The sequence below is a fragment of the Allobosea sp. R86505 genome, assembly GCF_042466375.1.
Lineage (GTDB): Bacteria > Pseudomonadota > Alphaproteobacteria > Rhizobiales > Beijerinckiaceae > Allobosea.
In genome coordinates this window covers 833421-945597 of the sequence record NZ_JAXHPY010000001.1, presented here as the reverse complement: position 1 = coordinate 945597, position 112177 = coordinate 833421, and the positions used below count along the sequence as shown (strand labels likewise).

At 67.8% G+C, this 112177-nt stretch carries 109 protein-coding genes, 1 tRNA gene and 4 pseudogenes (2 of these 114 only partly in view); 55 read left to right on the top strand and 59 right to left on the bottom strand.

Going from position 1 to position 112177, the window contains the following annotated elements; genetic code table 11:
• The 5 genes from sdhA to secA form a co-directional block, all read right to left on the bottom strand.
• On the bottom strand, window positions 1-8 hold the beginning of the coding sequence (gene sdhA / locus SJY11_RS04565; RefSeq protein ID WP_376985238.1) for a succinate dehydrogenase flavoprotein subunit. 1825 nt of this gene lie to the left of the window's left edge; 8 of the gene's 1833 nt are visible here — the first part of the coding sequence; its start codon is at window positions 6-8; its stop codon lies beyond the left edge, outside the window.
• Between the two features lie 4 nt (window positions 9-12).
• Window positions 13-405, bottom strand: coding sequence for a succinate dehydrogenase, hydrophobic membrane anchor protein (sdhD, locus tag SJY11_RS04560; RefSeq protein WP_376985237.1), 393 nt, complete (start codon window positions 403-405; stop codon window positions 13-15).
• 11 nt (window positions 406-416) lie between these two features.
• On the bottom strand, window positions 417-812 hold the full coding sequence (gene sdhC / locus SJY11_RS04555; protein ID WP_376985236.1) for a succinate dehydrogenase, cytochrome b556 subunit: 396 nt from the start codon (window positions 810-812) through the stop codon (window positions 417-419).
• Between the two features lie 154 nt (window positions 813-966).
• Window positions 967-2040, bottom strand: coding sequence for a MaoC family dehydratase (locus SJY11_RS04550; protein WP_376985235.1), 1074 nt, complete (start codon window positions 2038-2040; stop codon window positions 967-969).
• Between the two features lie 320 nt (window positions 2041-2360).
• Window positions 2361-5132 (bottom strand): preprotein translocase subunit SecA, encoded by a 2772-nt coding sequence (secA, locus tag SJY11_RS04545; protein WP_376985234.1) that lies wholly within the window; start codon window positions 5130-5132, stop codon window positions 2361-2363.
• Window positions 5133-5488: 356 nt separating this feature from the next.
• On the opposite strand from secA, the gene SJY11_RS04540 reads away from it, so the two are divergent.
• Window positions 5489-6328 carry a peptidylprolyl isomerase gene (locus SJY11_RS04540; protein ID WP_376985233.1) on the top strand — a complete coding sequence of 280 codons (840 nt, stop codon included), beginning with the start codon at window positions 5489-5491 and terminating at the stop codon, window positions 6326-6328.
• Window positions 6329-6391: 63 nt separating this feature from the next.
• Here the strand turns inward: SJY11_RS04540 and SJY11_RS04535 are convergent, their stop codons facing one another.
• The gene (locus SJY11_RS04535) at window positions 6392-6769 is read right to left on the bottom strand and encodes a helix-turn-helix domain-containing protein (protein WP_376985232.1); all 378 of its coding nucleotides are present in this window, start codon (window positions 6767-6769) and stop codon (window positions 6392-6394) included.
• 12 nt (window positions 6770-6781) lie between these two features.
• Window positions 6782-7033, bottom strand: a complete 252-nt coding sequence (locus SJY11_RS04530; protein ID WP_376985231.1) for a type II toxin-antitoxin system RelE family toxin — start codon at window positions 7031-7033, stop codon at window positions 6782-6784.
• A 108-nt stretch (window positions 7034-7141) separates the two neighbouring features.
• On the opposite strand from SJY11_RS04530, the gene argJ reads away from it, so the two are divergent.
• From argJ to mutT, 4 genes are all read left to right on the top strand, one after another.
• Window positions 7142-8392 carry a bifunctional glutamate N-acetyltransferase/amino-acid acetyltransferase ArgJ gene (argJ, locus tag SJY11_RS04525; RefSeq protein ID WP_376985230.1) on the top strand — a complete coding sequence of 417 codons (1251 nt, stop codon included), beginning with the start codon at window positions 7142-7144 and terminating at the stop codon, window positions 8390-8392.
• 80 nt (window positions 8393-8472) lie between these two features.
• The gene (locus SJY11_RS04520) at window positions 8473-9387 is read left to right on the top strand and encodes a DMT family transporter (protein WP_376985229.1); all 915 of its coding nucleotides are present in this window, start codon (window positions 8473-8475) and stop codon (window positions 9385-9387) included.
• 13 nt (window positions 9388-9400) lie between these two features.
• A complete protein-coding gene (locus SJY11_RS04515) occupies window positions 9401-9907 on the top strand; it encodes a carboxypeptidase regulatory-like domain-containing protein (RefSeq protein WP_376985228.1) in 507 nt (168 codons plus the stop codon).
• A 9-nt stretch (window positions 9908-9916) separates the two neighbouring features.
• Entirely contained in the window at window positions 9917-10321 is a 405-nt protein-coding gene (gene mutT, locus SJY11_RS04510) for an 8-oxo-dGTP diphosphatase MutT (protein ID WP_326908625.1), read from the top strand.
• Between the two features lie 7 nt (window positions 10322-10328).
• On the opposite strand, the gene SJY11_RS04505 is transcribed toward mutT, so the two are convergent.
• The 9 genes and pseudogenes from SJY11_RS04505 to SJY11_RS04465 all read right to left on the bottom strand — a co-directional run bounded on the left by SJY11_RS04505 (window position 10329) and on the right by SJY11_RS04465 (window position 18350).
• Window positions 10329-10943: a DUF930 domain-containing protein gene (locus SJY11_RS04505; protein ID WP_376985227.1), complete on the bottom strand. Its 615-nt coding sequence runs from the start codon at window positions 10941-10943 to the stop codon at window positions 10329-10331.
• A gap of 395 nt (window positions 10944-11338) precedes the next feature.
• Window positions 11339-12523 (bottom strand): winged helix-turn-helix domain-containing protein, encoded by a 1185-nt coding sequence (locus SJY11_RS04500; protein ID WP_376985226.1) that lies wholly within the window; start codon window positions 12521-12523, stop codon window positions 11339-11341.
• A gap of 244 nt (window positions 12524-12767) precedes the next feature.
• Window positions 12768-13046, bottom strand: a complete 279-nt coding sequence (locus tag SJY11_RS04495) for a hypothetical protein (RefSeq protein WP_376985225.1) — start codon at window positions 13044-13046, stop codon at window positions 12768-12770.
• A 9-nt stretch (window positions 13047-13055) separates the two neighbouring features.
• Complete coding sequence (locus tag SJY11_RS04490) at window positions 13056-14066, bottom strand: WD40 repeat domain-containing protein (protein ID WP_376985224.1); 1011 nt, start codon at window positions 14064-14066, stop codon at window positions 13056-13058.
• 197 nt (window positions 14067-14263) lie between these two features.
• Window positions 14264-15226 carry a CobW family GTP-binding protein gene (locus tag SJY11_RS04485; protein WP_376985223.1) on the bottom strand — a complete coding sequence of 321 codons (963 nt, stop codon included), beginning with the start codon at window positions 15224-15226 and terminating at the stop codon, window positions 14264-14266.
• Between the two features lie 195 nt (window positions 15227-15421).
• Window positions 15422-16369, bottom strand: a complete 948-nt coding sequence (locus SJY11_RS04480; protein WP_376985222.1) for a metal ABC transporter substrate-binding protein — start codon at window positions 16367-16369, stop codon at window positions 15422-15424.
• 36 nt (window positions 16370-16405) lie between these two features.
• Window positions 16406-17281 (bottom strand): metal ABC transporter permease, encoded by an 876-nt coding sequence (locus tag SJY11_RS04475; RefSeq protein ID WP_376985221.1) that lies wholly within the window; start codon window positions 17279-17281, stop codon window positions 16406-16408.
• A gap of 169 nt (window positions 17282-17450) precedes the next feature.
• Window positions 17451-18186 (bottom strand): annotated as a pseudogene (gene aztA, locus SJY11_RS04470) (zinc ABC transporter ATP-binding protein AztA).
• Window positions 18187-18200: 14 nt separating this feature from the next.
• Window positions 18201-18350: a hypothetical protein gene (locus SJY11_RS04465; RefSeq protein WP_376985219.1), complete on the bottom strand. Its 150-nt coding sequence runs from the start codon at window positions 18348-18350 to the stop codon at window positions 18201-18203.
• 107 nt (window positions 18351-18457) lie between these two features.
• Between SJY11_RS04465 and SJY11_RS04460 the strand changes: the two genes are divergently transcribed.
• Window positions 18458-18730, top strand: coding sequence for a BrnT family toxin (locus tag SJY11_RS04460; RefSeq protein WP_376985218.1), 273 nt, complete (start codon window positions 18458-18460; stop codon window positions 18728-18730).
• Window positions 18690-18947, top strand: coding sequence for a BrnA antitoxin family protein (locus tag SJY11_RS04455; protein WP_291828406.1), 258 nt, complete (start codon window positions 18690-18692; stop codon window positions 18945-18947). Before SJY11_RS04460 ends, SJY11_RS04455 begins: the two co-directional genes overlap by 41 nt.
• Window positions 18948-18953: 6 nt before the next feature.
• Here SJY11_RS04455 and SJY11_RS04450 read toward each other — a convergent pair whose 3' ends face one another.
• Complete coding sequence (locus SJY11_RS04450) at window positions 18954-20573, bottom strand: OpgD/OpgG family glucan biosynthesis protein (RefSeq protein WP_376985217.1); 1620 nt, start codon at window positions 20571-20573, stop codon at window positions 18954-18956.
• 239 nt (window positions 20574-20812) lie between these two features.
• Between SJY11_RS04450 and SJY11_RS04445 the strand changes: the two genes are divergently transcribed.
• The 3 genes from SJY11_RS04445 (at window position 20813) to SJY11_RS04435 (ending at window position 24540) form a co-directional block, all read left to right on the top strand.
• Complete coding sequence (locus tag SJY11_RS04445; protein ID WP_376985216.1) at window positions 20813-21781, top strand: TAXI family TRAP transporter solute-binding subunit; 969 nt, start codon at window positions 20813-20815, stop codon at window positions 21779-21781.
• A gap of 73 nt (window positions 21782-21854) precedes the next feature.
• Entirely contained in the window at window positions 21855-24161 is a 2307-nt protein-coding gene (locus tag SJY11_RS04440) for a TRAP transporter permease (protein ID WP_376985215.1), read from the top strand.
• Window positions 24162-24174: 13 nt separating this feature from the next.
• Complete coding sequence (locus SJY11_RS04435; RefSeq protein WP_376985214.1) at window positions 24175-24540, top strand: DUF1850 domain-containing protein; 366 nt, start codon at window positions 24175-24177, stop codon at window positions 24538-24540.
• An 8-nt stretch (window positions 24541-24548) separates the two neighbouring features.
• Here SJY11_RS04435 and SJY11_RS04430 read toward each other — a convergent pair whose 3' ends face one another.
• Window positions 24549-24788 carry a hypothetical protein gene (locus SJY11_RS04430; RefSeq protein ID WP_376985213.1) on the bottom strand — a complete coding sequence of 80 codons (240 nt, stop codon included), beginning with the start codon at window positions 24786-24788 and terminating at the stop codon, window positions 24549-24551.
• 136 nt (window positions 24789-24924) lie between these two features.
• Here SJY11_RS04430 and SJY11_RS04425 point away from each other — a divergent pair.
• The 5 genes and pseudogenes from SJY11_RS04425 to SJY11_RS04405 all read left to right on the top strand — a co-directional run bounded on the left by SJY11_RS04425 (window position 24925) and on the right by SJY11_RS04405 (window position 29520).
• Window positions 24925-26515: pseudogene (locus SJY11_RS04425) on the top strand (gamma-glutamyltransferase family protein).
• 12 nt (window positions 26516-26527) lie between these two features.
• Window positions 26528-27724 carry an amidase gene (locus SJY11_RS04420; protein ID WP_376989251.1) on the top strand — a complete coding sequence of 399 codons (1197 nt, stop codon included), beginning with the start codon at window positions 26528-26530 and terminating at the stop codon, window positions 27722-27724.
• Between the two features lie 149 nt (window positions 27725-27873).
• Window positions 27874-28500 carry a nitrile hydratase subunit alpha gene (gene nthA / locus SJY11_RS04415; protein ID WP_376985212.1) on the top strand — a complete coding sequence of 209 codons (627 nt, stop codon included), beginning with the start codon at window positions 27874-27876 and terminating at the stop codon, window positions 28498-28500.
• Complete coding sequence (gene nthB / locus SJY11_RS04410; protein ID WP_376985211.1) at window positions 28497-29156, top strand: nitrile hydratase subunit beta; 660 nt, start codon at window positions 28497-28499, stop codon at window positions 29154-29156. The genes nthA and nthB overlap by 4 nt, the downstream gene beginning before the upstream one ends.
• Complete coding sequence (locus SJY11_RS04405) at window positions 29143-29520, top strand: nitrile hydratase accessory protein (RefSeq protein ID WP_376985210.1); 378 nt, start codon at window positions 29143-29145, stop codon at window positions 29518-29520. The genes nthB and SJY11_RS04405 overlap by 14 nt, the downstream gene beginning before the upstream one ends.
• A gap of 145 nt (window positions 29521-29665) precedes the next feature.
• Here the strand turns inward: SJY11_RS04405 and SJY11_RS04400 are convergent, their stop codons facing one another.
• The gene (locus tag SJY11_RS04400; RefSeq protein WP_376985209.1) at window positions 29666-30637 is read right to left on the bottom strand and encodes a KpsF/GutQ family sugar-phosphate isomerase; all 972 of its coding nucleotides are present in this window, start codon (window positions 30635-30637) and stop codon (window positions 29666-29668) included.
• Between the two features lie 327 nt (window positions 30638-30964).
• Here SJY11_RS04400 and SJY11_RS04395 point away from each other — a divergent pair, with 327 nt between their 5' ends.
• Entirely contained in the window at window positions 30965-32485 is a 1521-nt protein-coding gene (locus tag SJY11_RS04395) for an outer membrane beta-barrel protein (protein ID WP_376985208.1), read from the top strand.
• Window positions 32486-32587: 102 nt separating this feature from the next.
• Here SJY11_RS04395 and SJY11_RS04390 read toward each other — a convergent pair whose 3' ends face one another.
• The gene (locus tag SJY11_RS04390; protein ID WP_376985207.1) at window positions 32588-34432 is read right to left on the bottom strand and encodes a M3 family oligoendopeptidase; all 1845 of its coding nucleotides are present in this window, start codon (window positions 34430-34432) and stop codon (window positions 32588-32590) included.
• A 211-nt stretch (window positions 34433-34643) separates the two neighbouring features.
• Here SJY11_RS04390 and SJY11_RS04385 point away from each other — a divergent pair, with 211 nt between their 5' ends.
• The 4 genes from SJY11_RS04385 (at window position 34644) to SJY11_RS04370 (ending at window position 40453) form a co-directional block, all read left to right on the top strand.
• The gene (locus SJY11_RS04385) at window positions 34644-36137 is read left to right on the top strand and encodes a sigma-54-dependent transcriptional regulator (protein ID WP_376985206.1); all 1494 of its coding nucleotides are present in this window, start codon (window positions 34644-34646) and stop codon (window positions 36135-36137) included.
• A 105-nt stretch (window positions 36138-36242) separates the two neighbouring features.
• Complete coding sequence (locus SJY11_RS04380) at window positions 36243-38171, top strand: L,D-transpeptidase family protein (protein WP_376985205.1); 1929 nt, start codon at window positions 36243-36245, stop codon at window positions 38169-38171.
• 188 nt (window positions 38172-38359) lie between these two features.
• The gene (locus SJY11_RS04375; RefSeq protein WP_376985204.1) at window positions 38360-40165 is read left to right on the top strand and encodes a peptidoglycan L,D-endopeptidase MepK; all 1806 of its coding nucleotides are present in this window, start codon (window positions 38360-38362) and stop codon (window positions 40163-40165) included.
• Window positions 40166-40243: 78 nt separating this feature from the next.
• Complete coding sequence (locus SJY11_RS04370; RefSeq protein ID WP_376985203.1) at window positions 40244-40453, top strand: hypothetical protein; 210 nt, start codon at window positions 40244-40246, stop codon at window positions 40451-40453.
• 337 nt (window positions 40454-40790) lie between these two features.
• Here the strand turns inward: SJY11_RS04370 and SJY11_RS04365 are convergent.
• From SJY11_RS04365 to SJY11_RS04350, 4 genes and pseudogenes are all read right to left on the bottom strand, one after another.
• Window positions 40791-41857 (bottom strand): IS630 family transposase gene (locus SJY11_RS04365; RefSeq protein WP_376984777.1). Its coding sequence is split into 2 segments (ribosomal slippage): window positions 40791-41371 and window positions 41371-41857, totalling 1068 coding nucleotides; the frame shifts between segments, so codons are not numbered across the junction.
• A gap of 28 nt (window positions 41858-41885) precedes the next feature.
• A complete protein-coding gene (locus SJY11_RS04360; protein ID WP_376985202.1) occupies window positions 41886-44174 on the bottom strand; it encodes a putative bifunctional diguanylate cyclase/phosphodiesterase in 2289 nt (762 codons plus the stop codon).
• An 813-nt stretch (window positions 44175-44987) separates the two neighbouring features.
• Window positions 44988-45867 (bottom strand): annotated as a pseudogene (locus SJY11_RS04355) (transposase).
• Window positions 45868-46153: 286 nt separating this feature from the next.
• Window positions 46154-46229, bottom strand: a tRNA-Ala gene (locus tag SJY11_RS04350).
• Window positions 46230-46340: 111 nt separating this feature from the next.
• Here SJY11_RS04350 and SJY11_RS04345 point away from each other — a divergent pair.
• From SJY11_RS04345 to SJY11_RS04335, 3 genes are all read left to right on the top strand, one after another.
• The gene (locus SJY11_RS04345) at window positions 46341-46631 is read left to right on the top strand and encodes a YggT family protein (RefSeq protein ID WP_376985201.1); all 291 of its coding nucleotides are present in this window, start codon (window positions 46341-46343) and stop codon (window positions 46629-46631) included.
• Window position 46632: 1 nt separating this feature from the next.
• Window positions 46633-46965 (top strand): DUF167 family protein, encoded by a 333-nt coding sequence (locus SJY11_RS04340; RefSeq protein WP_376985200.1) that lies wholly within the window; start codon window positions 46633-46635, stop codon window positions 46963-46965.
• A 69-nt stretch (window positions 46966-47034) separates the two neighbouring features.
• Complete coding sequence (locus SJY11_RS04335; RefSeq protein ID WP_376985199.1) at window positions 47035-47727, top strand: carbonic anhydrase; 693 nt, start codon at window positions 47035-47037, stop codon at window positions 47725-47727.
• 163 nt (window positions 47728-47890) lie between these two features.
• Here the strand turns inward: SJY11_RS04335 and SJY11_RS04330 are convergent, their stop codons facing one another.
• The 3 genes from SJY11_RS04330 to SJY11_RS04320 are packed head-to-tail and all read right to left on the bottom strand — an operon-like array spanning window position 47891 to window position 49563.
• Window positions 47891-48481 carry a HutD/Ves family protein gene (locus tag SJY11_RS04330; protein WP_376985198.1) on the bottom strand — a complete coding sequence of 197 codons (591 nt, stop codon included), beginning with the start codon at window positions 48479-48481 and terminating at the stop codon, window positions 47891-47893.
• Window positions 48482-48490: 9 nt separating this feature from the next.
• Window positions 48491-49420 (bottom strand): site-specific tyrosine recombinase XerD, encoded by a 930-nt coding sequence (locus tag SJY11_RS04325; RefSeq protein ID WP_376985197.1) that lies wholly within the window; start codon window positions 49418-49420, stop codon window positions 48491-48493.
• The gene (locus SJY11_RS04320) at window positions 49417-49563 is read right to left on the bottom strand and encodes a histidine kinase (protein ID WP_305689369.1); all 147 of its coding nucleotides are present in this window, start codon (window positions 49561-49563) and stop codon (window positions 49417-49419) included. Before SJY11_RS04320 ends, SJY11_RS04325 begins: the two co-directional genes overlap by 4 nt.
• Window positions 49564-49733: 170 nt before the next feature.
• Between SJY11_RS04320 and SJY11_RS04315 the strand changes: the two genes are divergently transcribed.
• The 4 genes from SJY11_RS04315 (at window position 49734) to SJY11_RS04300 (ending at window position 52798) form a co-directional block, all read left to right on the top strand.
• Window positions 49734-50357 (top strand): shikimate kinase, encoded by a 624-nt coding sequence (locus SJY11_RS04315; RefSeq protein ID WP_376985196.1) that lies wholly within the window; start codon window positions 49734-49736, stop codon window positions 50355-50357.
• Window positions 50354-51505, top strand: coding sequence for a 3-dehydroquinate synthase (gene aroB / locus SJY11_RS04310; RefSeq protein ID WP_376985195.1), 1152 nt, complete (start codon window positions 50354-50356; stop codon window positions 51503-51505). Before SJY11_RS04315 ends, aroB begins: the two co-directional genes overlap by 4 nt.
• A gap of 239 nt (window positions 51506-51744) precedes the next feature.
• A complete protein-coding gene (locus SJY11_RS04305; protein WP_376985194.1) occupies window positions 51745-52296 on the top strand; it encodes a hypothetical protein in 552 nt (183 codons plus the stop codon).
• Window positions 52297-52396: 100 nt separating this feature from the next.
• Window positions 52397-52798, top strand: coding sequence for a hypothetical protein (locus tag SJY11_RS04300; protein ID WP_376985193.1), 402 nt, complete (start codon window positions 52397-52399; stop codon window positions 52796-52798).
• Window positions 52799-52869: 71 nt separating this feature from the next.
• Here SJY11_RS04300 and SJY11_RS04295 read toward each other — a convergent pair whose 3' ends face one another.
• On the bottom strand, window positions 52870-54003 hold the full coding sequence (locus tag SJY11_RS04295; RefSeq protein ID WP_376985192.1) for a calcium:cation antiporter: 1134 nt from the start codon (window positions 54001-54003) through the stop codon (window positions 52870-52872).
• A 134-nt stretch (window positions 54004-54137) separates the two neighbouring features.
• Window positions 54138-55953, bottom strand: a pseudogene (locus SJY11_RS04290) (glucan ABC transporter ATP-binding protein/ permease).
• 132 nt (window positions 55954-56085) lie between these two features.
• Between SJY11_RS04290 and SJY11_RS04285 the strand changes: the two are divergent.
• Window positions 56086-56853 (top strand): motility protein A, encoded by a 768-nt coding sequence (locus SJY11_RS04285; RefSeq protein ID WP_376985191.1) that lies wholly within the window; start codon window positions 56086-56088, stop codon window positions 56851-56853.
• 3 nt (window positions 56854-56856) lie between these two features.
• Window positions 56857-57684, top strand: a complete 828-nt coding sequence (locus SJY11_RS04280) for an OmpA/MotB family protein (RefSeq protein WP_376985190.1) — start codon at window positions 56857-56859, stop codon at window positions 57682-57684.
• A gap of 20 nt (window positions 57685-57704) precedes the next feature.
• On the opposite strand, the gene SJY11_RS04275 is transcribed toward SJY11_RS04280, so the two are convergent.
• From SJY11_RS04275 to SJY11_RS04265, 3 genes are all read right to left on the bottom strand, one after another.
• Window positions 57705-58190, bottom strand: a complete 486-nt coding sequence (locus SJY11_RS04275) for a CAP domain-containing protein (protein WP_376985189.1) — start codon at window positions 58188-58190, stop codon at window positions 57705-57707.
• A gap of 43 nt (window positions 58191-58233) precedes the next feature.
• Window positions 58234-60846, bottom strand: a complete 2613-nt coding sequence (locus SJY11_RS04270; protein WP_376985188.1) for a DUF3772 domain-containing protein — start codon at window positions 60844-60846, stop codon at window positions 58234-58236.
• A 232-nt stretch (window positions 60847-61078) separates the two neighbouring features.
• Window positions 61079-62173 (bottom strand): ROK family protein, encoded by a 1095-nt coding sequence (locus SJY11_RS04265; protein WP_376985187.1) that lies wholly within the window; start codon window positions 62171-62173, stop codon window positions 61079-61081.
• A gap of 237 nt (window positions 62174-62410) precedes the next feature.
• On the opposite strand from SJY11_RS04265, the gene SJY11_RS04260 reads away from it, so the two are divergent.
• Both SJY11_RS04260 and SJY11_RS04255 read left to right on the top strand, forming a co-directional pair.
• Window positions 62411-62887: a DUF2938 domain-containing protein gene (locus SJY11_RS04260; RefSeq protein ID WP_376985186.1), complete on the top strand. Its 477-nt coding sequence runs from the start codon at window positions 62411-62413 to the stop codon at window positions 62885-62887.
• A 31-nt stretch (window positions 62888-62918) separates the two neighbouring features.
• Window positions 62919-64154, top strand: a complete 1236-nt coding sequence (locus SJY11_RS04255) for a metal-dependent hydrolase family protein (RefSeq protein ID WP_376985185.1) — start codon at window positions 62919-62921, stop codon at window positions 64152-64154.
• 108 nt (window positions 64155-64262) lie between these two features.
• On the opposite strand, the gene SJY11_RS04250 is transcribed toward SJY11_RS04255, so the two are convergent.
• Genes SJY11_RS04250 through gloB form a run of 3 tightly spaced genes read right to left on the bottom strand, consistent with a single transcriptional unit; the run spans window position 64263 to window position 66268 of the window.
• Complete coding sequence (locus SJY11_RS04250; protein ID WP_376985184.1) at window positions 64263-65027, bottom strand: GNAT family N-acetyltransferase; 765 nt, start codon at window positions 65025-65027, stop codon at window positions 64263-64265.
• 5 nt (window positions 65028-65032) lie between these two features.
• The gene (locus SJY11_RS04245; RefSeq protein WP_376985183.1) at window positions 65033-65488 is read right to left on the bottom strand and encodes a cupin domain-containing protein; all 456 of its coding nucleotides are present in this window, start codon (window positions 65486-65488) and stop codon (window positions 65033-65035) included.
• 15 nt (window positions 65489-65503) lie between these two features.
• The gene (gene gloB, locus SJY11_RS04240; protein ID WP_376985182.1) at window positions 65504-66268 is read right to left on the bottom strand and encodes a hydroxyacylglutathione hydrolase; all 765 of its coding nucleotides are present in this window, start codon (window positions 66266-66268) and stop codon (window positions 65504-65506) included.
• Window positions 66269-66409: 141 nt separating this feature from the next.
• On the opposite strand from gloB, the gene SJY11_RS04235 reads away from it, so the two are divergent.
• From SJY11_RS04235 to SJY11_RS04225, 3 genes are all read left to right on the top strand, one after another.
• On the top strand, window positions 66410-67177 hold the full coding sequence (locus SJY11_RS04235; RefSeq protein ID WP_376985181.1) for a class I SAM-dependent methyltransferase: 768 nt from the start codon (window positions 66410-66412) through the stop codon (window positions 67175-67177).
• A 106-nt stretch (window positions 67178-67283) separates the two neighbouring features.
• Complete coding sequence (locus tag SJY11_RS04230; RefSeq protein WP_376989250.1) at window positions 67284-68237, top strand: acetyl-CoA carboxylase carboxyltransferase subunit alpha; 954 nt, start codon at window positions 67284-67286, stop codon at window positions 68235-68237.
• Between the two features lie 178 nt (window positions 68238-68415).
• A complete protein-coding gene (locus SJY11_RS04225; RefSeq protein ID WP_376985180.1) occupies window positions 68416-69825 on the top strand; it encodes a hypothetical protein in 1410 nt (469 codons plus the stop codon).
• A gap of 234 nt (window positions 69826-70059) precedes the next feature.
• Here SJY11_RS04225 and hemH read toward each other — a convergent pair whose 3' ends face one another.
• Entirely contained in the window at window positions 70060-71124 is a 1065-nt protein-coding gene (gene hemH / locus SJY11_RS04220; RefSeq protein ID WP_376985179.1) for a ferrochelatase, read from the bottom strand.
• Window positions 71125-71397: 273 nt separating this feature from the next.
• Between hemH and SJY11_RS04215 the strand changes: the two genes are divergently transcribed.
• The 3 genes from SJY11_RS04215 (at window position 71398) to SJY11_RS04205 (ending at window position 73891) form a co-directional block, all read left to right on the top strand.
• The gene (locus tag SJY11_RS04215; protein WP_376985177.1) at window positions 71398-72918 is read left to right on the top strand and encodes a bifunctional metallophosphatase/5'-nucleotidase; all 1521 of its coding nucleotides are present in this window, start codon (window positions 71398-71400) and stop codon (window positions 72916-72918) included.
• Window positions 72915-73613 carry a uracil-DNA glycosylase gene (gene ung, locus SJY11_RS04210; RefSeq protein ID WP_376985176.1) on the top strand — a complete coding sequence of 233 codons (699 nt, stop codon included), beginning with the start codon at window positions 72915-72917 and terminating at the stop codon, window positions 73611-73613. The genes SJY11_RS04215 and ung overlap by 4 nt, the downstream gene beginning before the upstream one ends.
• Before the next feature lie 89 nt (window positions 73614-73702).
• Window positions 73703-73891, top strand: a complete 189-nt coding sequence (locus tag SJY11_RS04205) for a hypothetical protein (protein ID WP_376985175.1) — start codon at window positions 73703-73705, stop codon at window positions 73889-73891.
• Between the two features lie 18 nt (window positions 73892-73909).
• Here the strand turns inward: SJY11_RS04205 and SJY11_RS04200 are convergent, their stop codons facing one another.
• From SJY11_RS04200 to SJY11_RS04160, 9 genes are all read right to left on the bottom strand, one after another.
• On the bottom strand, window positions 73910-75142 hold the full coding sequence (locus SJY11_RS04200) for a phenylacetate--CoA ligase family protein (RefSeq protein WP_376985174.1): 1233 nt from the start codon (window positions 75140-75142) through the stop codon (window positions 73910-73912).
• Between the two features lie 151 nt (window positions 75143-75293).
• Window positions 75294-76142 carry an ABC transporter ATP-binding protein gene (locus SJY11_RS04195; RefSeq protein WP_376985173.1) on the bottom strand — a complete coding sequence of 283 codons (849 nt, stop codon included), beginning with the start codon at window positions 76140-76142 and terminating at the stop codon, window positions 75294-75296.
• Between the two features lie 146 nt (window positions 76143-76288).
• Window positions 76289-77620 (bottom strand): ABC transporter substrate-binding protein, encoded by a 1332-nt coding sequence (locus SJY11_RS04190; RefSeq protein WP_376985172.1) that lies wholly within the window; start codon window positions 77618-77620, stop codon window positions 76289-76291.
• 107 nt (window positions 77621-77727) lie between these two features.
• The gene (locus tag SJY11_RS04185; RefSeq protein WP_326908735.1) at window positions 77728-78807 is read right to left on the bottom strand and encodes a branched-chain amino acid ABC transporter permease; all 1080 of its coding nucleotides are present in this window, start codon (window positions 78805-78807) and stop codon (window positions 77728-77730) included.
• Between the two features lie 10 nt (window positions 78808-78817).
• Window positions 78818-79732 carry a branched-chain amino acid ABC transporter permease gene (locus tag SJY11_RS04180; protein WP_069056839.1) on the bottom strand — a complete coding sequence of 305 codons (915 nt, stop codon included), beginning with the start codon at window positions 79730-79732 and terminating at the stop codon, window positions 78818-78820.
• Between the two features lie 155 nt (window positions 79733-79887).
• Window positions 79888-80034, bottom strand: coding sequence for a hypothetical protein (locus SJY11_RS04175; RefSeq protein WP_376985171.1), 147 nt, complete (start codon window positions 80032-80034; stop codon window positions 79888-79890).
• The gene (locus tag SJY11_RS04170) at window positions 80034-80825 is read right to left on the bottom strand and encodes an ABC transporter ATP-binding protein (RefSeq protein WP_376989249.1); all 792 of its coding nucleotides are present in this window, start codon (window positions 80823-80825) and stop codon (window positions 80034-80036) included. Before SJY11_RS04170 ends, SJY11_RS04175 begins: the two co-directional genes overlap by 1 nt.
• 11 nt (window positions 80826-80836) lie before the next feature.
• Complete coding sequence (locus SJY11_RS04165) at window positions 80837-82825, bottom strand: AMP-dependent synthetase/ligase (protein ID WP_376985170.1); 1989 nt, start codon at window positions 82823-82825, stop codon at window positions 80837-80839.
• Window positions 82826-83059: 234 nt separating this feature from the next.
• Complete coding sequence (locus tag SJY11_RS04160; RefSeq protein WP_376985169.1) at window positions 83060-83734, bottom strand: Crp/Fnr family transcriptional regulator; 675 nt, start codon at window positions 83732-83734, stop codon at window positions 83060-83062.
• 214 nt (window positions 83735-83948) lie between these two features.
• Here SJY11_RS04160 and SJY11_RS04155 point away from each other — a divergent pair, with 214 nt between their 5' ends.
• The 4 genes from SJY11_RS04155 to SJY11_RS04140 all read left to right on the top strand — a co-directional run bounded on the left by SJY11_RS04155 (window position 83949) and on the right by SJY11_RS04140 (window position 88930).
• A complete protein-coding gene (locus SJY11_RS04155) occupies window positions 83949-84596 on the top strand; it encodes a DUF1007 family protein (RefSeq protein WP_376985168.1) in 648 nt (215 codons plus the stop codon).
• A gap of 7 nt (window positions 84597-84603) precedes the next feature.
• Window positions 84604-85623: a nickel/cobalt transporter gene (locus SJY11_RS04150; RefSeq protein WP_376985167.1), complete on the top strand. Its 1020-nt coding sequence runs from the start codon at window positions 84604-84606 to the stop codon at window positions 85621-85623.
• A gap of 119 nt (window positions 85624-85742) precedes the next feature.
• A complete protein-coding gene (locus SJY11_RS04145; RefSeq protein ID WP_376985166.1) occupies window positions 85743-87236 on the top strand; it encodes an amidase in 1494 nt (497 codons plus the stop codon).
• 113 nt (window positions 87237-87349) lie between these two features.
• Window positions 87350-88930 carry an ABC transporter substrate-binding protein gene (locus SJY11_RS04140; protein WP_376985165.1) on the top strand — a complete coding sequence of 527 codons (1581 nt, stop codon included), beginning with the start codon at window positions 87350-87352 and terminating at the stop codon, window positions 88928-88930.
• Between the two features lie 162 nt (window positions 88931-89092).
• Here SJY11_RS04140 and SJY11_RS04135 read toward each other — a convergent pair whose 3' ends face one another.
• On the bottom strand, window positions 89093-90691 hold the full coding sequence (locus SJY11_RS04135; protein ID WP_376985164.1) for a gamma-glutamyltransferase: 1599 nt from the start codon (window positions 90689-90691) through the stop codon (window positions 89093-89095).
• A gap of 143 nt (window positions 90692-90834) precedes the next feature.
• Window positions 90835-92010, bottom strand: a complete 1176-nt coding sequence (locus SJY11_RS04130) for a diaminopropionate ammonia-lyase (protein ID WP_376985163.1) — start codon at window positions 92008-92010, stop codon at window positions 90835-90837.
• Between the two features lie 136 nt (window positions 92011-92146).
• On the opposite strand from SJY11_RS04130, the gene SJY11_RS04125 reads away from it, so the two are divergent.
• Window positions 92147-93403: an aminopeptidase gene (locus SJY11_RS04125; protein WP_376985162.1), complete on the top strand. Its 1257-nt coding sequence runs from the start codon at window positions 92147-92149 to the stop codon at window positions 93401-93403.
• 179 nt (window positions 93404-93582) lie between these two features.
• Here SJY11_RS04125 and fliP read toward each other — a convergent pair whose 3' ends face one another.
• The 11 genes from fliP to SJY11_RS04070 form a co-directional block, all read right to left on the bottom strand.
• The gene (fliP, locus tag SJY11_RS04120) at window positions 93583-94320 is read right to left on the bottom strand and encodes a flagellar type III secretion system pore protein FliP (RefSeq protein WP_376985161.1); all 738 of its coding nucleotides are present in this window, start codon (window positions 94318-94320) and stop codon (window positions 93583-93585) included.
• The gene (locus SJY11_RS04115) at window positions 94317-94829 is read right to left on the bottom strand and encodes a flagellar basal body-associated FliL family protein (protein ID WP_376985160.1); all 513 of its coding nucleotides are present in this window, start codon (window positions 94827-94829) and stop codon (window positions 94317-94319) included. The genes fliP and SJY11_RS04115 overlap by 4 nt, the downstream gene beginning before the upstream one ends.
• Entirely contained in the window at window positions 94829-95533 is a 705-nt protein-coding gene (gene flgH, locus SJY11_RS04110; protein ID WP_326908761.1) for a flagellar basal body L-ring protein FlgH, read from the bottom strand. Before flgH ends, SJY11_RS04115 begins: the two co-directional genes overlap by 1 nt.
• A complete protein-coding gene (locus tag SJY11_RS04105) occupies window positions 95530-96063 on the bottom strand; it encodes a MotE family protein (protein ID WP_376985159.1) in 534 nt (177 codons plus the stop codon). The genes flgH and SJY11_RS04105 overlap by 4 nt, the downstream gene beginning before the upstream one ends.
• Before the next feature lie 93 nt (window positions 96064-96156).
• A complete protein-coding gene (flgI, locus tag SJY11_RS04100; RefSeq protein ID WP_376985158.1) occupies window positions 96157-97275 on the bottom strand; it encodes a flagellar basal body P-ring protein FlgI in 1119 nt (372 codons plus the stop codon).
• Window positions 97275-97754, bottom strand: a complete 480-nt coding sequence (gene flgA / locus SJY11_RS04095) for a flagellar basal body P-ring formation chaperone FlgA (RefSeq protein WP_376985157.1) — start codon at window positions 97752-97754, stop codon at window positions 97275-97277. The genes flgI and flgA overlap by 1 nt, the downstream gene beginning before the upstream one ends.
• 8 nt (window positions 97755-97762) lie before the next feature.
• The gene (gene flgG / locus SJY11_RS04090) at window positions 97763-98551 is read right to left on the bottom strand and encodes a flagellar basal-body rod protein FlgG (protein WP_326908766.1); all 789 of its coding nucleotides are present in this window, start codon (window positions 98549-98551) and stop codon (window positions 97763-97765) included.
• An 11-nt stretch (window positions 98552-98562) separates the two neighbouring features.
• Window positions 98563-98901 (bottom strand): flagellar hook-basal body complex protein FliE, encoded by a 339-nt coding sequence (gene fliE, locus SJY11_RS04085; protein WP_376985156.1) that lies wholly within the window; start codon window positions 98899-98901, stop codon window positions 98563-98565.
• A complete protein-coding gene (flgC, locus tag SJY11_RS04080; RefSeq protein ID WP_326908770.1) occupies window positions 98901-99320 on the bottom strand; it encodes a flagellar basal body rod protein FlgC in 420 nt (139 codons plus the stop codon). Before flgC ends, fliE begins: the two co-directional genes overlap by 1 nt.
• A gap of 55 nt (window positions 99321-99375) precedes the next feature.
• Complete coding sequence (gene flgB / locus SJY11_RS04075; RefSeq protein WP_376985155.1) at window positions 99376-99756, bottom strand: flagellar basal body rod protein FlgB; 381 nt, start codon at window positions 99754-99756, stop codon at window positions 99376-99378.
• Window positions 99757-99906: 150 nt separating this feature from the next.
• Window positions 99907-100581 (bottom strand): response regulator transcription factor, encoded by a 675-nt coding sequence (locus SJY11_RS04070; RefSeq protein ID WP_326908774.1) that lies wholly within the window; start codon window positions 100579-100581, stop codon window positions 99907-99909.
• 443 nt (window positions 100582-101024) lie between these two features.
• On the opposite strand from SJY11_RS04070, the gene SJY11_RS04065 reads away from it, so the two are divergent.
• The 13 genes from SJY11_RS04065 (at window position 101025) to SJY11_RS04005 (ending at window position 111412) form a co-directional block, all read left to right on the top strand.
• Window positions 101025-102281: a flagellar hook protein FlgE gene (locus SJY11_RS04065; RefSeq protein ID WP_376985154.1), complete on the top strand. Its 1257-nt coding sequence runs from the start codon at window positions 101025-101027 to the stop codon at window positions 102279-102281.
• A 31-nt stretch (window positions 102282-102312) separates the two neighbouring features.
• The gene (gene flgK, locus SJY11_RS04060; RefSeq protein ID WP_376985153.1) at window positions 102313-103794 is read left to right on the top strand and encodes a flagellar hook-associated protein FlgK; all 1482 of its coding nucleotides are present in this window, start codon (window positions 102313-102315) and stop codon (window positions 103792-103794) included.
• A 4-nt stretch (window positions 103795-103798) separates the two neighbouring features.
• Complete coding sequence (locus tag SJY11_RS04055; protein ID WP_376985152.1) at window positions 103799-104851, top strand: flagellar hook-associated family protein; 1053 nt, start codon at window positions 103799-103801, stop codon at window positions 104849-104851.
• 136 nt (window positions 104852-104987) lie between these two features.
• Window positions 104988-105335 (top strand): flagellar biosynthesis regulator FlaF, encoded by a 348-nt coding sequence (gene flaF / locus SJY11_RS04050; protein WP_376985151.1) that lies wholly within the window; start codon window positions 104988-104990, stop codon window positions 105333-105335.
• Window positions 105336-105343: 8 nt separating this feature from the next.
• A complete protein-coding gene (gene flbT, locus SJY11_RS04045; protein WP_376985150.1) occupies window positions 105344-105820 on the top strand; it encodes a flagellar biosynthesis repressor FlbT in 477 nt (158 codons plus the stop codon).
• Window positions 105821-105874: 54 nt separating this feature from the next.
• A complete protein-coding gene (locus SJY11_RS04040) occupies window positions 105875-106144 on the top strand; it encodes a flagellar hook capping FlgD N-terminal domain-containing protein (RefSeq protein ID WP_376985149.1) in 270 nt (89 codons plus the stop codon).
• Window positions 106145-106154: 10 nt separating this feature from the next.
• A complete protein-coding gene (locus SJY11_RS04035) occupies window positions 106155-106421 on the top strand; it encodes a flagellar biosynthetic protein FliQ (protein WP_069053039.1) in 267 nt (88 codons plus the stop codon).
• Window positions 106422-106469: 48 nt separating this feature from the next.
• The gene (flhA, locus tag SJY11_RS04030) at window positions 106470-108581 is read left to right on the top strand and encodes a flagellar biosynthesis protein FlhA (RefSeq protein WP_376985148.1); all 2112 of its coding nucleotides are present in this window, start codon (window positions 106470-106472) and stop codon (window positions 108579-108581) included.
• Window positions 108578-109330 (top strand): flagellar biosynthesis protein FliR, encoded by a 753-nt coding sequence (gene fliR, locus SJY11_RS04025; RefSeq protein WP_376985147.1) that lies wholly within the window; start codon window positions 108578-108580, stop codon window positions 109328-109330. The genes flhA and fliR overlap by 4 nt, the downstream gene beginning before the upstream one ends.
• A 6-nt stretch (window positions 109331-109336) precedes the next feature.
• The gene (locus SJY11_RS04020) at window positions 109337-109735 is read left to right on the top strand and encodes a hypothetical protein (protein ID WP_376985146.1); all 399 of its coding nucleotides are present in this window, start codon (window positions 109337-109339) and stop codon (window positions 109733-109735) included.
• Between the two features lie 109 nt (window positions 109736-109844).
• A complete protein-coding gene (locus SJY11_RS04015; protein WP_376985145.1) occupies window positions 109845-110477 on the top strand; it encodes a rod-binding protein in 633 nt (210 codons plus the stop codon).
• A 3-nt stretch (window positions 110478-110480) separates the two neighbouring features.
• Window positions 110481-110960 carry a hypothetical protein gene (locus SJY11_RS04010; protein WP_376985144.1) on the top strand — a complete coding sequence of 160 codons (480 nt, stop codon included), beginning with the start codon at window positions 110481-110483 and terminating at the stop codon, window positions 110958-110960.
• Window positions 110957-111412, top strand: coding sequence for a hypothetical protein (locus SJY11_RS04005; RefSeq protein ID WP_326908796.1), 456 nt, complete (start codon window positions 110957-110959; stop codon window positions 111410-111412). Before SJY11_RS04010 ends, SJY11_RS04005 begins: the two co-directional genes overlap by 4 nt.
• Before the next feature lie 119 nt (window positions 111413-111531).
• On the opposite strand, the gene fliI is transcribed toward SJY11_RS04005, so the two are convergent.
• Window positions 111532-112177, bottom strand: partial view of a flagellar protein export ATPase FliI gene (fliI, locus tag SJY11_RS04000; protein ID WP_376985142.1) — the 3' portion only. It continues 677 nt past the right edge of the window; only the last 646 of its 1323 coding nucleotides appear in the window; its start codon lies beyond the right edge, outside the window; the stop codon is at window positions 111532-111534.

Below are 112177 nucleotides of genomic sequence, written 5' to 3'. Positions count from 1 at the left end.
ATCGCCATCGGATCAGCCTCCAAAGGACAGCTTCAGAACCGCATAGGCGCAGGCGGCGCCGACAGCGATCGCGAAGAAGGTATTGGCCATCACGGCCGCGATCTTGGCACCCTCACCATGGACATAGTCCTCGATGATGACCTGCATGCCAATGCGCATGTGCACGCAACCGGATACGACGAAGAGCAGCATCAGGATCGCCACCAGCGGGTGCGACAGAATGGCGAGCGCCGCCGGATAGGACTTGCCGGCGAGCGAAATCACGATGCCGAGGAAGATCAGCGACAGGACGAGGTTCGACACCGCCGTCATGCGCTGCAGCCAGAAATGGCCGGTGCCGGACTTGGCAGAGCCGAGGCCGCGGACGCGCGAGAGCGGGGTGCGCAGCGAGGAGTTGGATTGCATCGTCTCTCTCCTCAACGCACGGCCAGGGCGACGATCCAGACGAGCAAAGTCAGCCCGCCCGAGACGACCACGCTGTATTTCGCCAGGTTCATCCGGGTCTGCGGGTCATAGCCCTTGCCCATGTCCCAGATGAAATGGCGCACGCCGCCGGCCATATGGTGCAGCAGCACGAAGGAATAGCCGAACAGGACGAGCAGGCCGAACCAGGAGCCCGCGATCGCCTGCGCCGTGTCGAAGGCGGCGGGGCCCGAGGCCGCGGCGACCAGCCAGGCCGCGATCAGCACCGTGCCGGCATAGAGCGCAACCCCGGTGGCGCGATGGGCGATCGACATCGCCATCGTCCAGGACCAGCGATAGATCTGCAGATGCGGCGAGAGCGGACGCGCCGCCTGTTTGATCTCGGCCAAGATCGTCCTCCGTGGGGACTGCCCGGTGCCGGGCCTATCCATTTGGGATCATTCTAGAGTGTCTGGGTGTCTAACGAAACCGTTCCGTCGCTGCAATGCGGCATGACGACAGCGCGGTGACAGAATACAGAATCTGTCAGCGGTTACGGAATCGCTAACGCGGCAGCAGGGCCCAGTAATCGAGATCGAGGATGACGTCGGGGTCGTAGCCCTCGGCCGCCTTCAGCGGATGGTCGGCGCAAGGGCGGTTCTTGGTCGCGACCAGCCGCAGCCGCAGCGCGCCGACATCCTCGCGGCCGGGCAGCGCGGCCACCTCCAGCACCTCGCTCCAGGCGAAGACGGTGTCTCCGGCGAAGAGCGGCGCGACATGGCGCCCGCCATTCAGGGCGGCGATGTGGAAGGCGTTGCCGAGCCCGTTGAAGGAGAGCGCCCGGGCGAGGCTGATGACATGCCCGCCATAGATCAGCCGTTTGCCGAAGCGGGTGGAGCGGGCGCCGTGCCCGTCGAAATGGACCTTGGCGGTGTTCTGGTAGAGCCGGGTCGCGATCTGATGCTCGGCTTCCTCCACCGTCATGCCATCGACATGGTCGATGCGCTCGCCCGCCGCATAGTCGCCCCAGCGGAAGGGGCTGCCGGCAAGCGCGTCGTCATAGGCCGAAAGATCGAGTGGCGGGCAGCCCTCGCCGAGTTCCTCCGGCAGCACCGCCTTGGGCAGCTCCGGCACCTGTTCGGCATGGGCCGGCGTTCCCGGCGTACGCTTGCGCACCAGTACCCAGCGCGCATAGCTCAGCACGATCTCGGCCTTCTGGTTGCGGCCGATCGAGCGGACATAGACGATGCCGGCATCGCCGGCGGAGGTCTGCTTCAGCCCGATCACCTCCGAGGTGGTCGAGAGCGTGTCGCCGGGGAAGACGGGCTTCAGGAAGCGGCCATCGGCATAGCCGAGATTGGCGACCGCATTGACGGAAACGTCCGGCACCGTCTTGCCGAAGACGATGTGAAAGACGAGCAGGTCGTCGACCGGCGCGGTCTGGTAGCCGATCGCCTGGGCGAAGGCGTCCGAGGACTGCACGGCAAAACGCGGGCCGTAGAGCGCCGTATAGAGCGAGACGTCGCCGGTGGTGACGGTGCGCGGCGTCGCATGGACGATCACGTCGCCGAGGTGGAAATCCTCGAAGAAGCGCCCGGCGCTGGTCTTCGGGACGGGGTTCTGTGTCGATCCGGGCATGATCCGCTCGCTGGCTGCGCGCGATTGTGCGCTGCAACGGGTAGCAGCATCAAGCCCTGGCGAATGCGACGAAGGGCGGGTGGTTTTGGATGAGCCGGACGCTCCGGCGGACATCCACAGGCCACGTCAGTGGCAACAGCTACATTATGTCCGAGCCGTCATTCCGGACGCAGCGAAGCGGAGATCCGGAATCCATCGTAGGGTACCTACGGCGTTCTATGATGGATTCCGGAGCTGCACCGCTTCGCGGCTTGTCCGGAATGACGGTGACGATTCCGGCAGGCGCTCTACCAAGAGCCTGCGACAGTCGCGGTCCACCTTCAGATATACTGCCCGTGGCAGTGCTTGTACTTCTTGCCCGAGCCGCAGGGGCAGGCCTCGTTGCGGCCGACCTTGCCCCAGCTCGAAGGATCGGCGGGATTGCGCTCCAGCACCTCGGCATCGCCCTCGACCGCGGCGAACTGCATGCCGCCGGAGCCATACCCCCCAAAGGGCGAGGGCAGCGTATCCTGCGGCGGCGCAGCCTCGTCCTCGGGCTGCTCGAAGCGCACCTCGATGCGCATGAGATTGCCGGTGACCTGCTCGCGAAGCCGGCCGATCAGCGAATCGAACAGCTCGAAGGCCTCCTGCTTGTATTCGTTCAGCGGATCGCGCTGGGCATAGCCGCGCCAGCCGATGACCTGGCGCAGATGGTCGAGCGTGACGAGATGCTCGCGCCAGAGCGTGTCGAGCGTCTGCAGCAGCACCTGCTTCTCGACATAGACCATCACCTCTTCGGTGTTGCGTTCGATCCGCGCCGCATAATCCTCGTCGGCGATCTTGCGGATGCGCTCGCGCAGCTCGGCGTCGGCGATGCCCTCTTCCTTCGCCCACTCCTCGATCGGCAGGTCGAGATTGAGGAACTGCAGCACGCCCTCCTTGAGCGCGGCGGTGTCCCACTGCTCGGGATAGGCCTCTTCGGGGATGTGGCGCGTCACCAACTCGTCGGCGACGCCCTGGCGCATGTCGTCGATGGTCTCGCGCACGCTGGCCTGGCGCATGAAGTCGCGGCGCTGCTCGAACACGACCTTGCGCTGGTCGTTCATGACGTCGTCGTATTTCAGGATGTTCTTGCGGATGTCGAAGTTGCGCGCCTCGACCTTGCCCTGCGCCTTCTCGACGGCCTTGTTGATCCAGGGATGGACGATCGCCTCGTCCTCCTTGAGGCCGAGCTTGGTCAGCATGCCGTCCATGCGGTCCGAGCCGAAGATCCGCATCAGATCGTCCTGCAGCGACAGGAAGAACTTGGAACGGCCGGGGTCGCCCTGGCGGCCGGCGCGGCCGCGCAGCTGGTTGTCGATGCGGCGGCTTTCATGGCGCTCGGTGCCGACGATGTAGAGCCCGCCGGCCTTGAGCACGCGCTGCTTGAAATCGGCGACCTCGGCGCGGATGCGCGTGGCCTGCGCCTCGCGCTCGGGCCCCTCCTCCATGCCGGCGAGATCATGCGAGATCCGCATCTCGGCATTGCCGCCGAGCTGGATGTCGGTGCCGCGGCCGGCCATGTTGGTGGCGATGGTGATCGCGCCGGGCACGCCGGCCTGGGCGACGATATAGGCCTCCTGCTCGTGGAAGCGGGCGTTCAGCACGGCGAAGGCGCGCGAGGGCTTGCCCTGGCGGGCGGCCTCGTAGATCGGCTCCAGCGCCTTGGGATCGGTGAAGTCGATCAGCTTGAAGCCGTCCTTCTCCAGCATCTCGGCGATCAGCTCGGAGCGCTCGATCGAGGTGGTGCCGACGAGCAGCGGCTGGCCGGCCTCCTGCGCCGCCTTGATCTCGCGGATCACGCCGCGGACCTTCTCCTCGAAGGTGCGATAGACCTCGTCGTCCTCGTCCTTGCGGGCGACGGGGACATTGGTCGGGATCTCGACGACCTCGAGCTTGTAGATCTGGAAGAACTCGTCGGCCTCGGTCGCGGCCGTGCCGGTCATGCCGGCGAGCTTGGAATAGAGCCGGAAATAGTTCTGGAAGGTGATCGACGCCAGCGTCGCGTTCTCGGGCTGGACGGTGACGCCCTCCTTGGCTTCGAGCGCCTGATGCAGCCCTTCCGAATAGCGCCGGCCCGGCATCATGCGGCCGGTGAACTCGTCGATGATGACGACCTCGTCGCCGCGGACGATATAGTCCTTGTCGCGGGTGAACAGCGAATGCGCCCGCAGCGCCTGGTTGACGTGGTGCACGAGCGTGACGTTCTGGGCATCGTAGAGGTCGCCCTCCTTGAGCAGCCCCGCCTCGCGCAGCAGCTCTTCCATATGCTCGTTGCCGGCTTCCGTCAGCGAGACGGCGCGCTGCTTCTCGTCGACCTCGTAATCGCCCTTCACCAGCCCGGGCAGCACCTTGTCGATCGTGACATAGAGATCCGACTTGTCGTCGAGCGGGCCGGAGATGATCAGCGGCGTGCGCGCCTCGTCGACCAGGATCGAATCGACCTCGTCGACGATCGCGAAGTGGTGGCCGCGCTGCGACATCTGGCCGACATCGTACTTCATGTTGTCGCGCAGATAGTCGAAGCCGAACTCGTTGTTCGTGCCGTAGGTGATGTCGCAGGCATAGGCGCGCTGGCGCTCCTCGTCCTCGATGCCGTGGACGATGATGCCGACGCTGAGGCCGAGGAAGTTGTAGAGCTTCGCCATCCACTCCGCGTCGCGGCGGGCGAGATAGTCGTTCACCGTGACGACATGGACGCCGTTGCCGGCGAGCGCGTTGAGATAGGTCGGCAGCGTCGCGACCAGGGTCTTGCCCTCGCCGGTCTTCATCTCGGCGATGGCGCCCTCATGCAGCACCATGCCGCCGATCAACTGGACGTCGTAGGGACGCTGGCCGAGCACGCGCTTGGCCGCTTCGCGCACCGTCGCGAAGGCGGGAACCAGCAGATCATCGAGCTTGGCGCCCTTGGCGAGTTGCTCGCGGAAGGCGGCGGTGCGGGCCTGGAGCGCCTCGTCGCTGAGCGCCGAGACCTCCTTCTCCAGCGCGTTGATCGCGGCCACGCGGGGACCGTAGCCCTTGACGCGCCGGTCGTTCGACGAGCCGAAGAGTTTCTTTGCGAGCGCGCCAAGCATGGTCGGCCTTTCGGTGGTGTGGCTCCGGCGCCGCGCTGGCCTTGCGCCGCGTCCAGCCGGAACCTGAATTCTCAATGCGACGGCGTGTTTAGACGCGCGCGGAGGCGGGGTCCAGCATTGCCTTGCAGCGCCGCACGCCCCAGGCGCGCAGCGCGGTACGAACCCGCGCGGACCGGCGGGATGTAGGGTCGGCGCCGGGATCTTCCAAGTCCGGGCCCCGGCGGCGGCGGGAGCGCATCAGCAAAGCTTCGTGAAGGCGCACCCGCACGGGTTTTCGTGCCTTGCCTTTGCCGCGTTCAACTGGCAGTGCACCCGCGAACGCTCGGTTCGCTCTGTCCTGCAAGAAGGCACGTCCCATGAAGTTGTCTCGTCTCGGCATGGTTTCGCTCGGCCTCGTGCTCGTCGCGACGCCGGTCTTCGCGCAGGCGGACAAGGTCGTCGCCAAGGTCGACGGCATCGCCATCACCGAGCGCGAGATCGGCCTGGCGACCGAGGATCTGGGCGAGCGCCTGGCGCAGCTCCCCGACGAGCGCAAGCGCGACGAGGTCATCAACTATCTGGTCGACCTCAAGCTCGGCGCGCGCGCCGCGATCGCGGCCAAGACGGCCGATGGCCCCGACTTCGCCGCCCGTCTCGCCTATTTCCGCGAGAAGGTGCTGCTCGACCAGTATCTGACCGCCGAGGGCAAGAAGGCTGCGACACCCGAAGCCGCTCGCAAGCTCTATGACGAGACCACCAAGGCGATGGCGCCGGAGGAAGAGGTCAATGCTCGCCACATCCTCGTCGAGGACGAGGCCCAGGCCAAGGCCGTCGCCGAGCGCCTGAAGAAGGGCGAGGACTTCGCCAAGGTCGCCGCCGAGCTCTCCAAGGACCCGGGCTCCGGCAAGGAAGGCGGCTCGCTCGGCTGGTTCACCAAGGACCGCATGGTGCCGGAATTCGCCGAGGTCGCCTTCAAGCTGAACAAGGGCCAGGTGTCCGACCCGGTGAAGAGCCAGTTCGGCTGGCACGTCATCAAGGTCGAGGACAAGCGCAGCAAGCCGCTGCCCGACTTCGCGATGGTGAAGCCGCAGATCGACCAGTATCTCGAGCGCAAGGCCCAGCAGGACATCATCGTCGGCCTGCGCGAGAAGGCCAAGGTCGAGCGTCTCGACCAGCCGGCCGCGCCTGCTGCCCCGGCGGAGCCGAAGAAGCCCTGAGCGAGCGCTGACTCGCGAATGAGCCTTTGACATGGCCCGCGCCCGTCGCGGGCTATGTTCGTTTCAGACGAGATCGTCGAGCTTCACGCGCAGGGCGCCAGCGATCTTCTTCATTGTCTGCAGCGTGCCCTCGCGCTTGCCCGTCTCGATCTGCGAGAGATAGGGCTGTGCGATGCCGGCCATCTCCGCCAAGGCACTGACCGTGAGTCCGCGATGCTCGCGCCAGACCCGCACGAGGTTCTCGCCCGCGAGAATGCGATCGACCATGGCGGAGGGGACGAACTCCTCTTCGCCCGCGGCGAGACGGCGTTTGGCCTCGTCATAAGCCAGCACATCCTCGGCCATCTCGGCAGCATCGCGCAGCCGTTCGAACGTCGCTTCCGGAACCACGACCATTCGCTCTCCGCCAGGGCGGACGATGACCTCGTACCCCTCATCCATGTCCTCACCTCCTCAGTCGTAGATGCGGCTGCGATGGCCGACATCGAGGATGTCGAGGACGGCGCCGTCCTCATCAAAGATGACGCGATAGTCCCCAACCCGCAGCCGATAGCCGTCGCGACCCTGGAGCTTTCGGACATTCGCGGCCAAGCTCGCGGGAGCCTCCGCATATTGTTCAATCTTGCCGCGGATGCGCGCCGCCATTCCCACCGGCAATGCACGCAGAGCCCTCAGCGCCTGCGTCTGGTAGACGATCCGCCGCATGGAAACATGCTATAGCATACCGCTATGACCGAGCAAGCGTGGCGCGGGCCCACCTTGCCTTCGCGCCGCCCCTGCGGCACACGGACCTCCCGCACAGGAGGCGCCACCATGGCCGGCAAGGATGTTCCCGTTTCCCCGCTCGCGCCGAAGCGCCAGCCCAAGGTTCCGCCGGTTCCCGGCGTGCGCTTCGCCACCGCCGAGGCGGGCATCAAGTACAAGGGCCGCACCGATGTCTGGCTCGCGTTGCTCGACGAGGGCACGCAGGTCGCCGGCGTCTTCACCCGCTCGAAATGCCCCTCCGCGCCGGTCGACTGGTGCCGCGAGAACCTGAAGCAGGGCTCGGCGCGAGCCGTCGTCGTCAATTCCGGCAACGCCAACGCCTTCACCGGGCTGAAGGGCCGCGACTCCGTCGCGATGACCGCGAAGATCGCGGCCAAGGCCGCGGGCTGCAAGCCGCAGGAGGTCTTCATCGCCTCGACCGGCGTGATCGGCGAGCCGCTCGACGCAAGCAAGTTCGAGGGCGTGCTCGAGGCTTGCGCCAGGCGCGTCGCGGACGGCCCCTGGATCGATGCCGCGCGCGCGATCATGACCACCGACACCTTCCCCAAGGCGCTCTCGCGCAAGGCCAAGATCGACGGCCATGAGGTCGTGCTCGCCGGTATCGCCAAGGGCGCCGGCATGATCGCGCCCGACATGGCGACGATGCTATCCTTCGTCTTCACGGATGCGCCGATCGCCGCGCCCGTGCTGCAGGCGCTGCTGTCGAAGGGCGTCAAGGGCTCCTTCAACGCCGTCACCGTCGACAGCGACACCTCGACCTCGGACACGTTGATGCTGTTCGCCACGGGCAAGGCGGCGGCGCGCGGCGTTCCCGCGATCACCGAGATCGGTGACGCGCGGCTCTCGGGCTTCAAGCGCGCGCTGAATTCGCTGCTGCTCGAACTCGCCCATCTCGTGTGCAAGGACGGCGAGGGTGCGCGCAAATTCGTCGAGGTGCGCGTCGCGGGCGCGGCCTCGTCGCGCTCGGCCAAGCGCGTCGCGCTCTCAATCGCCAATTCGCCGCTGGTCAAGACCGCCATTGCCGGCGAGGACGCCAATTGGGGCCGCGTCGTCATGGCCGTCGGCAAGGCCGGCGAGCCCGCCGACCGCGACCGCCTCGACATCTCCTTCGGCGACATCATGGTGGCGCAGCAGGGCGCGCGGGCGCCGTCCTATGACGAGGCCGCCGTCTCCGCCTATATGAAGGGCGAGCATATCGTCATCACCGCCGATCTCGGGCTGGGACGCGGCAAGGCCACGGTCTGGACCTGCGACCTGACCAAGGCCTATGTCGAGATTAACGGCGACTACCGGTCCTAGATGACTCACCGTCATTGCGAGCGCAGCGAAGCAATCCAGGCGTTTGCGCGATCCCTCTGGATTGCTTCGCTGCGCTCGCAATGACGGAGCAGGCCCGCCCCAACCCCAGCCGCGCCTTCGTCGTCGGGCATCTGCTGGTCTGCTCGTTTTTCTGGGGCTCGAGCTTCCTGTTCATCAAGCTGATGGGCGGCGCGATCCCGCCGCTCGTGCTCGCCGCCGGGCGCGGGCTGATCGGGGCGGCGGCGCTCGCGGCCTATGTCGTCTGGCTGCGCCAAAGCCCGATCCCGCGCCGCGACGAGATCCGGCACTGGCTGGTGCTGGGCACGACCAATGGCTGGGTGCCCAACGTCCTCGTCGCCTATGCGCTGGTGCAGCTCGCCAGCGGCCCGGCCGCGATGATTCAGGCCGGCGGGCCGCTGGTGACGGCGGTCTTCGCGCATGTCCTGTTCGCCGAGGAGCGGATGGGGCCGCGCCGGCTCGTCGGCATCGGGCTCGGCATGGCCGGTGTCGCGCTGCTGATCGGCCCGCGCCTGGTCGAGGGTGGCGGCACCGCGCTCGGCGTGCTCGCCATGGTCGGCGTCATGCTGGGCTACAGCATCGGCAATCTCTATGCCCGCGCCATCCCCGCCTCGGCGGGCGATCCGGCGCGGCTGGCGCTCGGGCAGCAGGTGGTCTCGGGCCTCGTCGCGCTCGCGCTGACGCTGGTCTTCGCCGGCCCTGCCGCCTTCGCACCGATGGCGGACCATGTCCCGGCCATGCTGGCGCTCGGCCTGCTCGCCACCGCCGTGCCGATGGCGGTGTTCATGCGGCTGATCCGCGCCGCGGGGCCGACACGGGCGGCGATGACCGGCTATCTCGTGCCGACGGTGGCGACGATCCTGGGCATCGTCGTGCTCGGGGAAACGCTGGAGTTGCGGCAGATCCTCGGCGGTTGCATCATCCTCGCCGGCGTCTTCCTGGTGACGACGTCGCAGCGTGCGGCCAGGTCTGCTTGAGAGGACGAGCGGCATGAGGATCGGGCTGGGGGTCGTTCTCGCCTTGGCGTTGTCCGCTTGCGTCGAGCGCAAGCCGGCGACCGTCGCGTTTTCAGCCGACGAGGCGGCCTTCATCAGGAAGACCGGCACGACCACGATCACCGGCCACGCCTTCCGCACCAAGCCGAGCGGTGCGGTCGTGAACGCGGCCGGGCAGCTGGTGCGCCTCGTGCCGGCCACGAACTACTCGCGGGAGCGCTTCGCCAATTTCTACGGCACGCGCAAATTCGTGCCGCATCGCGGCTATCCCCGCGACGACAACCCCGATCCCGCCTATGGCGAGTACACCCGCACCACCAAGGCGGAATCGAATGGCCGCTTCGCCTTCGAAAAGGTGGCGCCGGGCGATTATTTCGTCACCACCCAGGTGATCTGGGGCGACGATGATGCCCTCTCGCGCGAAGGCGGCTCGGTCTATGACAGCGTCACCGTGACGGGTAAGGAGACGCAGCCCCTGCACGTCATCCTCTCCGGCTACTGAGTCCAACCCGTGAAGCTTCTCCTCGTCGTCGCCTGCGCCCTGATCGATTCCGACAACCGTGTGCTCGTCGCGCAGCGGCCGCAGGGCAAGGCGCTGGCCGGGCTGTGGGAGTTTCCCGGCGGCAAGCTGGAGGCGGGCGAGCGGCCCGAGCCGGCACTGATCCGCGAGCTGTCCGAGGAACTCGGCATCACCGTCAAGGAGGAGTGCCTGGCGCCGCTGACCTTCGCCAGCTTCGCCTATCCCGAGTTCCACCTGTTGATGCCGCTCTATATCTGCCGGCGCTGGGAGGGGCAGGTCGCCTCCCGCGAGGCGCAGGCGCTGAAATGGGTCCGCCCCGGCAAGCTGCGGGAGTTGGCCATGCCGCCCGCCGACGAGCCGCTGATCCCGCATCTGATCGATCTGCTGGGTGCGTGAGCCCGGCTCAGTACCGCTCCGGCAGACCGAGCTTCGCCCATTGGCTGCGCGGCACCGGCTCGCCGACGCGGAACTCGAAGGCGAGGACGGCTGCCTGATCGGGGCTGAATTCGCAGCGGAAGTTCAGATCATACCATCGACGCTTGCTGCGGAACGCCGCGCTTTCGGCGATCAGGATGCGCCCCGTCAGCTTCGTTTCACCCTTGGCATAGGCCGTCACCCGGTCCGGCTCGAAATCGCTCTTCCAGGCATGGATCTGGCTCATAGCCTCCAGACCGCAGAGCTGCTCGGCGCGCTCATCCGCCGCCAGAAGCGGCAGCATCTCCCGCGCCTGACGGCTCAGGGGATGAGCGAGCGCGTCAGTTGCCATCATCCTGTTCGCCTTGACCATGCCGCCCGGCTCGGCCGGTGGCGCCGCTTCGACGCTCTGCAACGGGACGGCTGGGCCGCTCGGCGGCGCCTCAACCGGCCGGGGCTGGGTCATCGTGTCGAATTCGCGCGGAGTCAGCAATTGGACATCGACGCTGGTCTCGGCTTGAGGCGCCACCTCGATCAACGGCCGGATCGACAGCGACCCGAGCGCGGCCAGAAGCAGGAGATGCAACAGGGTCGCGCCGGCCAAGGCGGGACGGTACGTCCCGATACGCGCGCCCACAGCTCGCATTCACCACACCGGCAAGGCGAAGGCGGTCATCATCGCGAGGGGATTGGACGTCACCCAACGGCTCCGTTGTGTCTGCCGTTCGGCCAGGCGAAAGGCGCTCCAGAAATCGACGATTTTGCGGCGGGCGAGCCAGAGCGACGCCTTCTTACCGGTCGAATCGCGAGGACATCAACTCTGGTTCACCAACCGACCGTCATCCTGGGCGACCGCAGGTCGACCGGGATCCATCATAGGGCAGAGACGGCGCCCTATGATGGATCCCGGTCTGCGCCGCTGCGCGGCTTGCCCAGGATGACGGGGGTGGTTCAACCACGGAAGAGGGTGTGACGATATCAGTGGCGTGTCGGGCGCGGTCAGGCCTCGTCATGAGCGACCGGGACGGCCACGTCCCTCGCCAGCTGAAACCGCTCGAACCGCGCCAGCTCCGCCTCGATCAGCGCCTTGCGCTCCGGGCTCTCCTGCCCCTCCAGCCAGCTCCATTGCTGGATCAGGAGCTGCCCCGCCTGGCGGTCGGTCTTCAAATCGAGCACCGCCACGACCGCGTCGCCGATCAGCACCGGCAGGCCGAAATAGCCGAAGACGCGCTTCTCTTTCGGCAGATAGGCCTCGAAAGCATGGGCATAGCCGAAGACCAGCTTCAGCCGCTTGCGCTGGATGATCAGCGGGTCGAAGGGCGAGAGAATGTGGACGAGATCGGGCGGCAGTGCCGCGGCTTCCGGCCCCTCGCGCGGCATCCAGTGCGGCACGGTCGAGTCTTCGATTCCGACCGGCAGCAGCTCGCGGCGCTTGACGCGGGCCTCGATCAGCTCCGCCACCGCCGCCTTTGCGGGCGCGTCGAGATGGCAGATCGAGTCGAGGCTGACGACGCCTTGCGCGCGCAGCGCCCGGTCGAGCCTGTAGGCCGTGACCTGCCGTTCCGATGCCGGCGTCGGGCGTTTCTCCCAGCCGAAATGCCGGTCCGTCAGCTCATAGGTCTTGAGCATGCCGGCGCGAGCCGAAATCACCAGATCACCATCGTAGAAGGCGCGCTCCAGCAGGCCCTTGGAAGGCTTCTTGCTGGCCCAGAGATGGGCCTTCTCGACCAGCACGTCGCTGTCGATGTCGCGGATGGTCAGCGGCCCGTCCTTGCGGATGCGGGCGAGCAGCTTGCGCGCCTCCTCGCGCCCGCCGACGGCCGACCAGCGCTTGGGCTCTGCCCGATGGGCCTTCATCGCCCCGAGGAAGAAGCGGATGTCGCGCAGCGGCACATAGGAGAGCGCATGGGTCCAGTATTCGAAGACGCTTCTGTCGAGCGACTGCGCCTGCGCCAGATGGCCCCGCTCATAGGAGGGGATGCGGCTGAACAGGATGTGGTGGTGGCAGCGCTCGATCACGTTGATCGTGTCGATCTGGACATAGCCGAGATGCTCGACCGCGGCCTTCGTCGCCTGCGCGCCCGCGCCGAAGGGCTCGCGCGCGTCGAGCCGCTGCGCCTGCAGCCAGAGCCGCCGCGCCTGCTCGCGCGAGAGGGTGATCGTCTTGGGCGGGCGGGGCGGCATGGCAGGCCTATGCTGAGGCGTTCGGGGAATGCTGACGGAGTTTAGACCGCACCGTCCAGCGCTGTGTCAGCAGACGGGGGGCTGCGGCGGTCACTTCACGTCATCCTGGACCAGCGGCGAAGCCGCGCAGGCCGGGATCCATCAGAGGGCCCGACGGTGCCCTATGATGGATCCCGGTCGACCTTTGGTCGCCCAGGATGACGCCGCCGTTGTGCGAGATCCTCAGATGGAGGCCGTCACCCCATCAAGCGCCGCTCGACAGCGCCTCGCGCAGCGCCTCCGGCGTCACCTCCGCCATCGCCATGGCCAGTTTGAAGGCTTTCGTCTTCTCGCCGGGGTTCATCAGCAGGATCACCGTCTCGGTTCCGGGACAGGCGGGATCGGCGCAGAAGATCTCGTTGACGGCAATCGCGGCCTCCTCCGGGAGGCCGGCGATCTCGCGCAACAGCTCTTTCACGCGGTTGGCCTGTGCCGCCGCTTCGCTCTTGTCGGGCCCGCCCTTGCCGAAGAGGCCGAAGCGCATCGCCGCGCTCTAAGCCGCGGGCAGCGTCAGCACGCCGGCCGCACCGTCTTCCGTGCCGAAGGCGAGGCGCTTGCCGCCCTTGTCCCAGGCGAAAGCGGTGATACCGCTGCCGCGCAGAGCCGGGCGCACCAGAAGCTCCGAGGCGTCGGTCAGGCGGATCATCAGGATGCAGCCATCGTCATAGCCGACCGCCAGAACCAGCGCCTTGGGATGGAAGGCGACGCGGGTGACCTTGGCATGGCGGGCGCCGCATTCGCGCGGCGCCTTGCCCTGCGGGCCCTCGCCCTGGAAGGGCCAGACGATCGCGGCATCCGCCCCGCTGGAGGCGAGCCACAGCCCGTCATGCGACCAGGACAGCGAGCGCGGCTTGGCCGGATAGCCGGTCATCCGCATATGGCTCGGCTTCTCGCCCAGCCGCCAGCCATGCAGCGCGTTCTCCGGCATCGAGGAGACGACGAAGCGCCCGTCCGGCGACCACACGACGTCGAGATGGGCGCCCTTCCATTCAAGGAATTCGGGCTTGGTCTCCGTCGCCGGATACCAGAGGCTCACCCCGTTCATCTGGCCTATCGCGAGCCGAAAACCCTTGGGCGCGAACACCAGACCCTGCGGCGTCGTGCCGACATCGAGCGAGCGGATCTTGCCCTTGTCGTCGCGGGCATGGACGGTCTTGCCGGTGTTCCAGGCGATGCTGCCGGAGCCCGAAAGCGCCACCGCATCGACCCAGCGGCGCTTCTCGTCGCGCGCGATCTCGGTGGAGGTGCCGTCGGCCGCGGTCGCGACGACGCGGCCGTCATCGCCGCCGGTGATCAGACGCTCGCCATCGCTGCAGGTGCAGAGGACGCCGCCGGCATGGACCTCGGCTGTTTCGAGCGCGCCCTCGTTCCAGCGCAGCACGCGACCGTCGGCGAGCGCGAGCGCCAGCGTCGATTTGAGCCAATGGGCGCCGACGACATGCGCCCCGGCCTCGACGGGAACGACATGCTCGCGCAGCGAGACGGGGGCGGTGGTCGTGTTCATGGGCGGGGTCTAGCAAAATCCAGGCAGAGGGAAACCATTATCGAACCAGACCATCTCCGCGCCGTCATCCTGCGCGACCGCAGGTCGTCCCGGGATCCATCCTAGGGCGCCGTTGCAGGCTAGGATGGATCCCGGCCTGCGCGGCTTCGCCGCTTGTCCAGGATGACGGCCGATGGGTCCAACGACAGCTAGTAACGTTACGCCGCGCAGGCCTCGAAGCCCTGGCGCAGTTCGTTCTCGTTGAGGTCGCGGCCGATGATGACGAGGCGCGAGGAGCGGGTCTCGCCTGCCTTCCAGTCGCGCTGGAGATCGCCGTCCAGGATCATGTGGACGCCCTGGAAGACGAAGCGGCGCGGCTCGCCCTTGAAGGCGAGGATGCCCTTGGAGCGCAGGATGTTGGGCCCCTGCGCCTGGCTGACATCGTTGATCCAGGGCATGAACTTCTCGGGGTCGACATCGCCGGGGATCGTGAAGGACATCGAGCGCACCTCGTCCGAATGATGGTGGTGATGGCCCGATTCGAGGAAATCCGGCTCGATGTCGAGGATGCGGTCGAGATCAAAGGCGTTGCGATCGAGCAATTGGTCGATCGGCACATCGCAGCGGGTGGTCCGGTGCAGCTTGGCATAGGGGTTGATGGCGCGTATCGCGGCCTCGACCGAGGCAAGTTCCTCCGGCGTCACCAGATCCACCTTGTTGAGCACGATGACGTCGGCAAACGCGATCTGGTTCTTGGCCTCCGGCGCATCTTTGAGCCGATCCTTGAGCCATTTCGCGTCGGTCACGGTGATGACGGCATCGAGCTTGGTGGCGTCGCCGACATCCTGGTCGACGAAGAAGGTCTGCGCGACGGGGGCGGGATCGGCAAGGCCCGTCGTCTCGACGATGATCGCGTCGAACTTGCCCTTGCGCTTCATCAGCCCGTCGAGAATGCGGATCAGGTCGCCGCGAACGGTGCAGCAGATGCAGCCATTGTTCATCTCGAAGACCTCCTCGTCGGCGCCGACGACGAGGTCGCCATCGATGCCGGCCTCGCCGAACTCGTTGACGATGACGGCGAACTTCTTGCCGTGGTCCTCGGTGAGGATGCGGTTCAGCAGCGTGGTCTTGCCAGCGCCCAGATAGCCGGTGAGCACCGTGACGGGAATTTTCTCGGACATGGGTGTGACCCTTGGTTCTTCAAACGGCGGTGCCGGAGCGCTCGTCGCGCCCCGGCTTGAGACACCTCCAGCCCTCATCCTGAGGAGAAGCAGCAAGGCTTCGTCTCGAAGGATGCTCCAGCGCGCTCTGGACCATCCTTCGAGACGCCGCTTCGCGGCTCCTCAGGATGAGGGCTGGCATGTGAGGGCCGACGATCAGGCCGGGCCGGCGGCGAGCGCCTTTTCGATCTGGCTTATATTGTGTTTCATCATCGCGATGTAAGTCCCGGCCGGACCGGCAGCGTCCGACAGCGCGTCGGAAAAGATCCGACCGCCGACCTTGGCGCCGCTCTCCTTGGCGATCCGCTCGACGAGGCGCGGATTGGTGACGTTCTCGAGGAAGACGGCGGGGATCTTCTCCGCCTTGATCTGCCGGATGATGCGGCCGACATCCCTGGCCGAGGCCTCGGCCTCGGTCGAGACGCCCTGCGGCGAGACGAACTCGACGCCATAGGCCTTGACGAAGTAGCCGAAGGCGTCGTGCGAGGTGATCGCCTTGCGGCGATCGGCCGGAATGCGCGCGACCGCGGCCCTGATCTCGGCCTCGACGGCATCGAGCTGGGCGAGATAGCGCGTCGCATTGGCCTCGTAGCTCGCCTGGCCGGCCGGATCGGCCTTCACCAGTGCATCGCGGATGTTGGCGACGTAGATCCTGGCGTTGGCGACGCTCTGCCAGGCATGCGGATCGTCCTGGCCGGCATGGTTGTGGCCATGCTTGTCCTTCTTGCCGTGGTCGTGATCATCCGCTTCGTTCCGCAGCGGCGTGATGCCGGTGGTCGCGGTCGCGATCGTCGCCTTGGTGCCGGAGGACTTGATCAGCCGGGTGATCCAGCCCTCGAATTTCAGCCCGTTGACGACGACGAGCTTCGCCCCGGCCATCGCTTTCGCATCGGCCGGCGTCGGCGAATAGACATGGGCGTCGCCATTGGCGCCGACGAGCGTGGTCAGCGCGACGCGGTCGCCGCCGACCTCCTTCACGAAGTCGCCGAGGATCGAGAAGCTCGCGACGACGGGCAGTTTCTCCTGTGCGGTGGCGGTCATCGGCGCCTGGGCGAGGATGAGCCCGGCGGCGAGGGCGCCGAGAAGGGCGCGACGGTTCGGCATGGAAGCCTCCAGAGACAATGAAACACTATAACATAACTACGCCCGAAAATGGCGGCGCGGCAAGAGGCGACGGGCGAGCCCGCCCTGCGTGCCGAGCAGGAGCGAGCCGAGATAGAGCGCCCCCGCAGCCAGGATGATCGCCGGCCCCGCCGGGAGATTGCTGCCCGCCGAATAGGACATCACCAGCCCCGCATAGCCCGCGACCATGCCGAAACCGCTGGCGAGCAGGATCAGGCGGGTGATGTCGGCGGTCCAGAAGCGCGCGGCGGCGGCCGGCAGCATCATCAGCCCGACCGCCAGCAGCGTGCCCAGCGCATGGAAGCCGGCCACCAGATTGAGCACGACGAGCCCGAGGAAGGTCAGATGCACGAGGCCGCCGGAGCGGCTGACCGAGCGCAGGAAGCCGGGATCGACGCATTCCATCACCAGCGGGCGATAGAGCGCCGCGAGTGTCATGAGCGAGATGGTCGCCACGCCCGAGAGCAGGATCAGCACGTCGTCGTCCAGCGCCAGCACATTGCCGAACAGGACATGGAACAGGTCGACCGCCGAGCCGCGCAGCGAGACGATGGTGACGCCGAGCGCCAGCGAGATCAGGTAGAAGGCGGCGAGCGAGGCATCCTCCTTGATCACCGTGACGCGCGCCACGGCCCCCGCCGCGAGCGCCACCGCAAAACCCGCCGCGAGCCCGCCCAGCGTCATCGCCGGCAGCGAGAAGCCGGCGACGAGATAGCCGATCGCGGCACCGGGCAGGATGGCATGGGCCATCGCGTCGCCGGTCAGGCTCATCCGCCGGAGCATCAGGAACACGCCGATCGCGCCGCCCGACACCGACAGCGCGACGACGCCGACCAGCGCCCGGCGCATGAAGTCGAATTCGGCGAAGGGGCCGATGAAGAGGTCGTAGAGCATCGGCTTTTTCTTCTTCCGCCTTCTCAGCCCTCATCCTGAGGAGCCGCGAAGCGGCGTCTCGAAGGATGCTCCAGGAGGCTCCCGCACACACTGGAGCATCCTTCGAGACGTCCTCCTGTGGAGCGCTCCTCAGGATGAGGGCTGAGGGAACATCAATGGTTGGGCAGCATCACGCCGCGTCGCGCTCGCACGGCGCCGCGTGGCTGTCGAAGGCCTCGACCATCCGGCGCGCCTTCAGCAGGTTGGCGGGGGTCAGCACATCGGCCGTTGCGCCCCAGGCGACGCTCTCGCGCGCCAGCAGCAGCGTCTGCGGGAAGGCGCGGCGCACCGTCTCGATGTCGTGGAGGACCGCGACGACGGTCCGGCTTTCGCCATGCCAGCGCTGCACCAGCGCCAGCAGATCAGCGGTGGTGCGGGCGTCGATGGCGGTGAAGGGCTCGTCGAGCAGGATGATGTCGGCGTCCTGCAGCAAAAGCCGCGCGAAGAGCGCGCGCTGCATCTGGCCGCCGGAAAGCGCGCCGATCGGCCGGCGCTCGAAGCCGGCGAGCCCGACGGCGGCGATCGCCGCCTCGATCTTGGCGGCGGCCCCGCCCCCGATGCGCCCGAAGATGCCGGCGCGGTTCCACAGCCCCATCGCCACGAGATCATAGACATGGATCGGGAAGGACCGGTTCGAGCTCCGCCTGCTGCGGCAGATAGGCCAGGCGCCGGCCGCGGGCCAGCGCGATGTCGCCGTCCAGCGGAGACAGCGCCCCGGCGATACCCTTGAGCAGGGTCGACTTGCCGGCACCGTTGGGGCCGACGATGGCCGTCAGGCTGCCCGTGGCGATCTCGCCCGACAGATGATGCACGGCCGGGTGCCGGTCATAGCCCAGCGTCAGATCGGTCAGCCGGATGGCGGACATGGCGGTTCCCTGCGTCACGCGATCACCGCGAAGGTCGCGATCCAGAGCAGCGCGACGACACCAGCCGCCAGGCCCATGCGCCCCAGCGCGGAGAGGCGCAGCAGCGACCAGCCCGGAGCCTGCGGGACGGCGTGGGAAACAGGATGGGTGTGCCGATCGGTCATATGCGATGATATAATGTTACGCAGGTCGATGGGCAAGCGGACTGAGAGTGCGCGTTAGGCCTCAGCTGGCACATTGCCCAACAGATTTAATGGCGTTACATATAATCGTGGATATCGTCTTCGACAGCGCCAAACGCGACGCCACGCTGCGGGAGCGCGGGCTCGATTTCGCCAGAGCAGCCGAGGTTTTCGCCGACAGGACGTTCACGCAGCCAGATCAGCGGATCGACTATGGCGAGGAGCGCTTCATCACGGCAGGCCGGCTCGACGGCCGGATCGTCGTTATCGTCTGGACATGTCGTGGCAGCGCGCGCCGCATCATCAGTATGAGGAAAGCCAATGAGCGCGAACAAGCAAGATACCAAAGTCGCCTGGGTTGATCCCGACGACGCGCCCGAATTGTCGGATGAATGGTTTGATGGCGCCGATGTTCACGATAACGGCGTGTTGATCCGTCGCGGCCGGGGAAGGCCCAGGGTTGCGAAACCCAAGCAGCAGATCACCCTGCGGCTCGATGCCGATATCATCGAACGCTTCCGGGCGACCGGCCCCGGTTGGCAGGCGCGGATCAACGAGGCACTGCGCAAGGCGGGATAAGCCGCCTCAGAACGGCAGATACTGATACAGCCAGGTCTCGGTCAGCACCTTGTCTCCGGCCTTCAGGAAACAGCGCATCTCGACCGGGTCCTGGCCCTCGACCGTCAGGTCGAACTGCGCCCGCCAGTGGCCGGGCACGTCGTTGGGCACCGCTTCGGCGAAGATGTAGGAATAGCTGCCGCGCGAGGCCGAGAGCACGACCTCGGGCTTCACGCCGAAAGGAATGGCCTCCAGCGCCGGCCCCTTGAACTCGACCATGAACTTGCGCACGCCCTTCGGCCGGGTCGTGCCGGGCTGGCCGCCATTGCCCAGCCGCGTGGCGACGACGCGGCCGAGATCGCCCTGGAAGGGCTCGTCGGCGAGCCAGTGCAGCTTGTAGCGCAGCGCATAGGTGGCGCCGGCCTTTGCCGGGCCGGCCGGCACCCACATGGCGACGATGTTGTCGTGGATCTCGTCGTCGGTCGGGATCTCGATGAGCTGGACCGCGCCCTTGCCCCAGTTCCCTTGCGTCTCGACCCACAGGCTCGGACGGCGCTCGTAGAAGACGCCGTCGAGATAATGGCCGACCTCGCGGTCGCGCTGCACCAGCCCGAAGCCGCGCGGATTCTCGTCCATGAAGGACGACGCCATGGTGCGCGGCGGGTTGTTGAGCGGGCGCAGCGCCCGCTCGCCGGCGCCCGTCCAGAGCGCGAGGCCGTCGGAATCGTGGACCTCCGGGCGCCAGTCGACCGCCGTGGTCTTGGCCTTCTCGGAGTACCAGTACATCGAGGTCAGCGGCGCGATGCCGAGCCGCTCGACATCCCGGCGCAGATGGATCTCGGTGTCGATCTCCATCGTCACGCCCTTGCCGCGATGCATGCGGAAACGATAGGCACCCGCCACGCTCGGGCCCGACAGCAACGCGTAGACGAGGACGTATTCCGCGCCGGGCTGCGGCGTCTCCAGCCAGATATGGGTGAAGTCGGGGAACTCCTCGGCCTTGCCGCCGATGGCGGGATCGATGGCGAGGCCGCGTGCCGAGAGGCCGTACTGGTAGAGCTCGCCGATGGCGCGGAAATAGGAGGCGCCGAGGAAGGCGACCCAGTCGTTCTTCTGCCAGTCGAGCTTCTCGCCCTTGCGGCCGGGATGCCCCGTGCGGCTCTCCTGGAAGCGGAAGCCCGCGAAGCCCGCACCAACAGGCAGTTCGCGGGCGGGCGAATCCGCCGGCATCTCGAAATAGCTCTCGTCATAGACGATCTCGCGGGCGCGGCCGCCCTCGACGACATGCATCCGGACCGGCTTCTGGAAGTAGCGGCCGAGATGGAAGAACGTCACCGGCCAGGGCGAGGGACCGTCCGCCCAGAGCGCCATCTCCGGCTTGAAGCGGATCTTGCCATGGGCGTCGTAGTCGATCCGCTCCAGCACGTCCGGCCGGGGGCTCGGCGGCGCCTGATAGGGCTGCGACGCCATCTCGCGGGCGCGCTGCTTCAGCGCCTCGAAGGCGAAGCTTTCCGCCTCGCCCAGACGCAGCCCCTGCTGCGCCAGCACCTCCGACGGGAAGCCCAGTGCGGCGAGCGCGGCTGTCGCAGTGGCGCCGGCCAGGAGCAGACGTCGGTCGGGACGGGGCGGACGGGCGCTGGAGGCCATGGCAAGCGGGCTCGTTCGGCTGGAGAGGCGGACCGTGGGAATTGGGGCTAGCCCGTCCCGGCCGCAAGGGCAACCGTTCCGGCGCCTTGCTCCGAATGCCGGTCAATCATGGCGAAAACATCGCCCGCCGGACGCAAATTCCGACCGGGAGCGGCTTCCCGCCTTCCATTTTGGTTTGTGCCTGATCTACAAGGGAGAGGAGACCGGCCAGGAGGCCGGCTGCCCATTGGGAGGTTAGCATGCAACGGATCACGTCCCGCCGGCGTCTCGCCGGCATCGCCACCGCGGCCCTCGTCGCGCTCGCGCCGGCCAGCGCGCGCGCCCAAGACTTCATCAACGTCCTCACGGGCGGCACCTCGGGCGTCTACTACCCGCTCGGCGTCGCGCTCTCGAAGATCTACGGCGACAAGATCAAGAACGTCCGCCCGACCGTGCAGGCCACCAAGGCCTCGGTCGAGAATCTGCAGCTGCTGCAGCAGGCCAAGGGGGAGATCGCCTTCACGCTCGGCGACTCGCTCGCCGCCGCCTGGAAGGGCGACGAGGAAGCCGGCTTCAAGACCCCGCTCAAGAAGCTGCGCGGCGTCACCGCCATCTACCCGAACTACGTCCAGATCGTCGCGTCCAAGGACAGCGGCATCAAGACCCTGGCCGATCTCAAGGGCAAGCGCCTCTCGGTCGGCGCGCCCAAATCCGGCACTGAGCTGAATGCCCGCGCGGTCCTCGCCGCGGCCGGCATGAGCTACAAGGATCTCGGCAAGGTCGAGTACCTGCCCTTCGCCGAATCCGTCGAACTGATGAAGAACCGCCAGCTCGACGCCACGCTGCAGTCGGCCGGCCTCGGCGTCGCCTCGCTGCGCGACCTCGCGACCTCGGTCGAGATCGTCGTCGTCGAGGTTCCGGCGGCCGCCGTCGAGAAGGCCGGCCCGCCCTTCGTCAAGGCGACGATCCCCGCCAACACCTATACCGGCCAGACGGCGGCGGTTCCCGCCGCGGCGGTGATGAACTACCTCGTGACCCATGAGGGCATGAAGGAAGAGACCGTCTACGAGATGACCAAGGCGATCTACGAGAACCTCGGCGATCTCGGCGCCGCCCACGCCGCGGCGCGCTCGATCAAGCTCGAAGGCGCGCTGCAGGGCATGCCGATCCCGCTGCATCCGGGCGCAGCGCGCTACTTCAAGGAAAAGGGCCTGAAGGTCGGCTCCTGAGCCGAACCGACGGGCGATCGACAGGCGGGGCCGGCATGTCCGGCCCCGCCTTTTCTCTGAGCGGATGACGACGATGAGCAAAGACGAGACCCAGCCTTTGGCCGTGCCGGATATCGGCGGCATCCATGCGCAGACGCCGGCCGTCCCGGTCGATCCGGAGCATGGACTGCCTCCCGGCTTCGGCGCGGGCTGGCAGGGTCGCCTGCTGTTCTGGATCGCCATCGCCTTCTCGCTGTTCCAGATCGCCACCGCCTTCAACGTCCCGCTCGACCATCGCGTCTCGGGCGTGACCCTCGTCGATGGGCTGCGTCTGACCATGGCGGCCTGGGCCGTCGCGATCCTCGTCCGGGCCGCCCGCTCCCGGCCCTGGCTCGAGATGCTGCTCGCCTTCCTGCCGATGCTGGTCGTCGTCGAGCTGCTGGCCCGCTTCGGCGGCTCGCTGCCCAACCAGATCCTCCGGGCGCTGCATGTCGGCTTCCTCTGCCTCGTCGCCGGCGGCCTCCTCGCCCAGCACAAGAGCCATGGCCGCCTCGCCGTCGTCTCGGCTTGGGCGCTGGCCGGCATCGGCTTCGCGATCGGCCTCTATCACTGGGTCCTTTATGAGGAACTGGTGGCGCGCGCCGGCGAGGTGACGCCGGCCGACCTCGTCGTCGGCATCGCGGCGATCGCGGTTCTCTTCGTCATCTGCTGGCGTTTCATGGGGCCGGCCCTGCCCATCGTCTCGGGCCTCTTCCTCGCGTACTGCCTGTTCGGGCAATGGCTGCCCGCTCCGCTCAACCACCGCGGCTACTCGCTGGAGCAGGTGATCGAGCACATGTCCTTCGGCACGGAGGGCATCTACGCCACCCCGACGGGCGTCTCCGCCACCTTCATCTTCCTCTTCATCCTGTTCGGCTCCTTCCTCGAGCGGGCCGGGATGATCCAGCTCTTCACCGACATCGCCATGGGGCTGTTCGGCAGCGCCCGCGGCGGTCCGGCCAAGGTCGCCGTCTTCTCCTCGGGGCTGATGGGCACGATCTCGGGCTCCGGCGTCGCCAACGTCGTCTCGACAGGCCAGTTCACGATTCCGCTGATGAAGCGCTTCGGCTATCGCGCCGCCTTCGCCGGTGGCGTCGAGGCCACAGCCTCGATGGGCGGCCAGATCATGCCGCCGGTGATGGGCGCGGTCGCCTTCATCATGGCCGAGACGATCGATGTGCCCTATGCCGACATCGTCCAGGCCGCGATCGTGCCGGCGATGCTGTATTATACGGCCGCCTTCCTGGCCGTGCATCTCGAAGCCGGCAAGCGCGGTCTCGTCGGCCTGCCGCGGGAAGAGCTGCCGGACGCCGGCAAGGCCCTGGCAACCAAGTGGTATCTCATCGTGCCGCTGGCGGTGCTGGTCTACCTGCTGTTCTCCGGCTACACACCGCTCTTCTCGGGCTCTGTCGGGCTCGCGCTGACCGTGGTGCTGATCCTGGGTGGCTCGCTGGCGCTGGGCATCGGGCCGATCGCGCTGCGGGTGCTGTTCTGGGTCGGCCTCGGGCTGCTCTGCGCCTTCTTCTTCTGGTACGGCATCCTCGTGATGGTCGGGGTCGTGCTGCTGCTCGTCCTCGCCAGCCTGACGACGCGCGGCGGCACGGAGACGGTCGCCGCCTGCCGGGAGGCGCTGGCCGACGGCGCACGCCAGGCCATTCCGGTCGGCGTCGCCTGCGCCGTGGTCGGCCTCGTCATCGGCACGATGACGCTGACCGGCGTCGGCACGATCTTCGGCAACGCGGTCGTCGCGGTCGGCGAGAAGTCGCTCTTCCTGGCGCTCGTGCTGACCATGATCGTCAGCCTGATCCTCGGCATGGGCATCCCGACGATCCCGAACTACATCATCACCTCCTCGATCGCCGCACCGATCCTGCTGAAGCTCGGCGTGCCGCTGATCGTCAGCCACATGTTCGTGTTCTATTTCGGCATCATGGCGGACCTGACGCCCCCGGTCGCGCTGGCGGCCTTCGCGGCGGCGCCGATCGCCAAGGAATCCGGCTTCAGGATCTCGTTCCAGGCCGTGAAGATCGCGATGGCGGGCTTCGTCATCCCGTTCATGGCGGTCTATGATCCGGCCCTGATGCTGCAACCCGTGCAGGGCGTGACCGGCTTCGCCTACGCGCTCGGTGCCGCCTACATCATCGGCAAGGCGCTGCTGGCGATCACGCTCTGGGGCGCGGCGACGATCGGCTTCCTCAAGCGCGACATGGCGCTGTGGGAGCGGGCACTGGCGGCCGGCGCCGCGGCCTCGCTGGTGGTGGCGCTGCCGATCACCGACGAGATCGGCTTCGGCCTCGCCGCCCTGCTGATCGGCGTTCATCTCTGGCGCGCCCGGGCAACCGACCGCGCCGCGGCGGCCTGAGCGGACCGGACTCATGAGTCTGTGCCTGGCGGCCGGCACTCTCCTGGTGTCGCTGGGCGCCGGCGAGATCACGCTCGCCTGGCGTCACTCGGTCCAGAAGACGCTGTGGGAAGAGGTCTGGCGGGACACGCCGGCAGGGCTCGTCATGGCGGAAGCGCGCATCCAGGGTTCGGGCGCCGGCATGGAGGCGCCGCCGGAGGCCAGGCTCAGCGACGGTTTTTGGCGCTGGACGCCGCAGCTGCCGCCGCAGCGGGAGATCGTCATGCGCCGCTCGGGGGCGACGGCGGATTGGCAGGTCTGCATCGACGGCCGCTGCCGTCCGATGGGGGATTTCCTGCCGCCAGAGGCGGACCCGGTGATCCTGCGCGCCTGTCCGTGAGGCAGGCTTCAGCCGCCTTCGGTCAACCGCTCGACCTTGATCACGCGCCGCATCAGATTGAGCATCCCATAGGCGGCGAAGCCCGAAAACAGCGCCATCAGCACATAGCCGATGATCGGGCCGAGTTCGAACAGACCGGCGAGCGCCCAGCCGGAGGCGAGCGCGACGCCGAAGAGCTCGACGGCGATCAGGATGCCGAGCGAAACCACCAGGATGAGGTTGCGCCAGTTGGTCTGCCTTGCGGCCATGCTGTCAGTCCTCGCTAACCGCGCGCGGGCGCAGCGACTTTTCGGGCGCAAGCTCTAGCGAAGCCGGCTTCGGCATGCAACAAAATCGCGCCCTCCGCCCGAGATGGTCCCTCCCGCCGAGCTTGAAAAGACCCTGATGATCGATACGCCCGTCTTCGGTTCGGCAGCCTGCGCCGCGCCCCACCACCTCGCCTCCGAAGCCGGCCGGGCCATTCTCACCGAGGGCGGCAACGCCATCGAGGCGATGGTCGCCATGGCTGCGACCATCTCGGTGGTCTACCCGCACATGAACGCGATCGGCGGGGACGGCTTCTGGCTGATCCACGAGCCCGGCGGCAAGGTCCATGCGGTCGAGGCCTGCGGCCCGGCCGGCGCGCTCGCCACCATCGCGCGCTATCGCGACAAGGGCCATGACGTCATTCCCTCGCGCGGGCCCGATTCCGCCGTCACGGTCGCCGGCGCGATCGGGGGCTGGGAGGCGGCGCTGTCGCTGTCGAAGAGCCTGGGCGGCAAGATGCCGCTGAAGGACCTGCTGGCCGACGCCATCCGCCATTGCAGCGAGGGCTACGACATCTCTGCTTCCGAACTGCGGACCTGGCCGCAGCAGGTCGAGGCCGTGAAGGAGGCGATCGGCTTCAGCGAATTCTTCTGGCCGGGCGGCGAGCAGCCCAAGGCCGGCGCGCGCCGCAAGCCCGAGGCGCTGGGCCAGACCTTCCGCCAGCTCGCGGAGGCCGGCCTGTCGGACTTCTACCGCGGCGATGTCGGCCGCGAGATCGCGACCGATCTCGAGCGCATCGGCGCCCCTGTCACCCGCGCCGACCTGGAGGGCTACAAGGCTCGATTCGTCGCGCCGCTCTCGGTCAGGCTGCCGGGGCTGACCGTCTACAACTGCCCGCCGCCGACGCAGGGCGTCGCCTCGCTCATGATCCTCGGAATCTTCGAGCAGCTCGGCGTCTCCCGGGCCGACGGCTTCGACTACCATCACGGGTTGGTCGAGGCGACCAAGCGCGCCTTCGCCATCCGCGACCGCATCGTCACCGACCCCGCCTTCGCCACGGTCGATCCCGCCAGCGTCCTGACCGAGACGGTCTTTGCCCGCGAGGCGGCGGCGATCGACAAGCGCCGTGCCGCCGCCTGGCCGTTCAAGACCGGCGATGGCGACACCGTCTGGATGGGCGCGATCGACGGCTCGGGGCTGGCCGTCTCCTACATCCAGTCGATCTACTGGGAGTACGGTTCGGGCTGCATCCTGCCGCGCACTGGCATCAACTGGCAGAACCGCGGCGTCTCCTTCTCGCTCGATGCCAAGGCGCTGAACCCGCTGCAGCCGGGCCGCAAGCCGTTCCACACGCTGAACCCCGCCTTCGCGCGCTTCGACGATGGGCGGATCAACTCCTATGGCGCGATGGGTGGGGACGGTCAGCCGCAGTTCCAGGCGCAGATCTTGTCGCGCTACCGCTTCGGCGCTGGGCCGGCAGCGGCGGTCGACGCGCCGCGCTGGCTCTTCGGCCGGACCTGGGGGGCGGGATCGATCTCGCTCAAGCTCGAGAGCCGCTTCGACCCGATGCTGCTCGCGAGGCTGACCGGCGCCGGGCACCCGGTTCGAGGAATATTCAGAGGCCTATTCGGACCAGTTCGGCCATGCGGGCATGCTGGTGAAGCACCCGAAGGGCCATGTCGAGGCGGCACATGATCCGCGCTCCGACGGTGATGCCAAGGGCTGCTAGGGGGTGACCACGATGCTCGTCGACGATCCGTTCCGCTGCTTCGTTCCCTATCCGCAGGCGCCCGTGAAACACGCGCCGACCGGCCCGCTCGCGGGGCTGACGCTGGCGGTGAAGGATCTCTACGACGTCAAGGGCTATCCGACGGGAGCCGGCTCGCCGCTGGTGCTGGCCCAGTCGGGCATCAAGACCAAGACCGCGCCGGTGGTGAAGGCGCTGCTCGAGGCCGGCGCCCGCTTCGTCGGCAAGACCCATACCGACGAGCTCGCCTTCTCGCTGAACGGCAAGAACGCGCATTTCGGCTCCCCCATCAACCCGGCGGCGCCCGACCGCATCACCGGCGGTTCCTCCTCGGGCTCGGCGGCCGCGGTCGCCGGGCGGCTCGCCGATATCGGGCTCGGCTCCGACACGGGTGGCTCGGTGCGCGCGCCGGCGAGCTATTGCGGCCTGTTCGGCATCCGCCCGAGCCATGGCCGGATCTCGCTGAAGCGGGCCTGGCCGCTGGCCGACTCGTTCGACACCGCCGGCTGGTTCGCCCGCGACGGCGAGGTCTTCGCCCGCGTCGGCGAGGTGCTGCTCGGCAAGGACAAGCTCGCCTTGCCGGTGAAGCCGCGCCTGCTGCTGGCCGACGATCTCTTCGCCCAGGCCGTGCCGGAGGCCGAGACGATCCTGCGCAATGTCGTCCAGCGCATCGTCCCGCAGCTCGGCGAGCCGCAGGCGGTGAAGGCGGTGCGCGATCTCGACGCGCTCTACTGGGCTTTCCGCTGGCTGCAGGGCCGCGAGGCCTGGGCGGCCGACGGCGCGCTGATCGAACGCCTGGCCATGCCGCTGGGGCCCGGCGTCACCGAGCGCTTCGCCTTCTCCAAGGCGATCAGCGATGCCGACCACGCCAAGGGTGAGGCCGTGCGCAAGGCCTTCCGCACGCGGCTGGCCAAGCTGCTCGGCCAGGACGGCGTGCTGATCCTGCCGACGGTGCCCGACATCGCCCCGCTGGTCAGCGCGCCGGAAGACCAGCTCGACGATTTCCGCAACCGGGCGCTGCGCCTGCTCTGCCTCGGCGGCCTCTCGGGCTTCCCGCAGGTGAGCGTGCCGGTGGCGCGGCGCGAGGGGGCTCCGCTGGGCCTGTCGCTGCTCGGGCCGAAGGGCTCCGACAAGTCCCTGATTGCCTTCGCCACGACCTTCGAGCGCGCGGCGCGGGTGCGGATCGCGTGAGGGTGTCTCTCTCAGCCCTCATCCTGAGGAGCTGCGAAGCAGCGTCTCGAAGGATGGTCCAGAGCGCGATGGAGCATCCTTCGAGACGCGGGCTTGCGCCCGCTCCTCAGGATGAGGGCTGAGGTCTTGAAGTCCGAAGGGAGAGCGGCATGAGCGGCCACCACCATCATCACGACCACGATCACGACAACCACTTCACCCCGATCGAGGCGCGGGTGAAGGCGCTGGAATCGCTGATGGTGGGTAAGGGCTATGTCGATCCCGCCGCACTCGACGCCATCGTCGACACCTATGAGACCAAGATCGGGCCGCGCAACGGCGCCCGCGTCGTGGCGCGGGCCTGGGTCGATCCCGCCTTCGCGGCGCGGCTGCAGGCCGACGGCACGGCCGCCGTCGCCGAACTCGGCTTCGGCGGGCGCGGCGGCGAGCACACCGTCGCCTGTTTCAACACGCCGGACGAGCACAACCTGATCGTCTGCACGCTGTGCTCCTGCTATCCGTGGCCGCTGCTCGGCCTGCCCCCGGTCTGGTACAAATCCCCGCCCTATCGGTCCAAGGCGGTGCTCGACCCGCGCGGCACGCTCGCCGATTTCGGCCTGACCCTGCCGGAGGGCCAGCGCATCCGGGTCTGGGATTCGACCGCTGAGACGCGCTTCCTCGTCATCCCGATGCGCCCGGCCGGGACCGAGGGCTGGTCGGAGGAGACGCTCGCGACCATCGTCAACCGCGATGCGATGATCGGCACCGGGCTGCCGCGCGTGGAGGACGCACGATGAACGGCGGCCAGGACCTCGGCGGGCAGATGGGCTTCGGCCCGGTCCGGCCCGAAGCCGACGAGCCGATCTTCCATGCCGAGTGGGAAAAGCGCGTGCTCGCGATCAATGTCGCAGCCGGGGCGATGGGCGCCTGGACGATCGACGGCATCCGGGCGGCGCGCGAGAGTCTGCCGCCGGCGCAGTATCTCTCCTCCTCCTATTACGAGATCTGGCTCGCGGGCCTGAACCGGATGCTGGTCGAGCAGGGCTTCGTCACGCCGGAAGAGCTCGAGCAGGGCCAGCCGCTCGCGCCGGCGAAGACGCCCAAGCGCGTCCTCAAGGGCGAGGAGGTCGCCAGCGTTCTGCGCCGCGGCTTCCCCTATGAGCGCGAGGCGGAGGCCCCGGCGCGCTTTGCCGTCGGCGACCGGGTGCGCACCCTCGTGATGAACCCGCGGCACCACACCCGTCTGCCGCGCTATGCCCGCGGCAAGGCCGGCGTGATCGAGCGGGTCACGGGTTGCCATGTCTTCCCCGACTCCGGCTCGCAGGGTCTGCCGGAGACGGCGCAGTGGCTCTATACCGTCGTCTTCACCGGCCCCGAACTCTGGGGCCGCGACGCCGATCCGGCGTCGACCGTCTCGATCGAGGCCTGGGAGAGCTATCTTGAACCCGCGTGACCTCGCGACGCTGGCCGGAGATACCCCGATCCCGCGCGATGCCGGCGGCCCGGTCTTCGCCGAGCCCTGGCAGGCGATGGTCTTCGCGCTCGTCGTGCAGCTGCAGGAGCGCGGCATCTTCACGGCGGAGGAATGGGCGCAGGCGCTCGGCGCCGAGATCCGCGAGGCGCTGGCCAGGGGCGGCTGCCGCGACGGCTCGGATTATTACGAGCGCTGGTGCGAGGCGCTGGAGCACCTGCTCATCGAGAAGGGGCTGGCCTCGCATGACGGCGTCGATTCGCTGGCGGCGTCATGGGCCCGCGCGGCGGAAGCGACGCCGCATGGCCAGCCGATCCTGCTCGAGAACGATCCGCAGCGGGGGTAACTCCGTCCGGACCGAAATCTCGGAACCACGCCGTCATCCCGGACAAGCCGCGAAGCGGCGCCGCTCCGGGATCCATCGGAGAGCGCCGGAGCCCTCCGATGGATCCCGGGGCAAGCCCGGGATGACGACGCGGTTCAGAGCAAACTCAAGCCACGCCGAGCGACAAGAGATCGTGCACATGCACGAGCCCGACCGGCCGCTGGTCTGAATCGGCGACGATCAGCGCGGTGATGCGCAGCCGGTTGACCATCTCCAGCGCTTCGCCGGCGAGCGCGTCTGGAGTGATGCGACGGGGGTTGGCGCTCATCACGTCCCGCGCCCGCTGGGCCGGTCCCCCGCGCATCAGCTTGCGGCGCAGATCCCCATCGGTGACGACGCCCGCCAGCACGCCCTCGGCATCGATCACGATGGCGCAGCCGAAGCCCTTCTCCGAGATGAGCGTGACCACGTCCGCGATCGCCGTGTCGAGCCCGACGATCGGCAGCGCGGCATCGCGATGCATGATGCTGGCGACGGTCTTGAGCTGCGCGCCGAGCTTGCCGCCGGGGTGGTAGACGAAGAAATCCTGCCGCGAGAATCCGCGAGCCTCCAGCAGCGCCACCGCCAGCGCATCGCCGAGCGCCATCTGCATCGTCGTCGAGGTGGTCGGTGCGAGACCGTTGGGACAGGCCTCTTCCGCCTTGGGCAGGAGCAGGGTGATATCAGCCTCGCGGCCGAGCGCGCTGTCGGCATTGGCGGTGAGCGCGATCAGCCCGACGCGGAAGCGCCGCGTATGGCCGACCATGGCGGCGAGTTCCGCCGTCTCGCCCGACCAGGACAGGGCGATCACGACGTCGTTGGGTTGGACCATGCCGAGATCGCCATGGCTGGCCTCGGCCGCGTGGACAAACAGCGCGGGCGTGCCGGTCGAGGCAAGCGTCGCAGCGATCTTGCGACCGACAAGGCCGGATTTGCCCATGCCGCAGACGACGACCCGCCCGCCGGCAGCCTGGATCATCGCCACCGCGGCACTGAAGGGCTCGCCCAGCCCGTTGCCGAGCGCGGCATGGAGCGTGTCGAGTCCGGCGCGCTCGGTGGCGATGGTGCGGAGCGCGGAGGCGCGAATATCGGCTGTCATGGCGCGCGCTCTAGCACAGGCGGCCTCCGGCTCGCCAGCTTTGCCGCCATCCGCGCCTCCCTCCCCCCGCTTGCGGTGGGGAGGGCTGGGGTGGGGGGCAGTTCCGCTCGGCGAGACGCTGAAGGACAGGGCTCGGGCTTTGCGCCCCCCCATCCCTAACCCTTCCCCACCGCAAGCGGGGGGAAGGGATACGCTTCGATGTCGCGCGGTCGCCGCGACAAGCCAACCACGTCATTGACGCCCCGTTAACCCCCTTCGTTCTAACTCCGTTAACCATGCGCGTCGTCCCAGGCGCGTCAGAGCTCATGCCTGGAGCGACCGAGCCCCGTGTCAACCCGCGTCACCCTGCTCCTGACCGGCGTCGCCGCCGCCAGCCTCGTGCTGGCGACGACAATCGTCTCGGCCCAGCAGACGCGCCGGACACCCCTGCGCCCGACCGTTCCGGCCTATGTCGCCCAGCAGCCGCCCCGGGACCCGGGGGCTGTCCCCGCGACACCCGACGTCCTCGGCGATCCCGCCGGCCTGATTCGCGCCCAGCCCTCGGCGATCTCGAACCGGGCCCCGCCCTATGCCAGCCGCTCCGTGCGCGGCAGCGGCGTACGCGGCGTCACCCAGCGCCAGTTCCGCGCGCCGCCGCCCACCGTGACCGGCCTGCCGGCGGTGCCGCCCGCACCGCCGCCACCCCGGCGCGCCCCGGCGGCACAGGAGGACCCCTATGCGCCGCTCGGCCTGCGGCTCGGCAGCGTCGTGCTCCGGCCCGCGCTCACCAACAGCGTCGGCTACGACACCAACCCGCAGCGCACCGCCGGATCGACACGCAAGGGCTCGCCCTTCAGCCGCCATGAGGGCGAGGTCGACATCCAGTCGAACTGGAACGTGCACGAGCTGACCGGCCGGCTGCGCGCCGGCTACAGCGAGTTCTACCGCGACCGCGAGGCCTCCCGTCCAGACGGCGAGGGCAACCTCCAGCTGCGGCTCGACGCGTCGCGCGACACCCGCATCCTGCTCGAAACCCGGGCCCGACTCGACACGCAGCGCCCGGGCTCCCCGGATCTGACCGCCGCCGTCGTCGGCCGCCCGCTGGTCTATCAATACGGCGCCTCGGCCGGCGTCACCCACGACGTCAACCGCCTGCAGATGACGCTGCGCGGCTCGGTCGACCGCAGCGACTACGAGGACGGCAAGCTGAGCAACGGCGGCATCGTCAGCCAGCGCGACCGCAACCAGACCCAGTATGGCCTGCGCCTGCGCGCGGCCTACGAGGTCACGCCGGGCTTTAGGCCCTTCGTCCAGGGCGAGGTCGACACGCGTGACTTCGATCAGGCGATCGATTCGAGCGGTTACCGCCGCTCCTCGAACGGCATCACCGCGCGTGTCGGCTCGACCTTCGAGATCAGCCGCCAGCTCACCGGCGAGGTCTCCGTCGGCTACCAGGACCGCAAATACGACGACGCCCGCCTGCGCAACCTCAGGGGTCTGATCGGCGATGCCGCGATCCTGTGGTCGCCGACGCCGCTCACCACCGTGACGCTGCGCGGCACCTCCGAACTCGGCGACACCACCGTCGCCGGCTCCTCGGGCACCACGGCGCGGCGGGTTTCGCTCGAGGTCGCCCATGCGCTGCGCCGAAACCTCACCGTCACCGCTTTCGGCAGCTTCAACCGCACGGAGTATGAGGGACAGGGGCTGCGCGAGGATTCCTCCAGCATCGGCGCCCGCCTCGACTACAAGCTGACGCGGACATTCTCGGTGCGCGCGAGCTTCACCCATGAGCGGCTCAACTCCAGCGCCCAGGGCTCCGACTACACCGCCAATGTCGCGCAGGTGGGCCTGAGGCTGCAGTTCTGACCACCCGCGTCATTCTCGGGCTTGCCCCGAGAATCGCGGAAACCAGTCCCCTCCGGTCACGAGATGGTCGGGCCGAGCCCGACCATGACGCGGACCCCCCCGCTACTCCATCCCCTCCAGCTCGATGATCATCCCCTCGATCATCGTCAGGCCGATCTGCCAGAAGGCGGGATCGCGCGCATCCAGCCCGAACGGCGCCAGCAGCTCGGCATGGTGTTTGGTGCCACCGGCCGAGAGCAGGGCGAAATAGCGCTCCTGGAAGCCCTCCGCCGCGTTCTGGTAGACGCCGTAGAGCGAATTCACCAGACAATCCCCGAAGGCATAGGCGTAGACGTAGAAGGGTGAATGGATGAAGTGCGGGATGTAGCACCAGAACGGCTCGTAGCCCGGGCCGAGCCGGATCGCCGGACCCAGGCTCTCCGCCTGGACGCTCATCCAGAGCTCGCAGAGCGCCTCGGCCGTCAGCTCGCCCGATCTGCGCGCCTCATGCACCTTCCGCTCGAAGGAGTAGAAGGCGATCTGGCGCACCACCGTGTTGATCATGTCCTCGACCTTGGCGGCCAGCATTGCCTTGCGCTGCTTGGGGTCCTGCGTGCCGTCGAGCAGCCGCCGGAAGGTCAGCATCTCCCCGAAGACGCTCGCCGTCTCAGCCAGCGTCAGCGGCGTCGGCGCCATCAGCGCGCCGTTATGGGCGGCGAGAACCTGATGCACGCCATGCCCGAGCTCATGGGCGAGCGTCATCACGTCGCGCGGCTTGCCCTGGTAATTGACCAGCACATAGGGGTGCGCGGAGGGCACGGTCGGATGGGCGAAGGCGCCGGGCGCCTTGCCGGGCCGCACCGGCGCGTCGATCCACTGCTCGTCGAAGAAGCGCCGCGCGATGCCGGCCATCTCGGGAGAGAAGGCGCCATAGGCGTCGAGCACCGTGTCGCGCGCCTCGGTCCAGGGAATCGTGCGCTGCTCGACCTTCGGCAGCGGCGCGTTGCGGTCCCAGAAATCCAGCGCCTCGCGGCCGAACCACTTCGCCTTCAGCTTGTAATAGCGGTGCGACAGCCGCGGATAGGCGTCCCGCACGGCGGTGACCAGCGCATCGACGACCTCGCGCTCGACGCGGTTGGCGAGATGGCGTGAATCGGCGACGTCCTGGAACTTGCGCCAGCGGTCGGAGATTTCCTTGTCCTTGGCGAGCGTGTTGGTGATCAGCGCGAAGGTCCGCAGCTGGCCGCGAAACACCTCGCTCAGCGCCTCGGCGGCGGCCTTGCGCACCGCGCCGTCGGCATCCTGCAGCTTGTTGAGCGTCGGCTCCAGCGTCAGCTCCTCGCCGCCGATCCGGAAGCGCAGCGAGGCGATGGTCTCGTCGAAGAGCCGGTTCCAGGCGGCGTGCCCGGTCATCGACTTCTCGTGGAAAAGCGCCTCGACCCGATCCTCGAGCTGGTGCGGCTTGTCCTTGGCGAGATCGTCGAGCCACGGCTTCCAATGCGAGAGCGGGCCCGTCGCGGCGATCCGGGCGAGATGCTCGGGCTCGATCCGGTTGAGCTCGAGTTCGAAGAACAAAAGCTCCGTCACCGCCGCGTTGAGCTTGTCCTGCGTGTCGCCATAGAATTTGGCGCGCTGGGGATCGGTGGTGTCGCCCGCATAGACGAGGCCGGCATAGGCGCCGATCCGCCCGAGCCGGTCACTCAGCCCCTCGAAGGCCTTCACCGCCTCGGCCAGCACGGCGCCACCGTCCTCGCGCTCGGCGAGCGCCCCGAGCTTGCCGCGATACAGCGCCGCGAAGTTCTGCGATTCGCTCATCGCCCGCTCGAGATCGGCCTTCAGCTCCGGCGACTCCATGGAGGGATAGAGGTGGCGGAGATCCCATTCCGGCAGCACGCCCAGCGTCTTGGCCGTGGCCGCGGCGGTTTCGGAGGCTGTCGTCCGCAGGACGCCGTCGCACGCAGTCATCATCTTGGGATCACCTCGCAACCATCAACCGGTGCGCCTTCATATGCGCAGGACGGTCGGCAGGATCAATGCGCTCTGGCGGCCGCGGCGTCGCGGCCGGGGGCGGCTTGCGCTTAAGCGCCGCTTAACCGTTCTGGCCGAGGATGCCCCAGAACGGAACAGCGATTCCATCGGCCGATGGCGCTGTTTCGTCGATTCCGGCTGCCGAGGTGTCATGACTGCCACAGTTCTCGTCGTCGACGACGATCCCGTCCAGCGGCGGCTGCTCGATGCCATGCTCAGGCGCTCCGGCTATGATGTCGCCGTCGCGGACACCGGGCACGCCGCCCTCCAGATGCTCACCGGGCCGGACGGCGAGCGCTTCGACGCCGTCATCCTCGACCTCGTCATGCCCGAACTCGATGGCATGGGCGTGCTCGCGGCGCTGCGCGAACGCGCGATCGAAATTCCCGTCATCGTGCAGACCGCCAACGGCTCGATCGAGACCGTTGTCCAGGCGATGCGGGCCGGCGCGGTTGATTTCGTGGTCAAGCCGGTCGGCGCCGAGCGGCTGCAGATCTCGCTGAAGAACGCGCTCAAGCTCGGTGCCCTCGAACACGAGCTGCGCCACATCAAGCGCCGCGCGTCGGGCACGCTGGGCTTCCGCGACCTCGCCACCAAGAGCGCCGACATGGCCCGCGTCGTGCGCCTGGCCGAGCGGGCGGCGAAGTCCAACATCCCCATCCTGATCGAGGGCGAATCCGGCGTCGGCAAGGAGGTGCTCGCCCGCGCCATCCAGGGTTCGAGCGACCGCAAGGGCAAGCCCTTCGTCACCGTCAATTGCGGCGCGATCCCGCACAACCTCGTCGAGTCGATTCTCTTCGGCCACGAGAAGGGCTCCTTCACCGGCGCCACCGAGCGCCATGTCGGCAAGTTCGTCGAGGCCAGCGGCGGCACGCTCTTCCTCGACGAGGTCGGCGAACTGCCGCTCGACGCGCAGGTCAAGCTGCTGCGCGCGATCCAGGAAGGCGAGGTCGACCCCGTCGGCGGCAAGAAGTCGGTGCGCGTCGACATCCGCATCATCTCGGCGACGAACAAGAGCCTGCTCGACCAGGTCAAGGCCGGCGAGTTCCGCGAGGACCTCTACTATCGCCTCAACGTCTTCCCGATCACGCTGCCGCCGCTGCGCCAGCGCCGCGAGGACATTCCCGATCTGGCGCGCGGCTTCCTGGCCCGCTTCGCAGCGGAGGAAGGCAAGAAGCTGCGCGGCATCGCCGCCGAGGCGCTCGCCCTGATCGGCAGTTACGACTGGCCGGGCAATGTCCGCCAGCTCGAGAACGCGATGTTCCGCGCCGTGGTGCTGGCCGATGGCGACGAACTGACCGTCGCCGAATTCCCGCAGATCGCCGCGCAGATGGAGGGCTATGACGTCCGCATCCCGCCCGCCCCCGCCTCGCTGGGGCCCGCCGAGGCGCGCAACGACACGCCGCGCATTATCCAGATGCCGGTGCGCGACCCCAATGCGCTCGACCTCGTCGCCGGATCGGACATGCGCACGCTCGACGAACTCGAGCGCGAGATCATCAAGTTCGCTCTCGCCCATTACCGCGGGCACATGTCGGAGATCTCGCGCAAGCTCGGCATCGGCCGCTCGACGCTTTATCGCAAGCTCAAGGATTACGGGCTGATCGAGACCGAATCCGGCACGGATGAAACCGACGCGGCCTGAGCCGCGACCAACCGAATGGCGGCGCCTGTTGCGCCGCCGCCTCTTGTCGAAACCCGCCGAGTCACGCAGGAATGCGGGTCTCGGCAGAATTCAGGAATAGCGACCATGCGTCGTCGCCACTGGGCGGATCTGGCTTGCGTCTCGGCTCTGGCCCTGTCCCTCACCGCCTCCGTCGCCTCCGCCGAAGGCCCGGCCACCGACCCGACGCTGGGCATTCCGCTGCCGGAACAGCCGGCCCTCCGGTTGCTTGCCGACGAGTTGCCGCCGGTCGCGCAGGCGCCCGCCAGCGCAGAGGCGGCCCCCGCCGAGCCCGCCCCGCAGACGCAGGCCGCTGTCGCTCCCGCCACTGAGCCGGGCATGGTCACCGGTGCGGTCACGCCCACGGCGCGCCCCGAAGGCAGCCTCGTCACGCCGGAGCCGACGCCTGCCCCCGTCGCGATGCCTGACGAGCCCGTCACCCTCGACATCCCCGCCATCGAGTTGCCGCCCGCCGATCCGGCGCTCGCCGCGCCGCAGGCCGCACCGGTTCTGCGCAGCGCCGAACCCGCGATCGCGCCGCCCGATCTGCCGAAGGTCGTCGTCGACCTGCCGGCCGGCACCGAATTCGCGGCCGACATCGCCGCCCGCGCCGCCGAAGCGCTGACTCTGCCACGCCTCGCCGAGCGCGAGCGCGCCGAGATCCTCGCCGCCTACGAGGCCAACGGCAACCGGCCGCTCTGGATTCAGGGCCGCGGCTGGAGCGCCGCGGGACTGCGCCTGACCGATCGCATCGGCCGTGCCGGCGAGGATGGACTGCGCCCGACCGACTATCCCCTCCCCGCCTTCGAGGCGAGCGACAAGGGCAGCCTGGCCGAAGCCGACGTCCGGCTCTCGGCGCTTGCCGTGCTCTATGCCCGAGACGCCCGCGGCGCCCGCGTCGATCCGCGCCGCCTCTCCAAGCTGCTGACGCCGACGCTGTCGCTGCCCTCCGCCACCGAGGTGCTCTCGGAATTGGCGGGCGCTGCCGACGCGGGCGCCGTGCTCGCCGCCTACAACCCGCCCCATGAGGGCTATCGCCGGCTCAAGGCCAAGCTCGTCGAGCTGCGCGAGCACCAGGACGACACGCCGCTGGTACGCATCCCCTCCGGCCCGGCGCTGAAGGTCGGCATGCGCGACGAGCGCGTGCCGCTGGTGCGCGCGAGGCTCGGGCTCGGCCCGACGGAGGAGCCCGTCTTCGACCGCTCGACCGCGACCGCGCTCGCCGCCTTCCAGAAGCAGGCCGGCCTGCCCGCGAACGGGGTCCTGGGCGCGCAGACGCTGGCCGCGCTCGGCACGCCCGCAACAGCCCGCGGCGAGCAGGACGTCATCGCCCAGATGGAGCGCTGGCGCTGGCTGCCGGGCGATCTCGGCGCCGACCACATCATGGTCAACGTCCCGGAGTTCCGCGTCCGCGTCGTCCGCCAGGGCCAGATCGTCCACGAGACCCGCGCCATCGTCGGCAAGCCGGAGACCGCGACGCCCATCTTCTCGCACAGGATGGACCACGTCATCGTCAATCCGTCCTGGTACGTGCCGCCTTCGATCCTGCGCAAGGAGTTCATCCCCGGCCTCGCGGCCGATCCCGACTACGCCGCCAGGCGCGGCTATGTGGTGACGCGCACCAAGGGTGGCGGCATCTCGGTGCGCCAGCCGCCGGGCGAGCGCAATGCGCTCGGCTGGATCAAGTTCATGTTCCCCAACGACCACGCCGTCTATCTGCACGACACGCCCAACCGGAGGCTCTTCGCCCATGAGAAGCGCGCCTTCAGCCATGGCTGCGTGCGCGTCGACAATCCCTTCCTGCTCGCCGACCAGGTGCTCGGGCCGGAATGGACGCATGAGCGCCTGAAGCGGCTGATCGGCTCGGGCGAGCGCCGCATCAACCTGCCCCAGCCACTCGCGATTCACCTCGTCTACAACACCCATGTCGTCGGCGCCGACGGCAGCCTCACCACCTTCGAGGACCTCTACGGCTTCCACCGCATGGTGCGTCAGGCGCTCGAACCGCGCGGCTGACACCACTTCGTGGAACGGTCCGGCACGCCGGCACCGTTTCGCCACGATCAAAGGGTAGCGGAGGGGCGCGCAGAAAGGGCTGGCCTGGCGATTGCCGGCTTGCTAACGAGGCGTTAACGCTTCTCCGCAACTGTTCGTTCACGTTCATCACGCGCCGCCAGAGCGGGGCATCGAGACGGGTCAGCAGATTGGGCAGCTCAGACGCCACGCTTTCGGCACGCAATGCGCGCCCGAAACAGGTCTTCCGCCGGGCCTTGGCGCTCGGTGTCGCGGCCGGAGCGCTTCTGCTCGGCGTGCGCGGCACGCAGGATGCCGTCGCCAATGGCGACACGCGGACGATCTCGATCCGCCACATGCACACCAAGGAAGAGATCACCGTCACTTTCAAGCGGGACGGCCGCTATGTCGCCGAGGGGCTCGAGAAGCTGAACTGGGCCCTGCGCGACTGGCGCACCGACGAGCCGATCCGCATGGATCCGCGCCTCTTCGACGTCGCCTGGGAGGTCCAGCGCCAGGTCGGATCCCAGCAGCCCTTCCACGTCGTTTCCGCCTATCGCTCGCCCGGCACCAACTCGATGCTGCGCCGACGCTCGCGTGCCGTCGCCAAGCACAGCCAGCACATGCTCGGCAAGGCGATGGATTTCTATCTGCCCGACGCCGCGACGGCCCGTGTCCGCGAGGCCGGCATGCGGCTGCAGCGCGGCGGCGTCGGCTTCTATCCCGGCGCACACACACCCTTCATCCATCTCGATGCCGGCTCGGTGCGCTCCTGGCCGCGCATGACGCGCGACCAGCTCGTGCGCCTCTTCCCGGACGAAAAGACCGTCCATCTGCCGGCCGACGGCCAGCCGCTGGGCGGCTACGAGATCGCCAAGGCCGAGATTCTCTCCAGCGGCGGCGCGGTGGCCGGCTATGCGGCAGCCGATCTCGACGAGGGCGCGGTCATCTCCTCGGGACGCAAGAGCCTGTGGGCGTCGCTCTTCGGCGGCGACGAGGAAGAGGCGGATGCGCGCCCGACCCGCGGGCGGCGCGCCGCGCCCAAGCCGCAGCCAGCCGTGATCGCCTATGCCGACAGCAATGCCTTCGCCGACAGCAACGCCTCCGATGGCGGGCGCTTTGCCGTCGCGCTGGCGCCGCAGCCGGCCCCGGCGACGCGCTCGCTCGCCCAGGAGCGCGCCGAGCGGCTCGCCCCGCGGGCATCCCCGCCGCCGGAGACCCAGGCCGTCGCGCCCGTCAACGCCGCCGCCGCACCGCCGACGCCTCCCGCACTGGAGAAGCGGCCGGCCCTCGTCGATGCGCCGCTGCCCCTCGCCCGCCCGCGCAGCCTGACACTGCCGGGAGAGGCGGAAGGCGCCGTCCAGATCGCGGCGTTGCCCGCGGCGGGCGGGGCACTCGCCTTCGCGCCCACCACGGCCGGCGCCGATCAGAAGCTCATTCTCGCGGCCCTGCCGCCGCGGCGGCCAGGCGAGATGACCGCCCTTGTCGAGAGCGTCATCGCCGGCCGGCCGACCGACGCGCCGCTGCCGCCGGTGCGCCCGGTCGCACTGACCGGCTTCGGCCTCGCCGGCCAGTCGACGCCGCTGCCCGCCACAGCCGGGCTGCGTGGCTCGGAGCCTGCCACCGCCGCGCTGCCCGAGGGCAGGCTCGTCGCCGTCTCGCATCCGCTGCCGCCGAGCCGCCCGGACCGCGGTGGCGTCAGCGTTGCCGCGGCATCGCCGGCTCGCCCCGCGCCAACGCCGATCGAGTCGCAGTACGACGCCGATCGTTCAGGGCTCGATTCGCTCTTTGCCGCCGTTGCTCGCACCTCTGTTGCCCCCGGGCGCAGAGTGACCGTCGCCCGCGCCCGGACGACCGCGCCAGCGCCCTCGCCGATCGCCGGCCCCAGCCCCGCCGCGGCGCTCGGCTTCAGCCATGCAGAGCCCAGCGACGCCCGCACCGGCTCCTTCAGCGGCCCCGCCGTCAGGCCGCTGCCGACGAACTTCATCCAGAACTGATCCCTCGGCGCCGCATTAACCGATTGCTGACCCCGCTGGCGCCACACTGCAGGCGATTCGCCAACAGTGAGAGTTGCTATGGGACAGGTTTTGCAGTTTCGGCTTCCGCCGGTCCGGGACGAGGTTCAGCCCGGCGCCGAGCTCGACCTGCTCTCGGCGGTCGATTTCGCCCTGCGCGACCTGATCGACATCGCCAATCATGTCACGCTGGAGGCCGTGCGCGAACAGGCCAAGGCCTGCCACGCCATGCTGGCGGCCGCCTATGACGCCGAGTTCGAGCGCGCCTGAGCCGGCGCGCGGACAGCGCGCCCGCTGCATCACGCTGGAAAGCACCGCGCCGATCAGCGATGATCCCATCGTCAGCCTGCCAGCCGTGGCCGCCTGACCAGCCCGGCCAAAGCCGGCATTGAGGTGGCTACGAGAAGCTACACCACCATCAGGGACACGACCCAAAGTCCGCTGCAACGTAGCGCCACTGGACTAGGCCGCTCTCGCGGCAGGGCGGTGCAGCTTTGTCGTTCCGCCCGATCCTAAGGCAGATCGAGAAGCCCTACGGCTACGCGCGAACCGCCATTGGGATTGCCGATTTCCGCGTTGTCGCTTCGATGAGTAATACCAACGGCCCTCATTCCTGACCGATATGCGCCCATTCACGCCTCCCGATGGATGTGATGGTCCTGGGCTGATCGACGAGGCGGTTCCACGCGTCGCAGGCGGCGTCGATGATGTCGTCGTAGGTGTCGAAGACGCGGTTTGAGAGCCAGTTCGCGCGCAGATACTGCCAGATGTTCTCGACCGGGTTCAGTTCGGGCGAGCGCGAGGGCAGGAAGATCAGCGAGATGTTTTTCGGCACGACGAGCTTGGCCGTGGTGTGCCATCCGGCGCGATCGAGCAGTAGGACGGCATGGGCGCCCTTCGCGACCGTCCTGGCGATCTCGTCGAGATGGGCCTGCATGGCGTGGGTATCGGCGAAGGGCATGGCGAGCGCCGCGCCGACGCCGCGGGCCGGGCAGATCGCCCCGAACAGATAGGCGCTCTCGTAGCGCTGGTCGGCGGGCTGGCGCGGCCTGGTTCCGCGCCTGGCCCATTGCCGGACCAAGCCGTTCTTCTGGCCGATGCGGGCTTCGTCCTGGAACCAGAGTTCGATCGGCTTGCGCTTCGGCACATGGGCGAGATGGGCCCCCAGCGTCACCGCGAAGTTTTTTTGAACGCCTCGATCACGCGCGCGTCCTGCGCCGGGTGGTGCGGGCGCGCGCTGATGTGGGAAAAGCCGATCTGCTTCAGAAGCTTCCCGATCGTGCGCTCGTGATAATCAACGCCGAAGCGCTCACGAACGACCTTCTGCAGGTCGATGCGCCGCCAGCGCACCACGCCATTGACGGCCCGGTCGGGGCCCGTCTCGACGATGGCCGCCAAGGCGGCGAGCTGATCGGTCGAGAGCCTGGGCGGATGTCCCTTGGAACGAATGTCCTTCAGCCCGTCGGGGCCGCCTTCGTTGAACCGGTGAACCCAGTCGCGCAGCGTCTGGCGATCCATGCCGCCGATCCGCGCGGCCTGCTCCCGATCCATACCGTCGAGAACCGCCGCCAGCGACAGAAGCCGGCGGCTCTGGTTGGCGTGCCTCGACCCCGCCGCAAGCCGACGCAGGTCGAGGGCCGAGTAGTCCGTTCGAAGCTTCACCGCAGCAGCCATGGCGCGAATCCTCCTCGCGCACATGGAATCAGCGAAACGAGCCGCCGAAAAGACCCCCGTGAGTCAGCCGCGATGGCCGTTGGTATAATAGCGCATCGGCTTTCGACATCGGGCGTCCCAATAGATACCCCTGCAGATGGGTACAGCCCTCTTGCTTCATGATCGCGATTTGGTCTTCGCTCTCGATGCCCTCGGCCGTCGTTTGCACGCCAATCGCAGCCGCGAGGCCGAAAATCGCTTTCAAGATGGCGCGGCCGGAGGGATTGCCGACGGCGTCGCTGACGAAGGAGCGATCCACCTTGATCCGGTCGATGCTGAGATGCTTGAGATAAGCCAGCGAGGAATAGCCCGTGCCGAAGTCGTCGAGGGCCACCGCTATGCCGAGGCGTCGAAATTGGTCTATCGCGGCTTGAACCGCCGATCCCTCATGAAGCAGCGTCGATTCCGTGACCTCCAGTTCAAGGCGGTGATTTGGCAGCCCAGACCTCTTGAGGGCGTCATGAACATGGCGCTCCAGTTTGCCGCCACGAAACTGCACAGGCGACAGGTTGACCGAGATGAACAGATCCGACGGCCAGCGCATCGCTTCTCTGCAAGCCTCCTCGAGAACCCAGGCGCCAAGCGCGAGGATCAACCCGGTTTCTTCGACAATCGGAATGAAGATATCCGGCCTGACGTTGCCGCGCTCTGGATGTTTCCAGCGTAGCAGCGCTTCAAATCCGGCCAAGCCGCGCGAGCCAATCTCGAAAATTGGTTGGTACTCGACGTAGAACTGGCGATACCGCCACGCTTCATTGAGGTCGAGCTGAAGTGCGTTGCGGGTCTGGATGGCCCGGGTGATCTGTTCAGAGAAGACGCGTGCAACGCCACGGCCCTCGGCTTTGGCCTGCTGGAGGGCCAGATCGGCATTCTTGAGCAGCGTCACGGCCCCTACGGCATCACCCGGAAAGAATGCAATTCCAATCGAACATCTGATGACGATTTGATGATGGCGAATTGAGATAGGCATCTGGATCACGGCAATGATGCGCTCAGCCAACGACAGGGCTTCTGCTTCATCGGCCAAACGGCAGCGGGTGATGGCGAACTCGTCGCCCCCGACCCGAGCGAGTTCGTCGCCATTCCTGAGCGTGCTTTTCAGGCGCATCGCAATGGCCTGCAGCAATTCGTCGCCGACATCGTGGCCAAGCCGATCATTGATGGCCTTGAAAAAATCCAGCCCTACAACGATCAGTGCGAAAGGCTCATTCGCCTCCGCCCCGGCCAAGGCTTCAAGGTGCTCAGCGCACCATAGCCGGTTGTGCAGATGAGTCGGCGTATCGCGACGAGCCAGGCGGTGTCGAGAGGCCGCCAGCCAGCGTTGGTTACGGGCCTGACGGCCCAATGCAAAAGCCATCAATCCGATGACAATACAGAGCAGGACCGCCGCGAGCACCACCGGAATGCTTGCCGACAGAATCTCCTCATCCACCGTCTGAGACGTCGTGGTGACAACAATCGAGGCGGGAAAATTCGCCAGGCGTCGACTCACGACCAATCTCTTCGGGGACTCCAGCAGGCCTGCACTCAAAAGCCCACCGTGAGTGGGCAAGGAATCCAGCGCCTCCGCGAGTGCCTGGGAGTGGGCGTCGCGCTCATCGTTTGCGATGGATATCCCGCCCGGAGACTTTGCAAGGAGGCTCCCATCGTCCCGGACAAGTGCGATCAGCCCGCCGGGACCGAGATCAACATCAGCTAATGCAGTTTCGAAGTAAGCTCGGTCGATGGCTGCGTTCACGACACCAAGAAAGGCACCGACAGAGGAAACGACACGCCGCGTCAGAATCAGATTAACTTTACCGCTAATCTGTCCGAACATTGGTCGGCTCAGATAAAAAGGCTTTGACGACAAATTCTTTAGGCTCTTGAAGTAATCACGATGAATATAATTTACATCCGGAGGAGGAAAGAATCGGGTCGTGTTAATGACTTTTCCGGTCTCATCTACGAGGGTCAATGCGTCGATATAGGCGAAGGCTGATATCCGTGCGCGCATGGCATCATGAGCCGCCAACGTTGACATTGCCGCGCTCATTCCGTCGGCATCGCGTATACCTGCACTGCTGATGCTATCGACAACATTACGCGGGACCAGATCCATCGCTTGGAAGGCACGGTCCGTTTCGCCAGAAAGCGGAAGGGCAATGTTAGACAGAGATTTAAGACGAGATCCGGTTATACTATCGCTGATCTTTATCACGGCAAGCGACATTGAAGCAATAACAATAGCAATTAAAAATGTACTTGTGATCAGTATTTTTCTTTCACTGATCATCATAATATCACGTGAGTGACTTGTGAATTTCAAAATTGACAGACCGAACGACCGCTGAGAAGGAGTTCCCATTGACAAGTTCTTGCCCTCAATGATCGGCGCCAATTGGCCTACCGTGAAGCCGCAATCGTTCCGACGGGACCATCAAAAAACTTGCGATAACCATGATCTTCAATTTCGATCATCGGACAAATTGATGGTGCCGATTGTTTGGCTGGGTGGGTCGGCCAGGGTTACAGGGCAGCCACGCGGCCAAGAGGTGCCAGCGCTCAACGGGCCTAGCGGTCGCTTCGCCTCCCCATCGTGGTCGACGGAAGCTACAGGCAATCGGTAGCAGAGGAAGCGTAAACATATCGTGAAATTTTACAAGTTCTAATTTCTCGGGCCATCTGTCGAAGCGTAAGACGGGATGTCTGCTGAGCGGTGGCTCGCCTTACGCTGCGCCTTCGAGCGTTGTTCGCCGTAGCCGAGCCGGTGCGTCGCAGGCCATGGCAACACCGGCTCGGTTAAAACTCATCCCAGCCTGCGTTGCCGCCTTTCGCCGCTCGGCGAGGGGAGGGCAGACGGGCCTCTTTCGGATGCCATCTGCGCGGCCGTCTGGCGCAAGTCCCGACGTTGGAATTGAGCTGTTCCGATGCAGCTTGCCCCCTGGCAGGCTGTTGAAGAATGCAGTCATTGGGTGGAGCGGTATCGCTTATCGGCGGGATTCGGATGATCGAGGGCGCCTGGTGAGCGCGATCAGGGTCGTCGGCTTCGGCGCGGGGCGTCGCGCGGCTTCGACGCTGATCGTCGCGGGGGCCGCGTCGGTGATCTCGCTCATGCCGGCGTCGCCAACAGCTTCGGCAGGCGGACGAGGTTGCAGGCTGCGGCGGCGAAGGTGAAGGCCCATCCGACCCGGTCGACGCCGCGCAGCTTGGGCCTGTAGAGCCCGGCCACCGCCTTCATCCAACTGAGGCCCTCCTCGATGCGCTTGCGGATGCGCTGGCTTGCGGCACAGCCGGGATGGCGGGTGGTGCGACCGTCGATGGCCGAGGAAGGCGAGCCGCGCCTCCATGCCGGGCCCCTTGCGATAGAGCTTGGCGTCCGGGTCGGTGGTCGAGGCGTGGGTCGCGTTCGAACGCTTCTCGCCGCGGAAATCGGCCTCGGCGTTGCACCCGCCCGATGCCGGCGGCGGCGGCTCGTTCGGGCCGGAGCCTGGTCCAGGCTCTTCGACCGGCCTGAAGCTCTTCCTCGACGCCCAGGCCTGGATCAGCGTGCCGTCGACGCTGAAGTGCTCGCTCGACAGGAGCCGCTTCACACGGCGCCCGGCCAGCACGGCCGACAGGAACTGCGCCGCGACGTCGCCGGCGAGCAGCCGGTCGCGGTTCTTCGAGAATGTCGAGTGATCCCAGACCGCGTCGTCGATGCCGAGCCCGACAAACCAGCGAAACAGGAGATCGAACTCCAGCCGCTCCATCCGCTGGCGCTCAGAGCGGATCGAGTAGAAGGCCTGCAGCAGCATCGCACGCAGCAGCTTCTCCGGGGCGATCGACGGTCGGCCGAGGCCCGAGTCGAGCGCCGAGAGGTCGCTGCCCATCACTGAGAGAGCCTCGTTCACCAGCGACCGGATCGCCCGCTGCGGATGGCCCGCCGGCACCCGCGCCTCCAGATCAACATAGCTGAAAAGCGCCCCTGTCCGCTCGTCGCTCCCGCGCATCCCGATCCTCCCCAAAGCAGAGGAGTGAATCACGTCAAGGACGGAACCGCGAGCCGCTTTGTCAACAGCCTGTTAGGGCAGCTCCTGCCGTCGGCGTCCAATCGTGCAATTCGCTGGATGTGTCGAGAGCCATCGCAAAGGAAGGATTTGGCCTATCAAACAACCGAACGCGGTCTGCGCGAACGTCCATCTGGAGACGTAGCTGGGGACCTCACTGGGTACACGCCCCGAGCGCCCCTTCCACCAAAGCCTTGAACATGCTAGCTTAATTCTAGCATGCAGGCCTTGGTGGAGCTGAGGGGATTCGAACCCCTGACCTCTGCAGTGCGATTGCAGCGCTCTCCCATCTGAGCTACAGCCCCGAGGCGCTGGCCTTCTAGGCCCTGCGTCGCGTGTCTGTCAATCGCTTGCGCCATGAGTTTGCGGCGCGCGCGACGGTGGGCGCCGGCCAACGACGATCCAGAGGATTCCCGATGCGTGCCGTTCTCGACGTGGTGTTGCTGGCCCTGCAGATCTACACATGGCTGCTGATCATTTCGGCCGTGCTGAGCTGGCTGATCGCCTTCAACGTCGTCAACACCCGCAACCAGTTCGTCTCGACGATCTGGGACATGCTCTACCGCATCACCGAGCCGGTCCTGCGCCCGATCCGCAACATGCTTCCCAACATGGGCGGCATCGACATCTCGCCGATCATCCTGCTGCTGCTCATCTTCTTCATCGAGCGCGTCATCGTCCTCTATCTCTACCCCGCCGTCTTCTGAGGTGGCCTCCCCGGCCGCGGGCCAGCCCTGGACCGCATCGGCCGAGGGCCTGCGCCTGTCGGTGCGGCTGACGCCGCGCGGCGGCCGCGATGCCATCGACGGCGTCGAGATCCTGTCCGACGGCCGGCCCGTGCTGAAGGCGCGGGTGCGGGCCGCCCCCAGCGAGGGCGAGGCCAATGCCGCCCTGCTCGCCCTGATCGCCCGCACGCTCGACCTGCCGCGCTCGGCGGTGACGCTGGCGGCCGGTGCCAGCGCACGGCTCAAGACCTTGGCGATCGCCGGCGACCCCGCCGGTCTCGGCGCCCGTCTCGAGGCCATCGCCGCCCCGCGATGAGCACGCAGGCCGCCTCCCGCAGCGCAGCATCCGCTTGACGAAAGCGCTGGCCTCCTGTTCGAAGAGGCCATGGACACGCCCGTATCCCCTTTCCCCGAGCGGCTGACCGAGGGTTACCGCGCCTTTCTCGACGATCGCTTCGACCGGGAGAAGGACCGCTACGAACAGCTTGCCGAGACCGGCCAGACCCCCCGGATCATGCTGATCGGCTGCTGCGACTCGCGCGTCTCGCCGGAGGTGATCTTCGATGCCCGGCCCGGCGAGATGTTCGTCGTGCGCAACGTCGCCAATCTCGTGCCGCCCTTCTCGCCCGACGACCAGCTCCACGGCACCTCTGCGGCGCTCGAATACGCCGTGCAGGCGCTGAAGGTGGAGCACATCGTCGTGCTCGGCCATGGCCGCTGCGGCGGCATCCGCGCCTTCGCCGACGATGCCCAGGGCCCGCTCTCCTCGGGCGACTTCATCGGCAAATGGATCACGCTGATCGCGCCCGCGGCCGAACGCACCGGCGGACGCGGCCGCCACGAGACGCTGGACGGCTATGTCGAGCGCCTCGCCTTTTCCTCGATCCAGCAATCGCTGGCCAATCTGCGCACCTTTCCCTGCGTGCAGATCCTCGAGAGCAAGGGCCGGCTGCACCTGCACGGCGCCTATTTCGCCGTCGCCACCGGCGTGCTGATGCTGCTGGACCCTGTCTCGGGCCAGTTCGTGCCCGCCATCGGCGAACTCCCGCGCAAGGCCGTCCCGCTCCGCTGCGACTGACGACGGTCATTCAGCATCCCGAAACGGGTCGTCATCCCGGACAAGCGGCGCAGCCGCGCTGATCCGGAATCCATCTTAAAGCGGTGCGCCCTCCGATGGATCCCGACGCTCCGCTTCGCTACGGCCGGGATGACGGCGCGTTTCAGAACCTACGGGTCATGCTCTAGCGCAGGCGGATCGACGCCAGGAGGCCCTGACCCGCCTCGACCGTCAGCGAGACGCCCGCCTCCGCAACGATCTGCAGAGCATGCCCGCCGGGAACCGTGACCTCCGCATCGTCGCAGCGAGCGGTGACGGCCTCGCCCGGGGCGTAGAGGATCGAAATCCCGCCGGTCAGCGCCACGGCTTCACCCGGCTCCATCACCTTGAGATCGGCGCTGCACAGCGCCCGGTCGACGATCAGGTTGACGACCTCGACCGGCCCGTTCTCCAGCCTGCTGACCAGCGGCAGCCCACCATCATAGCGCACCGGCACGAAGGGCAGGCGCAGGTCGATCGCGCCGGCAGACCCCTCCAGCACCAGGCCCGAGCCGACGATCACCGCCTGCAGCCGCTCATAGCCGGTGAGGTCGGAGAACGGGCCGGGCTGGACGATGGCCGTGCGCCCGAGCCGCCAGACCATGCCCTCCCAGCCGGACGGGTCGGCGCCGGGCGCGGTGGCGTCGGCGATGTCGACCGTGACGCCGCCGCCATTCTTCCAGGGCTTGCTGCGGAAGCTCTCGGGCGGCAGCGGTGTCAGGCGCGTCGTTGTCATGGGGCTCTCTCAGGCTTCATCCGCCAGCGGGTGGAGGTCCCGCACCAGGCTCTTCAGGCGGTCGTCGAGGACATGGGTGTAGATCTGCGTGGTCGCGATGTCGGAATGCCCCAGCAACTCCTGCACGACGCGCAGATCGGCGCCGTTCTGGAGCAGGTGGCTGGCGAAGGCGTGGCGCAGCACATGCGGGCTCAAGGCAGCGCCCGGCAGCCCCGCCGCCCCGCCCAGCGCCTTGAGATCCCGCCCGAAGGCCTGGCGGGTGAGATGCCCGCTCTCGCCCTCGGCGGGAAAGAGCCAGCGGCCGTCGCTCGCGCCGCTCTCGCGCAGCGCCGCGAGCCAGAGCTTCGCCGCCTCACGCGACGGCTCGTTCAGCGGCACCAGCCGCTCCTTGCCGCCCTTGCCGCGCACCACCAGGAAGCGCTCGCGCGTGGTCGCGGCCGAGAGCGGCAGCGCAATCAGTTCGGAGACGCGCAGGCCCGTGGCGTAGAGCATCTCGATCAGGCAGCGCATCCGCAGCGCCCGCAGCCGCGCCGTCGGCGTCAGCCCCTCGCGCATGCAGGCCTCCCGCGCGGTCGCGATCAGCCGCTCGACATCGGCGACCGAGATCACCTTCGGCAGCGGCCGCCCGAGCCGCGGTCCCTGGATCGCCGCGGTCGGGTCGTTGGACGCGAAGCCCTCGGTGTAGAGGAAGCGGTGGAACTGCCGCACCGCCGAGAGCCGCCGCGCGGCCGAGGAGGCTTTCAGCCCTCGAGCGGACAGATCCGCCAGCCAGCCACGGATGTCGTCGGCCGTCGCGGCCTCCAGCGCCCGCCCGCCGAGGAATTCCAGATAATCGTCGATGTCGCGCTGATAGGCGTCGAGCGTGTTGCGGGCGGCGCCACGCTCGGCGGCGAGCATGTCGAGGAAGCCGTTGCGCCGCGCCTGCCCGATCCGGCTCATTTCGGCTGCAGGCGCGAGGGTGGCACGACCTCGATCATCTCGCGCGGCTCCGGCTTGACGAAGGCGACGAGGGCGACCATGCCGCCGAAGACGAGTCCGCCGAGCAGGGCCAGGAAGGCGACGAAACGAAACAGCGTCGGCACGATGAGGCGAACCCTTGAGGCTGTGACTGCGATGGCGCCGGCCATCTTTCGGGAGATGGCGGATGCCGACAAGGGCGGCGAGGCCACAAGCCGGGCAAAATGCGGCACGGGGCCTGACGTTGTGTGACGGCTCATGTTAAAGGGCGCTGAAGATCAAGGCTTCCATCGCAATGACGATCGTCGAGACGCTCGACCAGCCAAGAGGTGAGGATATCGGCCCGGACCCGGCGACGCTGCGGGCGGCGATCGGCCCGCGGGCGATCGTGCTCGTCGGCATGATGGGCTCCGGCAAGAGTTCCGTCGGCCGCCGGCTGGCGACGCGGCTCGGCCTGCCCTTCGTCGATGCCGACACCGAGATCGAGACCGCCGCCGGCATGACGATCCCCGAGATCTTCGCCCAGCGCGGCGAGCCCGAATTCCGAAGTGGCGAGCGCCGGGTCATCAGCCGCATCCTGACGACGCGTGCTCCCCTCGTCCTGGCGACCGGGGGCGGCGCCTTCATGAACGCCGAGACGCGTGCCCGCATCGCCGATCTCGGCATCTCGATCTGGCTCAAGGCCGAGCCGGAGGTGCTGATGCGGCGCGTCCGCAAGAATGCGAAGCGGCCGCTGCTGCAAACCGCCGATCCGGAGGCGACATTGCGGCGGATGCTGGCCGAGCGCGAGCCCGTCTATGCGCTCGCCGATCTCACCCTGCTGTCGCGCGACGATCCCCACGACGTCGTGGTGACGGCGGCGCTCGCCGCGCTCGACCGGCATCTGTGCACCCCTCCCGACCGGAAGCCCACACCATGACCACAGCCACCCCGCCGACCGGCGCCCGGATCACGGTTCCGGTCGCGCTGGAGGGCCGCGCCTACGACATCCATATCGGCCGCCACCAGCTCTGCGAGGCCGCCGCCCTGATCGCCGCGATGGCGCCGGGCGCCAAGGTCGCTGTCGTCACCGACGAGCGCGTCGGCGCGCTCCACGCCCCGGCGCTGGAGGCCTGCCTGCAGCAGGAGGGCATCGGCTTCACCCGCATCACCGTGCCGCCGGGCGAGGCGACGAAGTCCTATGCCCCGTTCACCGCGCTCTGCGACGCGCTGCTCGCGGCCAAGATCGAGCGCGACGACCTCGTCATCGCGCTGGGCGGCGGCGTGGTGGGTGATCTCACCGGCTTCGCGGCGGCCGTGCTGCGCCGGGGCGTGCGTTTCGTGCAGATCCCGACGACGTTGCTGGCGCAGGTCGACTCCTCCGTCGGCGGCAAGACCGGCATCAATTCGAGCCATGGCAAGAACCTGATCGGCGCCTTCCACCAGCCGGCACTGGTGATCGCCGACACCGCGCTGCTCGACACCCTCAGCGAACGCGAGTTCAAGGCCGGCTATGCCGAGGTGGTGAAATACGGGCTGATCGACGACCCCGCCTTCTTCGACTGGTGCGAGGTCAACTGGAGCCGCATTATCGCGGGCGGCCCCGAGCGCGACCATGCCGTCGCCGTCTCCTGCCGCGCCAAGGCAGCGATCGTCGCCCGCGACGAGCGCGAGGAGGGCGACCGCGCGCTGCTCAATCTCGGCCACACCTTCGCGCACGCGCTGGAGCGGCTGACGAACTACGACTCCACCCGCCTCGTCCATGGCGAGGCGGTGGCGATCGGGCTCGCCCTCGCCTTCCGCTTCTCGCAGCGGCTGGGGCTCTGCTCCGGCCAGGACGCAACCCGCGTCGCACGCCATCTCGACGCCGTCGGCCTGCCCTCGACGCTCCAGCAGGTGCCGGGCGGGGCCGGCACGGCGCAGGAGATCGTCGCGGCCATGGGCCAGGACAAGAAGGTCCGCCGCGGCGTGCTGACCTTCATCCTCGCCCGGGGCATCGGCCAGAGCTTCATCGCGCATGGCGTCGCGGCGGAGGAGGTCACGGCGTTCATCGAGGGCGAGTTGGCGGTCAACGGGCAGACGCACTGACGGACCGGGCCGCGTGCGGGTTCCGTTAACTTGGCACTTGAGATGTAAGCTTGTGGAGCCTTATCACTTTGGATTGAGGGCCAAGCTTGGGATTGGATGGAGTGCCAAGCTTGGGAGCCTAGGCATTTCCCGAGGCATTGCCACGTAGACTTAAATTGAGCAATAAACATGCATGCGCGACATATCGGCGGCGTTGAGCATTATGCGGTAGATAAGAATGCTGCTGCAAGGAGTCAAATATGAGCAAAGCCGACTTTGATAAATTCATTGAACGCCAGAGAGCTCAGGCAAGCAATTCGGACACGCTCGATGCAGCTCAACAAATTCAGGAATGGCAAGATTACCTCGACACTCTATATCGAGACGTTGAGTCATACATGCAAAAATATATCAAATTGGGATCTGCGAAGATTGAATTTCGCGACATTGAGCTGAACGAAGAATTCAGCGGAATTTATGTCGTCAGACAGATGATTCTAAGGATTGGCCGATCCAATATAAAATTTAACCCAATCGGCACCATGCTCATAGGTTCAAAGGGACGCGTTGATGTTCAAGGTCCGCGCGGCATAGTGCGTCTTGGCCTTGTAGATAAAAAAGTTACATCAGCGCGCCAGCTCATCCGGGTAACAGTATCATCTGCCGGAGAATATAAGGCTCCGCCCCACCCGGAAAGAGAGGGCGACATCGAGTGGGCGTGGAAAATCATAAGTCCTGCGCCGGACGTTCGATTCATTGATTTGACGGAAGATACATTCTTCGACGTTATACTCACTATCGCAGATGACTAAAATCGCATCTCTCTCCGATTTAGCCGAGTATCACACGGATGCTTCAGCGGCACTGCGAATCTTTTTCTCATCCGCAAGTCCTGATTATACGACGCGATTCATGACGTACCTCGCCAAAGAAGTGACGGCAGAACTGGCCGAAAGGCTGACGGAGACGGATATGCGCTCGTCTCTTGTCGCGCTCGCGCGCATCGAAGCCGCGCTTCGCCAAGACTACGAGGTACGCTGCAAGTCGAAAATGTCTGACGACGTCTCGATTAAATTCCGGAAAATTCACAAGAAACGTGGCCGCAAAGCACGGCTAGATGAAGACATATTAGCAGTATGGACTGAACATGTGGATCAATCCTCCCGTGCCATCATCAGCAAGCTACGCGGAATGCTCAAATTCAGACACTGGCTGGCTCACGGCCGCTATTGGAACCACGGCACCAAATACGATTTTCAAGATATTTATATTTTAGCCGATGCCATTGTTTCTGATCTGCCTTTACAGAATTGAGTAACGTTAATATTTATACCTTGAGCAAGCCAGAATGTAATGCGCAGAAGGTTGGTTTGTAGCTCGACCTTTTATGGGCTGAACACCAGCACCAGGAACACGAAGAACACGCTGAGATGCACGGCGCCCTCCAGCATCGTCGTGCGCGTGCCGGTGAAGGTCAGGGTTGAGAGCAGCAGCGTCATCGCCAGGATGATCATGTTGGCGTCGGACAGGCCGAGCACGACCTCCTGGCCCGTGAACAGGCCTATCGCCAGCACGGCCGGCACGGTGAGGCCGAGCGTCGAGGTGGCGGCGCCGAGACAGAGATTGATCGCGCGCTGGAGTTGGTTGGCGCTGATCGCGCGCAGCGCCGCGATGCCTTCGGGCGTCAGGACCACCATCGCGATCAGGATGCCGCCGAGCGCCACCGGCGCGCCGAGCTGGACGATGCCGAAATTCAGCACGGCCGCGAGGCTGTTGGCGAGAATGACGATCGGCAGGATGCTGGCGAGCAGCAGCAGGACGCGCAGTCCGGTCGGCCCGCCGGGCGAAAGCGGCGCCGGCTCGCTGTCCGCCGAACGCGCCGGGCGGGGGGCGGTTCGGGCCAGGGGCGCTTGGTCGCTGGTCGGCTGCTGGAAGAAGCTGCGATGCCGCCCGGTCTGCAGCGCCAGGAAGGCGCCGTAGAGCGCCAGCGTGAAGACCGAGAACGAGATCGCCTGCAGCGCCGTCAGCGTGCCGTGGCCGGTTGAGGTGGTGAAGTTCGGCAGCACCAGCGGGATCACCGTCAGCGGGATGATGACCGCGAGATAGGAGGTGGCCCCCTTCATGTTGTAGCTCTGCGCGAAATGGCGCAGCCCGCCGACGAGCAGGCCGAGCCCGACCACGCCGTTGAGCACGATCATCAGCACCGCGAACATCGTGTCGCGACCGAGCGTCGGCGCGCCCTTGGCGCCGAGCATGACGGCCGAGATCAGCGCCACCTCGATGATCACGATCGACAGCGTCAGGATCAGCGTGCCGAACGGCTCGCCCAGCCGCCCCGCCAGCACCTCCGCCTCCTGCACCACCCCAAACGCCGCCCAGATGATGACGCCGAGCAGCCAGACGAAGACCAGCGCCGCGACCGCCGGCTCGCCGAGTTGCCCGAGCAGGGCGCCTCCGAACAGCAGGAAGGCGGCGACGGTCGCCCAGGCACAGGCGAGGCGGAGGATGGTGACGGGCAAGAATTGTCCTCGGGATTGGCGGGCAGGCTTCCCGCCAGCGGCGCAAACACGAAAAGGGCCGCGCGCGGCGACCCTGCACAGGGTCAACGCGCGGCACGAGGCGAGGTTTCAGCCGATCACAGGCGCGAGCGCCTTCAGTCGAGCGCGATCGTCCGCGCCAGCGGGCTCGCGGCCTCCTCGGAGAGGGCGGCCGCCTTGTCGGTGACGAGATACTGCGCCCGAGCCAAGGCCGCAAAGCGCCCGCCCTTGGCGACGAGGTCCTCGAAGGAGCCCATCTCGATGACCTCTCCCTGCTCGAAGACGAGGATGCGGTCGGCATTGCGGATGGTGGCGAGGCGGTGGGCGATGACGAAGGTGGTGCGACCCTTCATCACCTCCTCGAGCGCCTTCTGCAGCTTGACCTCGGTGGCGGCGTCGAGCGCCGACGTCGCCTCGTCGAGGATCAGGATCGGCGGGTTCTTGAGCAGCGCACGCGCGATCGAGAGGCGCTGGCGCTCGCCGCCCGAGAGCGTGCGGCCGCGCTCGCCGACGATCGTGTCGAGCCCGTCGCTCTGGCGCGCCATCACCTCGGTGGCCTGCGCCCGGTTCGAGCGCCTCCATCATCTCCTCCTCCGTCGCATCCGGCTTGCCGACGCTCAGATTCTCGCGGATCGTCCGGGCGAACAGCATCGGCTCCTGGAAGACGACGCCGATGTTGCGCCGCAGCGAGAGCAGCGAGATCTCGCGGATGTCCTGCCCGTCTACGGTGATCCGGCCCGATTGCGGGTCGAAGGCGCGGTGCAGCAGGCCGAGCGTGGTCGACTTGCCCGAGCCGGTCGAGCCGACGATGGCGATGGTCTCGCCCGGGGCAACCGAGAAGGAGACGTCGCGCACCGCGGTGCGCTTGCCGTCATAGGAGAAGGAGACCTTCTCGAAGGCGACCGCGCCCGAGAGCGGCCCGGCGTCTGGCGCGCTCGGCAGGTCGCGCACCGCCGGCAGCGTGTCCAGCACTTCGTAGAACTCGCGCATCTTCGGCGCCTGCATGAAGATGAAGTTCACGAAGGCGACGATCTGCTCCAGCCGGCCGACCAGCATCGTGGCGAAGCCCATGAAGGTCACGATCTCGCCCACCGTGGTCAGCCCCTGCATCAGGAGCCAGGCGCCGACGACGAAGATCGCGAGCACGGTCAGTGTCGCCGAGGCGCGCGTCGCCACCGTCGCGATCGCCCACCAGGACAGGACCGGCAATTGCGCCTCGAGCAGGCTGGCGATGGTAGAGCGCAGGCCGCGCACCTCCGCCTCGATGCGCGTGAAGCTCTGGATCACCGGCACGTTGCCGAGCGCGTCGGAGGCCCGTTCGGCGAGGCTCGAATGATAGCCTTCGACATGGCTCTGCAACTTGTCGGTCTTGTGCAGGACATAGGCCGTGAGCGCGCCGAACAGCACGACGAGCGAGATCAGCAGCAGGCCGAGCTGCCAGTTCTTCCACAAGGTGAAGGGCAGCAGGACAAACAGCGCGACGAGGCTGGCGCAATGCTCGCGGAAGAAGGACAGCCACAGCGCCCACATGCCGCTGGTGCCGTCGAGCATGACCTTCAGCACGCGCCCCGAATGGGTCTGCGTGTGATAGGCCAGCGGCAGGCTGAGCGCGTGCTCGAAGAAATTCGCCATCACCGCCAGGCGCCGTCGATGCGCCAGCCGGTCGGAATGCAGCGAGACGAAGACACTGGCGCCGATGGTGAACAGCCCGAAGCCGACCCAGGCCAGGATCAGCGGGCCGATGTCGGCCCAGCTCAGCTTCTGCCCGGCCCCCTGGACGCTCGAGAGCTTGTCGATCAGCGCGCCGAACAGCATCGGCTCGGCGAAGGCGGTCGCCGCCAGCAGGATGTTGGCGAAGGCCAGGATCAGCCCCAGCCGGCGCTCGGGGCCGAGTTCGCCGAGAACGCGGGCGTAGATGGCAAACAGACTCATGATCGGATCCTGGCGGGTGCCGGGCGGCAGCGAACCTCATCCTTAACCCTTCCTTCAAGGGCCGGCGCCTAGAAATTTGAAGCGGTCGGCCAGAAGGGCCGTGCGCTCCAGTTGCGTCGAGGGCGTTGAATAATGGACATCGCGACAAGCCTCGGAATCGCGCTGGGCATCGGCACGATCGCCGCCATCGTGGTCCTGTCCGGCGGCGGCGGCGGCATGTTCTTCGATTCGCTGTCGGTCGTCATGGTCGTCGGCGGCACCATTGCCGGCACGATGATCCGCTATCCCCTCGCCGTCATGCTGGCCGGCCTGCCGATGGGTGCGCGCTACGCCTTCACCAACAAGACCTCGACCCCGCGCAGCATCATCGACGAGATCACCCAGCTCGCCGACATCGCCCGCAAGAAGGGCGTGACCGCACTCGAGAACGTCACCGTCTCGGAGCCCTTCCTGGCGCAGGGCGTGCGCTACCTCGCCGACGGCTACGACAAGGATTTCATCGTCAACACGATGGAGCGAGACCGCGACAGCTTCCTGATGCGCCTCGACGCCGGAGCCAAGGTCTACCGCGCCATCGGCGACGCCGCACCGGCCTGGGGCATGATCGGCACCATCCTCGGCATGATCATGATGTTCGCCAACATGTCCGACCCTTCCAAGCTCGGCGGCGCCATGGCCATCGCATTGCTGACGACGCTCTACGGGGCGGTGATCTCGAACCTCTTCGCCCTGCCGCTGGCCGACAAGCTCGCCGTCAAGCTCGAGGCGGAGGAGGTCGTCCGCAACATGATCATCGACGGCGTTCTCCAGATCCGCGACAACAAGAGCTCGACCCTGGTCAAGGAGATGCTGGTCGCCTACCTGCCCGACCACCACCGCGCCGCCATGGCGGAGGCCTGAGCCTTGGCCCGCAAGAAGGATCCTGTGGTCGCCGGCGCCCCGGCCTGGATGACGACCTTCGCGGATCTTCTGGCGGCGATCCTCGCCTTCTTTGTCATGCTGGCGGCCTATTCGACGCAGGACAAGGTCAAGCTGCAGGTGGTCGCCGGCTCGATGCGCGAGGCCTTCGGCACCCAGAAGGAAATCCGCTATTCCGGCATCATCGAGATCGACGGCCAGCCCAACCGCACCAAGATCAAGAATGTCAGCCCCGAGCGGCCCGACCTCCCCTCCGACCTGACGACGTCGAAGGATATGAGTCACCCCGAAGCCGCGCAGCCCACCCCGGAGAGCGCCCGCGCCTTCGCCAGCGCCGCCGTCTCGTTGCGGCAGGCGCTGCGCGAAATGCCCGAGATCGCCGAACTCGCGACCAACATCATCGTCACCGTCACCGACGACAGCCTCAACATCCAGCTCGTCGACATGGAAGGCCGTTCGATGTTCGCGGAGAACGCCGTGCAGCCGAACGAGCGCGTGCGCAAGCTGATGCTCGCAGTCGCGCCGACGATCCGCCGGCTGCCCAATAAGGTCATCATCTCCGGCCACACCGCCTCGGCCCGCCCGGGCAACCCCGGCGAGCGCGACCAGTGGGCGCTCTCGGTCGGCCGGGCGATGGCGGTGCGCGACATGCTCGCCAATGCGGGAGTCGCGGATGATCGCTTCGACTCGCTCACCGGCAAGGGGTCGAACGAGCCGCTGATCAAGGACAACCCCTATCTCGCAGTGAACCGGCGCATCTCGATCACGCTCAAGGCCGACGCGCCGGCCCTCCCCGACGTCCTGACGCCCTGACGCCCCCCCGCGCTACGGCGCTACGGCGCCAGGATCAGCGCCCAGTAGACCTGGTATTTCGAGCCGGGCGCATAGGCCGTGGCGATGCCCATCCGGGTTGCGCCCGGTGTCTTCATCACGCGGTCGTGCTGCGGCGAATCCCGCCATCCCGAAAAGGCTTCCGCCAGCCGCCGATAGCCGGCCGAGAGATTGGCCTCCGCACCGGGCTGCCCGCCGCGCGCCAGCCGCGCCTTCACCGCCTCGGCCTGCGCCGGCTTGTCGGCGGCCGCCATCGCGCTCGCCTCTTCCTGCGCCGCTGCGACCAGCGCCGGGTTGAGCTTCAAGGGGTTCAGCCCCGCATTGAGCCGATAGGCCGAGATCATCGCCCGGGCTTCGTTCGCATCGACCCGCGCCGTAGCCGATCCGAGATCGCGATAGAAGGCGGGCTGGCCGGTCCTCGCCGGTTCGGTGCAGCCGGCGGCACCGACCAGAGCCAGCGCGCCGGCGATGAGGGCAGGACAGGTCAAGGCGCGCCGATCCGCCGTGCCGCGCCGATGATTGAGCATCGCATCATTCCTTGCTGTCGTCCTTGACGGGATCCGGCGCCGGTGCCGCAGGAGCGGCCGGGGCCTCGGCCTCGGATTCGTCCTCGGAAGGCTCCGCCCGGCGCCGGCTGCGAGAGGGCGCCTTCGCGGGAGGGCCCGGCCGGGGGCCCATGACCGCGCCCTCGCGGTTCACCGCCGCGGCGATGCTGCCGAGCGATTGCTCGACGCCCTCCAGCCCCTTGACCAGCAGCTCCGGCGTGCCGGAGGCGGGCTCCATCTCGGTCAGGCGCTTGTGGATGGCGAAGTTCAGGTCGCTGGTGACGCGGCCGACGATGTCGACATCGGCCACGACGCAGACCAGGTCGAAATCCATCGTCGCGGTGCCGATCTTCTTGAACAGGATCGTCGGCGGCGGCTTCTGCATGACGTCGCCATGGGCATTGGCGACCTCGCTGAGCAGGTTCCGCACCGCCCCGGCCTCGAAGCTGCGCGGCACCGAGAGCGAGATCAGGATGCGGCCCGTGCGGTCGTTGCGGACGCGGTTCCTGACCACGCCGGAAATCAGGTTCGAGTTCGGCACGATCACCGAGGAGCGGTCGAAGGTCGCGATCTCCGTCGAGCGCACATTGATCTTCTTGACGATGCCTTCGGCGTCACCGACCACGACCTGGTCACCGACGCGGATCGGCCGCTCCCAGAGCAGGATCAGACCCGAGACGAAGTTCGAGACCACCGACTGCAGGCCGAAGCCGATGCCCACCGACAGCGCGCTTGCCACCAGCGTCAGCCGCTCGAGACTGAGGCCGAGCGCCGAGACCGCCAGCGCCATCGCCGCGAGGTAGCCGACATAGCCCGCCGCCGTGGTGATCGAGTTGCGCAGGCCCGTGTCGAGCTGCGTCGTCGGCAGGAACTTGACCTCGAGCCAGCCCTGCAGCGAACGCGTCGCCGTCAGCCCGGCCGCGAAAAGCAGGCCGCCGAAGATGATCGAGGACAGCGAGATCGTGACGCCGCCGACCTGGAAGCCGAAGAAGGCCGCCCGCAAAGAGGTAACGAAATCGGTCGATTCCAGCCCCCACGGCGCCATCACCAGCAGGAAGCCGACGATGATCAGCATCAGCTTCAGTAGGCCGGCGGCGATCACCGCGATCTTGTCGAGCGTCTGGGCACGGATTCCGAGACCGGCCTTCAGCGTCAGGGCGAGCTGGCCCTTGCCGGTCATCGCATGCGGAATGCCCTGGTCGACAAGCTGGTAGATCAACACCAGGCTACAGGCGACCATGCCGATCCAGATCACCTGCTCGGTCAGGAAGGAGGCGAAGACGACATAGCCGCCCAGGACCGACAGCGACAGGACGATTCCGATGAGCCAGCCGACAAGGCGGATCGGGCCTAGGCTCGCGCCCTCGACGGCGACATAGGGGCCGAGGCAGGCCTCCTCCTCGATCTCCTCGTTGTCGCGCAGCCGGTAGAGACCAACGACGAGCGTGACGGCGAAAATGATCACCAGCACGCTGCGCAGGATGATCGAGACCGCCAGGCCCGCAGCGATCGCCGTCAGCCAGGCCTCGAGCACCTTGCTGATCGAGAGCACCCCCGCTAGCGAGGTTCCGAGCCAGACCACGGTTGAGGCGGTCGAATCCATCACGCTGACGAGGCGCCGCTGCGGCTGGCTCGGCGCGAACAGCGCGTCGAGCAGCGCCTGGACGAAGGCCACCACGGCGAGCCCCGCCACGACGGCCGTCACCACGGGCTGGATCCGCAGCGGCAGCAGCCCGGCCGTGTTCAGCGCGGCGTAGATCAGCCAGCTCGCCAGTGCCGGCGGCGCGGCGCCCGCAACGACATGGGCGAACGCGATGTAGAGGCAATGCAGGCTGTCGGTGTCCTGCGTGTTGCTGAAGCGGGCCTTGAAGCGGGGCAGATAGCGGCGGCGGATCAGATAGAGCAGCAGCGCCCCGAGGAAGGAGAGGGCAACCAGCCCGCCGCGGAGGTCCGACATCGCCGTGGCCACGCCCGACAGCCAACCGCCGAAGATGTAACCCGAAGCCCGAAGATCCTCCGGCGCGGTCGAGAACGCGTTCGACCACATGTCGGGGCTCAGCACCGTCGGCCCCGCGGCGAAGAGCGTCTGGGCGAAGAGCGCGCGGCGGCGGTCGGCGATGGCGGTCTGCAGCTGTTCCGCCTGCGCGAAGGCGGCGCGCCCGATCTTCAGGGTCTCGTCGGCATCCGAGAAGGCCTTCGACCGCGCCTCGCGCTCGCGCAGCACCTCCGCATTCTCCGGCGGCGCGCTGGCCTCGGGCTTGGGCCCGAGCTGTTCGAGCCTCACCCTGGCCTGGTCCACCCGCGGCGCCTGCTCCTCGATCAGCTGCCGCAGCTGGTCCAGCGATGGTTGCAGGCGCATGCGCTGGCGCTGCAACTCCGCTTCCGTCGCCGTCGGCGCCGCCAGCGTCGCCTCGATCTGTGCCAGTTCCAGACGAATGGCGTCCAGCCGCGCCCGCGCCGAGCTGGCATCGGCGGGCGGCTGCTGGGCCAGTCCCTGGCCGGCTGCGAGCAGGACCATGACCAGCAGGGCCAGGGCGGCGAAGACGCGGGCCAGCGCGCGCGGCATCGGGAAGGGCACTGGGCCGGGTCGCGCAGCCATGCCGGAAAAGCCTCGCTCAGATGGATGATTCGCCGCTGGCTCGACCGTCGCCACAGCTCCGGCGACAAGGCAAGCGCGGCGCAGACAATCGGCAGACAAACGCAAAAACCTGTCGTGAAGGGAACGGCAGAAGGGGCGCGGCGCGGCCGCCGTCTCCTCCATTCACGGCAAAGCGGACATCTTCAAGGCGCCCCCACCATGGACCGCGCAGATCAGGACACGACCTCGCAGATCAGGACTTGCTTTTGCCCTTCGGCCGCGTCCGGTTGCGATAGCTGGCGTTGCCGAGCCCGGTGCCGATGGTCAGCACCGCCCAGTGCTCGACATCCTGCATGGCCGGCATTTCGCTCAGGCCCTGGATCACGGCATCGTTGTGCATCGTCACCAGCGTCTCGTGCTCGCCGATGGTCGGCACCAGGGCGCGGATGCTGTCGACCAGGTTGAAGCGGCTGCTTTCCCAGTTGCCGGGCAGGTTCTGGGCGCCGCGATCGATCGCACCATGCGGCCCGATCATCCCGGGGCAGCCGACGCCGATGAAGGGAGCCAGCCTCAGCCCGTCTTTCTTCGCCTGCTTGATCTGCCCCTTCAGCATCTTGCACAGTCGCGCGATCGCCTCGTCGCGGCTCGGCTCCTCATCGGCATGCCGCCAGAGTTCGGACGAGGACACGCGCGCTTTGCGCAGATCGGGGGCCTTGCCCTGGCGCAGTTCGACGATGCCGGTGCGGATGTTCGAGCCGCCGATGTCGACGGCGACCAGGCTGTCGAAGCCCTCGAAAATCCATGTCGGCGCGAGATGGGCGCTGCCGACGAGGCCCGCCTCGTCGGGATGATGGCTGACCGGCACCAGATCGATGCCGTGTCCGTCGGTGCTCAGGATGATTCCGGCGCGCCCGATCGCGAGCTCGCCGACGCGGCTGTCACGGAAGCCGCCGCCGACCACGATGCGTTCGACCTCGGCCCAGCTCTTCAGCCGTACGAAACGTCGGATCACGAAGGCCAGCGACTGGGCGAAACCCTCGATGGCACTGAGCACCAGCGCCGCCTGGTGCGGATCGCCATCCGACAGCAGCGCATCGAGGTCGCGCTTGCTGATTGCCCCGGTATCCCCCTTCAGGGGATCATCGCTCTGGGCGCGCAGATGATCGCGCAGCGCGTCGAGATGCTCGACGAAAGCTCTCCGGCTGGCCTTGTCGCCGACGAAGCCGTCCTCGTCGCGCATTTCGAGGTTGTAGCTGGTAACCACGACCGAGGGCAGCTCCAGGGCGCCATGCGGCCCGTGGGGCCGTGCGTCCCTGGTGCGGGTCGTCCCTGCCGCAGCGCCGCCCATCTCTGATCCCCCCGGCATGCCCGTTCAGCCCGCCAAGCAAACCCTCGATGCGAGGCGAGGTTCCGGCCGCGCATGAAAGCGCCTGGCGCATGGCGCGCCTGCGCCGGCCGCGCCGCTTTCGCCTCGCTCGCCGGTTGACCCGGCCCGGCGTTCTCCGCTCCATGGGCCGATCTGCAGAAAGACGCCGTCCAGCGGCGCGAGACGGACACGCGATCCGCGTGCCGGGGGGATGACGGAATGGAAGTGCTGATCAAGACGGTGCTCATCGGCATCGGCGCCACGGCTCTGCTCGACCTCTGGGCGATGCTTCTGAAGCGTGTCTTCGGCTTTCCCCTGCCGAACTGGGCCCTGGTCGGACGCTGGTTCGCGCATCTGCCGCGCGGACGCGTCCTGCACGAGGACATCACCCGATCGCAGCCCGTCCGCAACGAACTGGCGATCGGCTGGATCGCGCATTACGCGGTCGGCATCCTCTTCGCGGGCATCGTCGTCGCCATCTGGGGCGCCGGCTGGGTCCGCAACCCGGCTTTCGTGCCGACGCTGATCGTTGGCCTCGCCACGGTCGGCTGCGGCTGGTTCATCCTCCAGCCCGGCATGGGCGCCGGCATTGCCGCTTCGAAGCGCGCCAATGCCAATACGGTGCGGCTGCTGAACATCGTCGGCCACACCGTCTTCGCGGTCGGCCTCTGGGGCACCGCCCTCCTCATCCGCTGAATCCCACCTTCCTCTGTTCGAGACTGACATCATGGCCAGCACGCTCTTCATCAATGCCCGCATCGTCGACGGCACGGCGCCGGAAGCGGGCGCGCCCGTCAGCGTCCTCGTCGAGGGCGGCACCATCCGCGAGGTCGGCAAGGCCGTTTCCTCCGCCAAGGCCAAGGTTGTGGATCTGAAGGGCAAGACCCTGATGCCTGGCCTGATCGACGCCCATGTCCATGTCGTCGCCGGCGTCGCCGATCTCGGTAAGAACGCGCAGCTGCCGGATTCCCTCGTCACCGCACGCTCCTTCGTGATCATGCGCGAGATGCTGATGCGTGGCTTCACCACGGTGCGCGATGTCGGCGGCGCCGATTTCGGCCTGAAACAGGCGACCGAGGAAGGCCATTTCCCGACGCCGCGTCTCGTCATCTCCGGCAAGGCGCTGAGCCAGACCGGCGGCCATGCCGATTTCCGCGGCCGCTATGACGACGCCACGACGCCGCTGACCCGCCACCGCCTCGGCGCGCTCGGGCGCATTTGCGACGGGCTCGACCAGGTCCGCCGCGCCGCCCGCGAGGAAATGAAGGGCGGCGCCGACTTCATCAAGATCATGGCCAATGGCGGCTGCGCCTCGCCGACCGATCCGATCCACTTCCTCGGCTTCTCGGTCAGCGAGCTCGAGGCGATCGTCGAGGAGGCGCGGATGGCAGGTACCTACGTCTCCGCCCATGTCTACACCGACGAGGCGATCCGCCGCTGCGTCGAGGCCGGCGTCCATTCGCTGGAGCATTGCAACCTGATCGAGGCCGAGACGGCCAAGCTCGCCGCCTCGAAGGGCGCCGTCGCGGTTCCCACCCTCGTCACCTACGACAAGCTCGTCACCGACGGCCCCAAGCTCGGCTTCCCGCCGGATTCGGTCGCGAAGGTCGATGTCGTCCGCTCGGCCGGCATGAACTCGCTGGCGGTCATGAAGAAGGCCGGCCTCGCCATGGCCTATGGCTCAGATCTGCTCGGCGAGATGCACAAATACCAGTCCGAGGAGTTCGTCATCCGCGGCCGCGCTTTGCCGGCCCATGAGGTCATCGGCTCGGCCACCCATGTCGCGGCCAAGCTGCTCAAGCTCGAGGGCCAGATCGGCACGATCGCGCCCGGCGCCCATGCCGACCTGATCGTCGTCGACGGCGACCCGTTGAAGGACCTCTCGCTGCTCACCCGCCAGGGCAGGCACATGCCGCTGATCATGAAGGGCGGCGCCTTCATGAAGCGCGCGAGCCTGGGCTGAGGGCAACCGCGTCATGCTCGGGCGAAGACCCGAGCATCTCGTGACCAGATGTCTCCGGCGCCTCATCCGGCCGGAGATTCTCGGGTCAAGCCCGAGAATGACGCCCATTCACCCCGCCAGGTTGAGAACCCGCGTCTCATAGGCGTAGAGCTGCTTGAACCCCAGCGAGCCATACAGGCGGAGCGCGACGGCGTTGGTCTGGTCGACCTGGAGATAGGCCTGCCGGCACTCCATCGCGCGCGCCCAGCCCATCAGCCCGCCGATCAGGCGCCGGCCCAGCCCCTGGCCGCGATGGGCGGGATCGACCACGACGCTGCCGATCTCGGCCATGCCGCGCTCGGCGACGCTCATGCCGAAGGCGACCGGCTCGCCCGCGATCAGCCAGGTCGCGAAGGCGGCCGGCAGCCGCACCGCGCCTACGATCGCCGCAAGCTTCTCCGGATCCGACTTGATGCCGCTTTGCCGCGCCGCCACCCCGGCGATCCAATCGGCGCTCGGGCGCGCCTCGATCTGGAGGTCGGGCTCGATCTCGGCCACCACGTCGTCGAGCGGACGGATCAGCCCGAAGGAGGCGTCGCGCACGACATAGCCGCGGGCCTTGACCATCGCCAGCGTCGCCTCGCCGACCAGCGGCGTCAGCCGGATACAGGGCGGCAGCCCGTCCGACCGGAACAGCTCCTCGATCAGCGAGAGCGTCGCCTCGTCGAGTTCGGCGCCGGGCTTGAGCGGCGAGGCGGAGTTCGCCCGGCCGGAATAGCCGCCCGCGAAGCGCACCACCCAGTCGTCGATCAGGAGTGTCGCCGGCGACGGCCAGGCATTGACGATCCGCCGCTCGCAAGCGAGCACGAGCCCCATATCCGTGTCCGTCGCCATCGCCGTCATCCCTGTCCGGCCTTCCGCGGGGTCGGCCGCCAGCCGGGCGGCGCCATCTCGAAGCCCTCGAAGGAAAAGCCCGGCGCCACGGTGCAGCCGACCAGCGTCCAGGCGCCGAGCGAGGTCGCGCTCTGCCACCAGCCCGCCGGCACCACGAATTGCGGCCGCTGCCCGGCCGCGAGATCGCCGCCGAGATGATGGGCCGAGGCGTCGTGCCCATTGGGCGAGACGCTGATCACCAGCGGCGCCCCGGCATAATGGTGCCAGATCTCGGCCGCGTCGCAGCGATGCCACTCGGACGTCTCGCCGGTGTCGAGGAGATAGTAGATCGCGGTGCCGACACTGCGGCCGTCGACCTCCCGCGGGTCCCGGAAGGTCTCGCGATAATGGCCACCCTCGGGATGGGGCTTCAGCTCGAGCAGACGGATCACCTCGGCAGCGCTCAGGCCGTTGAGTGTCATGCGTGACGCCCCTTTCTAGAACCGGTTCTTGGCTTCGCGCAGCGCGGCGAAGACCTCGCCCGCCGGCGCGCCGTTGAGCCCGACGGCCGCGGCCAGCGCGCCTTCGCCGGCCCGGAAGAACGGGTTGGTGGCGGCTTCCTCGGCGACGCTCGTCAGGGCCCAGAAGCGTCCCTCCGCCTTGGCTGCCTCGGCCTCGGCGAGCCGGGCCGTCAGCGCCGCATTGGCCGGCTCCATCGCCGCGGCGAAGCGGGCGTTGGAGAGCGTGTAGTCGTGGCCGCAGAGCAGCCGCGTATCGCCCGGCAGCGCCATCAGCCGCGACAGCGAGGTCCACATCGCCGCCATCTGGCCCGGCTGGACGCGCCCGCAGCCCATCACGAAGACGACGTCGCCGACGAAGGCGAGCTTCGCGCCGCGCGAGACGAAGCTCAGATGCCCCTCGCAATGCCCCGGCGTATGCCAGATCTCGAAGCTCTCCCCGCCGAAGGACACAGCGTCGCCCTCGGAGAGGACGCGGTCGAGCGGCGCCTGGCCGGCGGCGTCGGCCGGCCCGCAGACCTTCGCCCCGGTCGCCTGCTTCACCGCGGCGACGCCTTGCGTGTGGTCGCCATGGGCGTGGGTGACGAAGATCTCGCTGATCGACCAGCCTTTGGCCTCGGCCGCGGCCATAACCTCCCCGGCATCGGGCACGTCGATGGCGGCGCAGGCGCCGCTGGCGGGGTCGTGGAGCAGTGCGCCGGCATTGTCGCCGAGCGTGCGGAAGACGTGGAGATCGAGCGCCATGGGAGTCTCCGGAAGAACGCGGTTCTGTCGCGCATAAACAATGCCGCCCGCCGACACCAGCCTGCCGGGCCGGCAGCGAAGCCCCGAAGGCCCGCCGGCCGCCCTTGCGCAGCCCCGCCCGGCATCACATCTTCCAGCGGCATGTCCCTCGACGTCGCCGATCTGCGCAGTTTCTATGCCAGCCCGCTCGGCCATGTCGCGCGGCGCTTCATCGGCACGGCGATGCTGCGCTTCTGGCCCGATTGCGCCCGCCAGCGCCTCCTCGGCCTGGGCTACGCCACCCCCTATCTCTCCGTCCTCGGTCGCGACGCCGAGCGGGTGATCGCCTTCATGCCGGCTGCGCAAGGCGTGGTGAACTGGCCGCATCAGGGCCTGTCGGCTTCCGCCCTGGTCGAGCCGACGCTGCTGCCGCTGCCGACCGCCTCGATCGATCGCGTGGTGCTGGTCCATGCGCTGGAGGAGACCGAAAGCCCCGACGACCTGATCGAGGAGGTGGCCCGCGTGCTCTCGCCCGGCGGGCGCATGATCCTGGTCGTGCCCAGCCGTCGCGGCCTGTGGGCGCGCATGGACGGCACGCCCTTCGGCCAGGGCCGGCCCTTCAGCCGCAGCCAGCTCGAGGCGCTGATGCGCTCGGCCGAGTTCTCGCCCGAAGGCTGGTCCGAGGCCCTCTACGTGCCGCCCCTGCGCCAGAGGCTGCTGCTGCGCTCGGCCGCGGCCTGGGAGCGTCTCGGGGCGGGGCTGTCCCTGCCCTTCGCCGGCGTCCACGTCATCGACGCGACCAAGCAAGTCTATCGGCGCATTCCGCTGCGGGCGACCCGGCGCAGCTTCGCCTTCAGGCCGATCCTGCTGCCGCAGCCGACACCGGCCCCGCGGATCGGAAGGGATCCCGGTCGCCCTCCTCCGGGTTGACAAAGAACCCGACGCGCGACCAAGGTCCGCCGCTTTTCGCGAGCCCGGTTCCGCAAGACGCTCGATGCGCAGGGACCTCCCGGCGCGGAACCTGAACTGGACCACGATGCGAAGCTATCTCGATTTCGAAAAGCCGGTCGCCGAACTGGAGGCGAAGGCGGATGAGTTGCGAGCCCTCCAGGCCAAGGGCGAGGGCTATGCCCTGGCCGACGAGATCGGCAGGCTCGACGCCAAGGCCGCGCAGGCGCTCAAGGAACTCTACGGCGCCCTGACGCCCTGGCAGAAGACGCTGGTGGCCCGCCACCCGCAGCGCCCGCACTTCAAGGACTACTGCGCCGCCCTGATCGAGGAGTTCACGCCCCTCGCCGGCGACCGCGCCTTCGGCGAGGACGAGGCCATCGTCGGCGGCTTCGGCCGTTTCCGGGGCGAGCCGGTCTGCGTCATCGGCCAGGAGAAGGGTGATTCGACCGAGACCCGCATCCGGCACAATTTCGGGATGGCCAAGCCCGAGGGCTACCGCAAGGCGGTCCGCCTCGTCGAGCTGGCCGACCGCTTCGGCCTGCCGGTGCTGAGCTTCGTCGACACGGCCGGCGCCTATCCGGGCATCGAGGCGGAAGAGCGCGGCCAGGCCGAGGCCATCGCCCGCTCGACCGAGACCTGGCTCGGCCTGCGCACGCCGAGCATCGCGCTCGTCATCGGCGAGGGCGGCTCGGGTGGCGCCATCGCGATTGCGGCGGCCAGCCGGGTCATGATGCTGGAACACGCGATCTACTCGGTGATCTCGCCGGAAGGCGCGGCCTCGATCCTCTGGCGCGACACGGCGCGCGCGCAGGACGCCGCCACCGGCATGAAGATCACGGCACAGGATCTCCTGAAATTCGGCATCATCGACCGGATCGTCAGCGAGCCGACCGGCGGCGCGCACCGCGACCACGATGCCGTGATCGCGCGCGCCGGCGACGCCCTGTCGTCGGCGCTCTCGGAGCTGGGGGGGCTGTCCGCCGACGAAATCGTCGACCGCCGCGCCGAGAAGTTCCTGGCGATCGGGCGCAATCTCTGACGCCGGCCCCGGGCCGGCCGGCGCCTTAACGGTGCCTTGACCATGGCCTTGCGCCGGTCGCCTGTGGTAAGGAAGCTTCAAGGCTAACGCTTCTACAACGGGAGACGGGCACAATTTGGCCGTCTTGCGCAGTCAGAGGTCGCCTGTGTCTGGCCGGCCGTTCGATGGGATTGACGACGTGGCATTGAAGCAACTCACGCTCGTGGCTCTGGTTGCATTGTCCCTGGGCGCCTGCGAGGAAAACCGCTATCGCGGCTCCGCGCGCCATCACATCCCGATCCCGGCCGCGACCTATGCGCTGATGTCCGAGAAGGGCATGAGCAAGGATCAGCCGATCCTGATCCGGTCCTACAAGAAGGAATCGGAGCTCGAGGTCTGGAAGCGCAAGGCCAATGGCCAGTATGCACTGCTCAAGACCTACCCGATGTGCCGCTGGTCCGGCCAGCTCGGCCCCAAGATCCGCGAAGGCGACCGGATGGCGCCCGAGGGCTTCTACGCGATCAGCCCCGCGCAGATGAACCCGAACTCGGCCTATTACGTCTCCTTCAACATGGGCTACCCCAACGCCTATGACCGGGCCCATGGCCGCACCGGCGCACATCTGATGGTGCATGGCGCCTGCTCCTCCGCCGGCTGCTATTCGATGACCGACGACCAGATGGGCGAGATCTACGCGCTCGTCCGCGAGGCCCACAATGGCGGCCAGCGGACGGTGCAGATGCAGGCCCTGCCCTTCCGGATGACGCCGGAGAACCTCGCCAAGCACCGGCTCGATTCCAACATCGCCTTCTGGAAGAACCTGAAGGAAGGCACCGACTATTTCGAGGTGACCGGCGACGAGCCGCAGGTCGCCGTCAATGGTGGCCGCTACGTCTTCAACGCCGGCAATGGCGACCCCGCCGTCGCCCAGGCCGTGCAGCGCAAGCGCCAGCAGGACGAAACTCAGGTCGCGGCCCTCGTCGCCAGGGGCACGCCCGCGGTCAAGCTGATCTATGACGACGGCGACCAGCACGGCACCTTCAAGCGCACCCTCGTCGCCAGTGGCTCCGACACCTTGAACCGCGCCGCCTCCTGGGGTTCGCGCGATGTCGGGATCAGCCGCCCCGATGCGCTGACCGCCGGCCCGCGCGTCGTCGTGCTCGACGACAGGGGCAATGCCAAGGCCACGATCCGGGCCGAATCGGCCGACAACGAGGTCGTCCTGGCAGCGGTCGCCGCTGCCGCGGCCAAGCCGGAGCCTGCCAGGAGCGAACCCGCGAAGCCCGAGCCGGCCCGCGCCGCGGCGCCGGCGGCCACGACCCAGCTTGCACGGGTTCAGCCCGGCGCGGCCACCGCGGCACCGGTGACCACGGGATCCTTCGGAACGGCTTCCGCCGAAAGCGAGCCCTTCTATCGGCGTGCACTGAGTTTCGTGCCGCTGATCGGCGCGCCAGGCGGATCGCAGGCCAGCGCCCCGGTGGCCTCCGTCGTGCCCACGACACCGACCGAGGTCGTCGCACCTCTGCCGCCGCGTCGCACGGATCGTCTGCGCACCACCCGGCTGGACCAGCCTGCCACCGCCTTTGCCAGCCAGCCGGCGACGCGCTGAGTCAGACGAACCGGCCCGGGCTCAGGCAGGCGGACGCCGCCTCGCCCGTTCGGCTGTGATTGTCCGATCCATGCCGATACGAGCCCCGAAGCGCGCCGGTGCGTGACGGGCCTCGAGCACGTGCCTGGAACGGTGATAAGGACGCCTCCTCGGCGGGGGCCGGCCCCCGCCGCCGCCTCCTGACCCCGCCGCGGATCGCCGATGTCGAGTGGGCCGGGCGGAGCCCGCCCCGGATCAGACCCAGCCCATCAACTCGCGGCGCACCACGGCCTCGATCGCGTCGACGCCTTCGGGCGAATCGTTCAGGCAGGGCATATAGGCGAATTGCTGCCCGCCATTGTGCAGGAAGATCTCGCGGTTCTCGACATCGAGCTCCTCGAGCGTCTCGAGGCAATCAGCCGAGAAGCCCGGCGCCACGATCGCCATCGACTTCACGCCCGACGAGGCCAGCGACTTCACCGTCTCGTCGGTATAGGGCTTCAGCCACTCATCGGGCCCGAAGCGGGACTGGAAGGTCATGCGGAAGCGCTCGCGGCTGTAGCCGAGTTCCTCGCGCAGCAGCCGCCAGGTCTTGGCGCAGTGGCAGTGATAGGGGTCGCCCTTGAGCAAATAGTCCTTCGGCATGCCGTGGAAGGAGCAGAGGATGACCTCGGGGTCGAAATCGAGCTTGGCCAGCGAGGCGCGCATCGAATCCGCCAGCGCTTTGATGTAGGCCGGGTCGTCGTGATAGGGCGGCGCCACGCGCACCGCCGGCTGCCAGCGCATCGTCATCAGCGCCCGGAAGGCCTGGTCGCAGGCCGTCGCCGAGGTCGGCGCCGCATATTGCGGGTAGAGCGGCACCATCAGGATGCGGTCGCAGCCCTGGGCGAGCAGCGCCTCCAGCCGGCTCTTCACATCCGGCAGGCCGTAGCGCATCGCCCAGTCGAAGACGAGCCGTTCGCCATGCTCGGCCGTGAGCCGCGCCGCGAGCTGCTCGGTCTGCGAGCGCGTGATCGTCTTCAGCGGCCCCTCGTCGCGCTCATTGTTCCAGACCGAAGCGTAATCCTTGCCCTTGCGGCTCGGCCGGGTGGTCAGGATCACGAGGTTGAGCAACGGCCACCACAGCCAGCGCGAGGTCTCGATCACCCGCCGGTCGGAGAGGAACTCCTTGAGATAGGCGCGCATCGGCCAGTAGGTCGTGCCCTCGGGCGTGCCGAGATTCATCAGCAGCACGCCGATGCGCCCGGTGCGGACCGGCGGATGGTCGGGCGGGAGCACCACGGCCCTCATATCGGCGGCCGGCTTGGTCTGGACTGTCATGATCGCGGATGTCCTTCAGGCACCGGCCGGGGACCGGGAACACGGCTTGCGGCGAGGCCGGATGCGAAACTCACGCCTGCGGCCGGGATCGCCCTGGCGCGCGCCCCTGCCGCAGGCGTGATTTAGACGAGTTACCAGTTTCGTCCAGTGCGACGCAAAGGGGTGCGACATCACATGACGCCGCAGATGTCCTGCAGGCACCTGTGGTTCCGCTGGCCAGCATGGCGCGGGCTTTGCTAATCTGGAGCAGTTCTCAAGCAGAGGCGTCCTCGCATGACCAAGCTCACCCGCCGCAACGCGCTCGGCGTCATCGCCGCACCGGCCGCGCTCGCCGCCACCGCCCCGGCCGCGATCGCGCAGCAGCCGGCGCCAGCCTTCACCCTGCTGCTGGTCAACGACATCTACAAGATGAGCGACGACAAGGGCCGTGGCGGCTTCGCGCGGGCGGCCGGCATCGCCAGGGCCGAGCGCGCCAAGGGCGTGCCGCTGCTCTTCTGCCATGCCGGCGACTGCTACTCGCCCTCGCTGATGTCGGGTTTCGACCAGGGCGCCCATATCGTCGCGATGCAGAACAAGATGGGGCTCGACGTCTTCGTGCCCGGAAACCATGAATTCGACTTCGGCAAGGAGAACTATCTTAAGCTGACGGCCGCCCAGACCTACCCGACCTTCGCCGCCAATCTGCGCGACGCGGCCGGCCAGCCCCTGCCCGGCCACAAGGATTCGCAGATCTTCGAGCTCGGCGGCTTCAAGGTCGGCGTCATCGGCACGACCTTCGATCCCACGCCGCAGATTTCCAATCCCGGCGACCTGAAGTTCTCCTCGACGATGGAGGCGCTGCGCCGCGAGGCGAAGGTGCTGAAGAGCCAGGGCGCCGACGTGCTCGTCGCGGTCGTCCATGCCGACCGGGCCATGGACAACGAGATCGTCCGCTCGCGCGTCGTCGACATCCTGCTCACCGGCCACGACCACGACCTCGCCATCGCCTATGACGGCAGGGTCGTGATGGTGGAGTCCAACGAAGAGGGCAATTACGTCACCGCCATCGACGTGGCCGTCAGCGTGCGTGGCGAGGGTGCAGCCCGGCAGGTTTCCTGGACCCCGACCTTCCGCGTCAACGACTCCCGGTCGGCCACGCCCGACCCCGAGGTCGCGGCCCTGGTGAAGGGCTACGAATCCGAGCTCTCCAAGGAGCTCGACATCGACGTCGCCGTGCTGGCCGCGCCGCTCGATTCCCGCACCGGCGTCATCCGCACCCAGGAGGCGGCGATCGGCAACCTCATCGCCGACGCAATCCGCGCCGCCACCGGCGCCAAGCTCGCCATCACCAATGCCGGCGGCATCCGCGCCAACAAGCAGTATCCGGCCGGCCACAAGCTGACCCGTCGCGACGTGCTGAGCGAACTGCCCTTCGGCAATGCGACCGTGATGGTCGAGATCACCGGCAAGGACGTCAAGGACGCGCTCGAGAACGGCCTGCGCAACGCGCCCCAGGGTGCGGGACGCTTCCCCGTCATCTCCGGCTTCAAATTCGAGGCGGATCTGAAGCAGCCCCAGGGCTCCCGCGTGCTCTCGATCACGGTCGATGGCCAGCCGATCGACCCGGCCGGCAAATACACCGTCGCCTCGAACGACTTCATGCTGGGGGGCGGCGATGGTTACACGGCGCTGGCGCGCGGCAAGACGCTGATCGGCCTGACCGACGGCAAGCTGATGGCCAATGAGGTGATGGTCTATCTGCGCAAGCTCGGCACGATCGACGCCAGGGTCGAGGGCCGGATCGTCCTGAAGTGAGCTGCCGCGCGGCGCTCGCCGCCTTTCGCACGGGGGCCGGGCCGACGGGCTGGGGCGCGCTCCCGGTCTTTGCCCCCGGCGGAGCGGCCGAGCACGCCTGCGCCGCCGCCGATGCCGAGCGCGAAGCGGGCCATGTCGTCGCGCCGGCGCCCGAGCGCGTCTTCGCGGCGCTGTCCCTGACGCCTCTGGAGAGCGTGCGCGTCGTCATTCTCGGCCAGGACCCCTATCCGACGCCGGGCCACGCCAATGGCCTTGCCTTCTCCTATGTCGGCCCGCCGCCACTGCCGCGCTCGCTCGTCAACATCTTCCGCGAACGCCAGTCCGATCTCGGCCTGGCCCCGCCTGCCGATGGCGATCTCACGCGCTGGGCCAGACAGGGCGTGCTGCTGCTCAACACCGCGCTGACCGTGCGCGAGGGCGCCTCCAAGGCCGGCTCTCATCTGCTGCTCGGCTGGGGCGCCGTGACGGATGCGCTCATCGGCGCCGTCTCCGCGACGCGGCCTCACGTCGTCTTCATCCTCTGGGGCAAGCCGGCCCAGACCAAGCGCGCCCTCGTCGACGAGGGCCGCCACCATGTGCTGGAAAGCCCCCACCCCTCGCCCCTTTCGGCGAGCCGCGGCTTCTTCGGCTCCCGACCCTTCTCCCACGCCAATGCCTGGCTGGAGCGGCAGGGCGAGGCGCCGATCCGCTGGTAAGCGCGCCCTCCTGCGCCAAGGAACTTCAGCAGGTCGAGGGACGTTGCTTGCGCGAACGGCAGGGGCAGTCAGACCTTCAGGAGGACGCCATGCGTCTGGACGCCAAGGAATACCTCGCATTCGGCCTGATCGCCGTGATGATGCTGTCGCCGCTCGCCGCCGCCATGTTCGCAGCCGACGAGCCCGAGTTGCAGCACAAGGCCCGCACGGACCTGATCCAGCCAGACCCCACCAAGCCGCCGACCGGCGCGCCGCCACCGCCCACGCCGCAGCAGTAACGGCTCTGCAGCAGCGCTTCAGCCGACGGGACGCTCGTCCGCGATCACCTTGCCGTCATTCGGCAACGAGCCCATCGGCAGGATTTCGACCGAGCCCTTGAGCTTGGTCACCTGCTGCAGGGTCGACGACATTGCGTCGATGAGCCCGGCCGGCTGGGCGTAGATTTCCGCCTTCAGCGTCATCGTGTCGGCCTCGTCGGCGCGACCGACGACGAGGCGCAGCTTGTGCACCTCGCTGTGCCGCCGCGCGATCTCGGCGATCTGCTCGGGCCGCACGAACATGCCCTTGATCTTGGCGGTCTGGTCGGCGCGGCCCATCCAGCCCTTGATGCGAGCGTTGGTCCGCCCGCAGGCGCTGGCCCCCGGCATCAGCGCCGTGAGGTCGCCGACCGCGAGGCGGATCTGCGGGTGGTGCGGATCGAGATTGGTCACGACGATCTCGCCGACCTCGCCGGCTTCCACGGGGTTGCCCGTGCCCGGCCGGACGATCTCGACGATCAGGTTCTCGTTCAGCACCATGCCCTCGCGGGCAGACGTCTCATAGGCGATGATGCCGACATCGGCCGTGGCGTAGAGCTGGTAGGCGTCGATGCCGCGCTCGCGCACCCAGGCCTGCAGCGAGGGCGGGAAGGCAGCCCCCGAGACGACCGCGCGTTTGATGCAGGAGATGTCGACGCCCCGGCTCTCGGCGGCCTCGACCAGGATCTTCAGGAAATCGGGCGTGCCGGCATAGGCCGTCGGCCGGTAGGCGGCGATGACCTCCATCTGCTGCTCGGTATTGCCCGGCCCGGCCGGAATCACGGCGCAGCCCAAGGCGCGCGCGCCGGAATCCATGATGAATCCGCCCGGCGTCAGATGGTAGCCGAAGGTGTTGAGCACGATGTCTCCGGGCCGGAAGCCCGCTGCGAACAGCCCCCGCGCCGCGCCCCAGGGATCGGCCCCCGTTCCCTCCGGTTCGAAGATCGGCCCCGGCGAGGTGAACAGCCGGCCGAAGCCGCCGGCCGCCACCGGCACGAAGCCGCCGAAGGGCCAGGCCTCTTTCTGCAGCGCCGGCAGATCCGCCTTGCGCAGCACCGGCAGCGTCGACAGCGCATTGCGGTCGGTGATCGCGGCGGGATCGATGGTGCCGAGGTGGCGCGCATAGGCCGGTGCCTGCATCGCCGCCGCCAGCACGGCGGGCAGCCGCGCGAACAGATCGGCCTCGCGGGCGTCGGGCGCGCGGGTTTCGAGAGCGTCGTGATGCTCGGTCATGGCGCGGTCCCTTCAGTCACGATGGCTCGGCGCCTTCTGTCAGGCCTGGCCGGTTCGTCATTGCGAGCGCAGCGAAGCAATCCAGGAGTGGCAGCACTCGACGTCGCCTGGATTGCTTCGCTGCGCTCGCAATGACGGGGAAGCGTCCTCCTCACGACAGCCACCGCTTGCGGCGCTTGTAGCTCTTCACCTCGCGAAAGGACTTCTTGTCGCCCTCGGAGACGCCGAGATAGAACTCCTTCACGTCCTCGTTCTCGCGCAGCATCTTGGCGTCGCCGTCCATGACGATGCGGCCGGTCTCCATGATGTAGCCATAGGTGGCGTAGCGCAGGGCCATGTTGGTGTTCTGCTCGGCAACGAGGAAGGAGACGCCGTCTTCGGCGTTGAGCCGCCGCACGATCTCGAAGATCTCCTCGACGATCTGCGGCGCCAGCCCCATCGAGGGCTCGTCGAGCAGGATCATCTTGGGCTTCGACATCATCGCGCGGCCGACCGCGCACATCTGCTGCTCGCCGCCCGAGGTGTAGCCGGCCTGTGAATTGCGGCGCTGCTTCAGCCGCGGGAACAGCTCGTAGATCTTCTCGAGATCGCGCTTGATAGCGGCGTTGCCGTCGCGGCGCGTGAAGGCGCCGGTCAGCAGGTTTTCCTCGATCGAGAGATGGCCGAAGCAGTGGCGCCCCTCCATCACCTGGATGCAGCCGCGCCGCACCAGTTCATTCGGCGACATCCGGTCGACGCGCTCGCCCTCGAACACGATCGAGCCCTTGGTGACCTCGCCGCGCTCGGCCTTGAGCAGGTTGGAGATCGCCTTCAGCGTCGTCGTCTTGCCGGCGCCATTGGCGCCGAGGATCGCGACGATGCCCTTGCGCGGGACATGCAGCGACACCCCCTTCAGCACGAGGATGACGTGATCATAGATCACCTCGATGTTGTTCAGCGACAGGATCGTGTCGGCTGCGGGGGTCGTGGCGGTCGACTGGTCGAGTGTGGCGGTGGACATGCAAACCTCCAACCCTTCTCCCCTCGGGGGAGAAGGTGGCTGCGAAGCAGACGGATGAGGGAAGTCTCCCTCGCCCTCATCCGTCCTTCCCTCATCCGGCCCGGCTACGCCGAGCCACCTTCTCCCCCGAGGGGAGAAGGGTCAGTTCACGACGACTTCTCGCAGGCTTCCGTCCGCTTCGGCCAGTTGCCGGCCTTCTGGGTGTAGTCCTTGGCCGCGGCCTCGATCAGCGGCCGGACTTCGTCCTTCATCGGCTCGAGCCAGTCGCCCTTCTTGGTCCACTTCGTCCCGTCCCACTCGGCGACATAGGCCTTGCTGTGGCCGGAATGGTCGGTGCAGGAGATCGTCGTCGGCGTGGCGAAGCCTTCCATGCCGATTTCCTTCAGCCGCGCCTCGGTGACGTTCAGCGCCTCGAGCCCGCGGCGCATATCCTCGCCGGTGATGACCTTCTTGCCGGTGATGCGCTGCGCGTTGCGGATGCCCTCGACCATCAGCATCGAGTTGTAGACGCCGCGGTTGTAGAGGTTCTCGCCGACCTTCTCCTTCGGCGCGAGGCTCTTGCCCTTGTCGACGACGAACTTCTGGATGTCCTGGATGACCGGGAAGTTGGTGCCGGCCGCGTTCAGGTTGAGCGACTTGTAGCCCTTCGCCTCCGGCCCGCCGGCACGCGCGTCGTCGTCGCCGCCCGCCCACCAGACGCCGACCAGCTTGTTGATCGGGAAGTTGTTCTTGATCGCCTCCTTCACCGCGGTCGGGTTCATCGCGCCCCAGCCCTGGTTGTAGAGGTAATCGGGCCGGTCACGCCGGATCGAGAGCCAGAGCGAACCCTGGTTCTGCATGTCGGCGGCGGCGACCGGATAGAGCTTGACCTCGAAGCCGTATTTCTTGGCGAGGTTCTCGAGCACCGGGATCGGCTCCTTGCCGAAGGGCGCGTCGAGATGGATCAGGCCGAGCTTCTTGCCCTTGAGCTTGTCCATGCCGCCGAGTTCGGCCGCCATGTGCTTCACCATCAGCGAAGCGCCGTCCCAATAGGTGAAGGGCGGGATGAAGACCCAGGGGAAGGCGTTGCCGTCGGCCGAGGCCGAAAGGCCATAGGCCATCGACAGGATCGGGATCTTGTCGATATGGGAGCGCGGGATGGCGGCCAGCGTCGCACCCGTCGACCAGGGCGAATAGACGATGGTGTTCTTCGCCTTGGCCTGCTCGTAGCACTCGATCGACTTCTTGGTGTCGTAGCCGGTCTCGCACTCCTCATAGACGATCTTGACGCCGTTCACGCCGCCGTCGCGCTCGTTGATCATCGTCATGTAGTCGCGCATGCCGTCACCGATCGGAATGCCCGATCCGGCGAAGGGCCCGGTGCGATAGGCGTTGTTGGAGACGTAGATCGTGTCTTGCGCGGCGGCAGGAGCCGCGAAGCCGGCGGCGGCGAGCAATGCGCCGAGCGCGGCGCCCTTCATCAGATGCTGTGTCTTCATCGGTCGTCCTCCGTTCGTTTCCCTCCGGCGGTGGTGTCGAGACCCCGCCGGTCTTTTGTCCGCCCGCGTCCTTGAAGGCCGATGCGGGTCGTCGTCCGGTCCGTTCCTCAGTAGGGGAACGGCCATGTTCGCAGTTTCTGCTTCCCGATCTGCCAGAGCCGCGCGAGCCCATGCGGCTCGACGATCAGGAACACGATGATCAGCCCGCCGATCAGCATGAAGGTGACGTGCTCGGCGGTGGCGCCCGCCATCGGCACGCCGAGCGCCGGCAGCCCGAACTTCATCGCGGTGGGCAGGATCGAGAGGAAGGCGGCGCCGAAGAAGGAGCCGATCAGCGAGCCCAGCCCGCCGATGATGACCATAAACAGGATGTTGAAGGAGAGGCGGATCGAAAAGGCATCCGCCGCTTCGCCGCCGCCATACCAGAGGAAGATCATCATCGCCCCGGCGACGCCGGCATAGAAGGACGACACCGCGAAGGCGAGCAGCTTGGCGTTGAGCAGCTTGATACCCATCAGCTCGGCGGCGATGTCCATGTCGCGCACCGCCATCCAGGAGCGACCGATCTTGCCGTGCACGAGGTTCGAGGCGAACCAGGTCAGGACCACGACGAGGCAAAGGCAGACAAAATAGCGGGTCTCCGGCGTGGCCAGCGCGCCGGTCACGGGCACGCCGAAGACCAGGCGCTGCGGCACCTCGATCGCGCCCGAGGCGTTGTAGTTGTAGAGCCAGGGGACGCGCACGAAGGCCCATTGCAGGAAGAACTGCGCCGCCAGCGTCGCCACCGCGAGGTAGAAACCCTTGATCCGCAGCGAGGGCAGGCCGAACAGCACGCCGATCGCCGCCGAGAACAGGCCTGACGCCAGGATCAGGACGATGATGTTCACATCCGGAAAGATGGTCGTCAGCTTGTAGCAGGCATAGGCGCCCACCCCCATGAAGGCGGCCGTGCCGAGCGAGATCAGCCCGGTATAGCCGGTGAGGATGTTCAGCCCGATCGCCGCCATCGAGAAGACGAGGAAGGGGATCATCACCGAGGTGATGAAGAAGTCGTCCCCGAAATAGGGAATCGCGACGAAGGCGATGGCGAGGATGATCGCCAGGCCGATCCGGTCCTGCCGGATCGGGAACACGGCCATGTCGGCCTGGTAGGTGGATTTGAACTGGCCGGCCTCGCGGTAAAACATGTCCCGGCCCTCAAATCCGCTCGATGATCTTGTCGCCGAACAGGCCCTGCGGCCTGAACAGCAGGAAGCCCAGCGCGATGAAGTAGGCCAGCCAGCTCTCGATGCCGCCGCCGATCAGCGGGCCCCAGTAGAACTCACCCATCTTCTCGCCGATGCCGATGATCAGCCCGCCGATGATCGCGCCGGGGATCGAGGTGAAGCCACCCAGGATCAGAACGGGGAGGGCCTTCAGCGCCACGATCTCGAGCGCGAACGACACGTCCGAGCGCGCGCCCCACATGATGCCGGTGATCAGCGCGACGATGCCGGCGGTGAACCAGACGATGACCCAGATCTGGTTCAGCGAGATGCCGACCGAGAGCGCCGCCTTGTGGCTGTCGGCGACCGCCCGCAGCGCCCGCCCGATGCGGGTGTACTGGAAGAACAGCGCCAGCACCGCGATCATCACCGAGGCGATGATCGCGGCGGCGATGTCGATCTTCTGCAGCGACACGAAGCCGCCGAGGATCTTCAGGTCGATCGCCCCCTTGGGCAGGTAGAGCTGCTCGGTGATCATCTGCTTGGGGTTGCCGCCGAAGACGGATTCGCCGAGCCCGATCAGGAAATAGGTGATCCCGAAGGTCGCCATGAACAGGATGATGTCGGGCTGATTCACCAGCGGCCGCAGCACCACGCGCTCGATCGTCACCGCCAGCACGAACATCACGCCCAGCGTCAGGATCACCGCCAGGAAGGCCGGCACGCCCATCTCGTAGAGCCCGACCAGCGTCAGCGCCGAGAACACCACCATGATGCCCTGGGCGAAGTTGAACACGCCCGACGCCTTGAAGATCAGCACGAAGCCGAGCGCGATCAGCGCATAGAGCACGCCCGAGACCAGGCCCTCCCAGATGGTCTGGACCAGCAGGTCCGGCGCCGACGCCATCTGCGCAAAGGGATCGATGACGATCTTGTAGAGCGTCCCCGATCCATCGAGGCGCGCGCCGATGAGCGCGGCCGCGACGATGGCGGCGAGGATCAGGGCGGCCTTGACCCAGCCATTGGCGAGAAGGTTCGGCGCGGGCCGTGCGGCGACGTCGCTCATGGCTGGTTGTCCTGGTTGCGGAAGGTCCGCTTGCCGTCATTGCGAGGAGGCGCAGCCGACGAAGCAATCCAGCGACGCAGCAAAGCGCTGGATTGCTTCGCTGCGCTCGCAATGACGGGGAGGCGCTGATGCGTGATCGTCATCAATGCGCCACTCCCAGATAGGCATCGATCACCTTCTGGTCGGCCTTGACCTCGGCCGGCGTGCCGTCAGCGATCTTGCGGCCGTATTCGAGCACGACGACGCGGTCGGAGAGGTCCATGACCACGCCCATGTCGTGCTCGATCAGGGCGATGGTGGTGCCGAACTGCTGGTTCACGTCGAGGATGAAACGGCACATGTCCTCCTTCTCCTCGAGGTTCATGCCGGCCATCGGCTCGTCGAGCAGCAGCAACTCCGGCTCCATCGCCAGCGCCCGGCCGAGCTCGACACGCTTCTGCAGGCCATAGGGCAGCTTGCCGACGGGGAGCTTGCGGATGTGCTCGATCTGCAGGAAGTCGATGATGTCCTCGACGACCTTGCGATGCTCGATCTCTTCATTCATCGCCGGCCCGTGGCGCAGCACCTGCCAGAAGAAGCCGCGATTCATCTTCAGCGTGCGGCCGGTCATGATGTTGTCGAGCGTCGACATGCCCTTGAACAGCGCGACGTTCTGGAAGGTGCGGGCGATGCCGGCGGCCGCCGCCTGATGCGGCCTCATCTTGTCGCGGCGCTGCCCCTTGAAGGTGATCTGCCCCTCCTGCGGCTGATAGAATCCGTTGATGCAGTTGAGCATCGACGTCTTGCCGGCACCGTTGGGGCCGATGATGGCGCGCACCTCGCCCTTGCGGATGTCAAAGGAGACATCCGAGATCGCCTTCACCCCGCCAAAGCGCAGCGAGACGTTCTCGACCGAGAGCAGCACCTCGCGCACGGGCGCACCCGTCATGGCCATCGGCTCCGCATTCATGCCGCAGCCCTCGCCGGTGCCGGCCGCTCGGCGGCGGTCGAGGGATAGATCGTCGCGTCGCGCACCTTGACGCGGGCCGAGATCACGCCCTTGCGGCCATCCTCGAAGGTGACCTCGGTGGAAATGTCGGCCTCCTGCGAGCCGTCATAGAGCGCGTCGACGAGCGGCGCGTAGCGATCGGCGATGAAGCCGCGCCGGACCTTTTGGGTCCGCGTCAGTTCACCGTCGTCGGCGTCGAGCTCCTTGTGCAGGATCAGGAAGCGCTTGATCTGCGCGCCGCCCATCAGCGGCTCGGCCGCGAGCGAGCGGTTCACCTCGTCCACATGGCCCGCGATCATGTCGTAGACCAGATCGTGCCCGGCGAGCTCCTGATAGGAGGCGTAGACGACGTTGTTGCGTTCGGCCCAGTTGCCGACCGCCGTGAGGTCGATATTCACCGCCACGGTGGCGTAGTCGCGCTCCTGCCCGAAGGCGACCGCCTCCTTGATGTTGGGGAAGAACTTCAGCTTGTTCTCGATATATTTCGGCGGGAACAGCTCGCCGGTCCGGAGCTTGCCGACATCCTTGGCCCGGTCGATGATCTTGAGGTGACCTTCTTCGTCGAAGAAGCCGGCATCGCCGGAGCGGACATAGCCGTCCGCCGTCATCGTCTCGGCGGTCTTCTCGGGGTCCTTGTAGTAGCCGCCGAAGATCGAGGGCGAGCGGTAGAGCACCTCGCCATTGTCGTCGATCCGGATCTCGACCAGCGGCGCCGGCCGGCCCACCGTGTCGGCGCGGATCTCGCCATTGGGCTGCATGGTGATGTAGACGCCGGCTTCCGTCTGCCCGTAGAGCTGCTTCAGGTTGACGCCGATCGAGCGGTAGAAACGGAACAGCTCGGGGCCGATCGCCTCGCCCGCCGTGTAGCCCACCTTGATCCGCGTCAGGCCGAAGCGGTTGCGCAGGGGACCGTAGACCAGCACGTCGCCGAGCCCGTAGAGCAGCCGCGCTCCCAGCGGCACGCTCTCGCCGTTGAGGATCTTCTCGCCATGCTCCTTGGCCACGCCGAGGAAGTAATGGAACATCTTCCGCTTCAGCGCGCCGGCATCCTCCATCCGCACCATGGTCAGGGTCAGCATGGTCTCGAAGACGCGCGGCGGCGCGAAGGCGTAGGTGGTGCCGACCTCGCGGCGGTCGTCGATCACCGTCTCCGGACCTTCCGGGCAGTTGACGCAGAAGCCGGCGACAATCGCCTGCGCATAGGAAAAGATGTGGTCGCCGACCCAGGCGATCGGCAGATAGGCGATGATCTCGTCGCTCTCGTTCAGCCCGTCAAACTGGCAGCCGATCTCGGCCGCCGCGATCACATTGGTATGGCTGAGCATCACGCCCTTGGGCCGCCCGGTGGTACCCGAGGTGTAGAGGATGATGCCGAGATCGGCGCCCGTACCCGCCAGCATCTCGCGCTCGAGCGCGGTGGCAGCCTCGGCGCTGCCGGCGAGGTCCTTCAGCCCGCCCGCGATGACCTCGTCGATCGGGTGCAGCGTGCCGTGGTCGTAGTCGCGCAGGCCCCGGGGCTCGTCATAGAGCATGTGCCGCAGGCTCGGCAGGCGCTCCGCGATCGAGAGGAGCTTGTCGACCTGCTCCTGGTCCTGCACCACGGCGAAGACCGCCTCGGCATGGTCGAGAACATAGGCCATCTCGTCGGCGACGCTGTCGGCATAGACCGGCACCGGCACGGCACCCAGCCATTGCGCCGCCGCCATCGCCCAGTAGAGCCGCGGCCGGTTGTAGCCGACGATCGCGACCTTCTCGCCGCGCCGGAGCCCGAGCGCCTGCAGGCCCCGCGCGAAGCCGCGCACCTGCTCGGTCACTTCAGCCCAGTTCCAGGACTGCCAGATGCCGAGGTCCTTGTGGCGGAACGCGACGCGCCCGCCCCGCTCGCGCGCATTGCGCAGCAGCAATTTCGGAAAGGTATCCGCCTGGCCGGCGCTCGCGCTTGCCATCGTCCGTCTCCACCCTGAGCAGGCCGGCGTACATCGCACCGGCCTTGGTTCGGGCCGCATTGGGCCTCGTTGGATGCAAGCCTCGCAGTGACGCATGCGCTTTGCAAGGGGAGGCTTGACAGACAACACGCGATTCGGGCGCTATTGTCTTGGGAGATTCCTTGCCGGCTTGGAATCATCGGCCTTCATTGCGTCCGCAGAAGGTCAGAGACGGTGATGCCAATCCCGGCCGCGTCAGCCTTCGTAGCGCGCCAGTCCCGCGACATCGAGGATCGTCACGCTGCCATGGCCGACCTCGAGCAGGCCGAGCGCAGCGAGCCGCGACAGCCCCTGATTGGCGATCTGGCGCGACATGCCGGCGAGCAGGCCGAGTTCCTCCTGGCTGACCTCCAGCGTGCGGCCCTCGTCGGGATAGAGCGTCGGGTTGAACAGCCAGGCGAGGTTGCGCGCCAGCCGTCCGGTCGAATCGAGCGTCCGCTCGGTCTCCGCCAGCGCGATGAACTGGGCCAGGCGCTCGTTGAACTGGTGCACCAGGAAGCGGTTGAAGGCCGCCGAATGCTCGAACAGCCAGAGGAAGGTCTGGCGGCGCATCAGGGCGAGCCTCGTCTCGCGCAGCGCCACGAGCTCGTAGCGCCGCAACTCGCCCTTGATGACGGTGCCTTCGCCGAACCAGGCCCCCGCCCTCATCCCCGCCAGCGTCGCCGACTTGCCCGTCTTCGAGGTCGTCGACATCTTCACCAGCCCGTCGGCGACGCCGGTCCAGGCCTCGAGCCGGTCGCCGACATGGCAGATATGGGCGCCCTTGCCGTAGCTGCGAAACGTGATGCCGCGCCGCGCCTCCTCGAACTCCTCCTCGCGCAGGTCGCGCGACCAGGCGGCGATGCGCTTCAGTTCGTCGGGCAGGATCACGGGGCCGGCTCTCCCTGGTCGCGGGCAGCCGCACTATGGGGCTGGCGCACAGCCGAACTCAAGCGCCGCCCGCCGCCGCAAGGCACGAAGGCGCCGCGATTTGGCCGCCTTTCTGGGCGATCCGCTCCCGGCGCGGACGGCTGGACGTCCGCGCCCGATTCACGCATCGTTAACCCTGCTGCGCCAGCTTGCGCCCATGCCGAGGACATCGCCCGTGGCACGCCGCCCCGCTCTCGCCGCCCTGCTCGCCCTCGCCGCCTGGGCCGGGCCGAGCGCCCCGGCCTCGGCGCATCCGCATGTCTTCGTCACCGCCCGCGCCGAAATCCTCTACGCGCCCGACGGGGCCGTGCGCGCGCTCAAGCATGTCTGGAGCTTCGACGAGGCCTATTCGGCCTATATCACGCAAGGGCTGGACAAGAACGGCGACGGCAAGCTGAGCTCGGACGAACTGGCCGAACTGGCCAAGGTCAATGTCGAATCCCTGCCCGATGTCGGCTTCTTCACCACCGCCAAGGCCAATGGCAAGGCGCAGGAATTCGGCACGCCAACGGGCGCCGGTCTCGTCTTCGAGAACAAGATCCTGACGCTGACCTACACGCTGCCGCTGAAGACGCCGGCCCATGCCAGCCGCTCCTTCGGCATCGAGATCGGCGACCCGACCTATTTCGTCGCCTTCGAGATCGTCGATGCGCCCGACGCGGTGATCGCCCGCGACGCGCCCAAGGGCTGCATCGTGCGCGTCGCCCGCCCGCCGAAGCTCAACCCCGCGATCCAGCAGAAGCTGGCGCAGGAGGACATCACCGCGACACCCGACACCAGCGGACTGCAGGTGACGACGCGCGCCCTCGTGGCCTGTCCTTGACCGGGCGATGTCGCTGAACATCCCCCGCCTCGCCCCGATGCCCTGGCCCGCCTTGTCGCGGCGCCTGATCATCATGGTGCTGGCGCTGGCGGTCGTCGCAGGCGGGCTCGCCCTGCTCGCCGCCCTTCTCTCCGCCTGGAGCCCGCCGCCCCCGCCACCGCCGCGCAACCCCTTCGGCGTGCCGCTGCCGCGCGAGGCGCCCCCCGCGACGACCGGGCTCGGCGGCATGATCCTCGGCTGGCAGTCCGCCTTCTACCGGGAGCTCACCGCTGCGCTGAAAGCCGTGGCGGCGAGTTCGACGGCGATCTGGGGCCTGCTCGGCCTTGCCTTCGGCTATGGCGTCTTTCACGCCGCCGGTCCCGGCCATGGCAAGGCGGTGATCTCGGGCTACATCGTCGCCGACGACCGCAGCCTGCGGCGCGGGCTAGGACTGAGCTTTGCCGCGGCGATCCTGCAGGCGCTCGTTGCGATCGCGCTGGTCGGCACTCTCACCATCGCCCTACGGCAGACGGCGCAGACGATGGCGGTCGCCACCGACTGGGTCGAGCGCGCGAGCTTCGCCCTCGTCGCCCTCGTCGGCACATGGGTGCTCTGGCGCAAGGCGGGCGCCCTGCTGGCGCTCGGACGCGGCGCGCAGGCGCATGATCCCTCCTGCGACCATGTCCACATGCCCACCCCCGACGAGATCGCCCGCCTGCGGACCTGGCGCGAGATGGCCGGCGTCGTCGTCGCGGCGGGGCTGCGGCCCTGCGCCGGCGCCATCATCATCCTCGTCTTCGCCGCCTCAGCCGGGCTGATCTGGGCCGGCATCGCCGCGGCCTTCGCGATGGCGCTCGGCACCGCCCTGACGACGGGCGCGCTCGCCACGCTCGCGGTCTTTTTCAAATTCGCCGCGCTGAAGCTGGCCGGGGGAGGCTCGCTCCGTGCCGCCCGCACCCTGGCGGTTCTGGAACTGCTGGCCGCCGCCTTCGTCGCCGTGCTGGGGGCTGCGCTCTATCTCGGCCTCGCCGCGGGCGGGGCCGGCTGACGCGATCCACATCCGCGCCAACAGCACTTCACGCCTCCCGCCTTTCGCCTAGACTGCCGCTCGCCGGACCACAGGCACGCCTTTTGCGTCGCGCGGTCCTCAACGAGAGGCCTGACCACTTGACCAATCCCTGCGACCTCAGCGCCGTCGAGGCGCGTGCCCTCATCGGCGCCAAGAAGCTCTCCGCGAGCGAACTGCTCGAAAGCTGCATCGCCCGCATCGACGCCGTCGATCCCGCCGTCAACGCCATGGTCGCCCGCGACGACGAGCGTGCCCGCGCCGCCGCGAAGGCGGCCGATGCGGCCACCATGCGCGGCGACGCGCTGCCGGCCCTGCACGGCCTGCCGATCGGCGTGAAGGATCTCGAGAACGTCGCCGGCCTGCGCACCACCTATGGCAGCCAGCTCTACCGCGACCACGTGCCCGCCGAGGACCAGCTGATCGTCGCCAAGACCCGCGCGGCCGGCGCGATCGTGCTCGGCAAGACCAACACGCCTGAATGGGGCGCCGGCGCCAACACCCGCAACGCCGTCTATGGCGCGACCGGCAACCCCTTCGACCCGACGAAATCCGCCGCCGGCTCCTCGGGCGGCTCCGGCGTGGCGCTCGCCACCGGCATGGTGCCGATCGCGACCGGCTCGGACACCGGCGGCTCGCTGCGCAATCCCGCCGCCTTCAACGGCATCGTCGGCTTCCGCCCGACACCCGGGCTGGTGCCGAGCGAAAAGCGGCCGATCGGCTGGAACCCGCTGCCCGTGCTGGGGCCGATGGCGCGCACCGTCCCCGATCTCTGCCTGCTGCTCTCGACCATGGTCGGCGACGACGCCGCCGACCCGCTGGCGACCACGATCCACGGCCAGACGATCCGCCGGCCTGAGGATTTCGCCAGGCCCGCCATGATCGACCTCGCCTCGCTCAAGGTCGCGATCACGCCCGATTTCGGCTTCGCGCCGACCGAGAAGCACATCCGCAAGGTCTTCGCCGACAAGGTCGGCGCCTTTTCCTCGCTCTTCGCCGCGACCGAAGAGGCGACGCCGGACTGCGCCGGCATGGACGAGACCTTCGAGGTGCTGCGCTCGCTCGCCTTCCTCGCCGGCATGTACGAAAAAGTCCGCGATACGCCCGAGATGGTCGGCCCCAATGTCCGCGTCAATGTCGAGGAGGGCCTGCGCTACGGCGCGCTCGACATCACCCGCGCTCTCAAGCAGCAGACCGCGATCTACCAGCGCTGGCAGGGCTTCTTCGAAGATTACGACGTCATCCTGTCGCCGGCCGTGACGCTGAGCCCGCGGCCCTGGTCGGAGCTCTACCCGGCCGAGATCGACGGCCAGCCGACACGGACCTATTTCCACTGGCTGGCGCTCGCCTATGCCGTCACCACCGTCGGCCACCCGGCGATTTCGCTGCCGGTCGGGCTCGACGACGCCGGCATGCCCTTCGGCCTGCAGATCGTCGGCCCGCGCGGCGGCGACGCCAAGGTGCTGGCTGTGGCGGCTGCGCTCGAACAGGCGCTCGCCGGCGACGCGCTGACGGCGCGCCCCGTGCCCGACATCGTCAAACTCACCGCTGCCCCGCGCATCGCCGACACGCCGGGCTTCCTCGGCTTCGACTGAGCCGTCGCCGCCATGCAACAGCGCCTGCCCCGGCCCGGGGCAGGAACGTCCAAGACAGGCATCGCGACGCGGGTGTCCGATGTCGGCACGATCGATCGATACGGGGGACTTCCATGAAACGTCGCACGTTCCTGAAGGGCGCGACCGCCCTGACGCTCGCAGGCCCCGCCGCCATCGGCCGCGCCGCGGCCCAGTCGGCGACCACGCTGAAATTCGTGCCGCAGGCCAATCTGACCGCGCTCGATCCGGTCTGGACGACGGCGACCGTGACCAGCAACCACGGCTACTACGTCTACGATACGCTTTACGGGCTCGATCTCGCGGGCAAGCCACAACCGCAGATGGTCGAGGGCCATGAGGTCTCGCCCGACGGCAAGAGCTGGCGCTTCAAGCTGCGCGACGGGCTGTCCTTCCACGACGGCGCAGCCGTGAAGTCGGCCGACTGCCTGCAGAGCCTGAAACGCTGGGTCCAGCGCGACCCTTACGGCCAGCTCCTGGCCAAGGTGATCGAATCCTCGGCCGCGATCGACGACCGCACCTTCGAGATCAAGCTGACCCGCGCCTTCCCGATGATGCTCCAAGTGCTGGCGAAGGCGGATTCGCCTCTGTTCATCATGCCGGAGCGCCTGGCCACCACCGAGGCGACCAAGCAGATCACCGAGGTCATCGGGTCGGGCCCCTATCGCTTCCTGCCGGCCGAATACGTCTCCGGCAGCAAGGTCGCCTATGAGAGATTCGAGGCCTACAAGCCCCGCACCGAACCCCCCAGCCGCAATGCCGGCGGCAAGGTCGCCAATTTCAAGCGCGTCGAATGGCAGATTCTGCCCGACCCGGCGACGGCGGCCAACGCCCTGATCAAGGGCGAGGTCGACTGGTGGGAGAGGCCGTTGAGCGATCTCCAGCCGATGCTCGCAAAAAGCCCCGACATCACCCGCGAGGTCACCGACGAATCCGGCCGTGGCGCGATCATGCGGCTGAACCACCTGCAGCCGCCCTTCAATAACCCGAAGGTGCGCGCCGCGGTGCGCATGGCGGTGAACCAGGAAGACTATATGCGCGCCACCCAGGGCGACGACACTTCGATCTGGAAGACCTCGCGCAACCTCTGGTTCCGCGGCACGCCCTATTACGACGGCGAGCAGGAAGACCTGATGCCCCAGAGCGTCGAGAAGGCGAAGGCGGCGCTGAAGGACTCCGGCTACAAGGGCGAGAAGGTCGTCATCATCAGCCCGACCGACTTCCCGGATATCGGCCCGCTCGGCGACGTCACCTACGAACTGCTCAAGAGCATCGGCATGAACGTCGATTTCGTCGCCAGCGACTGGGGCACCGTGATCCAGCGTCGCAACAGCCGCGAGCCTGTCGAGAAGGGCGGCTGGAGCATCTTCCACACCACCGGCTCGGCCAATGGCTGGAGCAATCCGGCCCTGTCCTATCTGGTCCGCGGGCAGGGCGCCAAGGGCTGGTTCGGCTGGTACGAGAGCGCGAAGGCGGAGGCGCTGGCCGAGGAGTGGCTCTATGCGCCCGACGAGGCCTCCCAGAAGAAGGCCGCCGCCACGCTCGGCCGGTTGGCGCTGGAAGACACCGCGACGATCCCGCTCGGCGTCTTCATGATCCGCACCGCCTACCGCAAGACCCTGACCGGGATGCAGAAGGGCTCGGCGCCCTATCCCTGGGGTCTGAAGCGGGTGTGAAGCAGTACGCGCGAACGCAAACGCGCCGTCATCCTGGCCAAGCCGCGAAGCGGCGCAGGCCGGGAGCCATCACAGGGCACTGTCGGTGCTCCAGGATGGATCCCGGGGACGACCTTCGGTCGCCCAGGATGACGGCGTGGTTCGTCGCTGAACCGAAAAGCCCTACCTCTTCGCCGCGACCGCCGCCGACCAGGGCGAGATCACGTCGCTGATGCCTTCCGCCCCGTCCGCATCGACGCGGATCAGGTTGGGGCAGGCGAAGTTGATCGGCAGCACGCCGTGCTCGACCACGACCACCGGCCCGGCCGCCTCCAGCGCGGTCAGGGTTTCCGCCGGCAGGCGCAGATCGGCGCTGGTCTGGTCAGGCCCCGAGACGTCGATGCGCGGCCGGTGCGCCGCCTCCTCCAGATCCATGCCGAAATCGACCGTCCAGGCCAGCATCTGGTAGACGCTGGCGAGAATGCGCCGCCCGCCGGAGGCGCCGCCGGCGAAGCGCGGGCCGGAGCCCGTCTTCGGCGTGACGATCACCGGGCACATGTTGCAGAGTGGCCGGGCGCCGGGCGCGATCGCATTGGCGCTGCCGGGGCGCGGATCGAACCACATCATGCCGTTGTTCATCAGCACCCCGGTATCGGGCAGCACGACGCGGCTGCCCATCGAGGAGAGCAGCGTCGTCGTGACCGTGACCAGCGTGCCCTCGCCATCGACCACCGTGAGATGGGTGGTGCAGGTGTCGCCAGGCTCGGTTGCCGCCTTCGCTGCGCCCAGCCCCTCGAGCCGACTGGCATAGGCCTCGCGCATCACCCGCGACAGGCTGGCGAACCAGGCCGCATCCGGCCCCCCCGTACCGGGCCGCGTCGCATCCATGCCCTCGACCACCGCTTCCAGCGTCGGCGCAGCCGTCAGCCCGCCGGCGGTGTGGACGAGATGGGTGCCGCGCCAATCGATCGTCGGCGCGTCCCGCACGATCGCCTCGCAGCCGGCGAGATCCTGCGCATCGACGACCCCGCCCATCGCCTTGATGTCGGCGACGAGCAGCCTGGCGATCTTGCCCGTGTAGAAATCGTCGAGCCCGGCCGAGGCCAGCCGCTCCAGCGTCGAGGCGAGATGGCCCAGACGGAAAAAGCCGGGCTTGCCCTGATAGGGCGGCACCGGCGGCAGGCCGCCCGGCAGATAGATCCGCGCGCTTTCCGCGTAGAGCCGCAGCACGGCGGCCGAGGAGGCGACCTTCAGCGTCGTGTACCAGTCCTGCGCCAGCCCGCGCCTGGCGAGCGTGATCGCCGGCGCCAGCAGGTCGGCGACGGGCATCGCCGTCCCGAAGCTCTCCTTCAGCTTGGCATAGCCGGCGACCGAGGACGGGATCACGAAGGAGAGCGGGCCGTGAATGTTCACATCGCCCACCACCTCGGGCCAGGTGAAGAGGTCGTTCTTCATCGCCCCCGTCAGCGGGTAGGCCGAAGGATCGGCCCGCCGCGGCGCAACGGGGCCGAAATCGACGACCTTCGCCGTGGTCTCGCCGGCCTTGAGCACGACGGCGAAGCCGATGCCGCCGAGCCCGCTGTTCCAGGGCTCGACCGCGGCGAGCGCGAAACAGGCCGCCACCGCCGCATCGGCCGCATTGCCGCCAGCCTCCAGGATCGCCGCTCCAGCCTCGGCCGCCTCGCGGTTCTGCGAGACCACGACGCCGTTGCGCCCGCTCGCCATCGGTTTGCGCAGCGTCCAGTTCTGCGTGCGGTAGGGCACCTCTGCGGCAACGGTCATCTTTGAATTCCCCTCGAAGGCCAGGCTGCGCCCGCCATGCAGGCGCGCGGCGAGAGCTTAGGCCAGAGCGAACGGGGCCGCCCCGTGCGCCGATCGTGCGGGCGCCATGCCGGCAAGGCATGCCGTCGGCGGTTGGCCGAGGTTCAGGCGGCCTTGCCGTGGACCAGCTCTGCATAGCGATCGGGGTCGGTCGCGCCCTCGGTGTTGACGACGAAGACGCGCGAGGTCGCGTCGAGCTTCAGCTGCGCCCGAATCGCCGGATCGGCGGCGGCGGCGATCAACCCGGCGAGCCCCACGCCACCGCTTTCGCCGGCGACGATGACGGGGTCGCCGCCGGCCGGCCGCGCCAGCCGGTTCATCACCGCCACCGCATCCTCGTCCTCGACCGTCATGAAGGCATCCGCGACCCGCGACAGGATCCGCCAGGCGACGAGCGAGGGCTCGTAGCAGTCGAGCATCGCCATGACGGTGGGCTCGCCGACCGTGGCCTTCACCGGCTCGCCAGCCCGCGCACTCTCGAACATGCAGGCCGCGCGCGAGGGATCGACCGCGACGAAGACCGGCCGCTCATCGCCCAGAACCAGCGCGAAATGCGCCGCGACCGCCGCCGCGATGCCGCCGACGCCGACCTGCACGAAGACATGCGTCGGCGGCTGCGGCATCTGGCGCAGCGCCTCGGCGACCAGCGCGGTGTAGCCCTGCATCACCAGCCCGGGGATGCGCTCATAACCCGGCCAGGAGGTGTCGGAGACGACGATCCAGCCCTTCTCGTCCGAAACGCGCGCGGCCTCCGCCACCGAATCGTCATAGGTGCCCTCCGCCCGGATCATCGTCGCGCCGAAGCGGGCAATGGCAGCAATGCGCTCCTCGCTGACGCCGGAATGAACGAAGATCGCGGCCTGCGCACCCACGAGCTGCGCTCCCTGCGCGACCGAGCGGCCGTGATTGCCGTCCGTGGCGCAGGAAAAGGTCATGGAGGCCGCGACCGCCCGCACCTCGGGGCTTTGCAATTCGGCGATGTCGACGGGGCGCCCGAGCCGGCGCACGGCCTCTTCCAGCACCAGCTTGACCACGACATAGGAGCCGCCGAGCGCCTTGAAGCTGCCGAGCCCGAGGCGGTGCCCCTCGTCCTTGAGGTGGATCGCAGCGACACCGAGCTCCTTGGCCAGCGCCGGCAGCCCCTGCAGCGGCGTCACCGCATAATTCTCGCGCCGGCTGATCTGACGCTCAACCTGCGCCGCACCGGTGGCCCCGAGGCCTTCCGCATCGGCCGGCAGCAGCGGCTTGCGATGATCGGGATGCGTATTGAGCAGGAACATGGCGGTCTCGTGCGGAACGGAAGCGAGCGGCCGCTCGCGGGAACGGCGCCATCGTGCATATCCGGGGGCGCCGGTCCATTGGCGGATGCGCAGCCCTGAACTAGATTCGCCCGACATCACCAGACTAGGCGTCCCCATGACCATTCATCAGCGCGGCCTTCCCGTTTCGATCGATCCCGACAAGCTCGACCGGCTGGCCCAGGCCGCCGTGCGCGTCGGGCTCAACCTCCAGCCCGGACAGGACCTGTTTCTCACCGCCCCGGTCACGGCGCTGCCGCTGGTGCGAAAGATCGCCGAACACGCCTACAAGGCCGGCGCCGGGCTGGTGACGCCGATCCTCTCCGACGAGGAGGTGACGCTGGCGCGCTATCGCTATGCCCAGGACGACAGCTTCGACCGCGCCGCCGGCTGGCTGCATGAGGGCGCCGCCAAAGCCTTCGCCAACAACACCGCGCGGCTGGCCATCGTCGGCGACGACCCGATGATGATGGCGGAACAGGACCCGGCCAAGGTCTCGCGCGCCAGCAAGGCCAATTCGGTCGCCTATCAGCCGGCGCTGGAGAAGATCGCCGGCTTCGACATCAACTGGAACATCCTGGCCTATCCGACGGCCGCCTGGGCCCGGCGCGTGTTTCCCGGCGACGCCGAGGAGGTCGCGGTCGGCAAGCTGGCGGACGCGATCTTCGCCGCCTCGCGCGTCGCGGACGGGGACCCCGTCGCCGCCTGGGCCGCGCATAACGCGACGCTGCGCAGCCGCACGCAATGGCTCAACGGCCAGCGCTTCCACGCCCTGCATTTCACCGGGCCGGGCACCGATCTGACTGTGGGCCTCGCCGACGGGCATGAATGGCAGGGCGGCGCCTCGACCGCCAAGAACGGCGTGACCTGCAATCCCAACATCCCGACCGAGGAGGTCTTCACCACGCCGCATGCGCTGCGGGTGGAGGGACATGTCTCCTCGACCAAGCCGCTCTCCTATCAGGGCTCGCTGATCGACGAGATCCAGGTGCGCTTCGAGGCCGGCCGGATCGTCGAATCCAAGGCGAGCCGCGGCGCCGACGTGCTCGCCAAGGTGCTCGACACCGACGAGGGCGCGCGCCGGCTCGGAGAGGTAGCGCTGGTGCCGCATTCCTCGCCGATCTCGAAGAGCGGCATCCTCTTCCTGAACACGCTCTTCGACGAGAACGCCTCCTGCCACATCGCGCTCGGCCAGTGCTATTCGAAGTGCTTCCTCGACGGCGGCAAGCTCACCCCCGAGCAGGTCGCGGCCCAGGGCGGCAACAAGAGCTTCATCCATATCGACTGGATGATCGGCTCGGACCGCGTCGACATCGACGGCGTCCACGCCGACGGCCGCCGCGTGCCGGTGTTCCGCAAGGGTGAATGGGCCTGAGGGGAGCCGAACGACGCGCCCGCTCACCCCAACGCGCGTCATCCCGGACAAGCCGCAATGCGGCGCAGCTCCGGGATCCATCGTAGAGCGCCGGAGCCCTCCGATGGATCCCGGCGCTCCGCTTCGCTACGGCCGGGATGACAGTGAGGTTCCGAGCCATGACATGACGCCGTGCGTCGCTAACTGAACGACCGCACCAGCCCGCCGATCAGCAGGTTCCAGCCGTCGATCAGCACGAAGAAGATCACCTTGAAGGGCAGCGAGATCACGGTGGGCGGCAGCATCATCATGCCCATCGACATCACGATCGTCGCCACGATCATGTCGATCACCAGGAAGGGCAGCGCGATCAGGAAGCCGATCTCGAAGGCGCGCCTGAGTTCCGAAATCATGAAGGACGGGATCAGCACGCGCAGATCGACCGCCTGCGACGGGTCTTCCGGCCGGATGCTCTCCGGCGCGAGATCGGCGAAGAGGCGTAAGTCCTGCGGCCGCGTCTGCGCCAGCATGAAGTCGCGGAAGGGCGCGGTGATCTTCGTGTAGGCCTCGGCCTCGCCGATCCGGTTCTCGACCAGCGGCAGCACGCCCTCCTGCCAGGCCTTGTCGAAGGTCGGCGCCATCACGAAGAAGGTCATGAACAGGGCCAGGCTGACCAGGATCAGATTGGCCGGCGTGCTCTGCAGGCCGAGCCCCGAGCGCAGGAAGGACAGCGCGATCACGAAGCGGCTGAAGCTCGTCACCATCATCAGCAGCCCCGGCGCGACCGACAGGATGGTCAGCATCGCGACGATCTGGACGATGCGGCCCGAAGCCGAGGCGCCGCCCTGGGGCAGCAGGCCATCCAGCCCGAAGGACTGCGCCTTCGCGCCGACGATACTGGCGAGCAGGATCAGAAGCGTTGCGAGAAGCCTGCTCACTGCACCACCAGCGTCTCGATGACGATCTCGCGCACGACGCCCTTGGAGCGGATCGCGACACGCTCGGTCAGGTCCTCGCGCAAGTTGCGCAGGCCGGCGGCCCCTTCCATCTGTTGCGCGGTGACGCTGCGCAGAAAGCCGAGAATGTCCTCGGTGATGGCGCCGACCAGCGGGTCGGCGCTCAAGGCGGCCTTCTGCTCCATCAGCAGCGCCGCCTCCAGCCGTACCCAGGTGTTGGCGGGCGCGGCGAGGTTGGTGACGATCGGCGACAGCTTCTTGAGAACCAGCGTCCCGGTCATCTGCGGACTGACCGCGAGATCGGGCGTCGACGCCTCCATCCGCTTCATCACCGTGCTCTCGACCGTGCCGACGACGCGGAAACCCCAGAGCGTGCCGGCCCCGGCCGCCAGCGCCGTCAGGATCAGCACCGGCGCAGCGGCCAGCAACGCCCGCGGCGCGACCCTCCGGCCCGGGCGCGGGCCGGGCAGCCTGGGCAGGGAACGCGCCATCAGAAGGGGGTGACCTTGTCGACGAGCTGCTGGCCCCAGGCCGGCTGTTGAACCTCCATGCCGCGGCCGCGCCCGCCATAGGAGATCCGCGCCTCGGCGATCTTCTCATAGGAGACGACATTGTTGCCGGTGATGTCGCGCGGGCGCACGATGCCGGTGACGTTGAGCACGCGCATGTCGTAGTTCACGCGCACCTCCTGCGAGCCGTTGATGACGAGGTTGCCGTTGGGCAGGATCTCGGTGACGACGGCGGCGACCGACATCTCGACCTCTTCCGAACGGTCGGTCAGGCCCCGGCCGCGCGAGGAGGTGTCGGAGCTGGCATTGGCGCTCGCAGACGCATCACCCGAGGCCCCGTTGAAATTCGCGAGGAAGCCGAGGCCGTATTTCGCCGCCGAATTGCGCGAGCGGTCCGACTTGTTGTCGAGCTTGGCCTTGTCGTTGATCGAGATCTTCACCGTGACGACGTCGCCGGTCTTCATCGCGCGGGTGTCGCGGAAGAGGTCCTCGCTCTGGCGGGTGTAGATCGAATTGAACGCGACATCGACGCCGCGGCCCGTCGGCGTGCCGAGCGGGATGGCGTCGCGCTGGGCGACGAGCCCGCTGCCGACGCGGGAGAGCTGCGGCTCGCGGTTGAGCTCGGCCATGTCGGTGCCGCAGCCGGCGAGAGTGACGGCGCAGGCCGCCAGGAGAAGAGGCTTCATCGGGTCTGAACTCCGGTTGGGGGCGTCGTCGGGAGGGATCGCCGCCCGCCCATCACCTCAGCGAGTTGGGCGGCGCGCGAGGCTTCCATCTCGTTGAGTACGGCGCTGGCGGCCCGCGCCGGCAGCTTGCTGAGCACGGCCACCGCCACGCTCTGGTCCATGGCGGCGAGCTGGAGAGCGGCGGCATCCGGGCGCATCCGCGCAAAGATGTCGGTCATGCGGGCCTCGGCCTGCTTGATCTCGGCAGCGCGCTGGTCGGTGAGCGACTGCAGCTCCGCCTTGCGTTCCTCGAGCTTCTTCAGGGTCTCGGCGAGCTTCGCCTCCAGCCCGTTCAGCGTGTTGGCCTGCCAGGCGAAGCGGGCCTCCGCCGCCGGCTCGCGGATCGCGGCGCAATAGCTCGCCGCATCCGAGGTCAGGGCGGCCGCAGGCGCCACCGGCGGCGTCTGGGTCGGCGCCGCGCCGGCGCCGGAACCGGGCGCCAGCAGCAGAACCGGCAGCAGGGACAGGAAAGGGAAAGACTTCGACGGCATGGCGCCCCTCGGCTCGATGGTCGACGGATGGGTTCTAGCGGGCCTCGCTTTCGCGGGGCTGGCGCGGCGGCAGGCCCGCGCCGGCCCGGCGCGCTACTGCACGACGAGGTCGGCCTGGAGCGCGCCCGCGGTCTTGATCGCCTGCAGGATCGCGATGATCCCCGCCGGCTTCAGCCCGATCTGATTGAGGCCGCGCACGAGCGTGTGCAGGTTGGCCCCGTTGATGATGGCGAGCCGGCCATTGCCCTGCTGCGCCTCGATCTGCGTGCGCGGCACCACCACGGTCTGGCCGTTGCTGAACGGTTCCGGCTGCGAGACCATCGGCGTCTCGGTGACGCGCACCGTCAGGTTGCCATGGGTGACGGCGACCGTGGAGATCTTGACGTCCCGGCCGATCACGACCGTGCCGGTGCGCTCGTCGACGACGACGCGGGCGGGCGAATCCGGCTCCAGCGTCAGCCGCTCGATCTCGGCGATGAAGCGCGCCGTCGACATGTTGGGCGGCCGCGTCAGGCTGATCGTGCGGTGGTCGAGCGCGAAGGCGACGGTCGACTTGTAGCGTTCGCGGGTGAAGGCGTTGATCGCACCGGCGACACGCTCGGCCGTGACGAAATCGGGGTTGCGCAGCTCGAGCGACAGCACATGCAGCGTCGCGAGCTGGTCGGGAATCTGGCGCTCGACGAGGGCGCCGCCGGGAATGCGCGCAGCCGTGGTGACGCCTTGCGTCAGCCGCTCGGCCTCGCCCTGGGCCGAAAAGCCCGACACGTTGAGCCGGCCCTGCGCCAGCGCATAGGTCTGCCCGTCCGCCGCCAAGAGCGATGTGACGACGAGCGTGCCGCCGAGCAGCGAGGTGGCATCCCCCATCGAGGCGACGGAGACGTCGATGCGGCTGCCGCGCCCGGCGAAGGCCGGCAGATCCGCCGTCACGATCACCGCCGCGACATTGCGCGTGCGCAGCGCCGAATTGCGGACGTTCACGCCCAGCCGATCGAGCATGGACTGCAGCGCCTGGCCGGTGAAGGGCGAGTTGCGCACGCTGTCACCCGTGCCCTGCAGCCCGATGACGAGCCCGTAGCCGACGAGCTGGTTGTCGCGCACGCCCTGCAGCCCGGCGATGTCCTTGATCCGCACAGAGGCACGGGCCGGCGCGGCGCCGGTCAGCGCCATGGCCAGCGCGCAGAGGCCGACGATCAGTCGCGAGGCGAGCGTCATCATTCGCTCCCGACGCGGATCGTGCCATCCGCCTGGACGACGCCGATCACGATCAGCCCGCTGTCGGGATTGCGCGCCTTGACCATCTCGTTGACCGAGGCAGAGGCCATCGGCTCGACGATGCCGGTGATGACGAGGTCGCTCTCGCGGAACACCACCTGGGTCGGCACGCCGCGGCGCACCACCTTGGGATCGTCGACCGCGTTGAGCGGGATCGGCTGGCCCGGCAGCAGCGTGCGCCGCACGACCTTGCCGACCAGAGCGAGCCGGTTGTCCACCGCCACCCGCCCGGCCACCCGGAAGGCGCGGTCGACCAGATGCACATCGGCGATGACGTCGCCCGGATAGAGCGTGACCGCCGGGACCGGCAGCGTCACCGAAGCCGGGCTGGCCTGGACCGGTCCGGTCGCGAGCAGGCCGACAACGGCGGCGAGCACGGCCGCCGCGAGGCCCTGAGAGCGGAGCGTCTTGCCGGCCATGGCGCGCCTCACCGGATGCCGTTGGAGACGGTGCCGGCCATCTGGTCGGCGGCGGTGATGACCTTGGCGTTCATCTCATAGGCGCGCTGCGCCGCGATCAGCGCCGTGATCTCCTTCACAGGATCGACGTTCGACGCCTCGAGATAGCCCTGGCGCAGCTTGCCGAAGCCGATCGCGGTCGGGTTGCCGTCATTCGGCTGCCCCGAGGCCACGGTCTCGCGATAGAGATTGCCGCCGAGCGGCTCGAGCCCGGCATCATTGGCGAAATTCGCCAGCGTGATCTGGCCGAGCTGGCGCGGCTGCACCTCGCCCGGGATCTTGGCGAGCACCAGGCCGGACTCATTGACGGTGACGTCGACCGCATCGGCCGGGACCCGGATCACCGGATCGAGCAGATAGCCGTCGGCCGTGACGATGTCGCCATCGGCATTGGTGTTGAAGGTGCCGGCGCGGGCATAGAGCGTCTCGCCTTCGGGCGCCGTGACCTTGAACCAGCCGCGCCCGTCGATGGCGAGGTCGAGCCGGTTGCCGGTCTGCGTCATCGCCCCCTGGATGTGCAGATTTCGGATCGCCGCCGCGCGCACGCCGAGCCCGAGCGAGGCACCCTCTGGAATCGAGCCGTCGCCGCCGCGATTGGGCACGCCGCGCGAGCGCTCGGTCTGGTAGAGCAGGTCGGTGAACTCCGGCCGCGCCCGCTTGAAGGACGTCGTGTTGATGTTGGAGATGTTGTTGGCGATGACCTCGACATTGAGCTGCTGCGCGCTCATGCCGGTGGCCGCGATGGCGAGAACTTTCATCGGTTCGGTCCTCAGATCGCCATGTGCATGAATTCTTGGTAGGCGCCGACGACCTTGTCGCGCATCGCCATCGCGAGCTGCAGCGACTGTTCGGCCGACATCACCGCCTGGACGACGTCCTGGACGGCCGCCTTGCCCTGGATACCGGCCAACGCCTGGCTCTCGCCTTCGGCGAGGTTGTCGACGAAATTCTGCGCCACATTGGCGAAGACGGAGCCGAAATCGGCGCCGGGCTGGGCGGCGCCCGCAGCAGTGGCCGCGCCCTGGCGCAGGCTGGCGCCGGCGAGGCCCGACAGACCCTGGGTGACCTGGCTCGCGACCGGCGCGAGAGCGGAAATCGCGTTGAGCATCAGCCGTTCCTCAAAAGATCGATGGTCATGGATTGCATCGAGCGCGCCTGCTTGATCATCTGCAGGTTGGCCTCGTAGGAGCGGTTCGCCTCGCGCATGTCGGCCATTTCGAGCAGCAGCGAGACGTTGGGCATCTTGACGTAGCCCTTCTCGTCGGCGGCCGGATGGCTCGGCTCGAACTCGACGCGGAAGGGCGCCTTGTCGACGCCGACGCCCTTGATCTTGACGAGCGAGACGCCGAGCGCCCGGTTCATCGCGCTCTCGAAGGTCACGGTCTTGCGCCGGTAGGGATCGGCACCGCGGGTCGTGCCGGTGGCCTGGGCGTTGGCCAGGTTCTCCGAGACGACGCGCACCCGCGTCGACTGGGCCTGGAGGCCGGCAGCCGCGATCTTCATCGAAGCGTCGAGAGGGTCGATCATGGATTTGTCCTCACTCTTGACAGTATTCGAGCGACGAATGCTTGCGCGGGGCTGGTCAGCCCTTGATCGCGGTCATCATCATCCGGTGGAAGCTGCGCACGATGTTCGTCGTGAAGGCGTGGCTGCGGCCGATCTCGCCGGCCTTGAGCATTTCCTGCTCGAGGCTGACCGAATTGCCGGAATGGACGGTGGACCAGCTGTCCGATCTGCGCGGCCGGGCCGTCAGCGCCTCGGCCGGGGTCGAGCTGATATGGTTCGGCGCGGTTGCCGCCAGCGACAGCGTGGTCTTGCGCACCACGGCCTCGAAGGGCTCGACATCAACAGCGGTGTAGCGCGGCGTGTTGGCATTCGCGATGTTCTGCGAGACGGCGTTCTGTCGAACGGCGAGCCAATGCGACTGCTTGGCGGCGAGATCGAAGAGATGGATGGGCTCCACGGGAAGCCTCCCTTGTCGGTGTCATCCGACACTAGGAGGATTGACTTGCGCGAAGCTGGCCTTTGACTGGGAATGACGCGCCGTTGCAGCGCGAAGACGATCGACGACTGAGATCAGTCGGCGCCCCGGCCTCGCCGCCGGGGCCGGTGGTCAGGAGATCGTGTAGCCGAGATAGCGCTTGGAATCGATCGGGTCGTAGCCGAGCTTGGCCCGCAGCTTCTTGCGCAGCTTGCTGACATGGCTCTCGACCACGGCCTCGTCGACCTCGGCATCGAACAGGCCGTAGACCGCGTTGAAGACCTGCGTCTTGGTGACCCAGCGTCCGCGATGGCGCATCAGGAATTCCAGGATGCGACGCTCGCGGCGCGGCAGCGCCATCAGCTCGCCCGCGACCTCGGGATCGCTGCCGTCGAAATGGACCTTGATCTCGCCGACCGTGACCTCGTCGTCGCTCGAGCGACGCTTCTCGGCCCGGCGCTGCATCGCGTTCACCCGCGCCAGGATCTCGCGGACATGGACGGGCTTGCGGACGACGTCGTCGACGCCGGCGGCGAAGAGCTCCAGCGTCTTTTCGAGCGAGGAGGCCTCGTTCATGGCGATCACCGGCGCCTGCGAGCGGCGGCGGATCATGGTCGGGAATGTCGAGCGCTCGGCACAGTCGCCGATCAGGAAGGCCTCGACGCTGTTGAGGTGGTCGGCCGAGGTATCCTCGACCCATTCCTGGAATCGCGAAGGGGTGAAGCCGATCGCCGGGACGCCCTCGCCAGTAAACAGAGACTGATATCCTTCCGTGACGAGAACCCGGTCATCGATGACGATATACATGGATACCCCCCAGCATCGGTACAACTCCCCCTCGAAAGAGCTGGAAGCAGTCTGACGCTAGGGATCGTCTTCGTCATGGTCAACGCAGGAGTCGGATGTTGAGACATGAGATGAAATACTGTGGAAACCTGAGTTAAAGACCGTTATACGGATTTATGAGAAAGCCTATACGTTTCATTAACCCTCGAAATTTAGCCACGAACGCGCCTGATACAAACGGCGCCTGCACGTTTTCTTGCTGCCCAAACGTCAACTCGATTGCCTGTCGCTGGCGGCGGCGCGCGGCGCGCCGGGCCGCCTATAGTATAAGGAGTCGAGAACGACGGTATTGGCTCTGAACGTCATGTCCAAATTGACTCAATTGCGACGCATGTCCTGCGAAAGCTTCGGGCAAGCAACACCAGATCAGATGAGCCTCGAAAGCTTGGCTTGGAGATCGGCAGATGAGCATTTTCGGGATCATGCGCACCGGCGTGTCCGGCATGGCCGCCCAGGGCAGCAAGCTGGGCGCGGTCAGCGACAACATCGCCAACGTCAACACCGTCGGCTACAAGCGCGCCTCGACCGAGTTTTCCTCGCTGATCTCCGAAGGGAACCACAGCGAATACAATTCCGGCGGCGTCGAGACGACGACGCGCTATGCGATTTCCGACGAGGGCCTGATCATGGGCTCGACCTCGAAGACGGACCTCGCCATCAAGGGCAACGGCTTCTTCATCGTCACCGATGCGGGCGGAACGCCCTACATGACCCGGGCCGGCGCCTTCGTGAAGAACGGCAGCCAGGAACTGGTCAATTCGGCCGGTTTCTACCTGATGGGTTACCCGATCGAGAACGGCGACCCGACCGTCGTGGCCAACAGCCTTGACGGGCTCGAGCGCATCAACCTCGCCAACGTCGCCTATCAGGCGAACCCGACGGTGAGCGGCACGCTCAAGGGCGTGCTCGACTCGAACGCGACGGTGATCGCGCCCGGCACCCTGCCCTCCGATAACGTCGCCGGCAGCACCTATTCCAGCAAGGCCTCGATCGTCACCTACGACAATCTCGGCAACAAGCAGTTCCTCGACGTCTACATGGCCAAGACCGGCACGGCGCCCGATACCTGGCAGGCGGTGGTCTTCGACCAGGCGGGTGCGACCGCCGGCGGCTTCCCCTATGCGGGCGGCCCCCTCGCCAACGTCGCGCTGGCCTTCGGCCCGACCGGCCAGCTCACCACCGCACCGGCGAATTTCACCGTCGCCATCCCCGGTGGCGCCACCGCGACGATCGATTTCAGCCAGGTGTCGCAGGTCGCCACCGGCGAGACCGCGCTGGAACTCGCGGTCGATGGCAACGCGCCGAGCGCGGTGGAATCGGTCGAGATCGCCGATGACGGCACCGTCTATGCCGTCTTCGAGAACGGCGCGCGGCGCGCGACCTACCGCATCCCGCTGGCCACCGTGCCGAGCCCGGACCAGCTGACGCCGGTGTCCGGCAACGTGTTTTCCGTCAACAACAAATCCGGCGACGTCATCGTCGGCTTCCCGGAGAGCGGCAGCTTCGGCTCGATCCGCTCCAGCGCGCTCGAGCAGTCGAATGTCGACCTCGCCACCGAACTGACGGCGATGATCGAGTCGCAGCGTAGCTACACGGCGAATTCGAAGGTCTTCCAGACCGGTTCGGAAATCCTCGACGTCCTGGTCAATCTGAAGCGCTGAGCGCGCCCGAGAAAGAGACGGGGACGCCCCCATGAGCCTGTCATCAGCCCTGAACGTGGCGCAGTCCTCGCTGACCGCGACCTCGACCCAGACGTCCATTCTCTCGCGCAACGTCGCCGGCGCCGACAATCCCAACTACAACCGCAAGGCCGGCACGCTGGTCACGACCTATGGCGGTGCGGTCAGGGTCGCTTCGGTCAGCCGGGCCGTGGATTCCGTGCTGTTTACCGCCAAGCTCGGCGCGACGGCGACGACGTCCGCCCAGCAGGCGATCGTCGATGCGCTCGACCAGCTCGAGGCCACGGTCGACGATCCCGAGCTCGACCAGTCGCTCGCGGCGAAGCTCGGCAACCTGACCAATGCGCTGCAGCAATACGGCGTGACGCCCGACGATCCACTGCTGGCGCAGAACGTGCTCACCAAGGCCACCGAGATGGTGCGCTCGCTCAACGAAGCGAGCGAGACCGTCCGCACCGTGCGCCAGCAGGCGGACGCCGACATGGCGCTGGGCGTCGATCGGGTCAACAGCCTGCTCGTCGAGTTCGAGGCGGCCAACAAGGCGATCGTCAAGGGCAGCCAGTCGGGGGCCGACATCACCGACCAGCTCGACACGCGCGACCGCATCCTCTCCCAGCTCTCGGAGGAGATGGGCATCAGCGTCGCGACGCGTCCCAACAACGACATGGTGATCTACACCGATGGCGGCGTGACGCTGTTCGAAACCGTGCCGCGCACGGTCTCGATGGCGCCCAGCTTCGCGCTGGGGGCAGGCACGTCGGGCAATGCGGTCTATGTCGACGGCGTGCCCGTCACCGGCCCCAACGCGATCATGCCGATCAAGTCGGGACAGATTTACGGGTCCTCCATCGTCCGCGACGAGATCACCGTCACCTATCAGAGCCAGCTCGACGAGATCGCCCGCGGGCTGATCGAGGTCTTCGCCGAAAGCGACCAGACCGGCGTCGGGCCAGACCAGGCGGGGCTCTTCACCTATGGCCCGCCGCCTGGACCCGCTACCATTCCGGCAACCGGCGTCACGGTGGCGGGGCTCGCCGGCGCGATCCGTGTCAACGCCAACGCCGACCCGTCGCAGGGCGGCGATCTCGACCGGCTGCGCGACGGCGGCATCTCCGACCCGCTCGACCCGAACTATGTCTACAATACGAGCGGCGCCGCCGGCTTCCCCGACCGCATCCAGGCGCTGCTGACCGCGTTTGGCACCGGGCGCAATTTCGATCCCGCGACCGGCGCCGACCCGACCGACACCCTCGTCGGCTTCGCCGGATCGTCCGTCGGCTGGCTCGAGGCGCAGCGCCAGACCTCGACGCAGACGCTGGGCTACGAGACGGCCCTGCTCCAACGCACGACGGCTGCGCTCTCCAACGTCACCGGCGTCGACATCAACGAGGAGATGACGCTGATGATGGAGCTGGAGCGCTCCTTCAACGCCTCATCGACGCTGATTTCGACCATCGACAGAATGCTCGAAGCCCTGCTTGCGGCCGTGAGGTGACACCATGAAGACGAGTTTCATCTCCAACTATTCGCTGTCGGGAACCTTGCGCAACGCCGTCGCGAAGGCGCGCGAAAGCCTGGCCGACGCCACCCAGGAGTCGACGACCGGCCGCCATGCCGACATCGGGCTGACGCTGGGCGGCAGCACGGGCAAGACCGTCGGCCTGCGCGACCAGTACAACCGCCTGAACGGCATCGTCGACACCAATGCCCTCGTCTCCTCCCGGCTCGAAGTCACGCAGAAGGCGCTCGACGGGATGCGGGATACGGCGGAGCAGTTCCTTGCCACGCTGATCAGCGTCCGCGACGGCGACAAGGGCGCCGAGGTCCTGAAGTCCGAGGCCAAGAACAACCTCCAGGCGACGACGGCCGCGCTCAACGCTTCGACCAGCGGGCAGTTCGTCTTCGCCGGCATCAACACACAGCAGAGACCCGTCACGGATTATTTCGGGACGCCTCCGGCCGGCAACAAGACCGCGATCGATGCCGCCTTCGCCGGCTATTTCGGTTTCGCCCAGGACGCGCCGGCCGTCGCGAACATCACGCAGGCCGACATGACGACCTTCCTGCAGACGGTTCTGCCGGCGGAGTTCGCCGATCCGGCCTGGGGCACCAACTGGTCTTCGGCGCTCGACCAGAACATGACCAGCCGGATCTCGCTGAACGAGGTCGTCGAGGTCTCGACCAACGCCAATACGCAGGCGATGCGCGACCTCGCCGCCGCCTATACGATGGCCTACGACCTCGGCATCGAGAACCTCAACACCAACGCCTTCCGCGCCGTCGTCGACGCCAGCATCGACAGCATCAACAAGGCCATCCTCGGGCTGACGGCGACCCAGGCGCAACTCGGCGCCATCGAGGAGCGCGTCAAGGTGTCGAGCGAGCGCCTGACGATCCAGCGCGACATCGTCGTCAAGCAGATCCAGGGTTTCGAGAATGTCGATCCTTACGAAGCCAATGTCCGCGTCACCGATCTGACGACGCAGCTCGACACCGCCTATGCGCTCACCGTCAGGATCCAGCAGCTCAACATCCTGAAATACATGAGCTGATCCTGCGCCCGGCCGTCACAGGCCGCCGCCGGGCGCCCCGCCATCCGCGCTCACCGCCCGCTCCGGCCCCGGCCGGCGTGGCCGGGCGCCTGCGCGCCGAAACCCGCCCTCCCGTCCACCCGTCCGGAGATGCCCCATGTACCAGAGCTCCTATGCGGCCATGGCCGCGGATGACTACACCCTCGCCCGCGCCCAGGAATGGCGCGCGCTCGACCATGCCGTGACCCTGCTCGAGGAGGCCCGACCGACCGGGGCGGCCTCGCCGGAGACGATCGAGGCGGTCGGCTTCCTGCGCCGGCTCTGGACGCTGCTGATCGAGGATCTCGGCAGCGCCGAGAACGGCCTGCCCGAGAGCCTGCGCGCCTCGCTGATCTCGATCGGCCTCTTCGCCCTGCGCCAGGGCGAGGCGCTGCGGCTCGGCCAGTCGGACGACTTCGAATCGGTCATCGACGTCAACAAGATGATCCGCGACAGCCTCGCCTGAACCGGAAGATGGGCAAGCCGATGAACCTCTCCTTGCGCGCCAACGAGAAGATCTACATCAACGGGGCGATCCTGCGCTTCGACCGCAAGGTCAGCCTCGAGCTGATGAACGACGCGACCTTCCTGCTGGAAACCCACGTCATCCAGCCCGACGAGACGACGACGCCGCTGCGGCAGCTCTATTTCGTCGTTCAGACCATGCTGATCGACCCGAAGAACGCCGGCGCCGCCCGGCTGCTCTTCGACCGGATGCTGATGACCACCGCCTGCATCTTCGAGGATGCCGACGTGCTCCTCGGTCTCCAGGCCGTCGACCAGCTGATCGCCGAGGAGCGCCATTTCGAGGCGCTCAAGCAGCTGCGGGCGCTCTATCCGGCGGAGGCCGCGATCCTCGCAAGCTCCGGGCAGGCCACGGAGCCTAGCCTGACGGCGACGGCGAGGGCTGCGACCGTCGCGCCGATGCGGCGCGAGGCCCAGCTCGCCTGACGAAACGAGGCCCGCCTCCCGGCGGGTCCCATCCCAAACCCGGCGGAGCCGATCATGGACGTGAGCAGCATCCAGAGCACCACGACGAGCACGACCTCGAGCTCGACGAGCGCCAAGAACGCCATGGGCGACTACAACACCTTTCTCCAGCTCCTGATCGCCCAGGCCAAGAACCAGGATCCGACCAACCCGACCGATCCGGCGCAATACGTCCAGCAATTCGCGGCGCTCTCGCAGGTCGAGCAGTCGGTCACGGCCAATGCCAAGCTCAACCAGATCATCGCCGGCATCGCGGCGCTGAAGCCCGCCACGACGGAAGCCTGAGGCGCTCCGCGTGAACGAGGCCGACGCCCTCGACCTGATGCGCGACGCCGTCTGGGCGATCATCGTCGGCGCCGGCCCCGCCGTGGCCGCCGCGATGGCGATCGGCCTGATCATCGCGTTGATGCAGGCCCTGACGCAGGTGCAGGAGGCCACGCTGACCTTCGTGCCCAAGATCGTCGTCATCCTGATCGTGATGGCGGCGACGGGGGCCTTCACCGGCGCGCAGGTCTTCGCCTTCACCGAGCGCGTCTACGGGCGGATCGAGCGCGGCTTCTGACCGCGCGCCGACGGGCGCGCATTTCCGACGACAGGACAGGGTGCCAGAATGGCCACGCCCCATCTCATCACCGGCAAGGTCGCGCCCAAGGCGCTGCCGGGCGAAGCTCCGGCCAGCCGCCGCGACATCGGCTTCGCCGTCGGCATCGTCGCCATTCTCTCGATCCTGTTCCTGCCGATCCCGGCCTTCCTGATCGATCTCGGCCTGGCGCTCTCGATCGCGCTCTCGGTGCTGATCCTGATGGTGGCGCTCTGGATCAAGAAGCCACTGGAATTCTCGTCCTTCCCGACGATCCTGCTGGTCGCGACGATGCTGCGGCTCTCGCTCAACATCGCCACGACGCGCGTGATCCTCGCCCATGGCAACGAGGGCTCGCATGCGGCGGGCTACATCATCGACGGCTTCGCGCGCTTCGTCATCGCCGGCGATTTCGTCATCGGCCTGATCGTCTTCGTCATCCTCGTCACGGTGAACTTCATCGTGATCACCAAGGGCGCGACCCGCATCGCCGAGGTCGGCGCCCGCTTCACCCTCGATGCGATCCCCGGCAAGCAGATGGCGATCGACGCCGATCTCTCGGCCGGGCTGATCGACGCGCCGGAGGCGCAGCGCCGCCGCCATGAGCTGGAGGAGGAAAGCTCCTTCTTCGGCGCCATGGACGGCGCCTCGAAATTCGTCCGCGGCGACGCCATCGCCGGGCTGATCATCACCGCCGTCAACATCCTCGGCGGCATCATCATCGGCGTCACCCGCCATGGCCTGTCGCTGTCCCAATCGGCCGACGTCTTCGTCAAGCTCGCGGTTGGTGACGGCCTCGTCACCCAGATCCCCGCGCTGATCGTCTCGCTCGCCGCCGGCCTGCTCGTCTCCAAGGGCGGCACCCGCGGCACGGCCGAGCAGGCGATCCTCGGCCAGCTCGGGCATTACCCCCGCGCCCTCTTCGTCGCCTCCTTCCTGATGGTGATCCTGGCGCTGGTGCCCGGCCTGCCGCTTTTGCCCTTCGCGCTGCTCGGCGGGGTGATGGCCTTCGTCGGCTACACCATCCCGAAGCGCATCGCCGAGCGCGCAGCGGCCGCCGAGGAAATCCGCGCCATGGAGGCCGAGGAGGCCGCGCGCGACAGCCAGGACACGATCAAGGAATCGCTGCGCATGGCCGAGATCGAACTCGGCCTCGGCAAGCAGCTCGCCGCCGAGATGCTGACCTCGCACAGCGAATTGGCCCATCGCGTCGGCAAGATGCGCAAGAAATTCGCCCAGCAATATGGTTTCGTCGTGCCCGAGATCAAACTCTCCGACAGCCTGACCCTGCCGCCCAAGCATTACGAGTTCCGCATCCACGGCACCGTCGCCGCCACCGGCGAGATGCGCCCCGGCAGCATGCTTGTCGTCGTCGGCGACGGCCGCCTGCCCGATCTGCCGGGCGAGGAGGTCCGCGAGCCGGCCTTCGGCGTCAAGGCGATGTGGGTCTCGGAAAGCTATGCCAACGAGGTCCGGCGCGAGGGCATGCAGCCGGTCGACCGGCTCTCGGTGCTGCTCACCCATCTCAGCGAGACGATCCGCAAGAATCTCGGCCAGCTCCTGTCCTACAAGGACATGCGCGCGCTGCTCAACCGGTTGGGACCCGAATACAAGAAGCTGCTCGACGAGATCTGCCCGGCCCATATGTCGCTCTCGAGCCTGCAGGCGGTGCTGCGCCTGCTGCTGGCCGAGCGCGTCTCGATCCGCAACCTCCACCTCATCCTCGAGGTCGTCGCCGAGATCGCGCCCCATGTCCGCCGCGCCGAGCAGATCGCCGAGCATGTGCGCATGCGCATGGCCCAGCAGATCTGCGGCGACCTCACCCAGGGCGGCGTGCTCAACATGCTCAGGCTGGGCAACCGCTGGGACCTCGCCTTCCATGAGAGCCTGCGCCGCGACGCCAAGGGCGAGGTCGTCGAGTTCGACATCGACCCGCGCCTGATCGAGGAGTTCGCGGCCGAGGCGACGACGGCGATCCGCGCCCGCATGGATCAGGGCCAGAGCTTCGTGCTCGTCACCAGCCCGGATGCGCGGCCTTACGTCCGCATGATCGTCGAGCGCATCTTCCCGGCGCTGCCCGTCCTCTCCCATGTCGAGATCGCGCGCGGGCTGGAGGTCAACCTGCTGGGCACCATCTCGTGACGCCGTTCACACCCGACACGGTGCTGCATGCCTTCCTGATCTTCTGCCGCATCGGCGCCTGCCTGATGCTGATGCCGGGCTTCTCCAGCCCGCGCGTGCCCGTCCGCTTCCGGCTGATGATCGCGGTCGGCGTCACGCTGGCGCTGGCGCCCTATGTGCTGCCGGCCTTCGCCCATCTCGTCTCGCCCGGCCCGGCGACGCTGCTGCGCGTCGTTATGGCGGAGACGATGACCGGCGCTCTGATTGGGCTGATGGCGCGCTTCTTCTTCCTGGCGCTGCAGACCATCGCGACCGCGATGGCGACCACCGCCGGCCTCGGCCAGCTGCCGGGCCTGCCGGTCGATGAGGCCGAGGCGTCGGCCCCCTTCGTGACGCTGATCACCCTGACGGCGGCGACGCTGATGTTCGTCACCAACCAGCATGCCGAGGTCATCCGGGCGCTCGCGGGTTCGTACACCCGCATCGCGCCGGGCACGCCGCTCGACGCCCAGGCCGGGCTGATCCAGATCGCCGACCGGGCCTCGGAGACCTTCTATCTGGCCCTGCGCGTCGGCAGCCCCTTCATCATCTATGCGGTGATCGTCAACCTCGCGATCGGCCTGATGAACAAGTTGACGCCGCAGATCCCGGTCTATTTCATCTCGCTGCCCTTCGTCATCGCCGGCGGGCTGTTCCTGCTCTACTTCTCCGGGCCAGAGGCGCTGAAGCTGTTCATCACTGCCTTCTCGTCCTGGCTGGCGCGGGGCTGAGCGGCCATGCAGGGCCAGCGTCTCGAGGCGATCGAGCGGATGCTGTCGATCCAGTCGCGCATCCGCAAGCTCGCCGAATGGCGCCAGAAGGCGATCGAGCTGCAGGCCGCAGCGGCGCGCGCCGAATCCCGCGAACTGGTCGCGGCGCTCAACGGCGAGGGGCCGACCGCCGGGCTCTTCGCCGACATGACTGCGAGGCGCCTGCACCGGACCGAAGTCTCGGCCTCGCAGCTGGAGGCGGCGGCGGTCGTCCAGGCGAAGCAGGTCCTCGCCGAGACGGGCCGCGAGAAGCGCACCGCTCGCCTCGCCGACCATGTCCGCAAGGTGAAGCTGCGCGCCGACCAGGACGGCGCGCTGGTGGAGATCATGGACGCGCGTGAAGGCCAGCGGGCGGCGACGCTCTGAGGGCTGGAGCCGCTGACGGACGCCGAAACACCGCTCCCGCCCGCAAGCCTGAAACAAGCCTGATCGGCCATCATCGTCCCAGATCGTTCAACGACCCTGGAAGGTGACAATGGCGATTTCTCCTCCGTCCGACATCGTGCTCGACGTGGCCCGCGCCGCCGATCCGGCGCGCCTTCAACTCGCGGTCGACCGTCTCCAGAAGCTCGGCACCGGCATCGCCGGCACGCAATTCGCCGCCGCGGTGGACGAGGCGGCCCCGGCCGCGGGCGTGCCCGGCCTCGCCGGGGCCCGCGAGAAATTTTCGGCTCTTGCGCCGGCTAAATTGGACAATGCCGCACCGGCGGTCCCGTCGAAGAGCGCCAAGACGATGCAGCAGTTCGAGGCGCAGGTGATCCAGACCTTCATCGAGCAGATGATGCCCGAGGCGACAGCGAACAATTTCGGCAGCGGCACCGCCGGCGGCGTCTGGCGCTCGATGCTGTCCGAACAGATCGCCAACCAGATCGCCAAGGCGGGCGGGCTGGGCATTCGCGAGAAGGTCGAGGCCGCCATCGCCGCCCGCAACAGCACGGGCTCAGCCGACGGGGCCGTCGCAGCCGCTCACAAGCTGCTCGACGGCCGGATCGCCGGCGCCAATGCACGCGATCTCGCCATCCCGCTCTCTGTCGAGCAGCGCTTCCTCAACCTGACCAAGCCGGCCGCCTCCGGTGGCGTCGCCCGCTCCAACTTCCGACAGGCCTGAGCCATGACCGAATTGTCCGACGCGCCTGCTCCCGCCGACATCGCGGCATCGCTGCCCGCGCTGGTGCCGCCGCCTCTGGCGATGCAGGAAGAGCCCACAGCTCCCAGCGCCGCCTCGCGCGCCATGTGGGCCGTGCTCGACCGCCTCGAACAGGCCATCGACCACGAGACGGGCGAGTTGATGGCGCTGCGCAGCGCCGACTTCAACCGCCTCAACGAGATCAAGAGCCGGCTGCTGCTCGACGCCAGCCGGGCGCTGCGCGCCATGCGCGACGAGGCCGGCGACGGTCCGCTGATCGCGCGCCTGTCGACGCTGCGGCTGAAGCTCGAGCACAACCGCATGGCCATCGGCATGCATCTCGAGGCGGTGCGCGAGATCGCTGCGGCGATGACGAGCACGCTGATCGACGCCGAGTCGGACGGCACCTATTCCGCCACCTCGCGCCTCGCCGCAGTGCCGGTCCCGCGGGCCCGCGCTTCATGACCACGGCGCGGCTGCTCGTCCTCGGCGCCTGGGTCTGCGGGGTCACGCTGCTCTCCGGCCATCTCGCCCTGACCTGGCGCGCCGAGACGCCGCCGGCCGCCGAAGCGCCGTTCTTCGAGGGACTCGAATATGAGGAGACGGCGCTGATCCATGTCCCGATCATCGCGAATGGCGAGGTCCAGGGCTATGTCGCGGCGCAGTTCGTCTTCACCGCCGATGCCCGCACGCTCCGTCAAATGACGGTGAAGCCGCACCCTTACGTCCGCGACGAGGCGCTGCGCGCGATCTACTCCAACGGCAAGGTCGATTTCTCCCGGCTGGAGCGCGTCGACATCGACGCCCTGCTGAAGACCGTGAAGACCGGCGTCAACGCCCGCCTCGGCGGCGAGCTCGTCAAGGACGTGCTGGTCAAGGAATTCAACTACGTGCGCAAGGACCAGCTGCGCGGCTGAGATCGGCGTCGCCGTCATTGCGAGCGCAGCGAAGCATTCCGGAAGGGCGCGCTCGACGTCCCCTGGATTGCTTCGCTTCGCTCGCAATGACGATGTGGCGCGTGGGCGGAGGCTGCCGCTCACCCCTGCAGCGTGCTCGCCAGATCCTTGAAGGCATCGGCGCTGAGCGCCGCGCTCATCTCCTGGTGCAGCGCCTCGTAGATCTTCGGCACCAGCACGATCGCCTTGTCGAGCTCGGCATCGGCACCGGCCTGGTAGCCGCCCATCAGCCGCAGGTCGCGCGTGTCCTCGAAGCGCGAGATCAGCGCCTTCATCCGCGAGGCCAGCCCGCGCTGCTCCGGCGTCCAGACATGATGGGCGAGGCGCGAGACCGAGCCGAGCACGTTCACCGCCGGATAGCGGCCCTGGTCAGCGATGGCGCGGTCGAGCACGAGATGCCCGTCCAGCGTGCCGCGGATCGAATCCGCGACCGGGTCGTTGTGGTCGTCGCCGTCGATCAGCACGGAGAAGATCCCGGTGATCGTGCCGGTGCCCTCGACGCCGGGCCCCGCCCGCTCGAGCAGCTTCGGCAGCGTGCTGAAGACGCTCGGCGTGTAACCGCGGGCAACCGCGGGCTCGCCGGCCGCCAGCGCGACGTCGCGCGCCGCATGGGCGAGGCGCGTCACGGAATCGAGGATCAGCAGCACGTCCTCGCCCTGGTCGCGGAAATACTCGGCGACCGCCATGGCGGTGTTGGGCGCGAGCCGGCGCATCATCGCGCTCTCG

Coding starts and splice junctions, on each gene's coding strand:
- sdhD (WP_376985237.1), bottom strand. CDS start 405: ATGCAATCCAACTCCTCGCTGCGCACCCCGCTCTCGCGCGTCCGCGGC.
- SJY11_RS04550 (WP_376985235.1), bottom strand. CDS start 2,040: ATGCCCGGATCGACACAGAACCCCGTCCCGAAGACCAGCGCCGGGCGC.
- secA (WP_376985234.1), bottom strand. CDS start 5,132: ATGCTTGGCGCGCTCGCAAAGAAACTCTTCGGCTCGTCGAACGACCGG.
- SJY11_RS04540 (WP_376985233.1), top strand. CDS start 5,489: ATGAAGTTGTCTCGTCTCGGCATGGTTTCGCTCGGCCTCGTGCTCGTC.
- SJY11_RS04535 (WP_376985232.1), bottom strand. CDS start 6,769: ATGGATGAGGGGTACGAGGTCATCGTCCGCCCTGGCGGAGAGCGAATG.
- SJY11_RS04530 (WP_376985231.1), bottom strand. CDS start 7,033: ATGCGGCGGATCGTCTACCAGACGCAGGCGCTGAGGGCTCTGCGTGCA.
- argJ (WP_376985230.1), top strand. CDS start 7,142: ATGGCCGGCAAGGATGTTCCCGTTTCCCCGCTCGCGCCGAAGCGCCAG.
- SJY11_RS04520 (WP_376985229.1), top strand. CDS start 8,473: ATGACGGAGCAGGCCCGCCCCAACCCCAGCCGCGCCTTCGTCGTCGGG.
- SJY11_RS04515 (WP_376985228.1), top strand. CDS start 9,401: ATGAGGATCGGGCTGGGGGTCGTTCTCGCCTTGGCGTTGTCCGCTTGC.
- SJY11_RS04500 (WP_376985226.1), bottom strand. CDS start 12,523: ATGCCGCCCCGCCCGCCCAAGACGATCACCCTCTCGCGCGAGCAGGCG.
- SJY11_RS04495 (WP_376985225.1), bottom strand. CDS start 13,046: ATGCGCTTCGGCCTCTTCGGCAAGGGCGGGCCCGACAAGAGCGAAGCG.
- SJY11_RS04490 (WP_376985224.1), bottom strand. CDS start 14,066: ATGAACACGACCACCGCCCCCGTCTCGCTGCGCGAGCATGTCGTTCCC.
- SJY11_RS04485 (WP_376985223.1), bottom strand. CDS start 15,226: ATGTCCGAGAAAATTCCCGTCACGGTGCTCACCGGCTATCTGGGCGCT.
- SJY11_RS04480 (WP_376985222.1), bottom strand. CDS start 16,369: ATGCCGAACCGTCGCGCCCTTCTCGGCGCCCTCGCCGCCGGGCTCATC.
- SJY11_RS04475 (WP_376985221.1), bottom strand. CDS start 17,281: ATGCTCTACGACCTCTTCATCGGCCCCTTCGCCGAATTCGACTTCATG.
- SJY11_RS04465 (WP_376985219.1), bottom strand. CDS start 18,350: ATGACCGATCGGCACACCCATCCTGTTTCCCACGCCGTCCCGCAGGCT.
- SJY11_RS04455 (WP_291828406.1), top strand. CDS start 18,690: ATGAGCGCGAACAAGCAAGATACCAAAGTCGCCTGGGTTGATCCCGAC.
- SJY11_RS04450 (WP_376985217.1), bottom strand. CDS start 20,573: ATGGCCTCCAGCGCCCGTCCGCCCCGTCCCGACCGACGTCTGCTCCTG.
- SJY11_RS04445 (WP_376985216.1), top strand. CDS start 20,813: ATGCAACGGATCACGTCCCGCCGGCGTCTCGCCGGCATCGCCACCGCG.
- SJY11_RS04440 (WP_376985215.1), top strand. CDS start 21,855: ATGAGCAAAGACGAGACCCAGCCTTTGGCCGTGCCGGATATCGGCGGC.
- SJY11_RS04435 (WP_376985214.1), top strand. CDS start 24,175: ATGAGTCTGTGCCTGGCGGCCGGCACTCTCCTGGTGTCGCTGGGCGCC.
- SJY11_RS04430 (WP_376985213.1), bottom strand. CDS start 24,788: ATGGCCGCAAGGCAGACCAACTGGCGCAACCTCATCCTGGTGGTTTCG.
- SJY11_RS04420 (WP_376989251.1), top strand. CDS start 26,528: ATGCTCGTCGACGATCCGTTCCGCTGCTTCGTTCCCTATCCGCAGGCG.
- nthA (WP_376985212.1), top strand. CDS start 27,874: ATGAGCGGCCACCACCATCATCACGACCACGATCACGACAACCACTTC.
- nthB (WP_376985211.1), top strand. CDS start 28,497: ATGAACGGCGGCCAGGACCTCGGCGGGCAGATGGGCTTCGGCCCGGTC.
- SJY11_RS04400 (WP_376985209.1), bottom strand. CDS start 30,637: ATGACAGCCGATATTCGCGCCTCCGCGCTCCGCACCATCGCCACCGAG.
- SJY11_RS04390 (WP_376985207.1), bottom strand. CDS start 34,432: ATGATGACTGCGTGCGACGGCGTCCTGCGGACGACAGCCTCCGAAACC.
- SJY11_RS04385 (WP_376985206.1), top strand. CDS start 34,644: ATGACTGCCACAGTTCTCGTCGTCGACGACGATCCCGTCCAGCGGCGG.
- SJY11_RS04380 (WP_376985205.1), top strand. CDS start 36,243: ATGCGTCGTCGCCACTGGGCGGATCTGGCTTGCGTCTCGGCTCTGGCC.
- SJY11_RS04370 (WP_376985203.1), top strand. CDS start 40,244: ATGGGACAGGTTTTGCAGTTTCGGCTTCCGCCGGTCCGGGACGAGGTT.
- SJY11_RS04360 (WP_376985202.1), bottom strand. CDS start 44,174: ATGATGATCAGTGAAAGAAAAATACTGATCACAAGTACATTTTTAATT.
- SJY11_RS04345 (WP_376985201.1), top strand. CDS start 46,341: ATGCGTGCCGTTCTCGACGTGGTGTTGCTGGCCCTGCAGATCTACACA.
- SJY11_RS04335 (WP_376985199.1), top strand. CDS start 47,035: ATGGACACGCCCGTATCCCCTTTCCCCGAGCGGCTGACCGAGGGTTAC.
- SJY11_RS04330 (WP_376985198.1), bottom strand. CDS start 48,481: ATGACAACGACGCGCCTGACACCGCTGCCGCCCGAGAGCTTCCGCAGC.
- SJY11_RS04325 (WP_376985197.1), bottom strand. CDS start 49,420: ATGAGCCGGATCGGGCAGGCGCGGCGCAACGGCTTCCTCGACATGCTC.
- SJY11_RS04315 (WP_376985196.1), top strand. CDS start 49,734: ATGACGATCGTCGAGACGCTCGACCAGCCAAGAGGTGAGGATATCGGC.
- aroB (WP_376985195.1), top strand. CDS start 50,354: ATGACCACAGCCACCCCGCCGACCGGCGCCCGGATCACGGTTCCGGTC.
- SJY11_RS04305 (WP_376985194.1), top strand. CDS start 51,745: ATGAGCAAAGCCGACTTTGATAAATTCATTGAACGCCAGAGAGCTCAG.
- SJY11_RS04300 (WP_376985193.1), top strand. CDS start 52,397: ATGACGTACCTCGCCAAAGAAGTGACGGCAGAACTGGCCGAAAGGCTG.
- SJY11_RS04285 (WP_376985191.1), top strand. CDS start 56,086: ATGGACATCGCGACAAGCCTCGGAATCGCGCTGGGCATCGGCACGATC.
- SJY11_RS04270 (WP_376985188.1), bottom strand. CDS start 60,846: ATGGCTGCGCGACCCGGCCCAGTGCCCTTCCCGATGCCGCGCGCGCTG.
- SJY11_RS04265 (WP_376985187.1), bottom strand. CDS start 62,173: ATGGGCGGCGCTGCGGCAGGGACGACCCGCACCAGGGACGCACGGCCC.
- SJY11_RS04260 (WP_376985186.1), top strand. CDS start 62,411: ATGGAAGTGCTGATCAAGACGGTGCTCATCGGCATCGGCGCCACGGCT.
- SJY11_RS04255 (WP_376985185.1), top strand. CDS start 62,919: ATGGCCAGCACGCTCTTCATCAATGCCCGCATCGTCGACGGCACGGCG.
- SJY11_RS04250 (WP_376985184.1), bottom strand. CDS start 65,027: ATGGCGACGGACACGGATATGGGGCTCGTGCTCGCTTGCGAGCGGCGG.
- SJY11_RS04245 (WP_376985183.1), bottom strand. CDS start 65,488: ATGACACTCAACGGCCTGAGCGCTGCCGAGGTGATCCGTCTGCTCGAG.
- gloB (WP_376985182.1), bottom strand. CDS start 66,268: ATGGCGCTCGATCTCCACGTCTTCCGCACGCTCGGCGACAATGCCGGC.
- SJY11_RS04235 (WP_376985181.1), top strand. CDS start 66,410: ATGTCCCTCGACGTCGCCGATCTGCGCAGTTTCTATGCCAGCCCGCTC.
- SJY11_RS04230 (WP_376989250.1), top strand. CDS start 67,284: ATGCGAAGCTATCTCGATTTCGAAAAGCCGGTCGCCGAACTGGAGGCG.
- hemH (WP_376985179.1), bottom strand. CDS start 71,124: ATGACAGTCCAGACCAAGCCGGCCGCCGATATGAGGGCCGTGGTGCTC.
- SJY11_RS04215 (WP_376985177.1), top strand. CDS start 71,398: ATGACCAAGCTCACCCGCCGCAACGCGCTCGGCGTCATCGCCGCACCG.
- SJY11_RS04205 (WP_376985175.1), top strand. CDS start 73,703: ATGCGTCTGGACGCCAAGGAATACCTCGCATTCGGCCTGATCGCCGTG.
- SJY11_RS04200 (WP_376985174.1), bottom strand. CDS start 75,142: ATGACCGAGCATCACGACGCTCTCGAAACCCGCGCGCCCGACGCCCGC.
- SJY11_RS04195 (WP_376985173.1), bottom strand. CDS start 76,142: ATGTCCACCGCCACACTCGACCAGTCGACCGCCACGACCCCCGCAGCC.
- SJY11_RS04190 (WP_376985172.1), bottom strand. CDS start 77,620: ATGAAGACACAGCATCTGATGAAGGGCGCCGCGCTCGGCGCATTGCTC.
- SJY11_RS04185 (WP_326908735.1), bottom strand. CDS start 78,807: ATGTTTTACCGCGAGGCCGGCCAGTTCAAATCCACCTACCAGGCCGAC.
- SJY11_RS04180 (WP_069056839.1), bottom strand. CDS start 79,732: ATGGCGTCGGCGCCGGACCTGCTGGTCCAGACCATCTGGGAGGGCCTG.
- SJY11_RS04175 (WP_376985171.1), bottom strand. CDS start 80,034: ATGACGATCACGCATCAGCGCCTCCCCGTCATTGCGAGCGCAGCGAAG.
- SJY11_RS04170 (WP_376989249.1), bottom strand. CDS start 80,825: ATGGCCATGACGGGTGCGCCCGTGCGCGAGGTGCTGCTCTCGGTCGAG.
- SJY11_RS04165 (WP_376985170.1), bottom strand. CDS start 82,825: ATGGCAAGCGCGAGCGCCGGCCAGGCGGATACCTTTCCGAAATTGCTG.
- SJY11_RS04150 (WP_376985167.1), top strand. CDS start 84,604: ATGTCGCTGAACATCCCCCGCCTCGCCCCGATGCCCTGGCCCGCCTTG.
- SJY11_RS04140 (WP_376985165.1), top strand. CDS start 87,350: ATGAAACGTCGCACGTTCCTGAAGGGCGCGACCGCCCTGACGCTCGCA.
- SJY11_RS04135 (WP_376985164.1), bottom strand. CDS start 90,691: ATGACCGTTGCCGCAGAGGTGCCCTACCGCACGCAGAACTGGACGCTG.
- SJY11_RS04130 (WP_376985163.1), bottom strand. CDS start 92,010: ATGTTCCTGCTCAATACGCATCCCGATCATCGCAAGCCGCTGCTGCCG.
- SJY11_RS04125 (WP_376985162.1), top strand. CDS start 92,147: ATGACCATTCATCAGCGCGGCCTTCCCGTTTCGATCGATCCCGACAAG.
- SJY11_RS04115 (WP_376985160.1), bottom strand. CDS start 94,829: ATGGCGCGTTCCCTGCCCAGGCTGCCCGGCCCGCGCCCGGGCCGGAGG.
- flgH (WP_326908761.1), bottom strand. CDS start 95,533: ATGAAGCCTCTTCTCCTGGCGGCCTGCGCCGTCACTCTCGCCGGCTGC.
- SJY11_RS04105 (WP_376985159.1), bottom strand. CDS start 96,063: ATGCCGTCGAAGTCTTTCCCTTTCCTGTCCCTGCTGCCGGTTCTGCTG.
- flgI (WP_376985158.1), bottom strand. CDS start 97,275: ATGACGCTCGCCTCGCGACTGATCGTCGGCCTCTGCGCGCTGGCCATG.
- flgA (WP_376985157.1), bottom strand. CDS start 97,754: ATGGCCGGCAAGACGCTCCGCTCTCAGGGCCTCGCGGCGGCCGTGCTC.
- flgG (WP_326908766.1), bottom strand. CDS start 98,551: ATGAAAGTTCTCGCCATCGCGGCCACCGGCATGAGCGCGCAGCAGCTC.
- fliE (WP_376985156.1), bottom strand. CDS start 98,901: ATGCTCAACGCGATTTCCGCTCTCGCGCCGGTCGCGAGCCAGGTCACC.
- flgC (WP_326908770.1), bottom strand. CDS start 99,320: ATGATCGACCCTCTCGACGCTTCGATGAAGATCGCGGCTGCCGGCCTC.
- SJY11_RS04070 (WP_326908774.1), bottom strand. CDS start 100,581: ATGTATATCGTCATCGATGACCGGGTTCTCGTCACGGAAGGATATCAG.
- SJY11_RS04065 (WP_376985154.1), top strand. CDS start 101,025: ATGAGCATTTTCGGGATCATGCGCACCGGCGTGTCCGGCATGGCCGCC.
- flgK (WP_376985153.1), top strand. CDS start 102,313: ATGAGCCTGTCATCAGCCCTGAACGTGGCGCAGTCCTCGCTGACCGCG.
- SJY11_RS04055 (WP_376985152.1), top strand. CDS start 103,799: ATGAAGACGAGTTTCATCTCCAACTATTCGCTGTCGGGAACCTTGCGC.
- flaF (WP_376985151.1), top strand. CDS start 104,988: ATGTACCAGAGCTCCTATGCGGCCATGGCCGCGGATGACTACACCCTC.
- flbT (WP_376985150.1), top strand. CDS start 105,344: ATGGGCAAGCCGATGAACCTCTCCTTGCGCGCCAACGAGAAGATCTAC.
- SJY11_RS04040 (WP_376985149.1), top strand. CDS start 105,875: ATGGACGTGAGCAGCATCCAGAGCACCACGACGAGCACGACCTCGAGC.
- flhA (WP_376985148.1), top strand. CDS start 106,470: ATGGCCACGCCCCATCTCATCACCGGCAAGGTCGCGCCCAAGGCGCTG.
- SJY11_RS04020 (WP_376985146.1), top strand. CDS start 109,337: ATGCAGGGCCAGCGTCTCGAGGCGATCGAGCGGATGCTGTCGATCCAG.
- SJY11_RS04015 (WP_376985145.1), top strand. CDS start 109,845: ATGGCGATTTCTCCTCCGTCCGACATCGTGCTCGACGTGGCCCGCGCC.
- SJY11_RS04010 (WP_376985144.1), top strand. CDS start 110,481: ATGACCGAATTGTCCGACGCGCCTGCTCCCGCCGACATCGCGGCATCG.
- SJY11_RS04005 (WP_326908796.1), top strand. CDS start 110,957: ATGACCACGGCGCGGCTGCTCGTCCTCGGCGCCTGGGTCTGCGGGGTC.